The organism is Streptomyces sp. NPDC006643, from assembly GCF_042870175.1.
Taxonomy (GTDB): Bacteria; Actinomycetota; Actinomycetes; order Streptomycetales; family Streptomycetaceae; genus Streptomyces.
The window spans coordinates 1-112,976 of the sequence record NZ_JBIAHA010000027.1; the positions used below are offsets into that span (position 1 = coordinate 1).

At 70.0% G+C, this 112,976-nt stretch carries 101 protein-coding genes, 1 tRNA gene, 3 pseudogenes and 1 riboswitch (1 of these 106 running past the window's edge); of the genes and pseudogenes, 58 read left to right on the forward strand and 47 right to left on the reverse strand.

Annotated elements, in window-relative coordinates; translation table 11 throughout:
• The first annotated feature begins 1,363 nt into the window (after window positions 1-1,363).
• Both ACFYNU_RS30875 and ACFYNU_RS30880 read left to right on the forward strand, forming a co-directional pair.
• Window positions 1,364-2,167, forward strand: coding sequence for a helix-turn-helix transcriptional regulator (locus ACFYNU_RS30875; protein ID WP_356595672.1), 804 nt, complete (start codon window positions 1,364-1,366; stop codon window positions 2,165-2,167).
• Window positions 2,164-2,361 (forward strand): DUF397 domain-containing protein, encoded by a 198-nt coding sequence (locus ACFYNU_RS30880; protein ID WP_356595674.1) that lies wholly within the window; start codon window positions 2,164-2,166, stop codon window positions 2,359-2,361. The genes ACFYNU_RS30875 and ACFYNU_RS30880 overlap by 4 nt, the downstream gene beginning before the upstream one ends.
• A 90-nt stretch (window positions 2,362-2,451) precedes the next feature.
• Here the strand turns inward: ACFYNU_RS30880 and ACFYNU_RS30885 are convergent.
• The 3 genes and pseudogenes from ACFYNU_RS30885 to ACFYNU_RS30895 form a co-directional block, all read right to left on the reverse strand.
• Window positions 2,452-2,679: pseudogene (locus ACFYNU_RS30885) on the reverse strand (fatty acid--CoA ligase); the annotation flags it as partial.
• A 163-nt stretch (window positions 2,680-2,842) separates the two neighbouring features.
• A complete protein-coding gene (locus ACFYNU_RS30890; protein ID WP_356595676.1) occupies window positions 2,843-3,472 on the reverse strand; it encodes a SigE family RNA polymerase sigma factor in 630 nt (209 codons plus the stop codon).
• Between the two features lie 462 nt (window positions 3,473-3,934).
• On the reverse strand, window positions 3,935-4,240 hold the full coding sequence (locus tag ACFYNU_RS30895) for a hypothetical protein (RefSeq protein WP_356595678.1): 306 nt from the start codon (window positions 4,238-4,240) through the stop codon (window positions 3,935-3,937).
• A 329-nt stretch (window positions 4,241-4,569) separates the two neighbouring features.
• Here ACFYNU_RS30895 and ACFYNU_RS30900 point away from each other — a divergent pair, with 329 nt between their 5' ends.
• On the forward strand, window positions 4,570-5,562 hold the full coding sequence (locus ACFYNU_RS30900; protein WP_356595680.1) for a bifunctional DNA primase/polymerase: 993 nt from the start codon (window positions 4,570-4,572) through the stop codon (window positions 5,560-5,562).
• A 102-nt stretch (window positions 5,563-5,664) separates the two neighbouring features.
• Here the strand turns inward: ACFYNU_RS30900 and ACFYNU_RS30905 are convergent, their stop codons facing one another.
• Together ACFYNU_RS30905 and ACFYNU_RS30910 are read right to left on the reverse strand one after the other, a co-directional pair.
• Window positions 5,665-6,615: a hypothetical protein gene (locus ACFYNU_RS30905; RefSeq protein WP_356595682.1), complete on the reverse strand. Its 951-nt coding sequence runs from the start codon at window positions 6,613-6,615 to the stop codon at window positions 5,665-5,667.
• Between the two features lie 216 nt (window positions 6,616-6,831).
• Entirely contained in the window at window positions 6,832-7,287 is a 456-nt protein-coding gene (locus ACFYNU_RS30910; RefSeq protein ID WP_356595684.1) for a lamin tail domain-containing protein, read from the reverse strand.
• Between the two features lie 366 nt (window positions 7,288-7,653).
• Here ACFYNU_RS30910 and ACFYNU_RS30915 point away from each other — a divergent pair, with 366 nt between their 5' ends.
• Window positions 7,654-8,376: an alpha/beta hydrolase gene (locus ACFYNU_RS30915; RefSeq protein ID WP_356595686.1), complete on the forward strand. Its 723-nt coding sequence runs from the start codon at window positions 7,654-7,656 to the stop codon at window positions 8,374-8,376.
• Between the two features lie 93 nt (window positions 8,377-8,469).
• Here ACFYNU_RS30915 and ACFYNU_RS30920 read toward each other — a convergent pair whose 3' ends face one another.
• Window positions 8,470-10,797 (reverse strand): MMPL family transporter, encoded by a 2,328-nt coding sequence (locus ACFYNU_RS30920; protein WP_356595688.1) that lies wholly within the window; start codon window positions 10,795-10,797, stop codon window positions 8,470-8,472.
• A 173-nt stretch (window positions 10,798-10,970) separates the two neighbouring features.
• Window positions 10,971-11,840 (reverse strand): SDR family NAD(P)-dependent oxidoreductase, encoded by an 870-nt coding sequence (locus ACFYNU_RS30925; RefSeq protein ID WP_356595690.1) that lies wholly within the window; start codon window positions 11,838-11,840, stop codon window positions 10,971-10,973.
• A 58-nt stretch (window positions 11,841-11,898) separates the two neighbouring features.
• Between ACFYNU_RS30925 and ACFYNU_RS30930 the strand changes: the two genes are divergently transcribed.
• Complete coding sequence (locus tag ACFYNU_RS30930; RefSeq protein ID WP_356595692.1) at window positions 11,899-12,351, forward strand: MarR family winged helix-turn-helix transcriptional regulator; 453 nt, start codon at window positions 11,899-11,901, stop codon at window positions 12,349-12,351.
• Between the two features lie 260 nt (window positions 12,352-12,611).
• Here ACFYNU_RS30930 and ACFYNU_RS30935 read toward each other — a convergent pair whose 3' ends face one another.
• Window positions 12,612-13,487 carry a universal stress protein gene (locus tag ACFYNU_RS30935; RefSeq protein WP_356595694.1) on the reverse strand — a complete coding sequence of 292 codons (876 nt, stop codon included), beginning with the start codon at window positions 13,485-13,487 and terminating at the stop codon, window positions 12,612-12,614.
• 191 nt (window positions 13,488-13,678) lie between these two features.
• Here ACFYNU_RS30935 and ACFYNU_RS30940 point away from each other — a divergent pair, with 191 nt between their 5' ends.
• Together ACFYNU_RS30940 and ACFYNU_RS30945 are read left to right on the forward strand one after the other, a co-directional pair.
• On the forward strand, window positions 13,679-14,509 hold the full coding sequence (locus ACFYNU_RS30940) for a universal stress protein (RefSeq protein WP_356595696.1): 831 nt from the start codon (window positions 13,679-13,681) through the stop codon (window positions 14,507-14,509).
• A 202-nt stretch (window positions 14,510-14,711) separates the two neighbouring features.
• Complete coding sequence (locus ACFYNU_RS30945; protein WP_356595785.1) at window positions 14,712-16,406, forward strand: GAF domain-containing protein; 1,695 nt, start codon at window positions 14,712-14,714, stop codon at window positions 16,404-16,406.
• 100 nt (window positions 16,407-16,506) lie between these two features.
• Here the strand turns inward: ACFYNU_RS30945 and ACFYNU_RS30950 are convergent, their stop codons facing one another.
• Window positions 16,507-16,986, reverse strand: coding sequence for a pyridoxamine 5'-phosphate oxidase family protein (locus ACFYNU_RS30950; RefSeq protein WP_388767842.1), 480 nt, complete (start codon window positions 16,984-16,986; stop codon window positions 16,507-16,509).
• Window positions 16,987-17,217: 231 nt separating this feature from the next.
• Between ACFYNU_RS30950 and ACFYNU_RS30955 the strand changes: the two genes are divergently transcribed.
• Both ACFYNU_RS30955 and ACFYNU_RS30960 read left to right on the forward strand, forming a co-directional pair.
• Window positions 17,218-17,940, forward strand: coding sequence for a response regulator transcription factor (locus tag ACFYNU_RS30955; protein ID WP_356595700.1), 723 nt, complete (start codon window positions 17,218-17,220; stop codon window positions 17,938-17,940).
• Between the two features lie 218 nt (window positions 17,941-18,158).
• Window positions 18,159-18,791, forward strand: coding sequence for a hypothetical protein (locus ACFYNU_RS30960; RefSeq protein ID WP_356595702.1), 633 nt, complete (start codon window positions 18,159-18,161; stop codon window positions 18,789-18,791).
• A 649-nt stretch (window positions 18,792-19,440) separates the two neighbouring features.
• On the opposite strand, the gene ACFYNU_RS30965 is transcribed toward ACFYNU_RS30960, so the two are convergent.
• A complete protein-coding gene (locus tag ACFYNU_RS30965) occupies window positions 19,441-20,463 on the reverse strand; it encodes a hypothetical protein (protein WP_356595704.1) in 1,023 nt (340 codons plus the stop codon).
• Between the two features lie 292 nt (window positions 20,464-20,755).
• Complete coding sequence (locus tag ACFYNU_RS30970; RefSeq protein ID WP_356595706.1) at window positions 20,756-21,400, reverse strand: hypothetical protein; 645 nt, start codon at window positions 21,398-21,400, stop codon at window positions 20,756-20,758.
• A 414-nt stretch (window positions 21,401-21,814) separates the two neighbouring features.
• Here ACFYNU_RS30970 and ACFYNU_RS30975 point away from each other — a divergent pair, with 414 nt between their 5' ends.
• Window positions 21,815-22,786 carry a LysM peptidoglycan-binding domain-containing C40 family peptidase gene (locus ACFYNU_RS30975; protein ID WP_356595708.1) on the forward strand — a complete coding sequence of 324 codons (972 nt, stop codon included), beginning with the start codon at window positions 21,815-21,817 and terminating at the stop codon, window positions 22,784-22,786.
• Window positions 22,787-22,962: 176 nt separating this feature from the next.
• Window positions 22,963-24,261, forward strand: a complete 1,299-nt coding sequence (locus ACFYNU_RS30980; protein WP_356595710.1) for a hypothetical protein — start codon at window positions 22,963-22,965, stop codon at window positions 24,259-24,261.
• A 323-nt stretch (window positions 24,262-24,584) separates the two neighbouring features.
• On the opposite strand, the gene ACFYNU_RS30985 is transcribed toward ACFYNU_RS30980, so the two are convergent.
• Window positions 24,585-24,815, reverse strand: a complete 231-nt coding sequence (locus ACFYNU_RS30985; RefSeq protein ID WP_356595787.1) for an HD domain-containing protein — start codon at window positions 24,813-24,815, stop codon at window positions 24,585-24,587.
• Window positions 24,816-24,954: 139 nt separating this feature from the next.
• Between ACFYNU_RS30985 and ACFYNU_RS30990 the strand changes: the two genes are divergently transcribed.
• From ACFYNU_RS30990 to ACFYNU_RS31005, 4 genes and pseudogenes are all read left to right on the forward strand, one after another.
• The gene (locus tag ACFYNU_RS30990; protein WP_356595712.1) at window positions 24,955-25,407 is read left to right on the forward strand and encodes a hypothetical protein; all 453 of its coding nucleotides are present in this window, start codon (window positions 24,955-24,957) and stop codon (window positions 25,405-25,407) included.
• 204 nt (window positions 25,408-25,611) lie between these two features.
• Window positions 25,612-26,367 (forward strand): annotated as a pseudogene (locus tag ACFYNU_RS30995) (transposase).
• 1,079 nt (window positions 26,368-27,446) lie between these two features.
• Window positions 27,447-27,696: pseudogene (locus ACFYNU_RS31000) on the forward strand (hypothetical protein); the annotation flags it as partial.
• Window positions 27,697-27,780: 84 nt separating this feature from the next.
• Complete coding sequence (locus ACFYNU_RS31005; protein WP_356595716.1) at window positions 27,781-28,536, forward strand: GntR family transcriptional regulator; 756 nt, start codon at window positions 27,781-27,783, stop codon at window positions 28,534-28,536.
• A gap of 162 nt (window positions 28,537-28,698) precedes the next feature.
• Here the strand turns inward: ACFYNU_RS31005 and ACFYNU_RS31010 are convergent.
• The 5 genes from ACFYNU_RS31010 to ACFYNU_RS31030 all read right to left on the reverse strand — a co-directional run bounded on the left by ACFYNU_RS31010 (window position 28,699) and on the right by ACFYNU_RS31030 (window position 31,825).
• Window positions 28,699-28,785, reverse strand: a tRNA-Ser gene (locus ACFYNU_RS31010).
• 94 nt (window positions 28,786-28,879) lie between these two features.
• A complete protein-coding gene (locus tag ACFYNU_RS31015; RefSeq protein WP_356595789.1) occupies window positions 28,880-29,413 on the reverse strand; it encodes a WHG domain-containing protein in 534 nt (177 codons plus the stop codon).
• A gap of 22 nt (window positions 29,414-29,435) precedes the next feature.
• A complete protein-coding gene (locus tag ACFYNU_RS31020) occupies window positions 29,436-30,278 on the reverse strand; it encodes an alpha/beta hydrolase (RefSeq protein WP_356595718.1) in 843 nt (280 codons plus the stop codon).
• A gap of 69 nt (window positions 30,279-30,347) precedes the next feature.
• On the reverse strand, window positions 30,348-30,962 hold the full coding sequence (locus tag ACFYNU_RS31025) for a dihydrofolate reductase family protein (RefSeq protein WP_356595720.1): 615 nt from the start codon (window positions 30,960-30,962) through the stop codon (window positions 30,348-30,350).
• Window positions 30,959-31,825, reverse strand: a complete 867-nt coding sequence (locus ACFYNU_RS31030) for a metalloregulator ArsR/SmtB family transcription factor (protein WP_356595721.1) — start codon at window positions 31,823-31,825, stop codon at window positions 30,959-30,961. Before ACFYNU_RS31030 ends, ACFYNU_RS31025 begins: the two co-directional genes overlap by 4 nt.
• A gap of 162 nt (window positions 31,826-31,987) precedes the next feature.
• On the opposite strand from ACFYNU_RS31030, the gene ACFYNU_RS31035 reads away from it, so the two are divergent.
• On the forward strand, window positions 31,988-33,502 hold the full coding sequence (locus ACFYNU_RS31035; protein WP_356595723.1) for a family 43 glycosylhydrolase: 1,515 nt from the start codon (window positions 31,988-31,990) through the stop codon (window positions 33,500-33,502).
• Window positions 33,503-33,710: 208 nt separating this feature from the next.
• A complete protein-coding gene (locus ACFYNU_RS31040; protein WP_356595725.1) occupies window positions 33,711-35,447 on the forward strand; it encodes a hydrogenase maturation protein in 1,737 nt (578 codons plus the stop codon).
• A 68-nt stretch (window positions 35,448-35,515) separates the two neighbouring features.
• Here ACFYNU_RS31040 and ACFYNU_RS31045 read toward each other — a convergent pair whose 3' ends face one another.
• The gene (locus tag ACFYNU_RS31045) at window positions 35,516-35,965 is read right to left on the reverse strand and encodes a GNAT family N-acetyltransferase (RefSeq protein WP_356595727.1); all 450 of its coding nucleotides are present in this window, start codon (window positions 35,963-35,965) and stop codon (window positions 35,516-35,518) included.
• 189 nt (window positions 35,966-36,154) lie between these two features.
• Between ACFYNU_RS31045 and ACFYNU_RS31050 the strand changes: the two genes are divergently transcribed.
• From ACFYNU_RS31050 to ACFYNU_RS31060, 3 genes are all read left to right on the forward strand, one after another.
• Window positions 36,155-36,781: a dihydrofolate reductase family protein gene (locus ACFYNU_RS31050; protein ID WP_356595729.1), complete on the forward strand. Its 627-nt coding sequence runs from the start codon at window positions 36,155-36,157 to the stop codon at window positions 36,779-36,781.
• A 77-nt stretch (window positions 36,782-36,858) separates the two neighbouring features.
• Window positions 36,859-37,197 (forward strand): YciI family protein, encoded by a 339-nt coding sequence (locus ACFYNU_RS31055; protein WP_356595731.1) that lies wholly within the window; start codon window positions 36,859-36,861, stop codon window positions 37,195-37,197.
• Between the two features lie 6 nt (window positions 37,198-37,203).
• Window positions 37,204-38,493 (forward strand): DUF6596 domain-containing protein, encoded by a 1,290-nt coding sequence (locus tag ACFYNU_RS31060; protein WP_356595733.1) that lies wholly within the window; start codon window positions 37,204-37,206, stop codon window positions 38,491-38,493.
• A gap of 15 nt (window positions 38,494-38,508) precedes the next feature.
• Here the strand turns inward: ACFYNU_RS31060 and ACFYNU_RS31065 are convergent, their stop codons facing one another.
• Both ACFYNU_RS31065 and ACFYNU_RS31070 read right to left on the reverse strand, forming a co-directional pair.
• Entirely contained in the window at window positions 38,509-39,630 is a 1,122-nt protein-coding gene (locus ACFYNU_RS31065) for an asparaginase (RefSeq protein WP_356595735.1), read from the reverse strand.
• Between the two features lie 247 nt (window positions 39,631-39,877).
• The gene (locus tag ACFYNU_RS31070; protein WP_356595737.1) at window positions 39,878-41,416 is read right to left on the reverse strand and encodes a trypsin-like peptidase domain-containing protein; all 1,539 of its coding nucleotides are present in this window, start codon (window positions 41,414-41,416) and stop codon (window positions 39,878-39,880) included.
• A 270-nt stretch (window positions 41,417-41,686) separates the two neighbouring features.
• Between ACFYNU_RS31070 and ACFYNU_RS31075 the strand changes: the two genes are divergently transcribed.
• From ACFYNU_RS31075 to ACFYNU_RS31085, 3 genes are all read left to right on the forward strand, one after another.
• The gene (locus ACFYNU_RS31075) at window positions 41,687-42,508 is read left to right on the forward strand and encodes a glycerophosphodiester phosphodiesterase (RefSeq protein WP_356595739.1); all 822 of its coding nucleotides are present in this window, start codon (window positions 41,687-41,689) and stop codon (window positions 42,506-42,508) included.
• A gap of 75 nt (window positions 42,509-42,583) precedes the next feature.
• The gene (locus ACFYNU_RS31080; protein ID WP_356595741.1) at window positions 42,584-43,192 is read left to right on the forward strand and encodes an ATP-binding protein; all 609 of its coding nucleotides are present in this window, start codon (window positions 42,584-42,586) and stop codon (window positions 43,190-43,192) included.
• Between the two features lie 221 nt (window positions 43,193-43,413).
• A complete protein-coding gene (locus tag ACFYNU_RS31085) occupies window positions 43,414-44,394 on the forward strand; it encodes a DUF5926 family protein (RefSeq protein WP_356595743.1) in 981 nt (326 codons plus the stop codon).
• A 283-nt stretch (window positions 44,395-44,677) separates the two neighbouring features.
• Here ACFYNU_RS31085 and ACFYNU_RS31090 read toward each other — a convergent pair whose 3' ends face one another.
• Complete coding sequence (locus ACFYNU_RS31090) at window positions 44,678-45,220, reverse strand: hypothetical protein (RefSeq protein WP_356595745.1); 543 nt, start codon at window positions 45,218-45,220, stop codon at window positions 44,678-44,680.
• A gap of 225 nt (window positions 45,221-45,445) precedes the next feature.
• The gene (locus ACFYNU_RS31095; RefSeq protein WP_356595747.1) at window positions 45,446-46,129 is read right to left on the reverse strand and encodes a bifunctional DNA primase/polymerase; all 684 of its coding nucleotides are present in this window, start codon (window positions 46,127-46,129) and stop codon (window positions 45,446-45,448) included.
• 519 nt (window positions 46,130-46,648) lie between these two features.
• Between ACFYNU_RS31095 and ACFYNU_RS31100 the strand changes: the two genes are divergently transcribed.
• Both ACFYNU_RS31100 and ACFYNU_RS31105 read left to right on the forward strand, forming a co-directional pair.
• On the forward strand, window positions 46,649-48,169 hold the full coding sequence (locus tag ACFYNU_RS31100) for a PP2C family protein-serine/threonine phosphatase (RefSeq protein ID WP_356595749.1): 1,521 nt from the start codon (window positions 46,649-46,651) through the stop codon (window positions 48,167-48,169).
• Window positions 48,170-48,331: 162 nt separating this feature from the next.
• A complete protein-coding gene (locus ACFYNU_RS31105; RefSeq protein ID WP_356595751.1) occupies window positions 48,332-49,876 on the forward strand; it encodes an aminopeptidase P family protein in 1,545 nt (514 codons plus the stop codon).
• 115 nt (window positions 49,877-49,991) lie between these two features.
• On the opposite strand, the gene ACFYNU_RS31110 is transcribed toward ACFYNU_RS31105, so the two are convergent.
• Window positions 49,992-50,504 (reverse strand): ATP-binding protein, encoded by a 513-nt coding sequence (locus ACFYNU_RS31110; protein WP_356595753.1) that lies wholly within the window; start codon window positions 50,502-50,504, stop codon window positions 49,992-49,994.
• 192 nt (window positions 50,505-50,696) lie between these two features.
• Between ACFYNU_RS31110 and ACFYNU_RS31115 the strand changes: the two genes are divergently transcribed.
• From ACFYNU_RS31115 to ACFYNU_RS31155, 9 genes are all read left to right on the forward strand, one after another.
• Complete coding sequence (locus ACFYNU_RS31115) at window positions 50,697-51,566, forward strand: hypothetical protein (RefSeq protein WP_356595755.1); 870 nt, start codon at window positions 50,697-50,699, stop codon at window positions 51,564-51,566.
• Between the two features lie 106 nt (window positions 51,567-51,672).
• Window positions 51,673-52,533, forward strand: coding sequence for a YcnI family protein (locus ACFYNU_RS31120; RefSeq protein WP_356595757.1), 861 nt, complete (start codon window positions 51,673-51,675; stop codon window positions 52,531-52,533).
• A gap of 68 nt (window positions 52,534-52,601) precedes the next feature.
• Window positions 52,602-53,261, forward strand: a complete 660-nt coding sequence (locus tag ACFYNU_RS31125; RefSeq protein ID WP_356595759.1) for an SCO family protein — start codon at window positions 52,602-52,604, stop codon at window positions 53,259-53,261.
• A gap of 38 nt (window positions 53,262-53,299) precedes the next feature.
• Window positions 53,300-53,746 (forward strand): copper chaperone PCu(A)C, encoded by a 447-nt coding sequence (locus ACFYNU_RS31130; protein WP_356595761.1) that lies wholly within the window; start codon window positions 53,300-53,302, stop codon window positions 53,744-53,746.
• Window positions 53,747-53,760: 14 nt separating this feature from the next.
• A complete protein-coding gene (locus ACFYNU_RS31135) occupies window positions 53,761-55,758 on the forward strand; it encodes a copper resistance protein CopC (RefSeq protein WP_356595763.1) in 1,998 nt (665 codons plus the stop codon).
• Between the two features lie 85 nt (window positions 55,759-55,843).
• Window positions 55,844-57,070 (forward strand): iron uptake transporter deferrochelatase/peroxidase subunit, encoded by a 1,227-nt coding sequence (gene efeB / locus ACFYNU_RS31140; protein ID WP_356595791.1) that lies wholly within the window; start codon window positions 55,844-55,846, stop codon window positions 57,068-57,070.
• Window positions 57,071-57,153: 83 nt separating this feature from the next.
• Window positions 57,154-58,089 carry a prephenate dehydratase gene (gene pheA / locus ACFYNU_RS31145; protein ID WP_356595765.1) on the forward strand — a complete coding sequence of 312 codons (936 nt, stop codon included), beginning with the start codon at window positions 57,154-57,156 and terminating at the stop codon, window positions 58,087-58,089.
• A 536-nt stretch (window positions 58,090-58,625) separates the two neighbouring features.
• The gene (serS, locus tag ACFYNU_RS31150; RefSeq protein ID WP_356595767.1) at window positions 58,626-59,915 is read left to right on the forward strand and encodes a serine--tRNA ligase; all 1,290 of its coding nucleotides are present in this window, start codon (window positions 58,626-58,628) and stop codon (window positions 59,913-59,915) included.
• Entirely contained in the window at window positions 59,912-60,763 is an 852-nt protein-coding gene (locus ACFYNU_RS31155) for an HAD family hydrolase (protein WP_356595769.1), read from the forward strand. Before serS ends, ACFYNU_RS31155 begins: the two co-directional genes overlap by 4 nt.
• Window positions 60,764-61,099: 336 nt before the next feature.
• On the opposite strand, the gene ACFYNU_RS31160 is transcribed toward ACFYNU_RS31155, so the two are convergent.
• The 5 genes from ACFYNU_RS31160 to ACFYNU_RS31180 all read right to left on the reverse strand — a co-directional run bounded on the left by ACFYNU_RS31160 (window position 61,100) and on the right by ACFYNU_RS31180 (window position 65,651).
• Window positions 61,100-61,792, reverse strand: a complete 693-nt coding sequence (locus ACFYNU_RS31160) for a hypothetical protein (protein ID WP_356595771.1) — start codon at window positions 61,790-61,792, stop codon at window positions 61,100-61,102.
• 279 nt (window positions 61,793-62,071) lie between these two features.
• On the reverse strand, window positions 62,072-62,791 hold the full coding sequence (locus tag ACFYNU_RS31165; protein WP_356595773.1) for an ABC transporter permease subunit: 720 nt from the start codon (window positions 62,789-62,791) through the stop codon (window positions 62,072-62,074).
• 25 nt (window positions 62,792-62,816) lie between these two features.
• Window positions 62,817-63,728: an ABC transporter ATP-binding protein gene (locus ACFYNU_RS31170; protein WP_356595775.1), complete on the reverse strand. Its 912-nt coding sequence runs from the start codon at window positions 63,726-63,728 to the stop codon at window positions 62,817-62,819.
• Window positions 63,725-64,606, reverse strand: a complete 882-nt coding sequence (locus ACFYNU_RS31175) for an ABC transporter permease (RefSeq protein ID WP_356595777.1) — start codon at window positions 64,604-64,606, stop codon at window positions 63,725-63,727. Before ACFYNU_RS31175 ends, ACFYNU_RS31170 begins: the two co-directional genes overlap by 4 nt.
• Window positions 64,596-65,651, reverse strand: a complete 1,056-nt coding sequence (locus ACFYNU_RS31180; protein WP_388767867.1) for an ABC transporter ATP-binding protein — start codon at window positions 65,649-65,651, stop codon at window positions 64,596-64,598. Before ACFYNU_RS31180 ends, ACFYNU_RS31175 begins: the two co-directional genes overlap by 11 nt.
• 231 nt (window positions 65,652-65,882) lie before the next feature.
• Between ACFYNU_RS31180 and ACFYNU_RS31185 the strand changes: the two genes are divergently transcribed.
• From ACFYNU_RS31185 to ACFYNU_RS31215, 7 genes are all read left to right on the forward strand, one after another.
• Entirely contained in the window at window positions 65,883-66,731 is an 849-nt protein-coding gene (locus tag ACFYNU_RS31185; protein WP_356595781.1) for a M24 family metallopeptidase, read from the forward strand.
• The gene (locus ACFYNU_RS31190) at window positions 66,731-68,632 is read left to right on the forward strand and encodes an SDR family oxidoreductase (RefSeq protein WP_388767871.1); all 1,902 of its coding nucleotides are present in this window, start codon (window positions 66,731-66,733) and stop codon (window positions 68,630-68,632) included. The genes ACFYNU_RS31185 and ACFYNU_RS31190 overlap by 1 nt, the downstream gene beginning before the upstream one ends.
• A 65-nt stretch (window positions 68,633-68,697) precedes the next feature.
• Complete coding sequence (locus ACFYNU_RS31195) at window positions 68,698-69,582, forward strand: metal-dependent hydrolase (protein ID WP_356595669.1); 885 nt, start codon at window positions 68,698-68,700, stop codon at window positions 69,580-69,582.
• 126 nt (window positions 69,583-69,708) lie between these two features.
• Complete coding sequence (locus tag ACFYNU_RS31200; protein WP_356595667.1) at window positions 69,709-70,620, forward strand: MerR family transcriptional regulator; 912 nt, start codon at window positions 69,709-69,711, stop codon at window positions 70,618-70,620.
• 199 nt (window positions 70,621-70,819) lie between these two features.
• A complete protein-coding gene (locus ACFYNU_RS31205) occupies window positions 70,820-71,398 on the forward strand; it encodes an RNA 2'-phosphotransferase (protein ID WP_356595661.1) in 579 nt (192 codons plus the stop codon).
• A gap of 89 nt (window positions 71,399-71,487) precedes the next feature.
• Window positions 71,488-72,390, forward strand: a complete 903-nt coding sequence (locus tag ACFYNU_RS31210; protein WP_356595659.1) for an LLM class flavin-dependent oxidoreductase — start codon at window positions 71,488-71,490, stop codon at window positions 72,388-72,390.
• A gap of 142 nt (window positions 72,391-72,532) precedes the next feature.
• On the forward strand, window positions 72,533-73,402 hold the full coding sequence (locus ACFYNU_RS31215) for a Cof-type HAD-IIB family hydrolase (RefSeq protein ID WP_356595657.1): 870 nt from the start codon (window positions 72,533-72,535) through the stop codon (window positions 73,400-73,402).
• Here ACFYNU_RS31215 and ACFYNU_RS31220 read toward each other — a convergent pair.
• The 5 genes from ACFYNU_RS31220 to hisC all read right to left on the reverse strand — a co-directional run bounded on the left by ACFYNU_RS31220 (window position 73,399) and on the right by hisC (window position 83,087).
• Window positions 73,399-75,333 carry a GAF domain-containing protein gene (locus tag ACFYNU_RS31220; RefSeq protein ID WP_388767877.1) on the reverse strand — a complete coding sequence of 645 codons (1,935 nt, stop codon included), beginning with the start codon at window positions 75,331-75,333 and terminating at the stop codon, window positions 73,399-73,401. The genes ACFYNU_RS31215 and ACFYNU_RS31220 overlap by 4 nt on opposite strands.
• 49 nt (window positions 75,334-75,382) lie before the next feature.
• Complete coding sequence (cydD, locus tag ACFYNU_RS31225) at window positions 75,383-79,120, reverse strand: thiol reductant ABC exporter subunit CydD (RefSeq protein WP_356595655.1); 3,738 nt, start codon at window positions 79,118-79,120, stop codon at window positions 75,383-75,385.
• A 36-nt stretch (window positions 79,121-79,156) separates the two neighbouring features.
• Complete coding sequence (cydB, locus tag ACFYNU_RS31230; RefSeq protein WP_356595653.1) at window positions 79,157-80,158, reverse strand: cytochrome d ubiquinol oxidase subunit II; 1,002 nt, start codon at window positions 80,156-80,158, stop codon at window positions 79,157-79,159.
• Window positions 80,159-80,183: 25 nt separating this feature from the next.
• The gene (locus ACFYNU_RS31235) at window positions 80,184-81,713 is read right to left on the reverse strand and encodes a cytochrome ubiquinol oxidase subunit I (protein ID WP_356595652.1); all 1,530 of its coding nucleotides are present in this window, start codon (window positions 81,711-81,713) and stop codon (window positions 80,184-80,186) included.
• Window positions 81,714-82,007: 294 nt separating this feature from the next.
• Window positions 82,008-83,087, reverse strand: coding sequence for a histidinol-phosphate transaminase (gene hisC / locus ACFYNU_RS31240; RefSeq protein ID WP_356595650.1), 1,080 nt, complete (start codon window positions 83,085-83,087; stop codon window positions 82,008-82,010).
• Between the two features lie 521 nt (window positions 83,088-83,608).
• On the opposite strand from hisC, the gene ACFYNU_RS31245 reads away from it, so the two are divergent.
• The 4 genes from ACFYNU_RS31245 (at window position 83,609) to ACFYNU_RS31260 (ending at window position 88,574) form a co-directional block, all read left to right on the forward strand.
• Window positions 83,609-84,721: a LacI family DNA-binding transcriptional regulator gene (locus ACFYNU_RS31245; protein ID WP_031230698.1), complete on the forward strand. Its 1,113-nt coding sequence runs from the start codon at window positions 83,609-83,611 to the stop codon at window positions 84,719-84,721.
• 376 nt (window positions 84,722-85,097) lie between these two features.
• Entirely contained in the window at window positions 85,098-86,528 is a 1,431-nt protein-coding gene (locus tag ACFYNU_RS31250) for a metallophosphoesterase (RefSeq protein WP_388767884.1), read from the forward strand.
• A gap of 147 nt (window positions 86,529-86,675) precedes the next feature.
• Window positions 86,676-87,491, forward strand: a complete 816-nt coding sequence (locus ACFYNU_RS31255) for a hypothetical protein (RefSeq protein ID WP_356595646.1) — start codon at window positions 86,676-86,678, stop codon at window positions 87,489-87,491.
• Window positions 87,492-87,629: 138 nt separating this feature from the next.
• Window positions 87,630-88,574, forward strand: a complete 945-nt coding sequence (locus ACFYNU_RS31260; protein ID WP_356595644.1) for a hypothetical protein — start codon at window positions 87,630-87,632, stop codon at window positions 88,572-88,574.
• Between the two features lie 66 nt (window positions 88,575-88,640).
• Here ACFYNU_RS31260 and thiC read toward each other — a convergent pair whose 3' ends face one another.
• A complete protein-coding gene (thiC, locus tag ACFYNU_RS31265; RefSeq protein WP_356595642.1) occupies window positions 88,641-90,413 on the reverse strand; it encodes a phosphomethylpyrimidine synthase ThiC in 1,773 nt (590 codons plus the stop codon).
• Window positions 90,407-90,548: riboswitch (TPP riboswitch) on the reverse strand. Its footprint overlaps the gene before it by 7 nt.
• A 71-nt stretch (window positions 90,549-90,619) precedes the next feature.
• Between thiC and ACFYNU_RS31270 the strand changes: the two genes are divergently transcribed.
• Window positions 90,620-92,014 carry a YibE/F family protein gene (locus ACFYNU_RS31270; RefSeq protein ID WP_356595640.1) on the forward strand — a complete coding sequence of 465 codons (1,395 nt, stop codon included), beginning with the start codon at window positions 90,620-90,622 and terminating at the stop codon, window positions 92,012-92,014.
• Window positions 92,015-92,074: 60 nt separating this feature from the next.
• Here ACFYNU_RS31270 and ACFYNU_RS31275 read toward each other — a convergent pair whose 3' ends face one another.
• The 4 genes from ACFYNU_RS31275 to ACFYNU_RS31290 form a co-directional block, all read right to left on the reverse strand.
• Complete coding sequence (locus tag ACFYNU_RS31275; RefSeq protein WP_356595638.1) at window positions 92,075-92,509, reverse strand: SsgA family sporulation/cell division regulator; 435 nt, start codon at window positions 92,507-92,509, stop codon at window positions 92,075-92,077.
• 152 nt (window positions 92,510-92,661) lie between these two features.
• On the reverse strand, window positions 92,662-93,438 hold the full coding sequence (locus tag ACFYNU_RS31280) for a helix-turn-helix domain-containing protein (RefSeq protein ID WP_356595636.1): 777 nt from the start codon (window positions 93,436-93,438) through the stop codon (window positions 92,662-92,664).
• Between the two features lie 340 nt (window positions 93,439-93,778).
• Entirely contained in the window at window positions 93,779-93,997 is a 219-nt protein-coding gene (locus ACFYNU_RS31285) for a DUF5326 family protein (RefSeq protein WP_356595634.1), read from the reverse strand.
• Window positions 93,998-94,165: 168 nt separating this feature from the next.
• Window positions 94,166-94,483: a cupin domain-containing protein gene (locus ACFYNU_RS31290; RefSeq protein ID WP_031230692.1), complete on the reverse strand. Its 318-nt coding sequence runs from the start codon at window positions 94,481-94,483 to the stop codon at window positions 94,166-94,168.
• A gap of 14 nt (window positions 94,484-94,497) precedes the next feature.
• Between ACFYNU_RS31290 and ACFYNU_RS31295 the strand changes: the two genes are divergently transcribed.
• From ACFYNU_RS31295 to ACFYNU_RS31310, 4 genes are all read left to right on the forward strand, one after another.
• A complete protein-coding gene (locus ACFYNU_RS31295) occupies window positions 94,498-94,878 on the forward strand; it encodes a phage holin family protein (protein WP_356595631.1) in 381 nt (126 codons plus the stop codon).
• Between the two features lie 6 nt (window positions 94,879-94,884).
• Entirely contained in the window at window positions 94,885-96,057 is a 1,173-nt protein-coding gene (locus ACFYNU_RS31300; protein ID WP_388767894.1) for a cystathionine gamma-lyase, read from the forward strand.
• Window positions 96,058-96,278: 221 nt separating this feature from the next.
• Window positions 96,279-97,172, forward strand: coding sequence for a LysR family transcriptional regulator (locus ACFYNU_RS31305; protein WP_356595629.1), 894 nt, complete (start codon window positions 96,279-96,281; stop codon window positions 97,170-97,172).
• A gap of 52 nt (window positions 97,173-97,224) precedes the next feature.
• Window positions 97,225-97,704, forward strand: coding sequence for an NUDIX hydrolase (locus ACFYNU_RS31310; protein WP_356595627.1), 480 nt, complete (start codon window positions 97,225-97,227; stop codon window positions 97,702-97,704).
• Window positions 97,705-97,709: 5 nt separating this feature from the next.
• Here ACFYNU_RS31310 and ACFYNU_RS31315 read toward each other — a convergent pair whose 3' ends face one another.
• Window positions 97,710-98,438, reverse strand: coding sequence for a haloacid dehalogenase-like hydrolase (locus ACFYNU_RS31315; RefSeq protein WP_356595625.1), 729 nt, complete (start codon window positions 98,436-98,438; stop codon window positions 97,710-97,712).
• 76 nt (window positions 98,439-98,514) lie between these two features.
• Between ACFYNU_RS31315 and ACFYNU_RS31320 the strand changes: the two genes are divergently transcribed.
• Window positions 98,515-99,069, forward strand: coding sequence for a DUF2269 domain-containing protein (locus ACFYNU_RS31320; RefSeq protein WP_356595624.1), 555 nt, complete (start codon window positions 98,515-98,517; stop codon window positions 99,067-99,069).
• Between the two features lie 20 nt (window positions 99,070-99,089).
• Here the strand turns inward: ACFYNU_RS31320 and ACFYNU_RS31325 are convergent, their stop codons facing one another.
• Window positions 99,090-100,313 (reverse strand): MFS transporter, encoded by a 1,224-nt coding sequence (locus ACFYNU_RS31325; RefSeq protein ID WP_356595623.1) that lies wholly within the window; start codon window positions 100,311-100,313, stop codon window positions 99,090-99,092.
• Between the two features lie 237 nt (window positions 100,314-100,550).
• On the opposite strand from ACFYNU_RS31325, the gene ACFYNU_RS31330 reads away from it, so the two are divergent.
• Together ACFYNU_RS31330 and ACFYNU_RS31335 are read left to right on the forward strand one after the other, a co-directional pair.
• On the forward strand, window positions 100,551-101,024 hold the full coding sequence (locus ACFYNU_RS31330; protein ID WP_356595621.1) for a MarR family transcriptional regulator: 474 nt from the start codon (window positions 100,551-100,553) through the stop codon (window positions 101,022-101,024).
• 10 nt (window positions 101,025-101,034) lie between these two features.
• Window positions 101,035-101,499, forward strand: coding sequence for a GNAT family N-acetyltransferase (locus ACFYNU_RS31335; RefSeq protein ID WP_356595619.1), 465 nt, complete (start codon window positions 101,035-101,037; stop codon window positions 101,497-101,499).
• Window positions 101,500-101,604: 105 nt separating this feature from the next.
• Here ACFYNU_RS31335 and ACFYNU_RS31340 read toward each other — a convergent pair whose 3' ends face one another.
• On the reverse strand, window positions 101,605-102,981 hold the full coding sequence (locus ACFYNU_RS31340; RefSeq protein WP_356595617.1) for a serine hydrolase domain-containing protein: 1,377 nt from the start codon (window positions 102,979-102,981) through the stop codon (window positions 101,605-101,607).
• A gap of 203 nt (window positions 102,982-103,184) precedes the next feature.
• Here ACFYNU_RS31340 and ACFYNU_RS31345 point away from each other — a divergent pair, with 203 nt between their 5' ends.
• The gene (locus ACFYNU_RS31345; protein ID WP_356595615.1) at window positions 103,185-104,486 is read left to right on the forward strand and encodes a DUF418 domain-containing protein; all 1,302 of its coding nucleotides are present in this window, start codon (window positions 103,185-103,187) and stop codon (window positions 104,484-104,486) included.
• On the opposite strand, the gene ACFYNU_RS31350 is transcribed toward ACFYNU_RS31345, so the two are convergent.
• Window positions 104,478-105,716 (reverse strand): FAD-dependent monooxygenase, encoded by a 1,239-nt coding sequence (locus ACFYNU_RS31350; RefSeq protein ID WP_356595613.1) that lies wholly within the window; start codon window positions 105,714-105,716, stop codon window positions 104,478-104,480. The two genes, ACFYNU_RS31345 and ACFYNU_RS31350, sit on opposite strands and share 9 nt — an antisense overlap.
• Window positions 105,717-105,904: 188 nt before the next feature.
• Here ACFYNU_RS31350 and ACFYNU_RS31355 point away from each other — a divergent pair, with 188 nt between their 5' ends.
• Entirely contained in the window at window positions 105,905-106,441 is a 537-nt protein-coding gene (locus ACFYNU_RS31355) for a MarR family transcriptional regulator (RefSeq protein WP_356595611.1), read from the forward strand.
• Window positions 106,442-106,575: 134 nt separating this feature from the next.
• Here ACFYNU_RS31355 and dnaB read toward each other — a convergent pair whose 3' ends face one another.
• Window positions 106,576-108,054 (reverse strand): replicative DNA helicase, encoded by a 1,479-nt coding sequence (gene dnaB / locus ACFYNU_RS31360; protein WP_356595609.1) that lies wholly within the window; start codon window positions 108,052-108,054, stop codon window positions 106,576-106,578.
• A gap of 423 nt (window positions 108,055-108,477) precedes the next feature.
• On the opposite strand from dnaB, the gene ACFYNU_RS31365 reads away from it, so the two are divergent.
• A complete protein-coding gene (locus ACFYNU_RS31365) occupies window positions 108,478-109,839 on the forward strand; it encodes an MATE family efflux transporter (RefSeq protein WP_356595607.1) in 1,362 nt (453 codons plus the stop codon).
• A gap of 148 nt (window positions 109,840-109,987) precedes the next feature.
• On the opposite strand, the gene rplI is transcribed toward ACFYNU_RS31365, so the two are convergent.
• The 4 genes from rplI to rpsF form a co-directional block, all read right to left on the reverse strand.
• Window positions 109,988-110,434, reverse strand: coding sequence for a 50S ribosomal protein L9 (gene rplI / locus ACFYNU_RS31370; RefSeq protein WP_023540280.1), 447 nt, complete (start codon window positions 110,432-110,434; stop codon window positions 109,988-109,990).
• Window positions 110,435-110,452: 18 nt separating this feature from the next.
• A complete protein-coding gene (gene rpsR, locus ACFYNU_RS31375; RefSeq protein WP_003967857.1) occupies window positions 110,453-110,689 on the reverse strand; it encodes a 30S ribosomal protein S18 in 237 nt (78 codons plus the stop codon).
• A gap of 42 nt (window positions 110,690-110,731) precedes the next feature.
• The gene (locus tag ACFYNU_RS31380) at window positions 110,732-111,346 is read right to left on the reverse strand and encodes a single-stranded DNA-binding protein (protein WP_356595604.1); all 615 of its coding nucleotides are present in this window, start codon (window positions 111,344-111,346) and stop codon (window positions 110,732-110,734) included.
• A gap of 73 nt (window positions 111,347-111,419) precedes the next feature.
• Window positions 111,420-111,710 (reverse strand): 30S ribosomal protein S6, encoded by a 291-nt coding sequence (gene rpsF, locus ACFYNU_RS31385; protein WP_023540278.1) that lies wholly within the window; start codon window positions 111,708-111,710, stop codon window positions 111,420-111,422.
• 272 nt (window positions 111,711-111,982) lie between these two features.
• Between rpsF and ACFYNU_RS31390 the strand changes: the two genes are divergently transcribed.
• Both ACFYNU_RS31390 and ACFYNU_RS31395 read left to right on the forward strand, forming a co-directional pair.
• Window positions 111,983-112,297: a hypothetical protein gene (locus ACFYNU_RS31390; protein ID WP_356595602.1), complete on the forward strand. Its 315-nt coding sequence runs from the start codon at window positions 111,983-111,985 to the stop codon at window positions 112,295-112,297.
• A gap of 122 nt (window positions 112,298-112,419) precedes the next feature.
• Window positions 112,420-112,976, forward strand: the 5' portion of a protein-coding gene (locus tag ACFYNU_RS31395) for a peptidoglycan bridge formation glycyltransferase FemA/FemB family protein (RefSeq protein WP_356595600.1). 562 nt of this gene lie beyond the right edge of the window; only the first 557 of its 1,119 coding nucleotides appear in the window; it begins with the start codon at window positions 112,420-112,422; the stop codon falls past the right edge of the window.

The following is a 112,976-nucleotide window of genomic DNA, read 5'->3' on the forward strand; positions in this document are numbered from 1 at the left end:
CCCCACCCCCCCCCCCCCCCCCCCCCCCCCCCCCCCCCCCCCCCCCCCCCCCCGGGCCCCCGCCCCCCCCCCCCCCCCCCCCCCCCCCCCCCCCGACCCTGCTTCACGTCACCAGTTGGACATTACCGGCTCAGTGGTTGTACTGGCGTCCGTCGTCGCCGTCGCCGGTCGGGGGGTTGGGCTCTCCGCCGTCGTCGTCGTCCTCGCCGCCGCCAGCCAGCGCCCATTCGATTCTTGCCCTCATGCGTAGTACCTCTCTCTACTGGAGTGGTGCCCTGCACTTGCAACCCGGCCGACCGTCGATAGCTGGCCAGGGGCCCGTCCCGGACGCGCACCTGTCCTTCTTCACGGGGTGGCAACGCGCCCGGAACGGGGTTCTCGGCCGTCCCCCGCCGAGGCGACGCGTCCTGGGAAGGGAAGTACGTCGACAGCATCGGCGGGGGACGGGGTTCAAGGGAAGCTCACAGCTGGCCGGTAGCGGCAAGGGTGAGCGTCAGACCGCACAGACCTGCGATGCCCAGCACGAGCATCGGGCCAGCCATGCGGACGACAAAACGAGTCACCATCGAATCGGCTCCATTGTTCCGCCTGCACACCTCGGGCAGGCGACGCGGTAAGTGAATTGGCATGTAAGGCAGCCCGCGAATCCACAGCACTCCGGACACCAGATTTCACGATGGCCTATGCACACTCCGCAAAGGGTCTTTCGGCGTGGTGTCGTGCACTTCACGAGCTTCACGGGTCGACCGGTCGTCTTCCCACGAGCGAGCGTCGGCGGGATCATCGGCGGTCACTCCCGCTCCGGTGCGGGTGGCTGCTGAGTTCCGAATTGCACTCCCGGACCGTCATCGAGCCGGCGCGGCCCCGCGCTTCCTCACGCTGCACAGCCAGTGCCTCACACACATCGCAGCCCTCGACGGGAACGGGCTCCAAAGCCGATGCGGTCGATCGTTCGACGGCCGTCATGAGATCAGCCGCCGCAAACCGCGCTCGACATCCTCCAACAGGGTGCGTGTGATCGGGTCGTACACCCGCGGTACGGACTCGGGCACGAGTCGCCAGAAGCCTCCGTTGTGAACGGTGGCGTCAAGCTCGGTCAGATCATCCCGAGCGCGGAACACCGTAACTGCTCGTTCCGTCATATCGCGCCCTTCCACGGGTAGTGAGCGGGGGTGTTCAGAGTGCGACAGGGACCCGCGCCTTGGGAAGCCAATCGAGTTTCAACCTGCGCGATGATAGAAGCGGCATATGCCAAGTTGGTTGACCTGCAACGACTCTGAGGGCGAAGCGTGCTTTCATCGGCATGGTCGGAGTGATCGAGTCGCCCCATAGGGCGCCGAGTTGACGGAACGGAGCGGTGCGGGTGAGCAACCCTCGAAAGGAGTTCGGCGATGCAGTGAGGGACGCCCGCGAGTTGCGCGCCGAAGGGAAGTGGACACAAGTTCAACTTGCGCGGGAAGTCCGTACATCCGCAGCCACGATTTCGCGAATCGAGCGCGGCGAGGGTCCAATTCCGGGCAACCTGCCTGCACTCTTTGACCAGATCTTCAACACCGACGGCCTGTTCAAGGACCTTTACGACAAGACGCTCGCGGACGGCTTTCCTGCATACTCCCGTCGCCGCATGGAGGTGGAACAGCTCGCCCTTTCGATCTCCGAGTGGACTCCGACCGTGATCCCTGGACTACTCCAGACACAGGCATACGCACGGGCCCTCTTCCGGGCAGGCGACTCCCGCGCCAGTGACCGCGAGATTGCGTCGAAGGTCGGGTCCAGGATGGCTCGCAAGGATGTACTGCGGGCGCCGTCGCCGCCGTACTTCTCGGCGGTCATCTGCGAGTCCGTCTTGCGTCGGGACGTGGGCGGTTCAGAGGTGATGCGGGAACAGCTCTCCGCACTGCTCACCTTCGGTTCCCAACACACCAACGTGCTTCAAGTGCTGCCGCTCTCTGCGGGAACGCACGGGCTGATGGACGGCTCAATGTCGATTTTGACCAAGCCGGACGGGGCTTCCATGGTCTACACGGAGTCGATCGGTTCGGCAGTGATCATCGACGAACCAAGCGCGGTTCAGCACCTCACGCGGGCCTACGATGTGCTTACCGCTTCGGCCCTCGCGCCCGGCGCGTCAGCGCAAATGATCGTTGGACTCATGGAGGCACTGTGAACCCGTTTCCGCAGCACGAATGGGTGAAGTCGAGCTACAGCAACCAGGACGGCGGAAACTGCGTGGAGTGGGCCCCGTCGTACGTCGCAGCCACGGGCGTTGTTCCGGTCCGCGACTCCAAGGCCGCCGCCGGCCCCGTGCTCCTGGTGACCCGTGACGCCTGGTCTTCCTTCCTGGCGTTCGCTGCGCGGTAGCGGCCCCGATGCAGACGACTGCGCCCCCGCTGGGACCACTCCAGCGGGGGCGCCTCGCATTTCCGCAGGTCACACCACGAGTGTTTTACATGCACTGCTGCACATGAGAGTCGCGACGCGTTCGTCACGCGTGACACCGAGTTCGTCGCGCAGGGCGCCGGCGAGCTGGGCCGCGCGTGCGCCGATCTCGGCGAAACTGCGGCGCTGCGGCTCACTCTCCCCGGTCCAGGTGGTGACCTGCGACTTCGCGTGGATGGTCATCCCGTGGAGCAGGATGCGGGTCACAGTCAGCGGTACGTCCTGCATGGTGCTCAGCACGGCGTCCTCCCGGTGGGCGGGCGATAAGGTCGTGCGGAGATTCTGCGCACATACCGAACGGTATGTCACTACCCAGGAGTAGAAAACACGGGGTGCGGGGGGGCACCCGGCCTTGGTTTCCGAGTGGCGGGTCATCCGAGTGGCGGGTCATCCGAGTGGCGGGTCAGCGGACGGGCACCAGCTCCGGGTCCTGGCGGAGCTTCCCGAGCGCGCGCGACACCGCGCTCTTGACCGTGCCGACGGAGACCCCGAGCACCTCGGCGGTCTGGACCTCGCTCAGATCCTCGTAATAACGCAGCACCACCATCGCCCGCTGTCTGTCGGGCAGCTTCATCACCGCGCGCCACATGGCGTCGTGGAGCACCTGCTCCTCGGCGGGGTCGGGCGCGGGAAGACCGGCCGGCTCGGGCAGCTCCTCGCAGGCGAACTCGTCGACCTTGCGCTTACGCCACTGCGAGGTACGGGTGTTGACGAGCGCCCGGCGGACATAGCCGTCGAGGGCCCGGTGGTCCTCGATCCGGTCCCAGGCGACATACGTCTTGGTGAGCGCGGTCTGGAGAAGGTCCTCGGCGTCGCTCGGATTCGCGGTGAGCGAGCGCGCGGTCCGCAGCAGCACGGGCCCCCGCGCCCGTACGTACGACGAGAAGGACTTGTAAGGCGGCGCGTGCCCATGGGGCTGCGGGTGCGGGTGCGCGAGCTGGTGCGGATGAGCATGCGTGGGTGGGTGCGAATTCGGGTGGTACGACGCATGCGTCACAGCCTTGGACGCGTTCGCGCAGAGTGGTGTGGTCATGGCTCCACGCTAGGAGCGGGCCCATCTCAAGGGATCGGCCCCAGGTCCCGAAGCTTCGTCCGCCTCAGGGAGTAGAAGTGGTGCTGGATGCACCTCCTGAAGATGGAGGAGGTGAACACCCCCGTAAGGGTACGGCCCGGGGGCGGAGGGCCGCTGTCGATCTTCGGCGCTGCGGCGCGCGGTGGCCGTGCGGCCTTGCGGGAACGACTCCATGGACATCTCCGCAGGTGGGAACGGTGCGGGCCGCGCACGCGAGGACGGGGGTGTCGGAGCCGTACATCTTGGTGAGGAGGGAAAGGGACACCACCGGCGGGTGCCGGATCGGGTTTAGGACGTCCACCCAAAGGTAGAGACGGGCGCGTCACGAAAAGAGGACGGCCTGCGCGACGGCACCGAAGTACCACCGCGCAGACCGCCGCTCACCCCTCAACCCTCAAGCAAGGCCCCCCGTCGGGCCGCGTATCACCAGAGATCGAAGAAGTTCACCGCGATGCTCTCGTTGGACTGGTCGATCACCGTGAAGCCGGAGTCGTTCACACTCGCGGTGTTGTTCTGATTCGAGGCACCCGCGCCGGTCGCGACCTGCTGAGTCGTCGTGGAGTTGCCGGAGTTGTCGTCGCCCACACCGCTGCCCACGATCGTGGCCACGCTGGCGTTCGATCCGTCGTCCGCGATGTCGTCAGCCGATGCCGAGCTGGTGAAGAGCGCCGCGGCGAGGGGCAGGGCGGCGACGGCGGCGAAGACGCGGGCGGTACGGAAGCTTGCCATGTCAGTTCCTCCAGGAACGAGATCTTCAGAACGAGAAGTACGGCTTTTGCCAAGGCGGTTGGCCGACCGCCTGGACGTTGTGCTCGACGTCGCGAACTCAGAATTGCCCACCGAATCCCCGGCGAACCAGCCCTGAGCGGGTTATTCCCTCGCAAGCGTGAGGACATGTCGATAAACCCCCTTCGCGACATCAACAGGCCAGTTCGGTAGGTATGTGCGCGTACGGAGCGCGCCACGACCCTGCTCCCACAAGAGGTGAAGCGTTTCAGCACGCTTTCGGCCAATCTTTCCCACTCCCCTTCTTCGAACAAGAGTGCGAACATAGACCCATGGCCATCACAGCCCGGCACACGACCACCCTGGCCCTCGCGTACGCCCTCTCCGCGGCGGAGAGCGGGTTCCCCGTCATTCCGCTGTCCCCCAGCAAGCTCCCCGCCCTGCGCTCGCCCCACCGGGACGAATCCGGCGCGGGCGGCGTCCATCCGTGCCGGGGCGAGTGCGGCCTCCCCGGTCACGGCGTGCACGACGCCACGACCGACCCGGCGGCCGTACGGGCACTGTTCGCCGCCGCGCCCTGGGCGACGGGGTACGGCATCGCCTGCGGACGGGCGCCTCATCAGCTGATCGGTGTCGACCTGGACGTCACGCCGACGGGACGGGCGAGGACGGGGGCGGGGGCGGGGATGGCTGCCGGGGCGGTCGGGGCGGGGATGGCTGCGGGGGCGGCCGGGGCGGGGGGCGTGGGGGCCGACCCCACGCCGGACTCGGTGGCCGCCCTCCAGCAACTCGCCTTCCAGCACCTGTTCACGCTGCCGGAGACCGTGGTCGTACTGACCCCGAGCGGCGGCCGGCACATCTGGCTGTCGGGTCCGGCCGGAGTCACGGTCCCCAACTCGGCGGGCCGCCTGGCGCCGGGCATCGACGTACGAGGCTCGGGCGGCTATCTCGTCGGGCCGGGCTCCGTCACCGCGCGCGGCGCGTACCGCCTCGCCCCCGGCTCGGCCGGGCTCACCCCCGCGCCCTGCCCACGCGCCCTGCTGCGCCTGCTCACGCCCCCCGAGCGCGGTCGCCACGCGGGACCGGGCGGGCACCGGGGCGGGCGCCCGGCGCAGGGCCACGGCCTGGTGCAGTTCGTACTCGCCGCGCACGAGGGCCAGCGCAACACCCGGCTGTTCTGGGCGGCCTGCCGGGCGTACGAGCACGGCTTCGGCGACTCGCTCGCGGAGAGGCTCGTCGACGCCGCCGTACGGACGGGCCTCACCGAGCACGAGGCGCGCGCGACGATCGCCTCGGCGTCACGCCTGACGGCGGGCCCGCTGTAGTACTCGTACAGGCAGGGGCGTCCACCGCCCCGCACCGGTGAACGCCCCTGCCCACGGACTGCTGACTGCCGACTGCCGTCTTACCGACTACCGCCCTACCGACTACTGGACATCGATGCTCAACGTGGCTTTGTTGTTGGCCTTGTTGGTGTCGTACACGGGGTCGATGTCGTAGTTCGACGTGGCCTTGACCACCCCGGAGGTGTCGGCACGCCGCCCCTTGTCGATCTTCAGGACGATGGCGAACGCCTCGATCTCGCCCACCTCCAGGGTGTAGTCGTCCTCCTGGCAGACGTACTTCGGGTGCCCCGGCTCCGAAGGCCCGGTCGGCCCGTCGATCCCGAACGGCAGGCAGTTCTCGGGGACTTCGACGGCCGTCGTGCCCTTGGGGATGTTCACGAGGAGCGCCGGGTGGTCGTCGCTCACGTTGTTCTGGATCCAGCCCGGTCCGTCGTTGCGGATCGAGGGCGTGACGATGACCTTGCCGCCGGGCTTCCCCGTGGCCTCGTCCCCCGTCGCGACGAGATCGGCCGAGTTGTCCGTGTCCAGCGCGAGCCGGCGGTTGGCCTGGTCGTAGCCCTCCCCCGGGTCCTCGCCGGTGCGGCTCGTGCCGTACTCGACGACCTCCATCAGCGCCTTCTTCAGCACCTTGAACTTCACCGGCACGGTGTAGCTCTCGCCGGGCGCGATGCCGACGTCCAGCTCACACACTGCCTGCTTGATCTTGTCGCCGACCGTCGAGTACGTACAGCCGTCGACGGGCGCGGTGAAGGCCAGCCCGCGGGTGAGGCGCAGCCGGAAGGTGACGCCGTCGGTGGCGGCGGTGCCGTTGTTGGTGAGGGTGACGGAGTCGTTGCGGACCTCGCCGGGCCTGAGCTGATTCCCCGACAGCTCAGACACGGTCAGATCCGGCGTGATGGGCTCGTCGGGCGCGCCCGCGTCCGCGTACGCGCCGGGCGCGAGGGCGAGCGGCAGGGCGGCGGCAACCGCCGCTGCGGCCAGAGTTGTTGAGGTGAGGCGTGAGCGGCGGGAGAGGTGCTTGTGGTGACGCAAGGTGAGTCTCCTCGAACGTACTCGGAGGTAGAGAAAGCGGGACATGAGCCCCACTGGTCACCTGCTAGACACCAGAATTCCACTGCTGGTTGTACGGGGAGATGTGGAGGAACGATGACCGGCTGCCACCGTCCCTCGCGCCGGCGCGTGCCGGCCGTTCACTCCACCCTTACGAACCCGTCGAACCCGTCGAACCCGTCGGACTCGTCGGACTCGTCAGCAGACCTTGTAGTCGACGCGGGTCGAGTTGTACGAGCAGGTGTCCACCCTGGCCCCGGTCGACTTCTTGAGCGTGGCCGTGTCCCGGTCGTTGTTCCAGACGTACGCGGCACGCCCTTGATAGCGGTTGGCCGCGGTGTTCGTCCCCGAACCGGTGCGCACGGTGACCGTCTTGCCCCGCGCGAGCGAGTAACTGCCGAACGTGTACTTGTGATTGGACGCGTCGACGACCGACCACCCCGTGAGGCTGACGGCCCTGGTGGTGGTGTTGCGGATCTGCACGTACTCGGCGTTGAGACTGGCGTTGGAACGGCTGTCCGTGCCGGGGCTGTCGTAGTAGATCTTGTACAGATGGACCGAACCGACGGCGTGGGCCTGTGTCGGCAGCAGAACCGTTCCGGCGACCACCGCGGCCGTGGCGGCGACGGTGGAGAGCGTGCGGGAATAGCGCATGTGCGTCCTCTGATCGGGGCCGGGCACCCCCCAAAGGGCCCGGCAGGCGCCCAGAGTATGACCAAGCGTCTGTAATACGTTCCCTTTTCAAGAACAAGGACATACCGACCGGTAGAGCCACCGACTCCCGTACAGTGAGCCGCATTTGCCGAAGCGCGGCGCCGCGGTGAGCGTGACTGGAGCCTCCGCGGAGAAAACCCGTTGGCGAGCCAGGCACCCACTGCTACTTTGCCGAAGGCCGTGCGAGAGAACGAGGAGGTGGTACCCGTGAACGCTGTATCGACATGGGTGCTCCCCTCCGGGGTCACGGTCGGGCGATAGGTCGTCCGGGAGCGCCGTTCAAGCGCACTCCCGAAAGGCACGACCATGCGATTCACCACCGAGCAACGCCTCGACGACGGCGTCCTCGAACGCGAATTCACCCTCGGCGAGATCCCCGGCACCCTGTGGACACCTGAGTCCCCCGCCCCGGCCCCGCTGATCCTGATGGCCCACAACAACGGCCTGCCCAGGCGGGAACCGCGGCTGACGGCCCGGGCCCGACTGTCCGCGGCGTACGGCTACGCGGTGGCCACCATCGACGCCCCCGGGTGCGGTGACCGCCCCCGCTCCGCCGCCGCCGAACAGGCCCGCGCCGACCTCCGCCGGGCGATGCGGGCCGGCGAACCGGTCGACGGGATCTTCGAGTCCCTCGTCGCCCCGCTGGTCGAGAACGCGGTCCCGGAATGGCGAACCACCCTGGACGCCCTCCTCGCACTGCCCGAGATCGCGAACCGGGTCGGGTACGCGGGGTGGACGGCCCTCGGCATCCACCTCGCGGTGACCGAGCCACGCATCGCGGCGGCCGGCCTCTTCGCCGGGGGATACGTCCCCCACGCCCAGCGCGAGGAGGCCCGACAACTCGCCGTTCCCCTGCTGTTCCTGCTCCAGTGGGACGACGAGGGAAACCCCCGACAACGGGCCCTGGACCTGTTCGACGCCTTCGCCAGCAAAGAGAAGACTCTCCACGCCAACCTGGGCGGCCACCTCGGCACCCCCCACTTCGAGAGAGAGAACGGCGACCACTTCTTCGCCCGCCACCTGATCTAAGAGGGCGGCAGAACGGGCTCAACGCCAAAGGGGCGCCTTCGAGCCGGAGGCGCCCCTTCTGCCCAGCACGTTCGCTGACCTGCCACCGGGCGTTCAGCCGACGGGGGCAGCCGGCTCCGGTTCCTGGTCCGTGAGGGCGGCGGGCACGCCTGTGGTCTGGCCGGTGAGGACGGGTACGCCCGCGGCCCGATCTCGGTCGTCGAGGATGTGGCGCAGCTTTTCGCCCTCCACATCCACGTTGGGCAGGATCCGGTCCAGCCAGGCGGGAAGAGACCAGGCCCGGTCGGCGAGCAGGGTCATCACCGCCGGGACGATGGTCATACGGACCACGAAGGCGTCGAAGAGGACCGCGACGGCGAGCCCCATGCCGATCGACTTCACCAGGGCGACGTCATCGAGGAGGAACCCGGCGAACACCGAGATCATGATGACGGCCGCGGCGGTGACCACGCGGGTCCCGTGCTGGAATCCGGTGACGATGGCTTCGATGGGCGAGGCACCGTGGACGTACGCCTCGCGCATGCCGGAGACGAGAAAGACCTCGTAGTCCATGGCCAGGCCGAAGACGACGCCGATCAGCAGGATCGGCAGCAGACTGACGATCGGCGCGGTCTCGTCGACGCCGAACACGTCCTTGAGCCAGCCCCATTGGAAGACAGCGACCAGCACCCCGAGGGTGGCGACCACGCTGAGCAGGAAGCCGAGGGCGGCCTTCAGCGGAATCAGCAGTGAACGGAACACCAGCAACAACAGGATCAGCGCGAGCCCGACGACGATGGCCAGGTAGGGCACCATCGCCTCGCCCAGCTTGGCCGAGACGTCGATGTTGAGAGCGGTCGGGCCGGTCACCATCACCCGCGCGCCGCCGTCCCCCTCCGCGGCCGTGCTGCGCTCACGGATGTCGGCGACCAGGTCCACCGTGGCCTGGCTGGTGGGGGAACTGCCCGGAACGGCGGTGATCAGGGCGACGTCACCGGCCTGGTTGAAGACGGGCGGTCGCACGGTGGCGACGTCGTCGAGCCCGTCCAGCAACGCGGTGGTGTCCTTCGCGGCCGCGTCGGGATCGTCGCCGCCGCGCGCGTCGACGACGACGGTCAGCGGACCGCTGAAGCCCGGCCCGAAGCCCTTGCTGAGGGTGTCGTAGGCCATGCGCTGGGTGCTGCCCGGGGCGGCCATGCTGTCGTCCGGCAGGGTCAGGCGAAGCGACAGCGCCGGGAGGGCCAGTACGCCGAGGCCGACGACGGAGGCCAGGAGCATCTTCCACGGGTGGCGGGTGACGAAGCGGCCCCAGCGCACTCCCATCGTGGAGCGGCTGCCACGCTCCACGGCGCGCGTCGAGGGTGTGGCCTGGCGTGCGGCCCGGCGTGCGGTCATGCGTGCGGTCAGGCGTGCGGTCCCACGTGTGCTCAGGCGCCCGTCGGCCACGCGCGTACCGGTGAAGCCCAGCAGCGCGGGCAGCAGGGTGAGGGCGACCAGGACCGCGACGGTGATGGCGAAGGCCGCGGCCAGCCCCATGGTGGTCAGCATCGCGATGCCGATGACGGACAGACCAACCAGCGCGATGATCACCGTCAGTCCGGCGAACACCACCGCGGATCCCGCTGTCCCCAGGGCCCGGCCCACCGCCTCCTCCGGCCGGTGGCCCCGCAGCAACTCGCCGCGGTAGCGGGAGACGATGAACAGGGCGTAGTCGATGGCCACCGCCAGGCCCAGCATGAGGGACAGCGTCTGTGCGTTGGAGGCCATGTCGACGAACGACGAGGCGACGGTGATCCCGCACAGCGCGATTCCGACACCGACGACCGCTGACAGCAGTGGGAGCCCGGCCGCGACCAGCGAACCGAAGGTGATCACCAGTACGAACGCGGCGACGAGCAGGCCGATCAGCTCCGCGGCGTTGCTCCCGCCCTCGTCCAGAACCGCGTTGCCGCCGAGACTGACGGCCAGGCCCGCCTCCGCGCCCTGCCGCGCCACCTCGCGCAGGGCGTCGGAGGCAGCGGTGGTTATCTCCGCCTGTGGCACCGCGTAGGTGACCTGGGCGTAGGCGATGCCGCCCGAGGCGGACACCAGCCCGCCGGAGAACGGATCGGCGACGGTGGCCACCTGCGGCGCCGTGCGCAATTCATCGACCAGCGACTCCACTTGAGCCTTGTGGGCGGCCGACGTCAGCTTCTCGCCGTCCGGCGCTTCGATGACCACGCGGGCGGTGGCACCCGAGGCGGACGCCTGCGGGAACTCCGCCTCCAGCAGGTCGATGGCCTGCTGCGACTGGGTGCCGGGAAGGGTGAAGTCGTCCGTCGTACTGCCGGAGACACTGGTGATGCCGATGCCCGCGGCGATCAGCACCGCGACCCAGGCGAACAGCACACGCCGGCGCTGCCGGAAGGCGAGCCGGCCGAGCCGGTAGAGAAAAGTGGCCACGGAAAAGTACTCCCACCAGGAGAAAAGAGGATGTGTGAAAGCGGGCCTGACCGGCACCGGGTGAAAACATAGGAGTCGGGCGTGGCCGACGTGAGCTGCTCAGGGCTGAATCCGCGCCGGGGCCGGTACGCCCGTACCGGCCGGCGTCCTTCTTGAGACGGAGCCGCCAGGTCTCAGTCGAAGGCGCGGCCCGCCAGCAGCGCCATGGTCTGATCCCGCAGCTCCTTCTGTACGCGGGGATCGCGCCCGGGCTCGGGGCACTCCAGCGGCTTGGCGTCGCGTACGGAGAAGTAGCCGCCGCTGGTGTGCGTGAACGCGGGGTCGGTGGCGAGCCGGACGATGATGCCCGCGCCCTTGCGCGGATCCCCGACGCGCAGCGTGTTCAACACCCGCCGCAGCACCCCGGATCCGGGCAGATCGCGTCCCAGGCCGGTGGCGTTGAACCCGGGATCGCAGCAGTTGACCGTGACCTTCGCGGGATCCAGGCGCCGGGCCAGTTCCTGCGTCCACATGATCGTCATCAGCTTGGTCCGCCCGTACAGCGCCATCGACGCCCGGCGGGTGTACGGGGTGACATCACGCAGGTCCTCCGCCGGTGCGATCGACTTCGCCTGCTGGGACGCCTCGGAGGCGACGTTGACGATCCGCGACGGCGCCGAGCCCAGGAGCCGGTCGGTCAGGGTGTGGGTCAGCACGAATGGGCCCAGATAGTTGACCGCCGTCATCTCCGCGAAGCCTTCGGTGGTGGTGCGCTGCGCGAAGGCGTGCAGCCCGGCGTTGTTGACCAGCACGTCCAGACGCGGGTAGAACGCGGCGATCTCCTGTCCGACCCGTCGAGCGTGTGAGGTCAGGCCCAGATCCGCGTAGAAGATGTCCACCGGCACATCACCCGCGACCGCCTTGAGTTCGCTCGTCACGGCGTCGGCCTTGGTACGGGAGCGGGCCACCACGCCGATGCGGTAGCCGCGGCCGGCCAGATCGATGGCGGCGACACGGCCCAGGCCGGAGGTGGCCCCAGTGATCACGGCAACGGGACGGGTCATCACTTCGCTCCATTCGTGAGGTACCTCATGACCTCTGTGTGGGACGATACCCCACACCATGAGCGAGCACGAGGCGATCACCGCCGACACCGGCCCTGAGCAGGTAGGACTGACCTTCCTCACCATCGCCTACGGCCTGCGCGGAGCCGTGGACCGGCACATGCAGTCGACCGTGGGACTCTCCCTGTCCCGCACCAAGGTTCTCCAGGCCCTGGCCACGCACGGCACCCTGCACCAGGCCCAACTCGCCGACGCCCTCGGCCAGGCCCCCCGGTCCGTCACCCAGATCGTGGAAGGGCTCGAACGCCTCGGCCTGGTCTCCCGAACCGACGACACCGACGACCGCCGCCGCAAGACCGTCTCCCTGACCGCCGCGGGCAGCACCACGCTGACGGCGGCGGAAGAAGCGGGCACACACGTCCTGCGTGAACTCTTCGGCTCGCTGGACCCGCAGCAGCTGAAAAGCCTGAAGTCATCACTGGCCCGCCTCGACACGGCGCTCACGGACTGACGAGGCGGCGCCGGACGACCGGCAGGTCCTGCGCAGCACCGTCCCGTACATCAGCCGACGACCGAGACGAGCCCGCCGCATCCCTCAGCAGCACCGCACCGGTCCTGCGCCGGGTCCTGCGCCGGGTCCTGCGCCGGGTGCTGCGCCGGGTGCTGCGCGAAAGTACCCGCGACCGGCTCGTACGCGCCCCTGCTGATTGAGGGAGCGCGCCAGTGGCGGCAGTTCTCCGCCGGGCTCAGGACGGGTCTTGTTCTCAGAAGTCAGGTGCGCTGGGGGACCAGCGCCACCGGACAGGGTGCGTGATGGAGTACCGCGTGGTTGACGCTGCCGAGTTGCATCGCGGGTGAGGTGTGCCGGCGGCGGGCACCGATCACCACGAGATCTGCGGAGGCCGCCGCTCCCAACAGCCCCTCGCGGGCCGGACCGTTGAAGGCTTCCGGGATCACGCGCACCGACTCGTGTCGGCGGGAGGGCTCTTGCAGCGCCATGGTGAGCAGCTCTCGTGCCTGGCGGTCTCGGGTCTCCGTGAGCAGGTCCGGGGGTACCGGGATGTCGGGCAGTACGTAGGCCGGGGGTCTCCACGCGTGGACGGCGTGCAGTCGGGCGTCGCGCGCCTGGGCCTCGGCGAAGGCGAACTCGGCTGCGGCGGAGTCGCGTTCGGCGTCGTGGACGCCCAGTACCACCTGGTTGAAGGGGACTTGGCGATCGGGTCGCGCCCCCCGTACGACGATGACCGGACCTGCCGCGCGGGCGGCCAGTTGGAGGCCGACCGACCCGAGGAGCAGTCCGGCGAGGGTGCCGTGGCCTCTGCTGCCGACGACGACGGCGTACGCCTCGTCGCTTTCGCGCAGGAGTGCGGGCACGGCGGCGTCGGGCAGCACGGTGCTGGAGACCTTCAGCTCCGGCTGACGCAGCCGGGCCCGCTCGGCGGCTCCGGTGACGACTGCTTCGGCCCAGGATCCGGTCCGTGACTCGCCTGTGCCGAGGGGGGACCGGGTGCTCTCGTGCGGCTCCCAGAGGTGGGCGTGCACCACGCGCAGCGGCAGCATGTGCCGTATCGCCTCGTCCGCGGCCCAGTCAACGGCCTTCAGACTCGACAGGGATCCGTCGACGCCGACCACCAGGGGGAACTCCACCGTTCCCACCACCTTCCGTATCCAGTCAGGATGTTGTGCTACGCACCGTGACACCGGCCGTCCGTCCCGGAGTAGGGCCGGTCGGTCCTTCGGGCGGGGCCGGTCGACTCCTGCCGGATGCCTTTCCACGCACCAGAGTTGGGCGTGGGGCCCGGTCGAGGGCCCGGACGGAGCGTGAGGGGAGAGCGCACATGCTTGAGAATCATGTGGTCGTGGGCGTCGACGGGTCGGTCGTCGCGACCCGCGCGCTGGACGCGGCGGCCGAGGAGTCGAGGCGGCGGTCGGTGTCTCTGGAGATCGTGTACGCCGTGCCCGACCCGGACATGGCCGGACCGGTCCTGACCACCTCGGCGGACCGGGTCGCCGCGCGCCATCCGGAACTTCCCGTCCGCCTCACGGCCGTAGCCGCCGGTCCTGCCGCTGCCCTGGTGGCCCGGGGCAGGGACGCGGCGCTCCTCGTCGTCGGCACACGCGCCCTGGACGCTCCGGCCTCACTGGTGTCGCGATCGGTGGCCCAGCGTGTCGCCGAACGGAGCCCCTGCCCCGTCCTCGTGGTCGGCGCCGGCCGTTTCACCGGTCATGTCGACGCGGGAGAGGTGCTGTTCGCCGTCGGAAGCGACGACGACATCGAAGCCGCCGGCTTCGCCTTCGAGGAGGCCGTACGGCGCGGCGCCCGCCTGCGCTTCGTACACACCGCGCGCTACCGGCCCTCCAGCGCCGCCGCGCCGTACCTCAAGGCTCGTGCCACCGAAGCGGCGTGCCCGGCCGGCGAGGAACAGGGCCGTTACGGGATCGGGCCTGCGGCCATCCCCGTGGCCGACAGCGAAGTGGTCGCCGCCACGGCCGGCGCCGATGTGGTGGTCGTCGCCCGCCGTCAGTGCGGTGCCAAGGGCTCACACATGCGCACCCTGCACGCGCTGCTGCATCACGCGCGCTGCCCGGTCCTGCTGGTCCCTGTCGGCCCCACCCCGCCCGGCCACGGTGTCGGCCCCGCACGAACCGACGGCCCGTCCGGACGGTAGGCGCCCGTCGTCCGGCCTTGAAGCCGCACCCCTGAAGCCGCATCTCCCAGACCGCATCCCTGAGGCCGCATCGGTGAGGCCGAGAGATGTCCTGCCCGACGCCGTACCCCCCTGGGCTCACAGGGCCGCTAGTCTGCTTGCCGGTCCAGGCTGCGGAGGAACACCGGTGGGCGAGCAGGATCCGTTCTCTCAGATACCGAAGATGCGGCTCGACGAGCTCCTGGACGAGTTGCAGGCCCGTATCGACGCCGCCCGCGGTACCAGGGACCGGGTTCACAGTCTGCTGGAGGCGGTCGTCTCGGTGGGGCGTGAGCTGGACCTCGCCCAGGTTCTGCGGCGAATCGTGGAGGCTGCCGCGGTCCTGGTCGACGCCCGCTACGCGGCTCTTGGAGTGATCGGTCCGGACGGCCGCAAGCTGTCGCAGTTCCTGACGGTCGGCCTCGCCGACGAGGCGATCGAGGCGATCGGCCCACTGCCCGCGGGTCACGGTCTGCTCGGTGAGCTGATCCGCAATCCGGAACCGCTACGGCTCGGAGACTTGGCCACGCACCGGGCGTCGTACGGTTTCCCGGCCCGGCACCCGCCGATGCGGACGTTCCTCGGAGTGCCGATCCGGGTGCGTGATCAGGTGTTCGGCAATCTGTACCTGACCGACAAGCGCGGCGGGCAGGACTTCGACACCGAGGACGAGGGAGTCATATCCACGCTGTCGGTGGCGGCGGGTGTGGCCATCGACAACGCCCGCCTGTACGAGGGTGTGAGGCGCCAGCAGAGGTGGCAGCGGGCGAACACGGAAATCACCAACAGCCTGTTCTCCGGCAGTCCGCGAGCGGAGGTTCTCGGTCTCATCGCGGGCCGGGCCGGAGAACTCACGGGCGCCGAGCTCGCCGACGTCTGCGTTCCCGTGCCCGAAACCGACACCCTCGTCGTGGAACTCGCGGCCGGAGGGAGAGCGGAGGAACGGCGCGCCCTGGTCATTCCGGTCGACGGCACCCTGCCCGGCGCCGCCCACCGCACGGGCGGCCCTGTCGCGACGGCCTGTCTGGCGGACGACGACCGCTTCGCCGAAAAGGCCGACAGGACCGGCGATCACTCAGGGCTGGGGCCCGCCGTCGCCGTCCCCCTGGGCACCGCGGAGCACGGACTCGGAGTGCTGCTGCTGGTCCGATCCGCGGGGGAGCCGGTCTTCACGGACAGCGAGATCGATCCGCTGCTTGCCTTCGCCGGCCAGGCCGCTGTCGCCCTGGAGCTGGCCGAACGACGCCGCGACACCGAACTCCTGACGCTGCTGGAGGACCGCGACCGTATCGCACGCGATCTGCACGATCTGGCGATCCAGCGGCTGTTCGCCACGGGGATGACCTTGCAGAGCGCCGCTCGGCTGGTGGATCACGCCGGGGCCGCGGAAAGGCTCACTCGGGCCGTAGGCGACCTGGACGAGACGATCAAAATCATCCGCACCACGATCTTCGGGCTGCGCGTCAGGGGTGAGGAGACCGGGCGCAGCCTCCGCGCGCGGGCCGCGCGCTCGGCCGGTGAAGCGGCGTCCGCGCTCGGGTTCCCTCCCCGCCTGAGCATGGAAGGGCTCCTGGACACCGACGTGCCGCCGACGGTCGCCGACCATGTGCACGCCGTGCTGGGCGAGCTGTTGAGCAACGCCGCACGCCACGCGCACGCCACGCGGGTGGAGGTCGGTCTCCGGGCCACCGCGGACGAGGTGATCCTCACCGTCACGGACAACGGGCGGGGCACCCCGAGCGACGGACGTCGCAGCGGTCTGCGGAATCTCTCCGAGCGGGCCCAAGGTGTGGGGGGAACCTTCACGATCGAGACACCCGCCGGCGGCGGCAGCCGGTTCGTATGGCGCGCTCCCCTGCTCCAGCAGGAACGCGCCTGACCACCGGCGGCGGGGGCAGGCCCTGACCACTGGCGGCGGGGACACGCGCTGACCACTGGTGGCGGGAACGGGCGTGACAGTTGTCCGACGGCCGTTCCTCTCAGCCGGCCGCGGGGCGGCCTGTCGCTGGGACGAGCCTGAACCCGGTGATCAGTTGGGGACGGATACGCAGCACATCGCTCATGGTGGGTGACACCCACGGACGCAGAAGATCCCGATAGCGGTCGAGGTCGGCAGGATCGTCGACGAGGCGCGCGTACCCAGTGACGACGACGCTCCAACCCACATGCGACTCCGGGTCGATGGCATCCGCCTCGTACGCCACGACGGTTCCAGGAGGAGTGCTCGGAGCCGCCAGGGACGCGAGCACGGAACCGTCACCGAGCCGGATGATGACGTCCTCCCCGTCCAGCAGATGGTTCAGCGGACGAATCGCCGGCAGAGCGTGCTGGGTGAACACGAGGCGGCCGAGTGACACCGAGCGCAGCAGATCGAGTGCGTCCCGGCGGTCCAGCGCCTCCATCAGCCGGGGCGCCTCTGTCTCCCGCGTCGGCGACGGCCGCGAGTCCCGCTCGCTCATCATGCCCAACCTCTGCTCTCGCCCTGCCCGATCACGCGCTCACTCGTGAAAGAGCCAGCGTCTCCTCGGCGTCGTACCGGTGCCAGGGCCGAACGGTCCACGCGTGCGGCCCTTTCGCGACCGGGGGGACGAGGCGAGAGAGCCCGGCCGTGGCTTTCGGCGCCCGTTGAGACGAGGATGCACCGGGCAGGGCAACGAGGGACCGGGGGCAGGAATCGAGGGGGAACGGCAGTGACGGACGAAGAACGCGGCACGGGTACGACAACACCGGTGAGGGTCTTCCTGCTTGACGACCACGAAGTGGTACGCCGAGGGGTACGCGATCTGCTGGACGCCGAACCCGATCTCTCTGTCGTGGGGGAAGCCTCAACGGCCGAGCAGGCGCTGGTCCGCATACCCGCGCTGCGTCCGCGGGTGGCCGTACTCGACGTACGGCTGGCGGACGGTGACGGGGTGGCGGTGTGCAGGGAACTGCGTTCGCGCATGCCGGAACTGGCCTGTCTGATGCTCACCTCCTTCGACGACGAGGAGGCGCTGCTCGACGCGATCATGGCCGGCGCGTCGGGATACGTCCTGAAGCAGATCACCGGCACGGACCTGGTCACCGCGGTCCGTACCGTCGCCTCGGGGCAGTCCATGCTCGACCCCGGCACCACCTCGCGCGTGATGGCACGGCTGCGCGGCGGGGCCGAACCCGAACAGCGGACGCACGGGCTGCCGGACCTGACCGAGCGCGAGAAGGAAATCCTCGCGCTCGTGGGTGAGGGACTGACGAACCGTGAAATCGGCGAACGCCTCTACCTGGCCGAGAAGACGGTGAAGAACAACGTCTCGCGACTGCTGGCCAAACTGGGCGTCGAGCGCCGAGTCCAGGCAGCGGTCCTCGCCACCCAGGCCAACGCCGCGCACGAGCAGCACGGCACAGTCCCGTCCGAGGGCCGCCCACGACACTGACCCCCCGGACCCAGCGGCGGAAGACGCGGCACAGAACGGCCTTCGACCGCGACCGTCGGGCCGTCGCCGATCCCGGGGGTCTCAACGGCCCTGACGGAGAGGGCCGTTCGGCCCTCGGACGAGGGCCTGTCGCCGCTGTGCGCCACCCACGGCCGGCGGGATATTGAGTGTGCAAGCAGCGGCCACACCGTATCCACCGTCCCGAAGGGGTCAACACCATGGCAATTCACGAGGGTTCGCACCGGGCTCCGGCCTCACAGCCGGGAACCACCCATCAGACCCCGACCACCCCGACCACCCCGATCGCCTCGGCCACCGTCCGAACCGGTGCGGGTGTCTTCCTCATGAGGAGTCTTGCCGTCGTGCGCCTGATCCTTGGCGGGGTGTTCCTCTGGGCGTTCGCGGACAAGGCGTTCGGCTGGGGATACGCGACCCCCGGCGGAGCGGCCTGGATCGACGGAGGCTCACCGACCAAGGGCTTCCTGAGCGGCGTCTCCGCAGGGCCGCTCGAATCCACCTTCCACTCCTTGGCCGGCCAGGGCTGGGTGGACTGGCTGTTCATGCTCGGCCTGCTCGCGATCGGCGTGACCCTGGTCGCCGGTTTCGCACTGCGCTTCGCGGCGGCGGCGGGCACATTGATGATGGGCCTGATGTGGCTCGCGGAATGGCCGCCCGCCAGACACCTGTCCGACGGCGCGCCCAGCATGTCCAGCAACCCGATCTTCGACTACCACGTCGTCTACGCCGTGGTCCTGATCGCCCTCGCCGCCGCCTACGCCGGCCGGACCTGGGGCCTGAGCACACTCTGGGAACGACTCCCGGTCGTCAACCGCAACCGCTGGTCGCACTGATCCCCGCTCACCGCTCACCGCCGGTGCGGGACACGGATAACCGTGTCCCGCACCGGCGCAAGGCCGCCCCGTCACCAGTGGAAGCTCCTCGCCACGGGCGCGGGTAGCGCTCCGCCCAGGGCGCGTAAGGCCGTACTCGGTCCGAAGAAGGCCAAGACGGGCCTCGCTGAGGTGCCTTACTCCCTGCGTCATGCCGCAATCTCGTTGTGGATCAAACAAGGAGCGGACCCCGTGGAGGCGGCGGCAAGGGCGGGGCACAGCCTCACCGTGCTGTACCGCTTCTACACCAAGATCCTTAAGGGCGCTTCAGCGCACGCCAACCGCCTTATCGAGCAGGGTCTACGGGCCGAGGAGCAAAGAGGACGGGCCCCAGTTCGGGGGGCCCGCCTTCTGACCAGCACGTTCTCTAACCTGGCGGTGGGTGTGGGATTTGAACCCACGGTGACATCGCTGCCACGACGGTTTTCAAGACGGTGCGGATTGCTCGATAGAAATGCCCTCTGACCTGCGGGAACAACGCTTATCCACTGTCGTGAGAATGGCACGGAACACACTCGCCACCGCCGATGCCTGAAGGGCTCGGAGCCTCGCACGCATCAAGGTGCGAGACCCTGAGCCGCGGCCTTCTACCGTTCCATCCGGCAGGGGGTCACCAGCGGGATTGGAAGTACAGGGCGTTGAACGCTGCGCGCATTGGTGCCGCTGCCGCGTCGTTGTCCTTCCAGTTGGCGCCCGCGTCGTTGGAGTGCGCCATCGGGTACGTGCCCTCGGTCAGCTCGCGCAGCCCGCTGTGCTCGATGCCGGCCCTCAAGCCGTAGAGCACGAGGTGGCGGATGCCGATGTCACGCGGGGTTGAGCTGCCCGGCAGGACCGCGGTGTCTGTTCTGGATCCGATCGCCGTCCAGTCGGTGCCGCCCTCTGCCTGTGCCGCGTCGGTCTTGTTCAACCAGCCCATGAAGTCGGACGTAGCAGCCATGTCCCTGCACTGCTGGTTGTTGTGCCCGACGAAGCAGAGCTCCGAGGCAATTGCTCCTTGGTGAGGGCCGCCGAGGGTAACGGCGTCCTCGACGTACACGTAAGGCGGCCAGTCCTTCTCGCCGCGCTCGGTGCCCGCAAGGGCCGCCCTGATGATCACGCTGCCCATGGAGTGGCCGATCACGTCGACACTGCGGCCCCACCGGGAGTGGTTGAGGTGGATGTTCCAGGCGAGTCGGCGGCCCAGTTCCTTGATGCTCAGATCCCGGGTGCCGTCCTTCTTCGCCAGGTTGATGTCGCATCTGCTGTCCTCGATGTAGAAGCCGACCCGGACGAAGTTCTTCTTGCTCTTCGCCCAGCCCCACTTCTTCATGGCTTTGATCGGCTTGTCCCAGCGGTAGCCACAACTGACACCGGGCGCCTCGTCGTTGGTGTCGTCGTAGCCCTTGACCATGTACACGGTCTCGGTGGCGCTGTCATTCCTCGGCGGCGGAGTCGGTCCCGGATCGGCGGCGCTGTCCTGCTGCTGGCCGAAGGCCGCCTTGGCGATGGTGTCACCGGCCGCCTTGGCGGGGGTGTCGGTGGTGAAGAGGCCGCCGGCACCGGCGCCGACGGTTCCCCCGGCGAGGAGACAGGTGGTGAGAGCGACGATCGCCAGCGGACGGATTCTGCCGGTTTCGGCATCGCGGATACGCATGGTGATGCTCCTTGTGGACGTGAATGGTTTCGGGCCCGCGCGCCGGATGGCGGGTGCCGTATTCGGTGTGAGCGCTCCTGCCGCTGGTCACCGCGTGGCAGGGCGGGCTCGGCGCCTGGCCGTTGGAGAGCGCCTTGTTCAGGCGCCGGCCTACGCGGGGCGGTGAGAGAAGCGTTGCCGCAGGGGGCGGGCGGGGCAACGGATTGCGGCGGCCAGGACAGTCCGGGTTCGTCCGTGCTGGTCACAGGTGATGTCCGGAGACTTTCCCGGCCTGGGACAAAGGGGCGGTGGCTCAGGCAGGCAGGATGTCGTCGTCGAGACTCGTGTCCTTCGTGCTTACCTCCCACTTGGGCGCGCCCTTGCCCGCCTTGTTCACGGTGATCGTGAACGTGATGTTGTTGTGGTAGCAGAACGGGCCGTTCTTGATGGCCAGGCAGGTCTTGGAATCGATGTCCTGTTCCAGGATGTGCTGGCGGTCCGTGGCCTTGATGATGGCGGGAACAGGCTCCGGAGTGACCGTGATTCCGTAGAGCCAGTCGCCGGCTGTCGTCGTAGTGGCGAAGATGCGTGTGGTGGTGCTCGGCGTCAGGTTCCCGGACGAATCCACGCACCGAGTGATGCGTACCTTGAGATGGGCGGTCTTGATCTTCACCCAGCGATTGCGGATCTCGTACTGCGAGGTGTCGGTCTTGCAGCCCTCCGCCTCAGCTACCTTCGGCGCTGTCGGCGCCTGTCCGGACGCCGTCCCGGCGGCGTTCGCCGGGTACTCGCCCCGCGCTTGGGAGCGGTTCTTGGGCTGCTCGGCCGCCGCGTTGGCGATCGAGTCGGTGGGCTTGTCGCCGGTGAACGCGTCGGTGGTGCCGACGGTGATGCCGCCGGCCAGCAGACCTGCGGCGACGGTGGCTACCGCCAATGTGCGGACTCGTGTGCTGCGCATGATGGTGCTCCTTGTGGACGTAAGTGTTTCGGGCCGCGCGGATGGCGGGCCGCTGTACTCGGTATGAGCGTTCCTGCTGCGGACGCACTGACGACCGGCCGGCAGGGCGTGCCCGGCACCGGCCGCCGGAGGGCGCCCTGTTCAGGCGCCGGCCGAGCGGTGCGGGGCGATGAGAGAAGCTTTGCCGTGGGGTGCAGGGCGGGACAACAGATTGCGGCGACCCGGACAGTCCGGGTTCGTCCGTGCTGGTCAGGACCTGTATCCGGGGTTGGTCGGACGGTCTGCCCGGCAAGGTTTTGTGAGCGTGGAGAGTCCCGGACTGTCCGGGACGCCTGAGGATCTGGCGGGACACCGTGACGGCGATACAGCCTCGTCTCGGAGCTGCGGAGGTCGCGGCCCGAGAGGGAGGTTGTGATGGAACAGCAGACGTTGCTCAGGCCGCCGCAGCAGGCTCCGCAGGGCGGGCACCTGCGAACGGCGCAGGCGCAGGCGCAGGTTCAGGCGAAGGGGCCGGTGTCGCACCGCAAGCCGCAGAGTCGGAGCACCCGTGGGGACCGGTTGTGGGCGGTGGCCTCGCTGGTGGTGATGTTCGTGCTCTCACTGCTGGCCGGGGTGCTGCTGGCAGTGCACGGCCCGTCCTCGGATTCGTCGTCCCTGGAGGTCCGGCCGGCACCAACGCCTGTTCCCGCGCCGCAGATGCCGCACGGCCCGGTCATACCTCGGCCGGTGCCGGTCAAGGAGACGCCGAAGAAGCCGACCGGCACGGCCGTCGAGAAGGTCGCCCTGCGCCCCGGTGACACGCTCTACGCCCTGGCCGGCGCTCACGGCACGAGCGTCAAGGTCCTCCAGGAGCTGAACGATCTGGGGAGCTCGACACTCATCTACGCCGACGAGACCCTGCGCGTCCCCGCCACGGGCTCCACAGAACCGCAGAAGATCGATCTGCCGGATACTGATCCGCCCAAGTCGGATCCGCCCAAGTCGGATCCGCCGAAGCCCGACCCGCCGAAGAAGAAGCCCGGGGAGGCGCCGAAGTCGGGGGCGAAGGCGGTCGTCGCTTTCGCGCGGGCCCAGCTCGGCAAGCCGTACGTCTGGGGCGGCACCGGCCCACGCGGCTACGACTGCTCGGGTCTGGTCATGCGCGCCTGGGAGAAGGCCGGCGTCGAACTCCCGCGTACCACCTGGGACCAGGTGAGGGCCGGCAAGGCCACGACCCGTGCCGAGCTGATCCCCGGCGACCTGATCATCAGCAACAACGGCGGGCACGTTCAGCTCTACATCGGGGACGGCAGGGTCATACACGCGCCCGGTCGCGGTAAGAACATCACCACCGCGCCGCTTCCCGCCCCGTCCGGAGTCGACAGCTACCGCCACATCACACCGTGACCGAAACCGAAGCCGCCTCGGACCACCGGACAGGTCTCCGCCACCACCGCCTCTCGGATTCCCTCCCGATTCGCCTTCGCATTAATGTCCTTCGGACATGCGAGCGACAGGGAGACGACGTGGGGACAGGGCCCGATCCGCAGACCGCGCGTACACCGGCGGAGTTAGTCCACTCGATGCGCCAGTTACGCAACTGGGCCGATCTCAGCTACCGGCAGCTGGAACGCAGAGCGAACGACGCGGGTGACGCGCTGCCGCGCGCCACGCTCTCCGGCGCTCTGGCACGGGAGGACCTCCCGCGCGAAGAGCTCCTGGCCACCTTCGTCCGGGCCTGTGGTGGCGACGCCGCCACCGTCGACACCTGGCTGGACGCCCGCCGCCGACTCGCGATGAGTACGGAGCCCGCGATACCGGGCTGGGGCAGCGGAGAACCGAGGCCCGAACGGAAGCCCGAACCGGAGACGGAGTCGGAGCTGAGGCCGGAGACGGAGCCGGGGCCGGGGCCGGAGACGGGGCCGGAGACGGAGACGGGGCCGGGGCCGGGGCCGGAGACCGGCACTGTCGCCAGCACCGGCACGGAACCGGGCACCGGCACGGAACCGGGCACCGGCACGGAACCGGGCACCGGCACTTCCGAGGAACCCCCGAACAAGACTTCGGCAAGTGCGATCACGCCTCAGACACCGCCGCCGGCACAGCCCGGCGGCCGAAGATCCCGTAACCGCCACCTATCGATGGCAGCCGCCGGCGCCTGCGCCGCCGCGGGGGTTCTTCTGCTCGCTTTCTGGCCCGACGGCGAGAAGCCCGTCACCACACAGCCGAACGACGGCCCCCGCACCACCGCCGGCCCCACGGACACCACGCCACCCGCCTCTTCGCCCTCCCCGTCCGCATCCGCGTCACCGAGCACGCCCATCTCCGAGGAGGAACAGAGCAACCCGCCCACGAGCGCCAGGCCCGACAAGAGCGACGCCGTGACCACGGCCCAGCCCAGCCGGCCCGCCGCCAAGGCATCCGACTCCCCCGGTATGCCCAAGGCCGGCCCGGTGACGATGCACCCCGCGAACTCACCGGGCCTGTGCATCACCGAAGGCCGGGAACGCAACGGCCGTACCACTCGTGAAGTCGCCGTGCAGCGCTCCTGCTCCGAGGCCCCGCAGCCGCGGGTCTCCCTGGAATCCCTCGGTAACCAGATCTACCGCATCCATTGGAAACACCCGGAGACCGGAGGCGACGGCTGCCTTGGCGTCGACGAAGCGTCGAGTGAAGGCTCGGAGCTGGTGTCTCCGGGCGAATGCACCAGCGCACTCGGCCAGCGGTTCCGCCTGGAGCCATCCGGCAGCGGCTACCGACTGCGCCCCATGGACAGCGGCATGTGCATCGGCATCCAGGCTCCCCGTACCAGCGGCGCCGAAGCGATCCAAGCCCAGTGCACCGGAACCAGCGACCAACTGTTCTCCTTCACGCCGGCCTGAGAACCGGGCGCATCCCGTCGGGCGGCGGTGGCGTGGTGGTCGACCATGTCCTGTCCGGCTGCGCTCACGATTGGGGCCGGGAACTGGGAGTTGACGGCCCAGGTCAGCGGCTAGAGGCTGACGTGCACGAGGCCATCGGCGATGGTGGCGAGGCTGGCGCCGATCGGGACGGTGAGCCTCTAGATCGGAGACGATGATCTTGATCTCATCGTCTCCGATCGGGGCGACGTTCAGCGGCACTGGGAGGGGCCTGGCCGTCTCGGCGGGTGGGCGCTGGATCCGGTCTCCGGTATTTCGAGCAGCACAGTTCGCGCAGGGGTCTGTCAGGGGAGGTCGGTCTTCTGCAATTCCACTGACGTCATGTCCAACGCGGCTTGGGCCAGTGCCTGGGCAGATGCGGTCTTGAGCTTCTGGAGGCTGCTGTCGATCCAGCCCTGGACGTTCAAGTGGCCCTGTTCCCGATACTCGACGGCCTGGATGAGGCATTCGAGCTTGTCCGCGTCGTGGGCGCAGATCACTTCGAGCGAGTCGCCGTTCTCGTATTCCTCGACGATGTTCCAGGAACTGAGCTAGCGCGTGTCTGGCGAAGGACGGGGCGATGGGACGGTGGTCGGGAATGACCGTGACGTACGATCGCGGAGGGGCGAAGCGCCAGGCCGAGATTCCGGCACCGGGTGTGAGGGAGGGGTCGGGATGTTCGGTCGGAAGAAGAAGGTCACCGATCTGAACGATCTGATGGCGCGGCTCAGGCCCGATCTGAGTCGGGAATCGCTCGGCGTCGGGCCCGACTTCCCGGGCGTCGCCCCGAACCCGCTCCTGAGCGGTGACGCACGGAAGCGCAATGCGGAACTGCGCACGGGGGCGCTTGCGCTCGGCGTTCTCGTCGACTGGCGGGAGGTCAGCAGCGACGGCAGTCCACGCGTGGTCCTGATGTTCGACGTGGAGACCGCCGGCGGCACCTCGTTCCGCGGTATCGCGGACGAAGACCTCACGATCACCGAGCTGACCCGACTCGCCCCGGGGCAGACGTTGCCCGTGCGCTACCGGCCGGCCGTCATGGACCACTACGTCGCCCTTGCCCGGGACGCGGACCCCGCCCATGTGCAGCAGCTCTCCGACGACATCGCGAGCCGCAAGCAGACCTGACCCGAAGCCATCGGCCGGATCCCCAGGCCAGCAGCCTCCCCCCGATCGCGGTCTTCCTACCGTGAACGCGCGCTGCGGAGGGCCACGACGCGGACATCTCAGAGGCCCGTAAACATCTCCGTCCTCGGTCCTCGGCCACCACCCCCGGGCGTCCACCTCGCCACAAGGCTGTTTCCTTCGGATCATCTGGTCGTTGGTTGATCTGTGTCGTTGACCGACGCCCAGTGGGCACGCATTGAGCCATTGCTGCCGGAGAGGACGCCGGAGCGGAATGGGCAGTGGCGGGATCAGCGACAGGTGATTCGACGCGACGCGTTCAAGTAGCGCACCGGGACGCGTGGCTGGACCTGCCCGAGCACTTCGGCTCGTGGAAAAGCGACCACAACCGCCTGCGGAGGTGGGCCGCCGACGGAGCCCGGGGGAAGGTCTTCACCGCTCTGCTCGCTCAGGCCCACGCCGAAGGTGATCTGGACTGGGTCGTCGCGGTCGATTCAACTGTCGTCCCTGCCCATCGGCACGCCGCTGGGGCCCGTCAAAAGAGGCCCAGCCGACGAGCAGGCCGACCATGCCCTCGGCCGGGACGCGCCCGCATTCCCCGAGGCCATGGCCCGCTTACGAGTGCCGCGGCCGATCGGCCGGCCCCGGACTACGCCGGTCATGGTCCTGGCCGACAAGGCATACGCGTCCCGCGCGATCCGGACACATCTGCGTCGGCGCGGGATCCGGGCCGTGATCCCGCAGCCGCTGACCAGACAGGCCGCCAACCGCAAACGCCGCGGCGGCCGAGGCAGCAGGCGGCCGGCCTTCGACCGGGACGCCCACAAGCAACGCAACATGGTCGAGCGCTGCATCAACAGACTCGGACGGTGGCGCGGCCTGGCCATTCGGTACGACAAGACCGCCGTGATCAATCTGGCCGCACTCCATCTCGCGGGTGTCTTCATCTGGTCTGCGCGCTGACTCGAACGCAGAATGATCGCGTGCTTCCTCCTCGACTGCTGTGGTGCGATCCTCGGCCCATCCCCCCGTTCAACCGTCAGGAACCGGTAACACTGATCGTCCGGGATCCCGTTTTCTACGAGTCGACCGATGAGGACGACTGCACAGTGTTCTCGTACTTCTGCCAGACGCATGACCGCTTCTACCAACACGAGGCTTGCGGGCGGGGACCGCATCTCGTGGCTCTGCACTGTGAGGAGCACGGGCCCGAAAGCATGTGGCCACAGCCGCTAACGCTCATGTTGCCCGAAGGCTTTGAGCCTCCGCTCAGCAAGGCACAACTCAGCTGGCTGCGAGCAGAGTGGGATGCTGCCTAAGCGTGATCCGAAAGAGACGGCGTAGGCGCGCCCCTGCCGACCGCGCTGCCAGTTCGCCGCAGGCAGACAGGAAAGACCCACGAAGGACTGGGCACCGTCGGCAGAGCATGCCAACGTAGGCAACCTTCCCGAAGGTGCCAGGTCAGAGAGGTGGTTGCTCGTGACCGCGGCTCCAACTGGTCCCGGATGATCTGCCACCGCCGAGGCTCTGCGCTGTCCCGTTCCGCTTCGGAACACGAAGCGTGTTCCGTCTCGGAACACCGAGCGCGTTCCGTTTCGGAACACGAACCCCCGTTCTCCGGAGGGACGAACAGTGCCGTACCTCGGGGAACAGGTCGAAGTCGCCCTGCTCGGCCAAGACCCGCAAGGCTGCCCTGCCACCGGAATTCGCCGCCTCTATCCGGCCGAGAGTCAGAGACACAATCGAAGGCAGAGCCTGTTCACTCGGTGAACGGCGGAGAGCCTCGCCGGCCACGAAGTGGGAGGCGCCGTCGTCCACTTGCGCGCGCCTGGTCCGGTCACTCGGAGACCGGTGGCGGTGATCTCCGCAAAGGCCGTTCAGAATCTGAACGGCCGCCGCTTACAGACGGGGCCAGGCACATGGTGCTCAAGCATGCCCCGTACTTGAGATCCAGCTCGGCCGGCCGGCGGAAGGGATCCAGAGACGGCCGAGGAGGCAGTCATCCCCGCGCCCCGGCGGCATGTAGCCCCGTACCCCTAGCTTTGCAGGCGCCCCTGTACCCCGCGTTCCCACTCCAACCGCCCCCCGTCCCGAGCCCAGGCGTTCTGGGTCGGTCCCCGGTATCTGGCCGGTGACGACGGACAGCTCTACGAGACGGTGGCCGACGCCCTCGCCAGGCTCGGCTGGACGCACCTGACAATCGTCCGAGGACGGCAGGAGCCGGACGAGGAACCGCAGGACCGGCAGGTCCTGCGCAGCACCGTCCTGCACATCAGCCCCGACACCCTCCGCTGAGCCCAATGAGCCCTGGCGGCGATGGCCGCCGCACTAACTCCCAAACCGGGCACAGAGCAGCTAGTGGACTAGATTTTCCATATGCCTGAGCAGCCGCCCTATCTCCGCATCGCCGATGAACTCCGGCGACGCATCGCGGAGCACGTCTGGGGACCGGGGGACCGTCTCCCCTCCCGCGCCCAGATCGGCCAGGAGTGCGGCGTGGGCGAGAACGTGGTGCGCCGCGCACAGGAGTTGCTGATCTCCCAGGGAGTGTTGGAAGGTCGGGCCGGATCGGGCACGTACGTCGCCGAAGTCCGGCAGCGGGTGCGGGTCGTCCGGTCATCGGCGCGCGAGCAGCCGGGCGGGTCTCCGTTCCGCGGGGACATGAAGCCCCTTGGCAGGCAGGGCGATTGGGAGAGCCGGACCGACGCGAAGGTCCCGGCCCCGGCGGAGATCGCGGCGCGGCTCGGGACTGCCGAGGGCGAGCTGTGCGTGCGGACGACCTACGAGTTTCTGGCGGACGGCAGGCCGGTGCAGTTGTCGACGAGTTGGGAGCCGTACGACCTCACCGGCGGCACACTCATCGTTCTCCCTGAGGGAGGGCCGCACGCCGGGGCGGGTGTCGTGAACCGCATGGCCGTGATCGGAGTGACCGTCAGCCATGCGCTGGAGCAGCCGGAGCCGCGGCAGGCGACCGCCGAGGAGGCGTCGCTACTCGGCATCCAGAAGGCCGCACTCGTGACGCACATCCGGCGGACGTACTACAGCGACCAGGGTCGGCCCGTGGAGACGGCGGACATCGTGGTGCCCCCGGCGCACTGCGAGATCGTCTACGAGATCCCGATCAGCCAGTAGCGGGCAGTCCTCGGCAGCTCCAAAGCACGGCATGGCCGTGCCCCCGGCGTGCCCCTTGCGTGCCCGATAGAGCGGGAAACCAGGGGGATCAGCAGTACCCAGCAGGGAGCGGGCATGGTGACGGCCCCTGACCATACGTACTGGTCAGGGGCCGTTCACCTGCGGTGGGTGTGGGATTTGAACCCACGGTGACATCGCTGCCACGACGGTTTTCAAGACCGTTCCCTTAGGCCGCTCGGGCAACCCACCCGTGCCCCGCCCGACCAGCGACGGAGCGGGGACAGCCTACCGGCTGTGGTGGGTTGGTGGTCAGTCGTGGTCGGAGGATGGGCGTCGGCAGCCGTTACATCGCGCGTAGGCCCCGGTCTGTGAAGGTGATCAGCCATTCGAAGCTTTCGTCGATGTCGGCGCTCCACTGGAAGCCGTTGGCCGACTGCAAGGTGGCGAAGCCGTGGCAGAGGCTGCGGAGGGTGCGGAGGGCGTGGTCCACGGCGGGGGGGTTGATCTCGTAGGCGTGGAGGACCGCTGTGAACGCGGCCAGGAGTCGGTGGCTCGCGGTGGCCAGTGGGTCGTCCGGGGTGGATGGTTCCACGCCGATCGTCGCGGCGTAGCGGCCGGGGTGGTTCAGGACGAAGGTGCGGAAAGCGTGGGCCGCGGCCGACAGGGCGTCGCGGCCCGCGTAGCCCTGGATCGCGACGCCGACCGCGTCCGCGGCTTGGCTCAACGCCAGGGCAGCGATGCGGCGGTTGAGGTCTTCCTGGCCGGCCACGTGCTTGTACAGGGACGGCGTGCGCACGCCCAGCCGCTCGGCCAGCGAACCCATCGTCAGATTGGCGAGGCCCACCTCGTCGGCCAGGTCGGCGCCCGCCGCGACCACGGCTGCCGGGTCCAGGCCGGCCCTAGGCACGGGCGGTGTCCGAGCGGAGGAAGGCGAGCGTGAGGGCGACCACCTCGTCGGGGAACTGGTCGTGCGGGTAGTGCCCGGCGCCCTCGATCGTCTCGAGGCGGCCGAGGCCGGGCGGCAGGGCGTCGACGATGGCCGAGCCCTCCGCGCGCGGGTCGGCCCAGTCGGGGTCGAGCGTGCCCATCACGATCAGGACCGGGCAGCGGATGTTGCCGAGCTGAGCGCCCGCGTCGGCCGGGGTGCCGCGGCCCATGCTTTGCAGTGCCTTCATCCGGCCCGGCTCGCGCAGCAGGGAGTCGATGCGGCCGAGCCGCTCCGCCCAGTGGGCCGGCTTCACGCCGGGGTAGGCCACGTCGAGGTACGAGCGCCAGAGCGGCAGGCTGCCGAACGTGCCCGCGCCGAGGAGCCGCAGCATGCCCTGTCGGAAGCGCTTGACCCGCAGGTCGCCGAGGCGGATCGACTGCTTGCGGGTGAACGGTGCCAGCTCCACGACCCCGGTGATCAGCGAGGGCTCCCGCGCCGCCGCGATGGTGGCGGCGCCGCCGGAGATCGAGTGGCCGACGAGCACGGCCGGTCCGCCCAGGTGGCGGACCACGGCGAGCAGGTCGCCGGCGATGGCGGTACGGCTCCAGGCGGGCCAGCCGACGCTGGACTCGCCGCAGCCGCGCAGGTCGACGGCGGCGACCCGGTAACCCGCCGCCACCAGCGGCGGGATCACGGAGCGGTACGCGGCGCGGCTGTCCCCCATGCCGTGCGCGAGAACGATCAGCGGGCCGGACCCGGCCACTTCGTAGGCGATCGTGCCGCCGTCGACGGCAAGGTGTTCGGTCTCGGTCATGACATCTCCAGTGGCTAACTTGATTAGCTAAAGGCTAATAGCGTTAGCTGAAGCTGTCAACGACGGACCTCAGCGGGCCCGGTCGTACGTCAGGGCCATCTCGCCCAGCTCGCCCGTCCGCTGGTGCGCGAGCCGCCACCGCGAACCCGGCAGGCCGTCCTCGAACAGCCGCTGTCCGCCGCCCGCGATCTCGGGGCAGATCAGGAGATAGAGCCGGTCGATCAGATCCGCCGAGAGGAGCGCCTTGATGACGGTCGGGCTGCTGTTGACGAGGATGTCGCCCTCGCCCGTGGCCTTGAGATCGGCGATGACATCGGCGGCCGGCGCGTTCACCATGCGGGTGCGTTCCCACGGCGCTTCGGTCACGGTGGTCGACAGGACCACCTTCTCCGTGTCGACCAGCCATTTCGCGTAGCCGCGATCACGCGGATCGGCGTTCTCGTCCTCGGCGACCGTGGGCCAGAAGCCCAGGAATCCCTCGGCGTTGCGCCGCCCGAGCAGCGCCGTCGTCGCCCCCTCCCAGATGCGGGTGAGGTGATCCCGCGCGACCTCGGTGGTCGCGTACCGGACGATGGCGCCCGCGTCGCCGGGCCCGCCGGGGCCGTTGTAGCGCCCGTCGAGGGTGAGGCCGATGTTCGCCGTCACCTTGCGCGCACTTGCGGTCGTGGTCGTGGAGTTGGTCATGGCTGGACTTCCGTTTCTTCGGATGGTTCGGATTGATCGGATTGTTCGGATGCGGAGTGAACGGCGGTGGCGAGGTGGCCGAGGCTCTGGCCGAAGCCGATCTCGATGCCCGCGATGAAGTCCGCGGAGTCGACGGCGCTGTCGGTGATCCGGTAGCGGACGTCGAGGTCCGTACCGATCGCGGTGGGCCGGAGGTCGAAGTCGACGTGGGCGGTGAAGGCGGCGCTGCCGTCGGGGAGTTGCGGGGAGAGCCGGTAGGCCAGGCGCTCAGCGGGAAGGGCGTCCTCGACGACACCCTCACCCCGCCCGGCGACCACGTCCGAGCCGTCGGTGTCGTCGACGTCGCGATATTCCAGGACGATCCGCCCGCCCGGCCGCGCCTCGAAGACCAGCTCGGAGACGTGGAGATCGTCGGGCGTCCACCAGCGGGAGAGCAGCGCCGGCTCGGTCAGATGGCGCCAGATCAGCTCGGGGTGGCCCGTCAGCGACCGGTGGAAGCTGAACGAGCGGCCGTCGGCCCAGCCCGACGCCTCCGCGGCCGACCGCTCCGCGTCGAGGCTGTGCCCGTAACGGTCGTAGGTCACCTGCGGCCCACCGGCCTGTTCCGTGATGTCGGCGAGCCGGACCAACGCAGCCGCCAGGTCGCGCAGGGGAGCGGACCGGAGTGCGTAGACCCGGCGCTGGCCGGTGCGCCGGGAGGTGACGACGCCTGCGCGCTCAAGAGTCTGAAGGTGCTTGGTCGTCTGCGGCTGGCGCGCCTCGGCGAGCTGGGCGAGCACGCCGACCGGGCGTGGCCGCTCGGCCAAGAGGCTCACGAGCCGCCAGCGGGCCGGGTCGGCCAGGGCGGTGAGGAGTTCGTCCATGGCCTCGAGTATTCTCCATGACGAATATTCTTGTCAAGGAATATCTTCCATCTCGCCCCGGCGTATTGACGGCCCCTCAGGCCCGCGTGCAGCATTGATGGAACCTGTACGTTCCTGTTGTTTACTGTGCGGGAATGTTCCCGCGATCGGTGGCTGCCGGCGATGAACGCTCGAATGCTCAGGCTCCACGCGAAGGCCCTGGCCGTACTCCTCGTCGGCTGCCTGCTCACCGCGTTCTCACCACCCGGCCCGGACCTCCACGCGAGCGGAGACACGAGCGCCGGTAATCCGTTCGTCGACGGGTGGTACGCCGACCCGGACATCGCCGTGTACGACGACACCTACTGGGTCTACCCCACGACCTCCAGGGCGTACGAGGAGCAGACATTCCTCGACGCCTTCTCGTCGACCGACATGGTCAACTGGACGAAGCACAGCAACGTGCTGACGACGGACGCCATCTCCTGGGCCGAGTACGCCGTGTGGGCACCCGCACCGGTCGAGCGGAACGGCAAGTACTACCTGTTCTTCGCCGCCAACGACATCCAGAACGACTCCAGCCTCGGCGGCATCGGCGTCGCGGTGTCGGACAAGCCGGAGGGCCCGTACGCAGACGCCATCGGCCGGCCCCTGATCGGGCAGTTCCACAACGGCGCACAGCCCATCGACCAGGACGTCTTCATCGACGACGACGGTCAGGCGTACATGTACTACGGAGGCTGGGGACACGCGAACGTCGTCAAGCTCAACGACGACATGACCAGCCTCGGCACCTTCGCCGACGGCAGTACGTACAAGGAGATCACGCCCGCGGACTATGTCGAGGGCTCGCAGATGTTCAAGCGCGACGGCATGTACTACCTGATGTGGTCCGAGGGAGGCTGGACCGGTCCGGACTACTCGGTCTCGTACGCCATGTCGGACTCCCCGACCGGCCCCTTCGTCAAGATCGAGAAGGTGCTCGCCCAGGACCCGTCGGTGGCCAAGGGCTCCGGTCACAACTCCGTCGTCAATGTGCCCGGCACGGACATCTGGTACATCGTCTACCACCGCAGGCCGCTCAGCGAGAGCGCGGGCAACAACCGCCAACTCGCCTACGACCGTATGTACTTCAACGCCGACGGCACAATCCGTCCCGTCACGATGCGGGTCGGGGACAACTTCGCCGACGGCAACGCCCTGGGGTGGAAGACGTACGGCGGATCGTGGTCGGCCGACGGCGGACGCTACCGCGCGGCCAGTTCGCCGGGTGGCAAGGCGCTGCTCGACACCGACTTCGCCGACTTCACCTACGACGCCGACGTCACGGTCACCTCGCGGCACGGTGACGCGGGCCTGGTGTTCCGCGCCACGCGGCCGTCGGTCGGCGTCGACAGCTACACGGGGTACTACGCGGGGATCAGTCCGGCGGGCAAGGTGGTACTCGGCCGGGTGAACGACTCCTGGACGCCGCTGGAGTCCGTCAGCATGCCTCTCCCCGCCGGATCGACGCATCGGCTGCGGGTCTCGGCGGTGGGGTCCACGATCCAGGTGTACGTGGACGACATGGCCACGCCCAAGATCTCGGTGACCGACGGCACGTACCGCGGCGGAGCCACGGGTGTACGGGTCTTCAACACCGCCGCCGACTTCGACAACGTGTCCGTCGAGAAGGCGGGAGAGCCGACGGCCGGATGAGCTGGCGGCCGGATGAGCCGAGCGCCGGACGAGCCGCCGGACGGACGAGCGACCGCCGGATGAGCCGCCGGACGCCCGGCACACGGCCGTAGTTCGATCCGGACCGCGACCCTCCGCGCCGGGCCTACCGGCTTCGCCGACGATGGTGGGTCATGATCGGCGATGGTCGGCGGCCGGTCGGCCCAGGGGCGGCGTAAGGGAGTTTGCCGTGGACATCCTGCTGGTCGCGAGTGCCTTCAACAGTCTGACCCAGCGCGTCTTCGCCGAACTCGTGGACCGGGGTCACTCGGTCCACGTGCAACTGGCCCTGGGCGACGAGCCGTTGCGGGAGGCCGTCCTCCGTACCGCGCCGGATCTCGTCGTCGCGCCCATGCTCAAGACCGCGATCCCCGCCGACATCTGGTCGAGCCATGTCTGTCTGATCGTCCATCCGGGACCGGTCGGCGACCGCGGGCCGTCCTCCTTGGACTGGGCCGTCCACACCGGCGCCACCGACTGGGGGGTGACGGTCCTCCAGGCGGCGCGGGAGATGGACGGCGGGGACGTCTGGGCCTCGGTCCCTTGTCCGTTGCCGGCCGTCGGGAAGAGCGACCTCTACCGCAACGAGATCGCGGACGCCGCCCTGGAGGCCGTGCTGCTCGCCGTGGAGCGCTTCGCCTCAGGGACGTACGTTCCATACGTTCAGCCGCCGCAGGGCACCGCGGGAGGGGACACGGCGGCGTGCGGCCGGCCGTACTTCGACCAGAGCCTCCGGCGTATCGACTGGGCGTCCGACCCGACGCAGACCGTCGTAAGGAAGCTGCGCGGCGCGGATTCGCAGCCCGGCGTGCTGGATGAACTCCTCGAAGAGGAGTGGTACTTGCACGGCGGCCACGCCGAGGACACCCTGCGGGGGCGGCCGGGCGAGCTGATCGCCACCAGGTCCGGCGCCGTCTGCCGGGCGACCGTCGACGGTGCGGTGTGGATTCCGGAGCTGCGCCCCCGCCGTAAGGAGGGCGGCCCGGTCACGTTCAAGCTGCCGGCCACTCTGGCCCTCGGGGACCGGCTGCCCGCGCTTCTGGAGATCGCCGCGCCCTGGGAGCTGCCCGACGGGCGGCGTACGTGGAGTGACATCCGCTACCGCGAGGCGGGCGCGGCCGGCTTCCTCGCTTTCTCCTTCGCCGGCGGGGCGATGAGTACGGAGCAGTGCCGGCGCCTGCTCACGGCGTACCGGTTCGCCTGTGCACGGCCGACGTCCGTGCTGGTGCTCGGCGGGAGCCGTGACTTCTTCTCCAACGGCATCCATCTGAACGTCATCGAGGCGGCCGACGACCCCGCGCGGGAGTCGTGGGAGAACATCAACGCCATGGACGACCTGGTGGAGGCTCTGCTGACCACCACGGACCGGCTGCTCGTGAGCGCGCTCGGCGGCAACGCCGCTGCGGGCGGCGCCATGCTGGCCCTGGCCGCCGACGAGGTCTGGTGCCGGAGCGGAGCCGTACTCAACCCGCACTACCGGCTGATGGGGCTCTACGGGTCGGAGTACTGGACGTACACGCTGCCCCGCCGCGTGGGCGACGAGGAGGCGCGGCGCCTGACCGGCCGCGCACTGCCGGTGACGGCTGCCCGCGCGCACGAGATCGGGCTGGTGGACGTCGTCGTCGACAGCTCGCCCCAGGACTTCGGCACGGTGGTCGCGAGCCGCGCCGCGCGCCTCGCGTCGGCGCCGTCGACGAGTCGGCGCATCGGCGAGAAGAAGGCGGCGCGCGAACGGGACGAGGCCGTCGAGCCGCTGAGCGCGTACCGGGAGAGGGAACTCGCCGAGATGCACAGCACGTTCTTCGACCCCGGCGCGCCGTACCACGCGCTGCGGGCCGCCTTCGTAAGGAAGACGAAGCCGACGTCGACACCGCGGCATCTTCTTAAGGAGGGGGCGTCGCGGATGGACACCGTCCGGCACGGGTGAGGACGCACGGCGCGGGTCGCCTCGCGCGTGAGGGCGTACGGCGGAACGTAGGCGAACTGTCCCGCCCGCTACAGCAGCCGTTCGAAGCAGAGCGAGTTGTCCGAGTCCGCGTAATGACCGAAGCGCGGGATCGGTCCATAGCCGGAGCGCGTGTAGAAGCGGACCGCGTCGGGCTGCGCATCTCCCGTCTCCAGACGCAGACGTGACCACCCCTGGCCACGCGCCCAGTCCTCCAGCGCGAGCAGGACGCGCGCCGCGACGCCCGTCCCCCGGGACGCCGGGGCGACGTACATACGCTTGATCTCGCCGACGCCCGCGCCGAGGGCGCGCAGCCCGCCGCAGCCGACGGCGGGCCCGTCGTCCTCGTACGCTACGAAGAAGACCGCGATGTCCGTCTCCGACGGCGGAACGCCGGGTTCGCTGTCCGGGGTCCCGTACCGCTCGGCGATCTCCACCCGCTGCCGTCCGCGCAGGGCGGCGGCGTCCCGGTCGTCCCACGCGACCTGTTCGATCTTCATGCGGCGAATTCTGCTGAACGTGTGTTTCAGGCGGGTGAAGCGGGGGCGGGCCGCGTCGCACTCCTCGCGTCCGCGCCCGCGCCGGAATATTGGTTCCCTCGTCCTGTCGATCGCGGGCCTTCCCGTTCGCCGTTGTCAGTGAGGCCGCCGACAGGGGCGGCGCCGGCGTACGAGAGAAGGAAACGCGCGATGCGAAAGCTGATGGTCACCACATTCGTCTCCCTCGACGGGGTCATGCAGGCGCCCGGTGGCGGTGACGAGGACCGGGACGGCGGATTCGAGCACGGGGGATGGTCCGTGCCGCACTTCGGGCCGGATCTGATCCAGCGGATGACCGACCTGGTGCGCCGCGCCGACGCGCTGCTCGTCGGGCGCAGGACGTACGAGATCTTCGCGGCCACCTGGCCGCTCGCCGAGGCCGACGACCCGATCGGGTCGAAGATGAACGGCATGCGGAAGTACGTCGCGTCGCGGACACTGGACACCGTGTCGTGGCAGAACTCGACGCTGCTGACGGGCGACGTCGCCGAGGCCGTCGCCCGGCTCAAGCAGGAGGGCGACGGCGAGATTCAGGTCCACGGCAGCGGTGATCTGCTCCAGACGCTGATCGAGAACGACCTCGTGGACGAGTTCCATGTGCTGGTCTTCCCGGTGCTCGTCGGCTCCGGCAAGCGCCTCTTTGGGAGGGGCACCGTCCCGGCCGGGCTGAAGCTCGTCGACACGGCGAGGTCCGAGAGCGGCGTCGTCATCAGTACGTACGCGCGGGCGGGCAAGGTCGAGTACGGGGCCATGGGCCCGGAAACCGGCAACTGGTGATCGGGGAGCAGCGACCGCCAACAGAGCAATCGGGCAGCCGGTGAAAGACGGGCAGAACGGACCGGAGGACGGGCACCATGCCGCAGTACGCGATTCTGATCTACGAGAAGGAGACCCCGGGCGGCGTCGCAGACATCCCGCCCGACGTCATGGAGGCCAACCTGCGCGCCGGCGAACAGATCGCCGCGATGGGCGTGCGTGTCGTCCACGAGCAGGGGCTTGAGCCCAGCGGGGCCGCGCGGACGATTCACAAGGACGGGCTGGTCACCGACGGGCCGTTCATCGAGAGCAAGGAAGTGATCGCGGGGTTCTTCGTGATCGAGACGGAGGACCTCGAAACGGCGGTCGCCGTCGGCAAGTTGCTCCCGATCATGGACGGCGCCGTCGAGGTACGGCCCCTGCTCCCCGTCGAGTGACGCCGAGTGCCGTCGAGTGAAGCGGCGGTCCGCCACGCCGTCGAGGACGCGCACCGTCGCGAGTGGGCCTCCGTGCTCGCCGCGACGGTACGCGTCACCCGCGACCTCGACCTGGCGGAGGAGTGCGTCCAGGACGCGTACGCCGCCGCCCTCGTCGACTGGGCGCGCGGCGGCGTACCGGACAGGCCCGGCGCCTGGCTGACGACCGCCGCGCGGCACAACGCCCTCGACGCGCTGCGCCGAGCCAGGACCCTCCGGTCGAAGCTGCACCTGCTGGTCGAGCCCGACGACCACGCCGGACTCGTACCGTCCGGACCCGAACCCTCCGGACCCGACCCGGCACCCGGACCCGCGCCGGCTCCCGACGACCGCCTCCGGCTCGTCTTCCTCTGCTGCCACCCCGCACTCGCCCCCGCCGCCCAGATCGCCCTCACCCTGCGTCTCGTCTGCGGCGTCCCTACCCCCGACATCGCGAAGGCGTTCCTCGTCTCCGAATCCACGATGGCGGCCCGTCTCACCCGCGCCAAGAAGAAGATCGTGGCCGCGCGCATCCCCTTCCGGATGCCCGCCCCCGCCGAGCTGCCCGACCGCCTCGACCCCGTCCTCACCACCATCCATCTCCTCTTCACCACCGGCCACACCGCACCCGCGGGCCCCGCGGTGACCAGGGACGACCTCGCCGGACGCGCGCTCGATCTGGCCCGGCTGCTGTACGGCCTCCTGCCGGACGAGCGGGAGGTACGGGGGCTCCTGGCGCTGCTCCTCGCCAACCACGCCCGCCGGGCCACCCGTACGACCGAGAACGGGCGCCCCTCGCTGCTGGCGGAGCAGGACCGTACGGCCTGGGACCGGGAAGCCATCGCCGAGGCGCACGAGTTGGTCCTCGGCGCGCTCCGGGGCGGCGGCCCCGGCCGGTACGCGCTCCAGGCGGCCATCGCCGCGCTGCACGCGTCTGCGCCGACGTACGCCGAGACGGACTGGGCACAGATCCTGGTCCTGTACGACGCGCTGCTGGCGGTCTGGTCGTCGCCGGTGGTCGCGCTCAACCGGGCCGTGGCCGTCGCCATGGTTGAGGGACCGGCGACCGCGCTGGCCGAGGTCGAGGCGCTCGAACAGGACGAACGCCTCGCCGGCTACCGCTATCTGCCCGCCGTCAAGGCCGATCTGCTGCGCCGTCTGGGGCGGTCGGCGGACGCCGCCGTCGCGTACGAGCGGGCCGTCGCGCTGGCCGACAACGACGCCGAGCGCGCCTTCCTCACCGACCGCCTCACGGAGTGCCGCGCGGCCGGGGAGTGATCGCCGGGACAACCTCTACCGGTGCTTCGTGAACTCCGCCGTCCCCAGTGTCGTGAACCACGAGCGGATCGTCGCCACGTCGTCGGTCTTCGCGAGCGAGAGCAGTAGAAGGATGCGCGCCTTCTGCGGGCTGAGGTCGGCCGCGCCGACGACCGCGCCGCCGCTCTCCTTGTCGTAGACGGCGCCGTTGCCCGTACGGGTCGTGGACGCGAACACCACGCCCTGCTTGGTGGCGTCGGTGCGGGCCGCCGACATCGACGAGGAGATACCGCCCGCGCCCGTACCCGCCGTGACGACACCGTCCGCGCCCGCGTCGGCGAAGGCCTTCACCGCCTCGCCGCCCGCGCCCTGGTAGCTGTAAGCGATCTCGACCTTGGGCAGATCCTTCTCCGCGATCCTGCCGACGTCGAACGGCGTACGCCAACTCGACCTGCCGCACTTCTCCAGCCGCGCGGGCGCCCTGTTGATCCGGACCCGGTCCTGGTCCACCACGCCCAGCGACCCACTCGCGCCGCTGTTGAAGGTGTCCATGCGCAGCGCGTCCGTCTTGCGCACCTCGCGCGCCGCCTGGATCTCGTCGTTGAGCATGATGACGCTGCCGAAGCAGGTGGTCTTGCGGCTGGCCGCGAGCTGGATCGCGTTGTAGAGATTCGCGGGGCCGTCCGTACCGAGGACGGTCCACGGGCGCATCGCCCCGGTCAGGACGACCGGCTTGTCACTGCGGACGGTGAGGTCGAGCCAGTAGGCGAACTCCTCCATCGTGTCCGTGCCGGTGGTGACGACGGCCGCGTCATTCGTACGGAGGGCGTTGTCGACCGCCAGGGTCAACTGGCGGAAGTCCGCCATGGAGTAGCTGCCGGAACCCTTGTTGCCGAACTGCGTGGTGGACACGTCGGCGATCTCGTTCACCTCCGGCCGGAGGTCGCCGACCAGTTCGGAAACGGGGATCTTGCCGGACTGGTAGTCCTGGAAGTCCACCCGGCTCTCGCTCACACCGGCGATGGTGCCGCCGGTGCCGATGACCGCCACCTTCGGTCGCTTGACCGGGGACCTGTCCCTTTCGGCGGCGGTGGCCGTGCCGGCGGTCAGGGCGACGACCGCCGTCAGCAGGGCGGTTCGACGCAGGATTCCTCGCATGCCGTACCTCTTCCAGACGGACTGAAGGGCTGCTCACGCCCGATCTGGAGAAGGTGACCGAGGCATATTTCACGGCGCGGCTGTGGCGGTTAATTCAGCGTTTCGCCCAGGTCTCACCGAGAGACGAGAGATGGGGCGCCCATCTGGGCGCCCCATCCGGACGTGTTGGCCACGTGCCGCCTTCTTGATACGGCCTCCGCCTACCGCGTGCCCGCGTCCTGCCGCGTGCCCGCGTCCTGCCTCGTACCTACTGCGTATCGCCCTTGCGCTCGCCCAGCGTGACGTCGACCTGCGACTCCTTGCCGCCACGCGTGTACGTGATCTTGATCTTGTCGCCCGGCTTGTGCGTCCAGATCTCGCTGATCAGCGTCGGTCCGCTGTCGATCGGCACATCGTTGAACTTCGTGATCACGTCACCCGACTTGAGCCCCGCCTTCGCGGCCGGCCCGTCCGGTGTCACCGCCGGGGTGCCGCCCCCGCCGTCGCCGGAGATCGTCGCGCCGTCGCCGCCCTCCGCCATGGAGACCGTCGCGCCGATGACCGGATAGACGGGCTGCCCGGTCTTGATCAGCTCCCCGGCGACCGTCTTCGCCTGGTTGATCGGGATGGCGAAGCCGAGGCCGACCGAGCCCGACTGGGCCCCGCCGCCACCGCCGCCACCGCCCGAGGGCTGGATGGCGGAGTTCATCCCGATGACCGCGCCCCGCGCGTCCAGCAGCGGGCCGCCGGAGTTGCCGGGGTTGATCGAGGCGTCCGTCTGGAGGGCGCTCATGTACGAGTTCTTGTCACTCGTACCGTCACCGGAGGCCACCGGGCGGTTCTTGGCGCTGATGATGCCCGTCGTGACGGTGTTGGAGAGCCCGAACGGCGCCCCGATCGCGATCGTCGAGTCACCGACGGCCACCTGGTCCGAATTGCCCAGGGCCAGCGGCTTCAGCCCGGACGGCGGGTCCTTCAGCTTCACCACGGCGACGTCGTAGCCCTCGGCGCGGCCGACCACCTCGGCCGCGTACTCCTTGCCGTTGGAGAACGTCGCCGTCAGGTCCCCGCCGTCGGCGGCCGACGCCACGACGTGGTTGTTCGTAAGGATGTGGCCCTGCTTGTCGTAGATGAAGCCGGTGCCCGTACCGCCGTCGCCGCCCTGGGCCTGCGCCGTGATGGTGACGACGCTCGGGAGCGCCTTGCCGGCCACCGCCGCCGTACTGCCCGCCTCACGCTTCAGCGCCGGGGCGTCGGCCGCCGAGACCGTGCTCGAACCACCGCTGACGCTGTTGTCGCCGTTACGGTCCGCCGCCCAGTAGCCGATCCCGCCGCCGACCACACCGGCGACCAGCGCCGCCGCGAGCACGGCCGCCATCAGGCCGCCGGGGCGCTTACGCGAGGGCTGCGGGCCGGACGCGGGCGGCTCGCCCCAGCCGCCACCGCCACCGCCTCCGTAGTGAGGCTGCGACGGCGGGGGCGGGGGCGGCGGCCATCCCGCGTCGGGGGCGGAGCCGGTGGACCCCGACGAGTTGGGGAGATACGCCGGTACGGCGCCGGGCAGCTGCGTCGTGGGCTCGGCTCCCTGACCGGGCTCGCTGGCCCGGCCGGGCTGCTCGGGGTACGGCGGCGGGGCCTGCTGCTGCGCGGCCGGGTGGGGAGGTGCCGGGTGCCGCTCCGCCTGGTGCCGCTGATCGTGGGTGGACTCCCCCGGAGCGGACGCGGGCGTGCCCTCGGGAGCGGCAACCGGCACGGGAGGTACGGACGGGGCGGACGGGACCGCTGTGCCCTCGTTCTCGGTGCTCACAGTCTTTTACTCCTCAGGTTCCACATCAGTCTTCGGCAAGAGTTCCGCTGTTTTCCGCCGCGTTCAGGTGTCGGCACATGCCCTTCGACATGTACACGTCTCTCGTACGTCGCTGCCCTCAGCTTTTCCCACAGCACGTCAGGCCACGGTAAGCAGGACCTGTGTGTCTCCCCGCCATCCTTTATTACTGGACAAACGGGGCGCATCCGCAGTGCGCTCCAGGAGGGGCACCGCCCCACGCTTACCCCGTCCCGGTGACACCATGGCGGGGTGACTCAAGCACGGCAGCACAACATCCAGGTCGTCGCCCACCGAGGAGCCTCCGAGGACGCCCCTGAACACACTCTGGCCGCCTACAAGAAGGCCATCGAGGACGGCGCCGACGCACTGGAATGCGATGTGCGGCTGACCGCCGACGGACACCTCGTGTGCGTACACGACCGCCGTGTGAACCGCACCTCCAACGGACGCGGCGCCGTCTCCGCCCTGGAGCTCGCCGATCTGGCCACCCTCGACTTCGGCTCGTGGATGGAGAACATGGACAGTGAGGAGAGCCCGGACTGGAAGGACCGCTCCCTCACCTCCGTACTGACGCTGGAGCGCCTGCTGGAGCTCGTCGCCGACACCGACCGGCGCATCGAACTCGCCATCGAGACCAAACATCCCACCCGCTGGGCCGGACAGGTGGAGGAGCGGCTGCTCCACATGCTGGCGCGCTTCGGGCTCGACGGCCCGGCGCCCGGCGAGGCGCCGGACTCCTCCCCCGTACGCATCATGAGCTTCTCGGCCCGGTCGCTGCACCGCATCGCCGACGCCGCGCCGCAGTTGCCGACCGTCTATCTGATGCAGTTCGTCTCGCCCCGGCTGCGCGACGGACGGCTGCCGGCGGGCGCCCGGATCGCCGGACCCGGTATCCGCATCGTGCGCAACCAGCCGGGCTACGTGGAACGGCTTCACAAAGCGGGCCACCGTGTCCACGTCTGGACGGTGAACGAACCGGAGGACGTCGAACTCTGCGCGCGCCTCGGAGTGGAGGCAATCATCACCAACCGCCCCAAACAGGTGCTGTCCCAACTGGGGCGCCTTGCCTGACTTGTCGGGGATTGGGGAGTACGCGGGATGACACGGAGTACACCGGCGCGTTCGGTACGTGTTCGATCCTGTTGAGTGCGTCACCGACCTTTCCTTGGCCGGTTTCCGGTCCAGGCCATTGGGGCATTCACACCGTGGCGTGGGGCAAAGGAGGTCTCGGGGGTGGCATTTGTGGTGGCACAGGAAGTGCCCACGTCGTCGAGCATGGCCGTTCCCCATGGCCCTGCGGGCGTGGGACAGGCAAGGCATCGGATGCGCGAGGAGCTGCGCGGCCGAGGGCTGTCGGACGCGGTTGTCGACGACGCCGTACTGATCCTCTCCGAGTTGCTCAGCAATGCCTGCCGGCACGGCAGACCGCTGGGCCGGACGGAGATCGGTGACGGAGACGTACGCGCCGCCTGGGAGGTCGACCCGGTCGGCCGGCTGACGGTGGAGGTGACGGACGGTGGCGGCCCGACCCGCCCCGTTCCGGCCACACCTTCGGTCACCGCACGCGGCGGCCGGGGGCTGAACATCATCACCTCGCTCGCCGAGGAGTGGGGCGTACGGGACAGCGTGCCCGGCGAGGTCACGGTGTGGGTGCTCGTCACCGAAGGACACCGTCACGATGATTTCTCTACGCGCGTCGCTGTCCCTGAGCTGGCCTTCGGCGACACCTTCGACACGGTCGACGACCTGAGCTGACACCCCGGGCCGGTGAATGGGCCGACGGACGGGTTGGCGGACGGGCCGACGGGCAGATCGACGGACCGGTCGGCGGACCGATCTTCAGGCGCGTCGGCAGGCGGAGTCCGTACGTGCCGTCCTGCCCGCCTTCCCCCGACAGGGCGTTGCGCCCACGGCACTACGCGGTACGGCTAGGCTCGCGCCCGACACCGCACTGCCGCTATCGGGAGAAGCCCACCATGGCCAAGAAGCGCCCCCAGACCAAGGCCGCGAAGGCTCAGTCCGCGAAAGCTCAGCTCACGGACGGGCCGATTCCGGTCGTGGGGGCCCGCGAGCCCTGCCCGTGCGGCTCGGGCCGCCGCTACAAGGCCTGTCACGGCCGGGCCGCCGCGCAGGCCGTCACCGAGCTGGTCCAGCGCCCCTTCGACGGGCTGGCCGGCGAGTGCGACTGGATCGCGCTGCGCGAGCTGGTGCCCGCCGCGACCGCCGAGCTGACCCTCAAGGGCGGGCCGCCGGATGGCGTACCGTCCGTGACGCTGGCGACCGTTCTGCCGATGGCCTGGCCCGCGCTGCGCCGCGACGACGGCTCCGTGCTGCTCGCCCTCCAGAACGACACCTCGTCCGGTGACCTCAGCCGCGACCTCGCGGACACGCTCCAGCGGGCGCTGAGCGCCGAGCCGGGCAACCCGGTGGCGGCGCAGCGCGTGCCGGCCGACGGGCCGCGCCTTCAGGACCTGCTGGACCCGTCGGCCGACTTCGCGCCGGTCGTCCACACGGGCTTCGAGTTCTGGGTGCCGGACGCCGAGAACGCGACCCCCGACGTAGCCGCGTCGCTGGAGCGCGCCAACGCCGCCGCGATCCCGACGGTGAGGCTCACCGGCGTGGACGCCGCGTACTGGTGCGAGACGCCGGACAAGAACCATCTGCGCTGGGTCATGCCGCACCCCGAGGAGAAGCTGCTCGACGCGCTCGCTCGGCTGCATGCCGCCGGGACGTCCAGCCTCGGCGAGGGGACCCGGCTGGTCGGCTCTTTCCGGGCGCACGGGCTCACGGTCCCCGTCTGGGACCTGCCGAGCGCGATGCGCGCCGAGGACTGCGAGAAGCCCGCGGCGGAGCTCCAGGAGCGCCTGGCCGCCGCTCTGGCGGCGGACGCGCCGCTGACCGGCGACGAGCGCCGGGCGCGCGGCGGGCTCACGAACCGCCAGGTGACGCTCAGCTGATGCTCAGATAAGGCTCAAGAAATTCGTCGCCCACGGTGACAGTCGTCACAACTGCCCGTACCGGCAAGTAATTTCTTGTCCGAATACATCAGATCGAATTTGCTAACCGCCGATCTCTTGTTACCGTTCTAGAAGCCCGGTCGCTGGTGCATCCCCCGTCGCCAGCGACCGGGCGTCTTCGTTCCCCGGGAGTGTTCAGTGAAATTTCCGGAGTGAACACTGCAGAGTTGTCGCGCCGTTGCGGCGCCTCTCGGCCGTCGCTTCCGCGAACCGGCCGGAAATCTCAACTGACCGACGGAGCAGGCGAGTTGCTGCCGGACCTGAGCAACAGCGGCCCGGTTCCGTCGGCACTTCCCGCGAACTCCGCGACCGCCCAGTACCGCGTGGGCTTTCCCCGGTTGCGTTCACGCGGAGTTTCACAAGAACCTGGCTCGTCGCCGCCTCGCACCGTGCAGTGGGACTGCACCGTCCGCCCGCCGGGACCCATCAGGCTGAGCACGGAACGCAATTCCTCACCCGATGCATTCCGGTAGTACGTACGGCCCCAGGTGTCCCCGTTCTCGGTGAGAACACAGGTCTGGGCCTCGATCCCGTCACGCGACGTGAGCGCCGGACCGCAGTGCTCGACGGCCGCCACATCGCCGTTCGCGGCTTCTTGGAGGTCAGGGGCGGCGGGGGCCGGAGCTGCGGCGCCCGGGGCGGGGGCGGATGCCGGAGGCACCGCACGGCCGGCGGCGGGGCCGCCCGCGGGGCCCGCCGAGGCGGCCAGCGGCAGGAGGGTGCTGAACACCACGACGGTGGCGAGCCCGATCACACGGAGATTCATGGGGCCCACCTGCCGCTGCCGAAAAGATCTTGACCGTCGGCCGACGATATCGGCGAAATCGGGCCACCCGACGCGCCGCGCTCGCGTTTCCCGTACAACCCGGGCTCGCTCACACCCGTACGAGTGACAGCCCCACGGAAACCGGGCCGCGTCTCGCAGGCGCGGCCCGGCATGCCAAGGCGTACGCACGCACCCGGGTGGTGCGTACGTACGCCCCCTCAGGGTTCAGTACGCGAGCCTGCTGCCGCCGTCCGGCGCGCTCGTGCTCGCCTCGACCAGCGCGTCCACGACCGCCTCCACGTCCGGCAGCCACGGTGACGCCGAACCGGGCAGTGGCGCCCGCTCCCAGCGCACCTGACCGCCGACCGCCTCGGACGGCGGGAGCACCAGATAGCCGCCCTCGCCGTGGAAGCGGAGCGAACTGGGCACCCAGTCCTTGGCGAAGAGCAGCTCGCCGAGCCGCTCCAGGGTGTACGGGGCGACCAGCAGCGACCAGCGGGTGGGAGTCGCCACGACCGGGCCGAGGCGCATTCCCATCTCGTCCAGTGCCACCAGCGCACGCTCCCCGGCGGCAGCGGGCAGACTCACCGCGCACGGCGCGGTGCCTCCGGTGGCCATCACGATCGGGGCCGCCGGCCGGTTCGCCCACCACCAGCGCACCATGCGCGCGTCGGTGGTCGCGGCCAGCAGGCCGGGGTCGAAGGGGTGCGCGCCGGGTACGGCGCACTCGGGATCCGGGCAGGCGCAGCCGCGGCCACGGTCACCCCGGCCGCCGGACGTCTTCAGGCCGGCTCCGGGAAGTACGGGCCACTGCCACGCCGTGGCGCACGTCAGTGCCGCTTCGAGTGGGGCAGGCATCCCCTTGCGCCTGAACAGGAGCCTGCGTCGCCTTCCGAGGATCTCGCGCATGAGCGCTCGTTCCTTTCCGTTGAACGCCGAGGTCCACATGCCACACCGGTAAATCTGTGTGCATGGCTTCACTGTGCGTATCGCTGTGCGTACAGTCGACGCATGTCGTCGACGCTCCGCCGCCCCTTTGGACGGGGCACAGTCGGACTTCGCCAACCTGCGGCTGGGCTCACCGCTCCTGGGCCGAACGCAGTCTGTCTTCGTTAACGCGTAGCGACGGGTGGCGCACTCAATGGTCTGTCGATCTTGCTGTGACAGCCCCGCCGCTCCGGGATGGCGCGCGGGCTACGGCGGTTAAGACGCCGAAGCCGTCCGTCAGGTTCCGGGGCAGTCCCAACTGCCCCTGTCCGTCACCGTTTACGTACCCATCACGTGCGGGATGACGCTCCTCCACGAGGTCACCCGCACTTCACCGGGGAGCCTCTGTCGAGTTCCCTCAGTCGATCGCAGAATACTGCGCTGGGGTCATTTTCTCGCCAAGATAACCGTCGCACAGACACCAGTAGTTCCGCCAGGACAATGCTGGACATCGCCTCAGTTGTGCGTGTACATGTGGATGCACTGATAGTGGCGCAGTATCACCTGGTGGTTTGCGATGCTATTGCGCGAAACGCACCAGTCAGAAAGCCGGTAGCCATGAGCGCTCCGCACATGCCGAAAGTGGCTGGAATCGATTCAGCAGTTCCGGCCCCCGCGCACACTGCCCCGCCCCTCGACGAGTCCGTCGGCGCGCCCGTGGTCATGATCCAGGACCGGCTGGCCGGCTGGGTCTCGGATCTGACCACCCTCCACGAACTCACGGAACGCCTGGCCAAGACGGGTTCGGTCGACGCGGCGCTGGGTGAGGTCGTACGGGCGGGAGCCGCCCTCGTCGGCTCCTCGCGCGGTCTCGTCGTCCTCGAACCGGCGCCCCGCGCGGCCGAGCACACCCCCCGTACCACCGTCGGACTCGGCCTGAGCCACGCCGACCTCGGCCAGCTGGAGACCGTACCGCGCGACGCGACCTCCTACGGACGGCTGCTCGACGATACCGGGGAACCCAGGGCGGCGGCCGAGTCCGTCGGCGACGTGCTCGGCGATCCGGACCTCGACCCGCTCCACCGCGACGTCGCCCGCCGGCTCGGCTACGCCGCCACGTACGCGGTCTCCCTGACGGCCGAGACGGCGGGACTGATCGGCGCCGCGGTCTGGTTTTACGACGAACCCGCCGAACCGGTGGAAAGACAGCGCCATCTGGTGGGTCTGTACGTCCGGTACGCCTCCGAACACCTGGCGCGGCTCCTGGAGCTGGAGACCGCCCGCGCCCGCGCGGCCACGATCGCCGACGAGCTGCTGCCCAGCCGGCTCCCCCGCGTACCCGGGGTACGGCTCGCCGTACGGCACCGTACGAGCGGGCACGGCGGCGGCGACTGGTACGACGCGCTGCCCCTGCCCGAGGGCGCCCTCGGGCTGGCCGTCGGGTCGGTGAGCGGGTCGGGGCCGAGCGCCATGGCCGCCATGGGCCGGCTGCGCGCCTCCCTGCGGGCGTACGCCGTGATGGAGGGCGAGGACCCCGTCGCCGTACTGTCCGACCTCGAACTGCTCCTGCGGCTGACCGAACCGGCGCGCTCCGCCACCGCGCTCTTCGCCTACGCCGAACCGGCGCCGCGCAAGATCGTGCTCGCCGGGGCCGGGCACGCACCGCCGCTGATCGTGGGGGAGCGGCGGACGGAGTTCGTGGAGACGACGCTGTCCGCGCCGCTCGGGATGCTGTCCTGCTGGGAGGCACCGAGCGTGGAACTGTTTCCCGCACCAGGAGAAACGGTGCTGCTGTACACGGACGGGCTGCTGCGGCGCACCGGCGACCCGATGGACCGGGCCTTCGCGCGGCTGCACGCGGCGGCGGCGAGCGTGCCCAGGAGCCTGCGGGACGATCCGGGGGCCGTCGCCGACCACGTACTGCGGCTGGTGCTGCCCGACGGGCTCGACGAGCCCGCCCCCGGCAGCCGCCCCGAAGCGGGCGCCGAGGACGTCGTGATCCTCGCCGCGCTCTTCGACTGAAGCCGCGTTTCTCCACTGACGCCGACCGAAACGGACCGCCGCCCTCCGGCCGTCCGCCGGGCGCCCGCAGAGTTGTCCACAGGCCCCCTGGCCTGTCTCCCGTACAGACATACGATGGTGCCGGGACCCGAAAGGTCCAATGTCGTACAGAGGAGGCAGATCGTGGCCGAGGAGCTCATCCCGGAAACACCGGAGACCCCGGAATCGCTGGGAGATCAGGACACCGTGCTCGATGACGCCGACGAGGCGTCGGCCGACAAGCCCGTCAAAAAGCGCAAGAACGGCCTGTACATGAGCGTGTCCGACGAGCTGGCCGAGAACATGAAGTCGGGCTGGGCCGACACGGAGCTCCATGACCTGGAGCCCATCGCACAGGCGTCGCACACCGCGGCCCGCCGTGCGGCACTGTCCGCGCGATTCCCGGGCGACCGCCTGGTGATCCCCGCGGGCGGCCTGAAGACCCGGTCCAACGACACGGAGTACAGCTTCCGTCCCTCCACGGAGTACGCGTATCTCACCGGCGACCACACGGAGGACGGCGTCCTCGTGCTGGAGCCGACGTCCGGCGGCGACGGCCACCGGGCGACGATCTATCTCACCCCCCGCTCCAACCGGGAGAACGGCGAGTTCTGGCTGGACGGCCGCCAGGGCGAGCTGTGGGTCGGCCGCCGGCACTCGCTCGCCGAGGCCGAGCAGCTGATCGGCCTGCCCGCGAAGGACGTTCGGGAGCTGGCCCAGGCGCTGCGCGAGGCGACCGGCCCGGTGCGGGCCGTCCGCGGGCACGACGCGGCGATCGAGGCCGCGCTGGCCGACAAGGTCACGGCCGAGCGCGACGAGGAGTTGCGCGTCTATCTGTCCGAAGCGCGCGCCGTGAAGGACGACTTCGAGATCGGTGAGCTCCAGAAGGCCGTCGACTCGACCGTCCGCGGCTTCGAGGACGTCGTACGGATCCTCGACAAGGCGGAGGCGACCAGCGAGCGCTACATCGAGGGAACGTTCTTCCTGCGCGCCCGCGTCGAGGGCAACGACATCGGGTACGGCTCGATCTGCGCCGCCGGCCCGCACGCCACGACCCTGCACTGGGTGCGCAACGACGGGGACGTGCGCTCCGGCGATCTGCTCCTGCTCGACGCGGGCGTGGAGACGCACACCCTCTACACCGCCGACGTCACACGCACCCTGCCGATCAACGGCCGGTTCGACGCGTTGCAGCGCAAGATCTACGACGCGGTGTACGAGTCGCAGGAGGCCGGTATCGCGGCGGTGAAGCCCGGCGCGAAGTACCGGGACTTCCACGACGCGTCGCAGCGCGTGCTCGCCGAGAGGCTCGTCGAGTGGGGGCTGCTCGACGGACCGGTCGAGCGGGTCCTGGAGCTGGGCCTCCAGCGCCGCTGGACGCTGCACGGCACGGGACACATGCTCGGCCTGGACGTCCACGACTGCGCCGCCGCGCGGACCGAGGCGTACGTGGACGGGACGCTGGAGCCCGGTATGTGTCTGACCGTCGAGCCGGGGCTGTACTTCCAGGCGGACGACCTCACGGTGCCCGAGGAGTACCGGGGCATCGGCGTCCGTATCGAGGACGACATCCTCGTCACGGAGGACGGCAACCGGAATCTGTCGGCCGGGCTGCCGCGTACGTCCGCCGACGTGGAGGCGTGGATGGCCACCGTCAAGGCCGGCGCCGAGGCCGGCGAGCAGGGCTGAGCCGGACAGTCGTACGGCCGTAGGGCCCGGCCGCGCGTGGACGCGCGGCCGGGCCTTACGACGGACCTTTCCGACAGGCCGGACGCGACGGGTCGGACGCGGTGGGACCGAGTCGTCAGACTCCGGCGGCCGTGCCCCCCAGGGCCACCAGCGGGGTCTCCTCACGCCACTTGAGGATCTTGTCGAAGCTGATCACCGCGCCCCGCCCCGGCCGGTTCCGGCAGTGGACATGGTCGGCCAGCTGCTCGATCAGGGACAGCCCCCGCCCGTCCTCGGCGGCCGTCGGGGCGAGGGCGGCCGGTCGCCGGTCAGCGGTGCGGGAGGGGAACCCGGGCCCCGAGTCGGACACTTCGATGCGGCACTTCTCGCCGTCCAGATACGCGGTCACCCGGTACGCCCCCGGCGCCGGGGACGGTGCGCCTGGCTCCCGGTCACCGCCGGGCTCGCCGTGGCCGGCCTCACCGCCGTGCTCGACGGCGTTCGCGCATGCCTCGGTCAGCGCGATGGACAGGTCGAAGGAAATGTCGGGGTCGACGCCCGCGGTCTCCATCGTGCCGATCAGAAGACGGCGCGCGAGCGGAACGCTCGCGGCTTCGCGCCGCAAATGGAGGGACCACCAGATGCTCATGCTCCAGCCTCCTGGCCACAGCTCGACATACCGATACGTATTGCCCTTGTAGGCGAGTCGTAAGCACATCGATCACGTGAAAGAACTCATTCGGCGGACGCGCATGGACCGGCCTCCGTTGTATGGGACAGAGGGTGATCTTCCGGACCTGCCGTACGAAGCCGCCGACCGCAGTGCGATGATGACCCGGCCATGCCGGATCGTGTCGCACACACCGGAGCCGGTCTGCGGCTCCTGAGGGCCGCGGTGTTCACCGCGGTCTGTGTCGTGCTGTCCGGGACGGGACACGTGATCGCGGCCTGTCAGGCCGTCCCCTGGTGGACGCTCGTCGTCGGATTCGGCGGTGTCTTCGCCGTGGCCGCGCCGCTCGCCGGACGCGCCCGTTCACTGCCCGCCATAGCGCTCGCCCTGACGGGTGGACAGCTCGCGCTGCACACCCTGTTCGGCATGAGCCAGCATCACCTCACCATGCGTCCCGGCGCCGACGACGTACTGATCCGTATGGCGGCGAAGCTGATCTGCGGCGCCGGTCCGGCCTCGCTGAGCGCCGGTGACGCCCACCGCATCGTGACCGACGCCGGGATCGACCCCGCCACCCTCGGCGGCGGGCTCGCGCAGGGCGGCCACCTGCACGGGGGCATGTCCGCCGCGGCGACCGCCCAGGCGGCGGCCGACGGGACCGGCGGGGCGGGCGGCGCGGTGGCACTGCTGCCGGAACTGCCCAGCCTGCCCATGTTCCTCACACACCTGCTGGCCGCCCTGGCGACCGGCTGGCTCATGCGCCACGGCGACCTCGCGCTCGCCAGGCTCGCCACGCTCTCCTCCCAGGGCCTCGGCGACGGCTTCGGCGAGGCCGTCGCCGACAACGCGCGGCTGCGGGCGCTGCGGGCCGCCCTCGGTCTCGTACGGGCGCTGCGCGCCGGGCTGCCGGTCACGCCCGCCCCCGGACCGCTCGCCCGGCCCGCCCCGCGACGCGACGCCCCGCCGTCGTACGGGGAACGGACACTCCAGCATTCGGTGATCAGGCGCGGCCCGCCGGCCGTACTCGCTCTCGCCGCCTGACGCGACGACACGCCCCGTACGTAGTACGGAGGGCGGTGGCGTCGCGATGCCGACGCGTATCCGCGCACGGCTCACCGTCTCTCCCACACCGTGGAGTGTCTCTGTCATGAACGCCTCTCGTACGAACACGTCTCGTCGTGCTGTCTCACGGCCGTCCACCGCCGGCCGTACGCGCACCGCGCGCCGTGCGGCAGTCGTCGGCGGCGTCGCCGTGTCCGCCGTCGTCCTGCTCGCCGGTCCCGCCCTCGCGCACGTCGGCGTGCAGCCGGTCGGCGAGGCCGCCAAGGGCGGTTACGCGACGGTCAACTTCAAGGTGCCGAACGAGCGCGACGACGCCTCAACGGTCAAGCTCGAAGTGAACTTCCCGACCGAGCACCCGCTGGCGTCGGTGTCGCCGCAGACCGTGCCCGGCTGGAAGATCGCCGTCACCAAGAGCAAGCTCGCCAAGCCGATCGAGATGCACGGCAAGCAGATCACCGAAGCCGTCTCGAAGGTCACCTGGACCGCCACGGGCGACGGCGGGGTCGCGCCCGGCTACTTCCAGCAGTTCCCGCTCTCCATCGGCCAGCTGCCCGAGAACGCCGACCAGTTGGTGTTCAAGACCCTTCAGACGTACGACAACGACGAGGTCGTGCGCTGGATCGACGCTCCGGTCGAGGGCTCCGAGCCCGAGAGCCCGGCGCCCGTCCTGACGCTGACCGCCGCCGCCGAGGACGGCCACGGCGCCGCGGCGGGCGACAAGGCCGATGACGAGGCGGGCACGGACGCCAAGGGCGGCGCGGACCACGCGTCGGACGAGAGCGCGGGCGACGACGCCTCGAACGCCGCCGCCTCGGACAGCAGCGACGGCACGGCCCGTGGCCTCGGCATCGCGGGCATCGTGATCGGTGTCGCCGGTGTCGCCTACGGCGTCCTGGCCGGCCGCCGCCGTACCCCGTCGTCGTCCACCGGCACCCCCGCCAGCTGATCAGCGGGCGCGGGCCCGTCGACGGGCCCGCGCCCGGAGCCCGTACTCCACCAATGGGAACTACCTCCATGCGCAAGAAGACCGTGCTCACCGCCGCCGCACTCACGGCGGTGGCGGCACTCACCCTGTCCGCCTGCGGAAGCGGCGACGACGACGCGTCGAAGCCCGTGGCCGACGTCTCCAGCCAGCCGAAGACGCAGGCGGCGACCGTGCTCGACAAGCCCTTCGAGAAGCCGAACCTCGTCCTCAAGGACACGAAGGGCAAGACGTACGACTTCCGTGAGGAGACCAAGGGCAAGCCGACGCTGATCTACTTCGGCTACACGCACTGCCCCGACGTCTGCCCGTTGACGATGAGCAACATCGCCATCGCCCGGAAGGCGCTGCCCAAGGCCGACCAGGACAAGCTCCAGGTCGTGTTCGTCACCACCGACCCCGAACGGGACACCTCCGCCGAGCTGGCCAAGTGGCTGCCGAGCGCCGGCGACCCGTCCTTCGTCGGTCTCACCGGTGACTTCGCGACCATCCAGGCGGGCGCGCGCCAGGTCGGCATCGGCATCGAACCGGCGACGAAGGAGAAGGACGGCACCGTCGTCTCCATGCACGGCGCCCAGGTCATCGCCTTCTCACCGAAGACGGACGGCGGTTACGTCCTGTACGGCGAGGACACGACGGCCGACGACTACACCAAGGACCTGCCGAAGCTCATCAAGGGCGAGACCCCGTGAGGCGGCGCGGCGATCCCGCGGTCGGCGGAGCGGCGCGGGTGCCGCTCGTGTCGCTCGTCTCGTTGGTGTCGTTGGTGGCGCTCGCCGGATGCTCGTCCGCCGACGCCGCCGAGGACACTCCTCAGTTGAAGGTCACCGGCGCGTTCATGCCGCAGCCCGTCAGCGACATGGCGTCCGGCTTCCTCACGGTCACCAACAGCGGCGGCGCGGCGGACAAGCTCACGTCCGTCACCAGCGACATCTCCGACGAGGTCACGATCCACGAGACCAAGGACCAGAAGATGCGGCAGGTGAAGTCCTTCGACATCCCGGCCGGCGGCGAGCTGAGCCTGTCCCGCGGCGGCAGCCATCTGATGTTCATGGGCCTGAAGCAGAAGCCCGAGCAGGGCCAACGGATCTCCGTGGAACTGCACTTCGAGAAGACCGACCCGATCAAGGTCGACCTTCCCGTCAAGGAGACCACCTACAACCCCACGCAGCACTGAGGGACTGACTCACCATGACGGCCATCGCCCCCCGCTTCGGACCACAGCTGATACGGCTGCTGCTCGTCACCGCCGTACTGACCGTCGGCCTCTTCGGCGCACTCGCCGGTACGGCGTCGGCGCACGCGGCACTGACCGGCAGCGATCCGAAGGACGGGGCGGTGGTCGACGTCGCACCGCGGGACGTCACCCTCACCTTCTCCGAACAGATCGCCATGGGCGACGACTCCATCCGGGTCCTCGACCCCACCAGCAAGCGCGTCGACGTCGCGAAGATGCGCGACCTGAGCCAGGGCGGCACCGTCCGCTACGCCGTCGACCTGAAGCCCGGACTGCCGGACGGCACGTACACCGTCGCCTGGCAGGCGGTCTCCGCCGACAGCCATCCGGTGTCCGGCGCGTTCACCTTCTCCGTCGGGGCGCCGTCGGCGACCACGGCGACCGTGCCCGACCAGGAGGCCGGCGGCGGACTGGTCGGCACGCTGTACGACACGGTGCGCTACATCTCGTACGCCGGGTTCATCCTGCTCGTCGGCGGTGCGGCGTTCGTCCTCGCGTGCTGGCAGCGGGGCGCGTCCGTACGGCCGTTGCAACGGCTCGTCGTCGGCGGCTGGGTCACGCTGACCGCGGCGACACTCGTCCTCCTTCTACTGAGGACTCCTTACACCGGGTCCGGCAAGCTCGGCGACATGTTCGACCTCGGCGGGCTGTCGGACGTGCTGGACACCAAGACGGGCGCCGCGCTGGTCTCGCGACTGCTGCTGCTCGGCGCGGCGGCGCTCTTCATCGCCGTGCTGTTCGGCGCGTACGCGAAGCGGGTCACGGAAGCGGAGGAGGAGAAGGCGGAGGAGGAGAAGGGGGAAGAGGGCGACGCGGAGGCGGGGAGGACGGATGCCGGGAAGGCTAAGGCCGATCTCACTTTCGGACTGAGCCTGGGCGGCACGGTCGTGGCCGCCGGTATCGCGGGGACGTGGGCGCTGTCCGAGCACGCGTCGACCGGGATCCAGACCGGCCTCGCCATGCCGCTCGACGTACTGCACCTGCTGGCCGTGGCCGCGTGGCTCGGCGGCCTCGTATCGCTGCTGGTGGCCCTCCATCAGGCGCCGGACATCGAACGCGCCGCCGTGCGGCGCTTCTCGCGGATCGCCTTCACCAGCGTCATCGTGCTGGCCGTGACCGGGATCTACCAGTCGTGGCGGCAGGTCGGTTCCTGGGACGCGTGGACGGATACGTCGTACGGACAGCTTCTGCTGGTCAAGGTCGGGCTGATCGCCGTCCTGCTCGGGGCCGCCTGGTTCTCGCGGCGCTGGACGGGGCTGCTGGGCGAGGGGGCGAAGACCGCCGAGGCGGACGCCGAGTCCGACGCCGACGAAGACGAAGCGGAAGGCGTCGTCGCCGCGGACACCGCCAGTTCCGCGGACACCGCCGCCGATCCCGAGCGTGCCGCCCAACTCGCGCGCCAGCAGACCGCGCTGGCCACCGCCCGCAAGAAGCGGAACCGTGACGCCGACACCGAGCGGTCCGGCCTGCGCCGCTCCGTACTGACCGAGGCGTGCATCGCCCTCGTGGTGCTCGCCGTCACGACCGCCCTGACGGGCACCGAGCCGGGGCGTACGCAGGAGAAGGAGGTCCCCCGCGCCGGCTCCGAGGCCGCCGCGCCCGCGCCCGCGCGCCCCGTCAATCTCACGGAACCCTTCGACGCCGGCGGTACGAAGGGCAAGGGCACCCTGCGGCTGACCCTCGACCCCGCCCGCCCCGGCAGCAACCTCATGCACGTCTGGATCGACGGCCCGGACGGCAAGCCGATGGACGTGCCCGAGGTGAAGATCGCGTACACACTGAAGTCCGAGCAGATCGGCCCGCTGCCCGTCCTGCCCGAGCGCCTGGCGCCGGGACACTGGAGCGCGGCCAACGTACAGATCCCGATGCCCGGCGACTGGCATCTCCAGGTGACCGTGCGGACCTCGGACATCGACCAGACCACCATCGAGAAGAACGTGAAGATCGGCTGATCTCGTGAGCGACACCCGTACGACCCGCGGCACCGACACGGGCACCGGTTCCGGTTCCGACGCCGCCTCCGCCTCCGGGCCCGCCATCTCGCGGCGGCGGCTTATCGGTACGGCCGGCGCGGCCGGCGCCGCGGGCCTCGTCGCCGGGGCGGCCGGCGGGGTCGGCACGTACGCGGCGACCCGCCCCGACGAGCCGATCGCGCTCGCCACGGTCGGCTCGGCCACCGTCGCCTTCCACGGCGCCCACCAGGCCGGCATCACCACCCCGCTCCAGGCGCGCGGCCATCTGGTCGCCCTCGACCTCGCGCCGGGCGCCGGGCGCAAGGAGGCCGCCGCGCTGCTGCGCCGCTGGTCACAGCTCGCCCGGCGGCTCATGGCGGGCGAACCGGCCGGGGAGCGCGACACCGGTGTCGCGCTGGACGCGGGGCCCTCAGCGCTGACGGTGACCTTCGGCTTCGGCCGGACCTTCTTCGACGCGACGAAGCTGACCGACCGCCGCCCCGCCGCGCTCGACCCGCTGCCGGCCTTCTCCTCGGACCATCTCGACGCCCGCCGCAGTAACGGCGATCTGTGGATCCAGGTCGGCTCGGACGACTCGCTCGTCGCCTTCCACGCGCTGCGCGCCCTCCTTAAGGAGGCGGGCGACGCGGCACGCGTGCGATGGCAGATGAACGGCTTCAACCGCACGCCCGGCGCCACCGCGCGCCCCATGACTGCCCGCAATCTGATGGGCCAGGTCGACGGCACCAACAACCCCAGGCCGGCGGAGCCCGACTTCGACCGGCGGATCTTCGTCCCGGCGAAGCCGCCGGCCGGGACGCCCGACTGGATGGCGGGCGGCTCGTACGCCGTCGTACGCCGGATCCGGATGCTGCTCGACGACTGGGAAGCCCTGCCGGTCGACCGCCAGGAACTGGTCATCGGCCGCCGCAAGTCCGACGGCGCCCCGCTCACCGGCGGTACGGAGACGACCCCGCTCGCCCTCGACAAGACCGGGCCCGACGGCAAGCTCGTCATCCCGGACAACGCGCACGCCCGGATCTCGGCGCCGGAGCAGAACGGCGGGGCCGCGATGCTGCGCCGCCCGTTCTCCTTCCACGACGGGATCGCGGCGGACGGCACCCCCGACGCCGGTCTGCTGTTCATCTGCTGGCAGGCCGATCCGCTGCGGGGCTTCGTGCCGGTCCAGCGCAAGCTCGACCGGGGTGACGCGCTGTCGGCGTTCGTACGGCACGAGGCGAGCGGTCTGTACGCGGTGCCGGGCGGGCCGCGCGAGGGCGAGTACGTGGGCCAGCGGCTGCTGGAGGCGTGAGGCCTCCGGGAACGGCGGTGCCGGGGGGCGTCTGTGGCCGGGACGAGGTCCGGGGCGTCCACCGGTCGGACTAAAGTGACCACATGTCGGCCACGCGCTATACGTACCTGGGCCCCGAGGGCACCTTCACCGAAGCCGCCCTCCGCACCCTTCCGGAAGCCGCCACCCGGGAGCTGATCCCGATGGTCTCGGTGCCCGCCGCCCTCGACGCCGTACGCCATGGGGACGCCGCGGCGGCCCTCGTACCGATCGAGAACTCGGTGGAGGGCGGTGTCACCGCCACCCTCGACGAACTGGCGTCGGGCGAGCCGCTGATGATCTACCGCGAGGTGGTGCTGCCGATCGCCTTCGCGCTTCTCGTCAGGCCGGGTACGGCGCTGTCGGACATCAAGACGGTGACCGGCCATCCGGTGGCGCAGCCGCAGGTGCGCAACTGGCTGCGGAGCCATCTGCCGAACGCGCTGTGGGAGTCGGCCGCGTCGAACGCGGACGGCGCGCGGCTGGTCCAGGAGGGCCGGTTCGACGCCGCCTTCGCGGGTGAGTTCGCGGCGGCGACGTACGGGCTCGAAGCCCTGGTCACCGAGATCCACGACGCCGAGAACGCGGAGACGCGCTTCGTCCTGGTGGGCAGGCCCGCGCGGCCGTCGGCGCCGACCGGGGCGGACAAGACGTCGGTCGTGGTGTGGCTCGGCGAGGACCACCCGGGCGCGCTGCTCGAACTGCTTCAGGAGTTCGCCGTACGCGGGGTCAACCTGATGCTCATCCAGTCTCGGCCGACGGGTGCGGGCATCGGTAACTACTGCTTCGCCGTGGACGCCGAGGGCCATATCTCGGACCGGCGCGTGGGCGAGGCGCTGATGGGGCTGAAGCGGATCAGTCCGAAGGTGCGGTTCCTGGGCTCGTACCCGAGGGCCGGTGTGACCCCGCAGGACGTACGGCCGCTGCGCGCGGGGACGTCGGACGGGGAGTTCATGGACGCCGCCGACTGGCTGGCCCGCAGCCAGGACGGCCGGATCTGAGCCGACAGGCCCGTTGTCCCCAGAGTTATCCACAGGCTGGCCATTCGCCCTGGGGACAAGTCGACAGCGCCGGACGATCGGGTCGACAAATCTCCTCAGCGACAGCGTTTCCGTCCACAGGGAGTACGGCCGGCCCGTGTCACCTCTATTCCTTTGATCAACTCGTTGGAGGGACCAAGTCCCACCCGAATGAGTATGTGGAGCGGGTCCCGGCGGAGAATCCCCCCACCCCCACGGGGGCTTTCACCGTGCGAGCGCTCGCGATCCACAGATTCCCCACACAGCCTGTGGATAACTTTTGGAGTCGGGGCGCCTCTGTGGACAACGTCGCCTCAAGTGCCGTGCGCCGCAAGGGAAATGAGTCAACGCGGCATCGCCGGTGCACCTTTCCGGGGAATTGGCCACCCGCTATTGACGTAAGCGGCCCTCCCTTTTCACTCTTCCCTCACTCTCCTCAATTGCGGCAATTCAGACAAAGCACCACACGCTGAAATATGGGGTGGGGTGGCGGAAGCACGCACCGGTAGCCTGGTGGGGTGATTGACCTTCGCCTGCTCCGAGACGACCCCGACCGTGTCCGCGCCTCGCAGCGCGCCCGTGGAGAGGACGTCGCCGTCGTCGACGCCCTGCTCTCCGCCGACGAGCGGCGCAGGGCGTCCGGCGTCCGCTTCGACGAGCTGCGCAACGAGCAGAAGACGCTCGGCAAGCTCGTCCCCAAGGCCACCGGTGACGAGAAGGCCGAGCTGCTGGCCCGCACGCGGGAGCTGTCCGCCGCCGTGAAGGCCGCCGACGTGGCCCAGCACGAGGCCGACGAGGAGGCCAGGCGGCTGCTTCTCCAGCTGGGCAACATCGTGCACCCGGACGTGCCCGTGGGCGGCGAGGAGGACTTCGTCGTCCTCGACACGATCGGCACCCCGCGCGACTTCGCCGCCGAGGGCTTCGAGCCCAAGGACCACCTGGAGCTGGGCGAGGCGCTCGGCGCCATCGACATGGAGCGCGGCGCGAAGGTCTCCGGCTCGCGCTTCTACTACCTGACGGGCATCGGCGCCCTGCTCGAACTCGCCCTGGTGAACGCGGCGATCGCGCAGGCGACCGAGGCCGGCTTCGTCCCGATGCTGACCCCCGCGCTGGTGCGACCGCGCGCGATGGAGGGCACGGGCTTCCTCGGCCAGGCGGCCGAGAACGTGTATCACCTGGAGAAGGACGACTACTACCTGGTCGGTACGTCGGAGGTGCCGCTCGCCGCGTACCACATGGACGAGATCATCGACGCCGACAAGCTGCCCCTGCGGTACGCGGGCTTCTCGCCGTGCTTCCGCCGTGAGGCGGGCACGTACGGCAAGGACACCCGGGGCATCTTCCGGGTGCACCAGTTCGACAAGGTCGAGATGTTCTCGTACGTCGACCCGGCGGACGCCGAGGCCGAGCACACGCGGCTGCTGGAGTGGGAGAAGCAGTGGCTCACCGGCCTCGGGCTGCCCTTCCAGGTGATCGACGTGGCCACGGGCGACCTGGGGGCCTCGGCCTCGCGCAAGTTCGACTGCGAGGCGTGGATCCCGACCCAGGGCAAGTACCGCGAGCTGACGTCCGCGTCCAACTGCGACGGTTTCCAGGCCCGCCGGCTCTCCGTACGGATGCGTGAGGCGAAGGACGGCAAGCAGCAGGTCAAGCCGCTCGCGACGCTGAACGGCACGCTCTGCGCGGTCCCGCGCACGATCGTGGCGCTGCTGGAGAACCACCAGCAGGCCGACGGTTCGGTGTGGGTGCCGGAAGTACTCCGTCCGTATCTGGGCGGGCGCGAGACGCTGGAGCCGATCGCCACGTGAGCGCCGCCGCCCCTGTACCCGCCTCCTCAGCACCCGCCTCCGGCTTCCCGTACAAGCTCGTCGCGACCGACCTCGACGGCACGCTGCTGGGCGAGGACCACACGGTCTCCGCGCGTACGCGTGACGCGCTCGCCGCCGCCACGGCGGCGGGCGCGGCGCACATCATCGTCACCGGGCGGGCCGTGCCGTGGACGCGCGGCATCCTCGACGATCTCGGGTACGACGGACTGGCGGTCTGCGGCCAGGGCGCGCAGGTTTACCACGCCGGTGAGCACAGACTGCTGACGTCGGTGACGCTCGACCGGCAGGTGGCCGTCGTCGCGCTGTCGAAGATCGAGGCGGAGGTGGGCCCGCTGGCGCTGGCCGCGAGCCGTGACGGTCTGGACGGCGACGTACTGGTCGGACCGGGCTACCAGGTCCAGGAGGGCCCGCTGCCGTCGCTGCGTCTCGACGACCGCACCGAGATGTGGACGCAGCCGATCAACAAGGTCTACATACAGCATCCGGAGCTGAGCGACGACGAGTTGGCGAAGGTCGCGCGGGAGACGGCCGGTGGCATGGTGGCTGTGGTCATGGCGGGGCCGGGGGTCGTGGAACTCCTGCCGCTGGGCCTGAGCAAGGCGACGGGGCTGTCGCTGGCGGCGCGGCGGCTCGGCGTGACGGCGGCGGACACGATCGCGTTCGGCGACATGCCCAACGACATCCCGATGTTCGGCTGGGCGCGGCACGGCGTGGCGATGGCCAACGCGCACGAGGCGCTGAAGGCCGTGGCGGACGAGGTGACCGCGTCGAACGACGACGACGGCATCGCGGTGGTGCTGGAGAAGCTGCTTCAGCGGCAAAGCTGACGCCGGCCCATCGCCACGGCGCTCGGTCGTCCCGTGTGGAGGTCGGTCGTCCCGCACGGTCGTCGGTCGTCCCGCACGGTGGTTGATCGTCCCGGGGGAAGGGGGCGGTCCGCGCGCGAACGCGCGCTCGAAGCGACCGCCCCCTTGGGCGGGTCACCGTCGGCCACACGGAGCGGAAGTGGTTACTCCGGTGCCGGCTCGGGACTGCCCTGTCGGGAACTCGACGGACTCGAACTACGGGTCATCGCCGCGCTCCTCTCCCGGTCCAGTGATACCTGACACCACCACTGTGCACCGGGGCGGGAGTTCGGCGCCACCGAGTTAACGCCGGGCGCTTCAGCGGCGCCTTCGGCCGCGGCGCAGATCCTGCAACTGATGGACGACGTCGTCCACCCGGGCGTCGACGCGGTTGATGTCCTCGGACATCCGGCACAGCCGGTTGCTGATCGCCGCGACGACCTGGTTGGTGGCGTCGAGCCGCCGGTCCAGGCTGTCGAGCCGGTGCGACATCCGGTGGAGAACCGGCCCCAGCTCCTGGAGCGCCACACCGACTCCACCCAGGCACGCCTCCACGTCGGTGACGCGCCGGTCGAGGGAGGCGTACCCCTCGCGCCAGCCCTCTTCGGCGTCGAGGAGATACGTACGGACGCACCGGGCGATGTCGCTGTCGCGAAGAAGCATCGCGATGTTGAGGACGGCCCGGCGGGTGTAGAGCGTGAGACCCGAGCGTCGCTGTGGATAACTTCCCTCCTCTCCGAATGAGAGTGACATGATGTCACTCTGATATTCACGCAGGTCAGAGCCTCGCAGCACCTGCATCCCGCTCTCGGCCAGCTCCGCGCGATGCCGTGCTGTCAACTGCCTGATGACGCCTGTGGATACTTCGAAGTAGCGCGCGACCCCGGCTGTCGTGTTGTGGACGCCGTCCGGGAGCATGGCCAGCGCCTTCACTCTGTCGAGCGCGTCGACGCGCTCCAGATGCTCGACGCGCATCGTGCGCGACTCGAGCAGGGTGACTTCCGATGGCATGGGTGTGCCTTCCGTTCGTGAACCGATGAGGGACGGCCCTCTCCCCGGGCATCAGGGGCGGAGGTCGGCTCACGGTGGCTACTCACTCAATGACCGGTGCGGCTTTCGATCCGGCACCGGCAATCCCCAGATTCACGAACGCTCGACGTCACGAACTCCAGTTGCCTCCACGCACGCGGAACAACGAGCCGATAAACGTACAGTTACGCGGCAACCCCCGCCCGATGGGCGGGGGTCGCGGCGCCGAGCGGCTCACGTACGGCGGTGAGGAACCTCCGCTCACTCCTCGCCGGCGAGCGTCAGCGTCCGCAGCTTCTGCCCCGCGTACCAGGTCGCGACGACCGTCACGCCCACCAGCAGCACGATCGCGAGCGGCAGTCCGACGTCCGAGGTGATCATGCCCTCACCGCCGGTCTTCTCGGCGACCGCCAGCGCCCACTGCTGGACACTGAGCGTGCGCGCGCCGGCGATCAGGCTGCCGAAGAGCGTCTCCCACACCAGCGCGTACACGAGGCCGATGACGACCGCGTGCCGGCTGACCGTGCCGAGCAGCAGGAACAGCGCGCTGTAGGCGATGGAGGCGACCAGCGCGGCGATGGTGTAGGACACCGCGATCTGCTGCCCGTTGCCGTTGAGGATGAAGCCTGCGATGAAGGTGGGGACCGCGGAGAAGACCATCGTCACGGCGATCGCGACGATCAGTTTGGTGAAGATGATCGTCGGCCGTTTCACCGGCTTCGCCAGCAGGTAGACGATCGAACCGTCGTCGATCTCGGGGCCGATGGCGCCCGTTCCGGCGATCACTCCGATCAGCGGGATCATGGTGGCGAGGGCGAAGCCGCCCAGGATGTCCGAGGCGATCTGGTCGTCGACACCCTTCAAGGTCCTCACGGCCACGGCGATGAAGATCAGCAGGACCGGCAGGATGAGGAGGACGGCGGCCCGGCGCCGGCCGAGCAGGGCCCGGTAGGTGAGCCGGGCGACTGTGGGGTCGTACATGACGTCACAGCTCCTTTCTGGGCGCTCAGGCCGTTACGAGGTACGAGAAGACGGATTCGAGGGATTCGTCGGACGGTGAGACCGAGAGCAGCCGGATGGAGTGCTCACGGGCGACCCTCGGCAGCAGTTCGGTGAAGCGCCCGAAGTCGACGGCCTGGATGCGCAGCGCGCCCTCGGTGACGTCGACCTCGATGCCGGCGGTCGAGGGGTCGGCGATCAGCGCGGCGGCGAGGACGCGGTCGTCGCTGGACCGTACGAGATAGCGGTGCGGCCGGTCGGTCATGAGCCGGCGGATCTTGCGGAAGTCGCCGGACGCGGCGTGCCGGCCCGCGACGATCACCTCGATGTGCGCGGCGAGCTGCTCGACCTCCTCAAGGATGTGCGAGGAGAACAGGACGGTACGGCCGGAGTCGCCCATCCGCCGCAGCAGGTCCATGAGTTGCATGCGCTGGCGCGGGTCCATGCCGTTGAACGGCTCGTCGAGGAGCAGCACGGACGGTTCGTGGACGAGCGCGGACGCCATCTTGACGCGCTGCCGCATGCCCTTGCTGTACGTCGCGATCTTGCGGTCCTGCGCGTACTCCATCTCGACCGTGGCGAGCGCCTTGTGGGCCGCCTTCTTACCGAGGCCGTGCAGTTCGGCGTTGGCGACGACGAATTCGAGCCCGGTGAGGAAGTCGTACATGCCTTCCCGCTCGGGGACGATGCCGATCTCGCGGTAGACGGACTCGTTGCGCCAGATCGTGTCGCCGTCGAGGGTGACGCTTCCGTTGGAGGGTGCGAGGAACCCGCCCATCATGTTGATGAGCGTGGACTTGCCCGCGCCGTTCGGTCCTAGCAGTCCGGTGACGCCGGGGCCGACGGTCATCGTCACGTCGTTGACGGCGACCACGTTGCCGAACCAGCGTGACGCGTGCTCGATGTTGATGGTGGTCACAGCCCGACCTTCCGGTAACGGCGCATGAGGACGGCGTACGAGCCGAGGACGAGCGCGAGGACGACCAGCAGATAGACGACACCGACGCCGGCCGAGGGGCCCGCCTCGCCGGGGAACGACGAGGAGGCGCCGAGGAACGCGGTCTGTACGCCGTCGATCAGCGTGATGGGTGACAGGAGGCCGAGCCACTGGACGGCGCCGTCCGAGCCGGTCTCGGAGGCGATCGCCTGGACGGTGGAGACGGCGCCGTAGGTGATGGTCAGCGTGGCGATCACGGCGGCGACGCCGAAGCCGCGGCGCGGGGTGAGGGCGGCCATCACCAGGCCGAGTCCGCCGAAGAGCAGCGAGAGCAGTGCCACGGAGACGAGTCCTTGGCCGAAGCCCTTGGTCTGGTCGACGAAGTCCATCTTGGCGAGCAGCGATCCGATGTAGAGGACCAGCAACGGTGCGGCGGTCAGGACGAAGAGGGCGGAGGCCATCGCGCCGTACTTGGCGACGACGTAGTCGACGCGCTCGATGGGGCGCGAGAAGTACAGCGGCACCGTCTTGAACCGCAGGTCGCGTGAGACGGACTGGGGCGCCTGGGAGGCCAGGAAGAGCGCGATGATGGCCTGGGTGAAGATCGCGTACCGCGTGTAGTCCACCGGCAGGCTCTTGAGGTCGGTGGCGACGGCGACAGCGACCATGATGGCCGCGGGTACGCACATCACGGCGAACAGGATCATCGGCAGGATCTTGGACTTGGCGGACCGGCCGAGGCCGTAGGAACCGCGCAGGGACTGCGAGTAGAGGGAGCGGCGGGCGTAGGCGCGGCCGAGCCGCGGGCCGTCGTAGTTGCGGTAGCCGATGTTGTGGATCTGGGTGAGGTCAGTGCTCATCGCTGCCGCCTCCCTTCTGGAGTGCGAGTTCCTCGGTGCCGCTCTGTGCCGGTACGGGGTGCCCGTCGGCGCCGGCCGAGGCGTTGTTCGAGGAGTTTGCCGAGGCGTCCTTCGCGCGGAAGACCTCCGCGATGTGGTGGCGGCGCTGTTCCATCCGTACGAGGCCGAGCCCGAGTTCGGCGACGGTGTCGCGTACGACGTCGTACGTCTCCTCGCCCGTCGCCTCGATCAGCAGGATGTGGCCGGCGCCCGGCAGGCCGTCCTCCTCGCCCACGTGGAGCGAGAGCCCGGCCGCGGTGAGGGCTTCGCGCAGGGCGCGGGTGCCGTCGGGGTGGGTGTCGGTGTCGGTGACCTCGACGGCGAGCGTCGCCGTGTTCTGCGTGAAGTCACTGGTGGAGCTGGAGCGCAGCAGCGTGCCGCCGTCGATGACGACGACGTGGTCACAGGTGCGTTCGAGCTCGCCGAGGAGGTGTGAGGTCACGAGGACGGAGATGCCGAACTCGGTGTACACGCGGCGGATCAGGTTGAGCATCTCGTCGCGGCCGACGGGGTCGAGGCCGTTCGTCGGCTCGTCGAGGAGGACGAGTTTGGGGTCGTGGACCAGCGCCTGCGCGAGTTTCACGCGCTGCTTCATGCCGGTCGAGTAGCCGCCGATGGGGCGGTACCGCTCCTCGTACAGGCCGACGTGGCGCAGCGTGTCCGCGGTGCGTTCGCGGGCGGCGGTCGGAGGGAGTCCGGACATGCGCGCCATGTGGACGACGAGTTCGGTCGCCGAGACATCGGGCGGCAGGCAGTCGTGCTCGGGCATGTATCCGACGCTCTCGCGGATGGCGGCGCCGTCGGTGGCGACGTCGAACCCGAGCACGGTGGCCCGGCCTTCCGTGGCGGGGGACAGACCCAGCAGGATCTTGATCATGGTGGACTTGCCGGCTCCGTTGGCACCCACCAGACCGGTCACACCCGGTCCGATGTCCAAGGAGAGCCGGTCAAGCGCGGTTACCCGGGGGAACCGCTTACTCAGGCCTTCAGTAGCGATCACAGTCACGTTGAAGACGGTAGTGGCGCACCCCACAGCGGACGTCAGCCCTGGCGGCTGTCTCGGGGTCCGTCTTGAGGTGTACGGACCCGTAAGGGCAGCATAAAAAGTTAAGCCGAAAGTCAGGGTCCGGAGAGTTTTCCACAGGCTCGACGGGGCCCTTGACGCAGCCGCCGGACATTGTCACATTCATCAGTGTCAAGTTACGAACGCGTAGCGCGATCGGTTCGGAGGTGTGGCATGGCTTCAGCGTTGACGGGCGAACGGGCCACCGAGCTGCGGGGATTCAGCTCCGCGCAGCGGCTGGCCTACGAGTGCGCCGAAGCGGTGGCCGCGCGGCTGCGGCCGGGTGTCACGGAGCGCGAGGCCGCCCGGATGCAGCGCGACTGGCTGCGGGCGCGCGGGGTGCGCGACTGGTTCCATCTGCCCTTCGCCTGGTTCGGGGACCGTACGGCCTTCACGGGGTTCCGGATCCCGCTCCAGTTCTTCCCCACCAACCGCAGGCTGGCGGAGGGCATGCCGTTCATCCTCGATCTGGCGCCGGTCCACCGAGGTTTCCCCGCCGATGTCGGTTACTCGGGCTGTCTGGGCCCCGGCCCCCACCCGCTCCACGACAAACTGCTCGCCGATCTCCAGGCACACCGCGAGCTGCTGCTGCGCGAGGTCCGCGAGCGGCGCCCGCTCCGCGAGATCTACGAGGACGTGGACCGGCTGATGGTCCGCCAGGGATACGAGAACAGACACCGGGCGTATCCCTTCGGGGTGATCGCCCACAAGGTCGACCGGGTGCGCGACCGGCGCTGGTCGCCACATGTCCTCGGGTTCGGTACGCAGGCGCTCAAGGGCCTCGCGAGCGACGCGCTGCACGGGCACCGGGACGGCTGGTCACCGCTGTGGAGCCCGTACAGATTCTCCGACCACCCGCCCAGACCGGGGCTGTGGGCGGTGGAGCCGCACCTCGGATTCCGGGGTACGGGCGCCAAGTTCGAGGAGATCCTGGTGGTCACCGACTCCAGGGACCCGGCCGAGAGCGCGTTCTGGCTGGATGACGATCTGCCGCACGTGCGGCGTTGGGCGAAGGGTGCGTGATGTCGCTTCAGTCAGTTCCGTCTGTTCCGTCGCCGCCGGGATGGCCCGTGGGCACGCGTGAGCGCCGGGTGCGCACGGGCGGGATCGAGCTGTGCGTGGCCGAGCTGGGCGACCCGCGGCGGCCGACGGTCCTGCTCGTGCACGGCTATCCCGACAGCAAGGAGGTCTGGTCCCTGGTCGCGGAGCGGCTCGCCGAGCGGTTCCACGTGGTGCTGTACGACGTCCGGGGCCACGGCGGGTCGACGGCCCCCAAGCCCCTGCGCGGCGGCTTCACCCTGGAGAAGCTGACCGACGACTTCCTGGCGGTCGCCGACGCGGTGAGCCCGGACCGGCCGGTCCATCTGGTGGGCCACGACTGGGGCTCCGTACAGGGCTGGGAGTTCGCGACCGTACGGCGCACGTCGGGCCGGATCGCCTCCTTCACCTCGATCTCGGGACCGTCGCTGGACCACTTCGGGCACTGGATCAAGCGGCGGATGACCCGCCCCACCCCGCGCGCGGTGGCCCAACTGCTCGGTCAGGGCGCCAAGTCCTGGTACGTGTATCTGCTACAGACGCCGGTGCTGCCCGAGCTGGCATGGCGCGGGCCGCTCGGCAGACACTGGCCGAAGATCCTCGACCGGTTCGAGAAGGTGCCGGCGTCAAGAGCGGACGCCGGGGCCACGGGGAGCGCCGCCGCGTATCCGACCGCCTCGCTGCCGGACGACGCGGCGCACGGCGCCTGGCTCTACCGGGACAACATCAACGCCCGGCTGCGCAGACCACGCGCCGACGCGCACGCGCACGCTCCGGTCCAGCTGATCACGCCGACGGGTGACGCCTTCCTCTCGGAGCGGCTCCACGACGACTTGGAGCAGTGGGTACCGCAGCTGGTGCGCCGTGCGATCCCGGCCAAGCACTGGGTGCCGCGTACGCGACCGGATCAACTGGCCGGCTGGATCACCGAGTTCGTCACGGCCCACGAGCCCGAACCGGAAGGCGCGGAGGACGAGACGGCGGGCATCGGGCCGGCCGCCAAGGCGCGCCGGGAGAGCCGGGCCCGCCGGGCGCGGGACCTGGTGCCGAGCGGACCCTACGGGGAGCGGTTCGGCGGACAGCTCGTCCTGGTGACCGGCGCGGCCAGTGGGATCGGTCGGGCCACCGCGTTCGCGTTCGCCGAGTCGGGCGCCCGGGTCGTCGCGGTCGCCCGCGACGCCGAAGGAGCCGCCCGGACGGCCGAGATGGCCCGGCTGATCGGGGCGCCGCGGGCCTGGGCGGAGACCGTCGACGTCAGCGACGAGGAGGCGATGGAGAAGCTGGCCGAGAAGGTCGCCACCGAGTACGGCACGGTGGACGTTCTGGTGAACAACGCGGGGATCGGGCTCTCGGGGCCGTTCCTGGACACCACGAGCGAGGACTGGAAGAAGGTCCTGGACGTCAATCTCTGGGGCGTCATCCACGGCTGCCGGATATTCGGCGGACAGATGGCGGCGCGCGGACAGGGCGGCCACATCGTCAACACCGCGTCGGCGGCGGCCTACCAGCCGTCGCGCGCGCTGCCCGCGTACAGCACGTCCAAGGCGGCGGTGCTGATGCTCAGCGAGTGCCTGCGCGCCGAGCTGGCCGGGCAGGGCATCGGGGTCAGCGCCATCTGCCCCGGCTTCGTGAACACCGCCATCACCTCCACCGCGCAGTTCACCGGAGTGTCGGCGGAGGAGGAGAAGCGACGGCGCAAGCGCACCACCCGGCTGTACGGGCTGCGCAACTACCCGCCGGAGAAGGTCGCCGACGCGATCCTGCGGGCCGTCGTCCGCAACGAGGCCGTCGTACCGGTCACGCCGGAGGCCCGCGGAGCCCGGCTGCTGTCCCGCTTCGCGCCCAGGACGCTGAGGGCTATCGCCCGTCTGGACCCGCCGCTGTGACCGCCGGCGAGAAGGACCGGGCAGCGGCGGGGCGGGACGGCGACAGTCCTGACGATCGCTACGTCATCGCGCCCCGGCGCGTGTCGTTCGACTGGCGCGGGACCCCGCTGCACTGGATACCGGGCGAGCCCATCGCCACGCACGTCGTCAACGTGCTGCATCTGCTGCTCCCCGCGGGCGAGCGCTGGTTCGTGAAGGTCTTCAAGGAGGCGCTGCCGCTGGTCGAGGACCCGGTGCTGCTCAAGGAGGTCAAGGGCTTCATGGGCCAGGAGGCGACGCACAGCGTGCAGCACGCGTATGTGCTGAACCATCTGGCGGAGCAGCGGCTGGACACCGAGCGGTACACGCGGCACGTCGACTATCTCTTCGAGGTGCTCCTCGGGGAGAAGCCACCGTTCGGGGTGCCGTGGCCGCCGCAGGACTGGCTGCGTTTCCGGCTGGGGATCGTCGCCGCGATCGAGCAGTTCACGGCGGTCCTGGGGGACTGGGTGCTGCGCGCCGGGGCGCTGGACCGCGCGGGGGCGGACGAGGTCATGCTCGACCTGCTGCGCTGGCACGGCGCCGAGGAGGTCGAACACCGGGCGGTGGCCTTCGACATGTACCAGCACTGCGGCGGCCCGGATCCGGTGCGTTACGCCCGCCGCCTGGAGACGATGGTCGTCGCCGCGCCGGTGATGCTCTGGTTCTGGGCGCGCGGGGCGGCGTATCTGATCCGGCACGACCCGCAGTTGGCCGGCCGGCTGAGCTACTCGCTGCGCGAGCACAACCGGGCCGTGGCCAAGGGCCTGTTGCCCACCTGGCGGGAGCTGGGCTCGGCGGTGCCCCGGTATTTCCGGCGGTCTTACCATCCCTCGCGGGAGGGTTCGCTCCGCAGAGCCGTCGACTATCTGGCGACCTCGCCCGCGGCCCGCGCGGCGGCCGGGGCGGTCGGCCGCGCCGCCCTGACGTAGCGCCGTGCCGGAGCCGAGGGAGGAGTGAGCGTGTCTGCGAACCGGGGCAAGGCGGAGGCGGAGGGGGAGGGGGCGGGGGCGGGGGCGGGGGCCCCGGCCAGTGGTACGGCCGGTGCCCGGTACCGGATCGAGGGTCTGGCGCATGCGAGCGGCGCCACGGTCCGGACCATCCGCGCCTACCAGGACCGCGGACTGCTCCCCGCCCCGGAGCGGCGGGGCCGGGCCAATGTGTACGGGGACCCGCATCTGACCCGGCTGCGGCAGATCGCCGACCTCCTCGAACGCGGCTACACACTGGCGTCCATCAAGGAGTTGCTGGAGGCGTGGGACGCCGGGCGCGGCCTGGGCGGGGTGCTCGGCCTGGTCGCCGAGGTGCACGGCCCGTGGACCGACGAGCGGGCCGCCCGGATCAGCCGCGCCGAGCTGGACGAGCGCTTCGGCGGCTCCCCCGACGACGCGGCGCTCGCCGAGGCGGTGGAGCTGGGGGTGCTGGAGCGGGTCCCCGGGCGGGACGACGAGTTCCTCGTACCGAGCCCTCAAGAGCTGGCGGTGGCGGCCGAGTTGTACGCGGCCGGGGTGCCGCTGTCCGCGATCTCCGCCCATCTGCGGGAACTTCGCGGACAGGTCGAGCACATCGCCGAGCGTTTCATGGAGTTCACGACCGAGCACGTCTTCGCGCGCTATCTGGGCCATCGCCCGCCGACGGACGCGGACGCCGCCGAGGCGGTGACGCTCGTACGTCGGTTGCGCCCCCTCGCACGGCAGACGGTCGACGCCGAACTGGCGCGCGCCATGCGGCTGTTCGCCACCCGGCAGCTTCAGCGGCATCTGACGGCCCAGGAGCCGGAGCCGACGGGCCCGCAGACCCGTTCCGTGGCTCTGCCTGCCGGGACGGTAGAGGCGGTACAGAGGCTGGTTGGGGAGGAGGGCGCCGCGGAGTTCATCGCGTTGGCGGCCGAACGGGAGGTGCGGGCAAGGACGTTGGACGCGCTCACCGCAACCCACAGACAGAGCAGTCAAATTGACCAAATGGGTTAATCGGTGCGGCAGTTGTCCACAGATTCGCCAACCAGCCTGTGGATAAGTCAAGTTGACTGTGGATCAAACATTTCACCACTGATCTTTTTCGGATCGGATCCGATCGAGGCGTCGGGCGAAGCGTTGGACGAAGCTTCCGTGCGCCGAGACCGGACCGAAATCAGTGGCGCCCTTTCGCCGCCCCGGGCACGCTGTGCGGATGACCACATCACGCACAACACCGGGCGCGGGAACGCCCGACGAGCGACGCACCGTGAAGGTGTCGAAGTACCTCTCCAAGCATCTGCGGCACCAGCCCGAACGAATCGGACTCACGCTCGACCCGAACGGCTGGGTGGAGATCGACGCGCTGCTGCGCGCCACCGCCGACCACCGCTTCCCCCTCACCCGCGCCGAGCTGGACCATGTCGTGGCCGTCAACGACAAGCGGCGCTTCACCATCGAGGGCAGCCGCATCCGCGCGAACCAGGGCCACACCGTCGAGGTCGACCTGGACCTGCCGCCGGCCGAGCCGCCCGCGTACCTCTACCACGGCACCGTCGCCCGCAGCCTCGACGCGATCCGCGCCGAGGGCCTCCGGCCGATGAACCGCCACCATGTCCATCTCTCCCCCGACCGCGAGACGGCGACCCGCGTGGGCGCCCGCCGCGGCCGTCCGGTGGTCCTGCCCGTGGACGCGGGCGCGATGCACCGCGACGGCCACGTCTTCCGGGTGAGCGCCAACGGCGTCTGGCTGGCGGACGCCGTACCGCCGCGCTACCTCCGCTTCGGCGACTGACCCGGGGGCTGCACCGCGCCGTCGTGTACCGCGGGACGCCGCCTCGTGGCCTGGACGGCCGGCTGAGAGCCGAGACGTAGGCTCGGGGCATGAGTCTGCGCCTGAGCACCGTGATCCTCCCTGTCGACCGCTGGCACGAAGGGGGCCGTGCGAAATGGCAGCGCGCCGAAGAACTCGGCTTCCACGCCGCGTACACCTATGACCACCTCTCCTGGCGGACTTTCCGCGACGGCCCCTGGTTCGGGGCGCTGCCCACCCTCACCGCCGCCGCCACGGCCACCGAGCGCCTCCGACTGGGCACGCTCGTCACGTCGCCGAACTTCCGCCACCCCGTGACGCTCGCCAAGGAGTTGATCTCCCTCGACGACATCTCCGGCGGACGGATCACCCTCGGGATCGGGGCGGGCGGCAACGGCTTCGACGCCACGGCGCTCGGGCAGGAGGCGTGGACGCCGCGTGAGCGCGCGGACAGGTTCGGCGAGTTCGTCCCCCTTCTGGACCAGCTGCTGACGACGGGCTCGGTCACGCGGTACGGCGACCGCTACTCCGCCGTCGAGGCGCGCAACATCCCCGGCTGCGTCCAGCGCCCCCGGCTCCCCTTCGCCGTCGCCGCCACCGGCCCGCGCGGGCTGAGGCTCGCCGCGCGGTACGGCCAGGCATGGGTGACCACCGGCGACCCGAGCCTGTACGAGGAGGGCACCCCGCAGGAGTCGGTGGAGGCGATCCGCGGTCAGGTCGAGAGGCTCGGCGGCGCGTGCGCGGAGATCGGGCGGGACGTGGCCGAACTGGACAAGATCCTGCTCACCGGCTTCACCCCGGACCGCCGCCGCCCGCTGGAGTCGGTGAACGAGTTCGTGGACTTCGCGGGCCGGCATCAGGAGCTGGGCATCACGGAGCTGGTTGTCCACTGGCCGGTCCCCGATTCGGACTTTGCCGTCGACCAGGTGGTCTTCGAGAAGATCGTCGCCGAGGCGCCCGCCCAGCTCCGCTGAGCCGCTGAGCCGCTGGGCTGCTGCGCCGCCGAGCCGCTCGGCCGTTTCGCGGCGGGGGGGGCGCGCGGCGGCGTGCGCGCCGGAGGTCTCATATGTGCGCCCCTCCGCACTCCCGTGCACATGTGTGCGGGAGGATGGGCGGGTGACCTCAGCGACCGAGTCTCCGCTTCCCGCCCGCCCCCGGCTGATCGCCACCGATCTTGACGGAACGTTGCTGCGCGACGACAAGACCGTCTCCGACCGCACCGTCGCCGCGCTGGCCGCCGCCGAGGAGGCCGGGATCGAGGTCTTCTTCGTCACCGGGCGGCCGGTCAAGTGGATGGGGGTCGTCAGCGACCATGTGCACCGGCACGGCCTGGCGATCTGCGCCAACGGCGCCGTCGTCGTCGATCTGCGCGGCGACGGGAAGCTGCTCAAGGTCCGCGGTCTGGACCGGACCGCCGCGCTCGACGTCGTCAGGGCCCTGCGGGACGCGGCACCCGGCACGGTCTTCGCCGTCGAGAAGACGACGAGCTTCGGTTACGAGCCCCAGTACCCGCCCTTCCAGGACGACCCGGGCACGCTCGTCGCCCCGGCGGAGAAGCTACTCGCAGAGGCGGGGGAGGGCGACGGTGCCGCCGACGCGGTGGTCAAGCTGCTGGCGCACCACCCGAGCCTGACACCCGACGGTTTCCTCACCCTGGCCCGTACGGCCGCCGGGCACCTCGCGTCCTTCACCCGCTCCAGTCCCACTGCGCTGCTCGAAATCAGCGGCCTCGGGGTGAGCAAGGCGAGCACGCTCGCGCTCTGCTGCGCCGAACGCGGCATCTCCTCCGACGAGGTCGTCGCCTTCGGCGACATGCCGAACGACGTGGAGATGCTGGGGTGGGCCGGTACGTCGTACGCGATGGGCAACGCGCACCCGGACGTGATCGCGGCGGCGTCGGGGCGCACGGTGGCGAACAACGACGACGGGGTCGCGGTGATCATCGAGCAGTTGGTGACACGCGCGCGGGCGCAGGACACGCCTTAGAGCGGGGCCTGCCAGATCACGGTCGTGCCGCCGCCGTCCTCGGACAGGCCCGGGCCGACCTCGCTCGACCCGCCCAGTGACTCGGCGCGCCGGCGCAGATTCCGCAGACCGCTGCGCCGGCCGCCCTCCGGGATGCCCACGCCGTCGTCGGCGACCGACAGGCGTACGGCGGGTGTGCCGTCGGGCAGTTCGGCGTTCGCGTCCACCGTGACCTCGATCCGTGACGCCCGCGCGTGCCGGAACGTGTTGGAGAGGGCTTCGCGGAGGGCCGCGATGAGGTTCTTGCCGGTGAGTTCGCCGACGGACGAGTCGATCGCGCCGACGAAGCGGTGGGTGGGCTTGAAGCCGAGCGGCACGGCCGCCATGTTGATCTCGCGCAGTACGCGGGTGCGCAGCCCGGACGGTGCCTCGGCCGGGCCCTGTTGCAGCGCGAAGATGGCGGTGCGGATCTCCTGGATGGTGACGTCCAGTTCGTCGACCGCCTTGCCGACGCCCGAACGCACCTCGGGCACCTCCGACTGCCGCTGCGCGGTCTCCAGCATCATTCCGGCGGCGTACAGGCGCTGGATGACCAGGTCGTGGAGGTCGCGGGCGATCCGGTCGCGGTCCTCGAACACCGCGAGCCGTTCCCGGTCGCGCTGCGCCTCGGCCATCATCAGGGCGAGTGCCGCCTGCGAGGCGAACTGGGTGGCGAGGGTGCGTTCCGACTCGGTGAAGGGGCGCGCGCCGATCGCGCGGGGTGTCACGAGTACGCCGAGCACCCGGCCGTCGCTGTGCAGGGGCAGCATCAGGGCCGGGCCGTAGCGGGCGGACAGCGGGGAGATCAGGCGCGGGTCGGTGCTGGAATCCGTGACATGGACGGACTCGCCGGTCAGCAGCGTGGCGACCACCGGGCTGTGGGCCGGGACTCGGATGCCGATGGAGACGTCCGGGGTGTCGGACGAGACGGCTACGACCTCCAGTCCTCCGTCGGGCGTGGGCAGAAGGACGATACCGGCCGCCGAGTCCGCGAGTCTGCGGGCGTGTTCGGCGACGACGGTGAGCGCGTGGTGGGCGTGGTGGCTGTAGTCGGCATGCCCGGTGGTGCCTGTGAGGTGGGTGCTGCCCGCGTGCTCGGTGCGGTCGTGGGCGCCCGACGCTTCCTCAGCACCCGACGCTTCCTCCGCGCCCGACGCTTCCTCCGCGCCCGCGCCGTAGAGCAGGGCCGTCGTGACGGCGACCGAACCGTCGATCCAGCGCTCGCGCTGCCGGGCCGCCTCGTACAGCCGCGCGTTGCCGATGGCGAGGCCCGCCTCGGTGGCGAGCACCCGCACCATGTGCTGGTCGTGGTCGGTGAATTCGGCCCCGTCGGCGCCGTCGTGCTTCTCGCAGAGGTAGAGGTTGCCGAGGATCTCGCCCTGGACGCGGATGGGCACGCCGAGGAACGTGCGCATCGGCGGATGGTGCCGCGGAAACCCGGCCGCCCGCGGATCGGCGGTGAGGTCCGCGAGCCGGATCGGTTCGGGGTGGCGGATCAGTTCGCCGAGCAGTCCGCTGTGGCCGTCCGGGCGGCGGCCGATCCGCCGTGCGACGTCGGGGTCCACGCCGTAGGTGACGAAGTCGGAGAGACCGCCGCCCGTCTCGTCGACGACGCCGAGCGCCGCGTAGCGGGCGCCGACGAGACGGGCCGCCGTCTCGCAGATCCGGTCGAGGGTGGCGTGCAGTTCGAGACCGGTGCCGACGGAGCGCATGGCATCGAGGAGCTGCGGGACGCGGGCGGTCAGCTCGGTGGACAGGCCCTGGAGGCGCCGAGTGGCGTCCGCATCACCGCCGTCCCCAGCACCGGTGTCGGGGCCGAGGTCGGTACCGGGGTCGAGGTGGGAATCAAGGTCGGGGCCGGAGTCGGAATCGGGGTCGCCCTCGTGGGAGTCTTGGGGATCGGGCGCTGTCATAGCCCTGACCCTAATTAGTCCCATTTGTTATGGAAAGTCGGTTCCAGGATTACCCGGGCAGCCCGACCAGGTCGCCGGCCGGCCCCCGCTCCTTCTCCCGCTCCCACATCGTGCGCAGCGGCCCCTCCACCGCGACCAGCTCGGCGTACGGCCCCCGCTGCGCCACCCGCCCTTCGTCGAGCACGATCACCTCGTCGACCGCGTCGAGCCCCTTGAGCCGGTGGGTGATGAGAAGCGTCGTACGCCCCTCCGTCACGGCCAGCAGGTCGGCCGTCAGCGCGTCGGCCGTGGGCAGGTCGAGGTGTTCGGCGGGCTCGTCCAGTACGAGGACGGGGAAGTCGGCCAGGAGCGCGCGGGCCAGGGCCAGGCGCTGCCGCTGGCCCCCGGAGAGCCGTGCGCCGTGCTCGCCGACGAGGGTGTCCAGACCGGCCGGCAGCCCGTCCACCCAGTCCAGCAGCCGGGCGCGGCGCAGGGCGTCGCGGAGTTCGTCGTCGGTCGCGTCCCTGCGGGCGAGCGCGAGATTCTCCCGTACGGAACTGTCGAAGAGGTGCGCGTCCTGCGCGCACAGTCCGACGAAGCGTCGCACCGTGTCGCCGTCCAGCGCCGCCGCGTCCGTACCGCCGAGCCGGACGCCGCCCTCGCGCGCGTCCAGGAAGCGCAGCAGGACCTGCGCGAGGGTCGTCTTGCCAGCGCCGGACGGTCCGACGACGGCCACCCGCTTCCCGGCGGTCAGCGTCAGGTCGACGCCGGTGAGCGCGTCGCGCTCCTGCCCCGCGTACCGGGCCGAGAGCCCCCGTACCTCCAGCGGGAACGGCGTCGCGGGAGCGGCGGCCGGACGTACGGGCTCGTGTACGGGAACGGGCGCGTCCAGCACCTCACACACCCGCTCGGCGCTCCGCGCGGCCCGCTGCCGGTACTGCACCGCGAGCGGCAGACCGGCGACCGCCTCGAACGCGGCCAGCGGGGTCAGTACGACGACGGCCAGCGCGACACCGGGAAGCCGCCCGTCGTGTACGGCGCCCACACCGGCGTACGCGGCTGCCGCCACGGTCAGTCCGCAGATCAGCGCGGACAGGCCGCCGCCGAGGGCGGTGGCGGTCGCGCCGCGCGAGGCGATGGCCGTCAGCGTCGCGTCGGCGTCGCGGGCCGCGCGGATACGGCTCCGAAGGGCGCCGGCGACGGTCAGTTCGGCGCAGCCGTCGAGGAGTTCGGCGACCCGGGTCGCCAACAGGCCGCGTGCGGGGGCGAGTCGCCGTTCGGCACGGCGGGCGCGGGCGCCGCTGACCAGCGGCACGCCGACGCCCGCGGCGAGCAGCCCGACGGCCAGCACGGCGCCCGCCTCGGGAAGCAGCCAGCCGGTGAATCCGACGGCGCCGACGCCGACGAGCACGGCGGAGCCGACGGGCAGCAGCCAGCGGAGCCAGTAGTCCTGGAGGGCGTCGACGTCGGCGACGAGCCGGGAGAGCAGATCACCGCGGCGTGCGTCACGCAGGCCGGCGGGGGCGAGCCGTTCGAGGCGCCGGTAGACGGAGACGCGGAGGTCGGCGAGCATCCGCAGCACGGCGTCGTGGGAGACGAGCCGCTCGGCGTAGCGAAAGACGGCGCGCCCGATCCCGAAGGCGCGGGTCGCGGTGACGGCGACCATCAGATACAGCACGGGCGGCTGCTCGGACGCGCGCGAGATGAGCCACCCGGAAACGGCCATGAGCCCGACGGCGGACCCGAGGGCCAGACTCCCCAGCACCAACGCGAGCACGAACCGCCCACGCAGCCGCCCGACGGCGGCCCGCATCCGGGCGAGCGGGTGTGACCCGGCCCCCGGGAGCCCGTCGGCGCCGCCACCGCCGGTACCGGACCGGCGAGCCTCCCCCACGCCCGCCGTCCCGAACCGCTCGGCAGGATCCCCACCGGGACCAGCAACCGGCGCCCCGGGCTTCCCCGCATCCGCCGCACCCGTCACCCTGCCCCGCCCCACGCCGGACAACCGGCCGTCCGTACCGCCACCACCGGCACCACCGCCACCACCAGCACCGCCACCGCCACCGACGGACGCCGTCCCGAACCGCTCGGCGCGCCACCCGTCCAAGCCGACATCCACCGCATCCACCGCATCCGCCGGATCCACCGCATCCGCCGCATTCACCGCCCCCCGGCCACCCCCCACCTCGACCACCCGGTCCGCCACCGAGAGCAGGGCCGGGCGGTGGATCACCAGGATCACCGTGCGGCCCGCCGCCAGCCGGCGGATCGCGGAGACGATCGTCGTCTCCGTCTCGCCGTCCAGCGCCGCCGTCGGCTCGTCCAGCAGGAGCAGCGGGCGGTCGGCGAGGAACGCCCGCGCCAGGGCCAGGCGTTGGCGCTGGCCGGCCGACAGGCCCGTACCGTCCTCGCCCAGCGGGGTGTCTGCGCCCAGCGGCAGCGCGGTCACGAAGTCGTACGCCCCCGCGTCGCGCAGCGCGTCCCGTACGGCGGCATCGGTGGCGTCCGGGCGGGCCAGGCGTACGTTCTCGGCGATCGTCCCCGCGAAGAGGTACGGGTGCTGCGGCACCCACGCGATCCGCTCGCGCCAGCGGTCCAGGTCCAGGTCCGCCAGGTCGGTGCCGCCCACCCGCACCCGGCCCTCCGTCGGCGCCGTGAACCCGAGCAGCACGTTGAGCAGCGTCGTCTTCCCGGACCCGCTCGGGCCGACCAGCGCGACCGTCTCCCCCGGCTCGACCACCAGCGTGGCCGCCTCCAACGACGGTTCCGCGCGCCCCTCGTGGCGGACCGTCACCCCGTCCAGCTCAAGGCGCGGCGAGTCCGGCACCTCGGCGGCCCCGCCCGGACCGGTCGGCCCGGACTCCAGCACGGCGAAGATCTCCTCCGCCGCCGCCAGCCCCTCCGCCGCCGCGTGGTACTGCGCCCCCACCTGACGCAGCGGCAGATACGCCTCCGGCGCCAGGATCAGCACCACCAGACCCGTGTAGAGGTCCAGGTCCCCGTGGACCAGCCGCATCCCGATCCCCACCGCCACCAGCGCCACCGACAGCGTCGACAGCAGCTCCAGCGCGAAGGACGACAGGAAGGCGATCCGCAGCGTACGGAGCGTGGCCCGCCGGTACTCGGAGGTGATCTCCCGCACCGACTCCGCCTGCGCCTTCGCGCGCCCGAAGACCTTCAGCGTGGGCAGCCCGGCGACGACGTCCAGGAAATGCCCCGACAGCCGTGACAGCAACTGCCACTGACGGTCCATCCGGGACTGGGTGGCCCATCCGATCAGCACCATGAAGAGCGGGATCAGCGGCAGGGTCAGCACGATGACGCCCGCCGACACCCAGTCGTCGGTGACGATCCGCGCCAGTACCGCCACCGGCACCACCACCGCGAGCCCGAGCTGCGGCAGATAGCGCGCGAAGTAGTCGTCCAGCGCGTCCACGCCCCGTGTGGCCAGCGCGACGAGCGAGCCGGTGTGCTGACCGCTCAGCCACCCCGGCCCCAGCTCGGCGGCCCGTTCCAGCAGCCGCCCGCGCAGCTCGGACTTGACCGCCGCGCTCGCCCGGTGCGCGGCGAGTTCGGTCAGCCACGCGACGAGCGCGCGCCCGACGGCGACCGCGCCCAGCAGGAGCAGTGGCGTACGGAGCCCGGAGACCCCGAGCCCGCCCTCGAACGCCCCGACCACCACCTCGGCGATGATCATCGCCTGGGCCACGACCAGTCCCGCACCGGCCAGTCCCAGGACCACCACGGCCACCAGGAAGCCCCGGGTGGCCCGTGCGTACCGCAGCAGACGTGGATCGATCGGTTTCACGTGAAACACCCGCCCAGCAGTTCGACACCCATGGCTCTAGTGCGCGTCCGCGATGTGCTGCGTACCGATGCGCTTGCGGAAGACCCAGTACGTCCAGCCCTGGTAGAGCAGCACCACCGGCGTCGCGATCCCCGCGCACCAGGTCATGATCTTCAGGGTGTACGGCGTCGAGGACGCGTTGGTCACCGTCAGGCTCCACTCGGGGTTGAGCGAGGACGGCATGACATCCGGGAACAGCGTCAGGAACAGCATCGCGACGGCGGCCACGATCGTCAGCCCGGAGAGCGCGAACGACCATCCCTCACGCCCCGCCCTGATCGCCACGACCGCGCCCGCCAGGGCCACCACCGCGACGGCGGCGGCGCCCAGGCTCGCGCCGTCACCGCTGTCGGCCTGGGTCCAGCCCAGGAACCCGAGCGCCAGCACGGCGGTCAGCAGCCCCAGACCGAACGCCAGCTGCCGCGCCCGCATCCGGATGTCCCCAACCGTCTTGAGCGCCGCGAACACCGCGCCGTGGAAGGTGAAGAGGGTCAGGGTCACCAGTCCGCCGAGGATCGCGTACGGGTTGAGCAGGTCGGCCAGGTTGCCCACGTACTCCATGTCCGCGTCGATCTTCACGCCGCGCACGATGTTCCCGAAGGCCACGCCCCACAGCACCGCCGGCAGCAGCGAGGTCCAGAAGATCGCGTGTTCCCAGTTGCGCTGCCAGCGCTCCTCGGGGCGCTTGGCCCGGTACTCGAAGGCGACACCGCGCACGATCAGACAGACCAGGATGATCAGCAGCGGCAGATAGAAGCCGGAGAAGAGGGTGGCGTACCACTCGGGGAACGCCGCGAAGGTCGCGCCTCCGGCCGACAGCAGCCACACCTCGTTGCCGTCCCAGACGGGCCCGATGGTGTTGATGAGGACCCTGCGCTCCTTACGGTTCCGGGCGAGCAGCTTCGTCAGGACGCCGATCCCGAAGTCGAAGCCTTCGAGGAAGAAGTAGCCGGTCCACAGGACGGCGATCAGCACGAACCAGACGTCGTGTAGTTCCATGACTGAAGTTCAGCTCCTCAAGTCCTCAGTACGAGAAGGCCATCGGGCGGTCGGCGTCCTTGGAGTCGTGGCCGCCGATCTTCGTGGGTGGGTTGAGGTCGTCGTCGCTCAGATCGGGCGGTCCCGCCTTGACGTACTTCACGAGCAGCTTGACCTCGACGACGGCGAGCACCGCGTAGAGCAGGGTGAAGACGATCATCGAGGTGAGCACCTCGCCCTGCGACGTGCCGGGGGAGACGGCGTCGGAGGTGCGCAGCACCCCGTACACCACCCAGGGCTGCCGGCCGGTCTCGGTGAAGATCCAGCCCCAGGAGTTGGCGATCAGCGGGAAGAGCATCGTCCACAGGGCGACCAGCCAGTACATGTGCGCGAAGCGCGGGCCGAGCGCCTTGTTGCGCAGGAGTACGAGATTCGGCACCTCGTCCTCGCCGGTCCGCAGCGCCTTCGGCAGCAGGAACTTCCGGCGGGTCAGCCAGAGCCCGAGGAGACCGATGCCCAGCGACGCCATACCGAAGCCGATCATCCAGCGGAAGCCCCAGTACGCGACGGGGATGTTGGGCCGGTAGTCACCGGGCCCGTACTTCTCCTGCTCGGCCTTCTGGACGTCGTTGATGCCGGGCACGAAGGAGTCGAAGTCGCTGTGCGCGAGGAAGGACAGCAGGCCGGGGATCTCCAGGGCGACCTTGTTGTGGCCCTCGTCCACGTCCCCGTAGGCGAAGATCGAGAACGGCGCGGGCGCCTCGCCGTCCCACAGGGCCTCGGCGGCGGCCATCTTCATCGGCTGCTGCTCGTACATGATCTTGCCGAGCGTGTCGCCGCTGACGGCGGTGAGCAGACCGGCCGTCACGAGGGTGACGAGGCCGAGCCGCAGCGAGGTCCGCATGACCGGGATGTTCTGCCGGTGCTTCTTGCTCTTGCGGCGCGCGAGATGGAAGGCGGAGATGCCGACCATGAACGCGCCGCCGACCATGAAGGCCGCCGTCATGGTGTGGAAGAACTGGGCGAGCGCGGTGTTCTGGGTCAGTACGGCCCAGAAGTCGGTCAGCTCGGCCCGGCCGCGCTCCTCGTTGATCCGGTAGCCGACGGGGTGCTGCATCCAGGAGTTGGCCGCGAGGATGAAGTACGCGGAGAGGATCGTGCCGATCGAGACCATCCACATGCAGGCCAGATGGATCTTCTTGGGCAGCTTGTCCCAGCCGAAGATCCACAGACCGATGAACGTGGACTCGAAGAAGAAGGCGATCAGCGCCTCGAAGGCGAGCGGGGCGCCGAAGACATCGCCGACGAAGCGGGAGTAGTCGGACCAGTTCATACCGAACTGGAACTCCTGCACGATGCCGGTGACGACCCCCATCGCGATGTTGATCAGGAAGAGCTTGCCCCAGAACTTGGTCGCCTTGAGGTACTTGGGGTTCGACGTCCGTACCCAGGCGGTCTCCAGGCCGGCGGTCAGCGCGGCGAGGGAGATCGTGAGGGGGACGAAGAGGAAGTGGTAGACGGTGGTGATGCCGAACTGCCATCGCGCGAGAGTCTCGGGAGCCAGTGCGATGTCCACGATGTCTCTCTCCTTCTCCGTACGGGCCCCTTGCCGGGGGCTGCGGCTTGCCCTGTTGGTCCCGGTCAGAACGGGACGAGTCAGAAAACAGGGACGCGCTTGTGAACGCGTTCACATTCACAAGCAAAAGTATGGCGCACGGCCCGACCGGATCTTCAAGGGGGGGTCCCCTTCGAACATCCCGCCGTGACCGCGCGCCGGAATCAGCCTGGGAGAGAGCCTGATTCGGACCGCCGGACCGTCGAACGGCCTGCGCGCCGAACCGTCGGACGGCCGGCCCGCCGGACCGCCCGCTCAGATCTCCTTGCGGAACGACTCCGCCGTGTGCAGGAACAGGTCGTTCGCCTCGTACTCGCCGATCGTCACCCGTACCCCCTCGCCCGCGAACGGCCTGATCGTCACGCCCGCCCGCTCGCACGCCGCCGCGAAGTCGGTCGTACGCTCCCCCAGCCGCAGCCACACGAAGTTGGCCTGCGTCTCGGGCACCGTCCAGCCCTGCGCGCGCAGTGCGTCGTACACGCGGGTGCGCTCACCGACCAGCGACCCCACCCGCCCCAGCAGCTCGTCCTCGGCGCGCAGCGAGGCGACCGCCGCGTCCTGTGCGATCTGGCTCACACCGAAGGGCACGGCGGTCTTGCGCAGCGCGGCGGCCACCGGCTCGTGGGCGATGGCGAAGCCGACACGCAGCCCCGCGAGGCCGTACGCCTTGGAGAAGGTCCGCAGCACGGCGACGTTGGGCCGCTCCCGGTAGATCTCGACCCCGTCGGGAACGTCGGTGTCGCGGATGAACTCGCGGTACGCCTCGTCCAGTACCACCAGGACATCGCTGGGCACGCGGTCGAGGAACCGTTCCAGCTCGGCCCGGCGCACCACGGTGCCGGTGGGGTTGTTGGGGTTGCAGACGAAGATCATCCGTGTCCGCGCGGTGATCGCGTCCGCCATCGCGTCCAGGTCGTGCACCTCGTCCGCGTCCAGCGGCACCTTCACCGACGTGGCGCCCGAGACCTGCGTGATGATCGGGTACGCCTCGAAGGACCGCCAGGCGTAGATCACCTCGTCGCCGGGCCCGGAGGTGGCCTGAAGCAGCTGCTGGGCGACACCCACGGAGCCCGTGCCGGTGGCCAGGTGCGAGACGGGCACTCCGAAACGGTCGGCCAGCTCGCTCATCAGCCCGGTGCACGCCATGTCGGGGTAGCGGTTGAACGCGCCGGCCGAGGCGAGCACGGTCTCCATCACGCCGGGGAGCGGCGGGTACGGGTTCTCGTTGGACGACAGCTTGTACGCGACGGGCCCGCCGGCCGCCGCCGGCTTGCCCGGCTTGTAGGTGGGAATGCCGTCCAGCTCGGCGCGCAGCTTCGGGCTCGTCTCGCTCACCGCGGGTCCTCCTCGGGCGTTCTGGGCTTTATGGATGTTCTGAGGTGCTCTGAGGTGCTCTGGGGCGTTACAGGGGCTTTCTCGGAGCGCCCCGAAGGGCGTTCCGTGGGCCTTACACATGATCGGCTCACCTCATACGGATGCACCAATACTCCTCACCTTAAGAGGATTGCCGACCCCTGCGAATACCCGTCCCGGAACCGGGTGCCGAAGGAGCCGCCGAGGCCCCGGGGAACGGGCCCGGAACCGCGCCCTGACAGGGGGAGCGCTCCTTGGCCTGGCGCGCGCCGGTGGCTCACTCCGTGGCGCGCATCCCCCGTGGGGGTGAGTTGAGACCTCTTCGAAACATCGGACACTCGCCAGGCCCATCCAGCTCCACGCTTGACAGACAACAACCGAATCGCTCAACGGCCTTGATTTCCATCCCGATTGACCGTTGTTGATCATGCAGAAACGTGACTCCTGGGAGGTGAATATGCGACCGGCCTTACCACCTTGATGAGCCCTACTATCGGCTCGCCATGACACCAGCAGGGAAACACCAGGTGAGCCGGACGGACACAACCCGCCGGGGCAGCCGGCAAGGTCGGGCGGGCATCCGGGACGTGGCCGCCGCTGCCGGTGTCTCCATCACGACCGTCTCCGACGCGCTCAACGGCAAGGGCCGCTTACCCGACGCCACACGCCGCCATGTCCGAGAAGTCGCCGAACGGCTGGGCTACCGCCCCTCCGCCGCGGCCCGAACCCTCCGTACCGGCAAGTCAGGACTGATCGGCCTGACCGTGACCACGTACGGGGATGAACCTTTCACCTTCACCGAATTCGCCTACTTCGCCGAGATGGCCAGGGCCGCGACCTCCGCGGCGCTCGCCCGCGGCTACGCCCTCGTCATCCTGCCCGCCACCTCCCGGCACGACGTCTGGTCGAACGTCGCGCTCGACGGCACCGTCGTCGTCGACCCCTCCGACCACGACCCGGTCGTCACCGAACTCGTCCGCCAGGGCCTGCCCGTCGTCTCCGACGGCCGCCCGGCCGGCACCCTCCCCGTCACCGCCTGGGTCGACAACGACCACGAGGCCGCCGTACTCGACCTGCTCGACCATCTCGCCGCGGCCGGCGCCCGCCGGATCGGGCTGCTCACCGGGACCACCACCGACACGTACACCCGGCTCTCCACCACCGCCTATCTGCGCTGGTGCGAGCGCGTCGGACAGGACCCGGTCTACGAGTCCTACCCCGCGCACGACCCCTGCGCCGGGGCCGTCGCCGCCGACCGGCTGCTCGCCAGACCCGACCGCCCCGACGCGGTGTACGGGCTCTTCGACCCCAACGGCACCGATCTGCTCGCCGCCGCACGGCGCTACGGCCTGCGGGTGCCCGAGGACCTGCTGCTGGTCTGCTGTAGCGAGTCCACCGTGTACGCGACCACCGAACCGCCCATCACGACGCTGTCGCTCAAGCCGCGCCGTATCGGCACCGCCGTCGTCCAGCTCCTCATCGACGCCATCGAGGGGATCGACACCGGGCGGCCCGTCGAACAGGTGATACCGACAGAGCTGATCGTGCGGACCTCGTCCCAACGGCGCCCGCCCCGCACCACGGTCAGCGCTCCGAGGTCCCCCGCCAGGGACTGACGCCCGGCCGGCCCGACACCCGGGCCCGGCTCCGGTCCGGTCCGGTCCGGTCCGGTCCGAGTCCACATCGGGTCCGAGTCCACATCCGGTCACCGTCCGGTCCCGGTCCGGTCCAGTTCGAGTCCGGCGCGTGAGTGACGCGTGAGCGACGCGAAGGGGATTCGGAGGGAGCAATTCGGGCGATCCGTGTGAAAACAGCCGGTGAAACGTGGGTGGAATCGGATTGACCACCCCTGGTGCGTCACACAGGGGTGGCTGCATTCCTATGATGGGCGCACGACACCGCGGACCTTCCCCTACCTCCGGTGGGGATGTCCCCGCCCGGCCAGGCGGGCCCGAGAGGTGTACGCCAGGCGCGACGGTGGTGGAGGGGTCGATGACGCAGGGGGCCGGGACCGGTCAGGGACCCGTGGTGCGGACGGCGACGTTGCGCGACTTCCGGGTACCGCCGTACACACAGGTTCCCGTGCGGCCGGGACAGCCGGGGCAGCCCGCGCCGCCCGAACAGGCAGTGCCGGGCGGTGAGTCGGGGCAGCCCGGCGAGGCCGTGCCGCGGGCGGTCGCGGTGGCCCCCGAGCCGGCCGCGGCGTCGCCGCTGCTCGCCGAGCGGAACGGCTCGCCGGGCCGGCTGAGCATCACGCCCAGCATCGATCCGCGCAGCCTCGTCGGTACGCTTCCCGGCGCCCCGGTCCTGGCCACGGCACCGGCCACGGCACCGGCCCCGCTCCCGACGCCGGTCGCGGCACCCGCCGTGCCCGCGACGGCCGTTGCGGCACCCGTGGCACCCGTGGCACCCGCCGCGCCCGTCGCGGCACCCGCCGCCGACGTCACACCCCCGGTCCACCCCGGCAACGCCGTCCCGCACGACGAGATCCCCGAGGGCTACACCCCCACCGAGCGCGACCTCCCGGTGATCAACCGCGGTGACACCGCCCGGGTCCTGGTCGAGACGGTGGAGAGCCCGGTCGCCCCGGACGGTCTCGGCCCGCTCTTCGTCGTCGGCGACGTCCACGGCTATCTCGACGAACTCGTCGCCGCCCTCACCGAACAGGGCCTCATCGACGCCGACGGCGGCTGGTCCGCCGGCAACGCCCGCCTGTGGTTCCTCGGCGACTTCACCGACCGGGGTCCCGACGGCGTCGGCGTCATCGACCTCGTCATGCGGCTCTCCGCCGAGGCAGCCGCCGCCGGTGGCTACTGCAAGGCCCTGATGGGCAATCACGAACTGCTGCTGCTCGGCGCCAGGCGCTTCGGCGACACCCCCGTCAACTCGGGGGCGGGCACCGCCACCTTCCAGGCCGCCTGGCTGTTGAACGGCGGTCAGAAGGCGGACATGGAGCGCCTCCAGGACGTCCATCTCCAGTGGATGTCCCGGCTCGACGCGCTGGTCGAGGAGGACGGGCATCTGCTGATGCACTCCGACACGACCGCGTACCTCGACTACGGCAGCACCATCGAGGACGTCAACGACAACGTCCGCGCCATCCTCACCCGCAACGACGCGGACGAGTGCTGGGACATCTTCCGCAAGCTCACCAAGCGCTTCGCGTTCCGTGACAACGGCGGCCCGGAGGCGGCCAGGGAACTGATGGCCGCGTACGGCGGCGGACGGATCGTTCACGGCCACAGCCCGATTCCGTATCTGCTCGGCGAGGTCGGCACCGAGGACGCCTCGGACGGCGCGGAGGACTCCGGACCCGTGGTCGACGGCCCGCACGTGTACGCGGACGGGCTCGCCATCGCCATGGACGGCGGAGTGACCATGGCCGGAAAGCTACTGGTCGTACAGCTCCCGCTGCATAACTGAGCAGAGTGGGGGCAGGTCATTTCAGTGAACTCCCTGTCACCCCGTGCCTTAACCGCTCTACCATCGGCTCATCCGTAGCAGGCTCTCCTCCGTTTTCGCCAATCGTCCGCTCCTGGTGGGCAATTCGGCCTCACGGAGCATCGGGGGATGCACATGAACAGCGCTCCGCATCTGCTGAACGAGGATCGCGCCGATTTCGAGCGGATTCTCGACGAGACGCTGCGCCATGCGCACGATCGTCCGGATCTGGCCGATGTCGGACAGCGGCTCAATACCGAACAACTGCGCACGATGGCTCTGGGCGCGACCTCTCTGATAGCCGCCGCGGCTGCGGCCGAGTACGAGCACTTCGCCAAGGTCCGGGAGGAGTTCCGTACGCCGGCCGGCCCACCGGTGGGCGACTCCGTACTGTCCCCGGCGCAGGCGCCCGGCGAGACGGGCGCGGGTCTCGCCGCCGTCGTCGCCGTCCTGGTGCCGGCCCTCGCGGGCGCGGCGGCCGTGGTCTTCCTGCTCGTCGGCGCACTGCTGAGGCTGCTCAGCCCGGTGCCCGCCTTCTCCGGCACGCTGCTCACCGTCGGCTGGTTCTTCTGCGCCGTCACGGCCGTCGGACTGGCTGTCGCCGGGGCCGGGCTGCTGATCACCGCCCTGCGCAACGCGTCGACAGAGGTCTCGGCGGGTGAGACGGACGGCTCATGGCCCGACGAGGTGTCACGGGCCCGCGAGGCGTGGCGCGTCGCCGTACTGGAACGGGGAATCCTGCCGTTCCTGCGCGAAGCCCTGGCCGCGCCCGACGTGGAGCCCACGCCGAAGGCCCGGCCCGCGCAGCATCTGCCGAAGATGGGCTACAGCCGCCCGAACTTCTCCAGCCCCGGCGACGGCGCGACGACCGGCCAGCGCCCCACGTTCTCCAGCCCGGACTTCTCCAGCCCCGACTACGGCGGGCCCGAGCACCGGCCGGAGTGACCCACAGGGGCGCGGCACATGTCCTGAGCGACGACTTCCGGCCAGTCCTGCCGTAAGGCTTGGACTGAACCGATCGGCGGCCCGGTCCGTAGCGAGGAAAGAACCAATACCTCCGCACGGTCCGCGAGGGAGCACCCGTTGCCGAACCACACCGATCAGGAATATGCCGCCGCAGTCATGCATATATACAGCGATCACCCGACCGAGCGCAGGATCCTGAAGGGGTATCTCCCGGTAGCGAACGAGAAGTTTCCCGGGATCATCGCCGGAGATACCATCGCGGTTTATCTGTACAACCTCAAGAGCGAAAGGGCATACATAGGGCCCTTGATGGAGAGAGCCCTGAATTACGCGGAAATACCTCTGGAACCGCGGGCGAGTGGTCGCGGACTAAGAATTTCAGGAAACACTCCGAGCATTCACACACTGTACAAAACAGAGAAAGACATGAAATACGGCGCGACCATCCGGGACCTTTACGGCCTGGCCGGGGGCACCGGCACCCCCATGATGGAGAAGGGAATTCTGCCGAAACCGTCGAGCGGGCCCGGCGAACTGAAAACCATCGTGAGCCATCTGAACCGGATCAGAAGCATGGGCTCGAAGCTGGGTACGTCAGTGGAAACAGCGCTCCGGGAGGCGGAGATCCCGTTGGTGACGCGGCGGGACAAGGACGGGAATCCCGACGGCTTCACCATATCGCCGACCGCGCCGCTGGGCGCCCCGAAACCGATCCTTGGAATTCCCGCCCAGAATCAGCCCCGGAACCATAACAGGGTCCCGCCCCAGCCACAGCCCCAGGCCCGGATCCAGCCCCGGATCCAGGTCGACCCGCCCCAGCCGCAATTCGCCGCGCACACCTATTCCTATGGCCAGGAACAGCAATATCATTTCCCGGCCGGCGCCACTCAGGAGGCGCCCGCGCAGCCGGTGTCAGCGGCCGGTGAGCTGCTGCCCCCCGGTTACCAGCAGTCGCAGGCCGGTCCCTCCCGGCCGGACACCTCTTCGTACAGTCAATATCTGCGGCAACTGGCTAACGGCCAGGCCTCCCCCTCCCACAGCAAGCCCGGTCGCCGTCCCTGACCCTCGCTTCCGACGGCGACGGTGGTGGGGGCACCGCTCTGCCCCTCACCACACAGTCGCCGCGCGTCAGTCGGCCAGCGGCAGATACACCCGGTTGCCGCTCGCCGCGAACTCCTTCGACTTGGCCGCCATACCCGCCTCGATCTCGTCCTGCGAACCGCCGTGGTCACGCCGGATGTCGTGCGAGATCTTCATCGAGCAGAATTTCGGCCCGCACATCGAGCAGAAATGCGCGGTCTTCGCCGGCTCGGCGGGCAGCGTCTCGTCGTGGAACTCCCGTGCCGTGTCCGGGTCGAGCGCCAGATTGAACTGATCCTCCCAGCGGAATTCGAACCGCGCGTCCGACAGCGCGTCGTCCCACTCCTGCGCCCCCGGATGCCCCTTGGCCAGATCCGCCGCGTGCGCCGCGATCTTGTAGGTGATGACACCGGTCTTCACGTCGTCGCGGTTCGGCAGACCGAGATGCTCCTTGGGCGTCACGTAGCAGAGCATCGCCGTGCCCCACCAGGCGATCATCGCCGCGCCGATGCCGGAGGTGATGTGGTCGTACGCCGGGGCGACGTCCGTCGTCAGCGGGCCGAGCGTGTAGAACGGCGCCTCCTCGCAGATCTCCTGCTGGAGGTCGATGTTCTCCTTGATCTTGTGCATCGGGACATGGCCCGGACCCTCGATCATGGTTTGTACGTGGTGCCGCTTGGCGATGGTGTTCAGCTCACCCAGCGTCCGCAACTCGGCGAACTGCGCCTCGTCGTTGGCGTCGGCGATCGAGCCGGGGCGCAGGCCGTCGCCGAGTGAGTACGTCACGTCGTACGCCGCGAGGATGTCGCACAGCTCCTCGAAATTCTCGTACAGGAAAGACTCCTGATGGTGCGCCAGACACCACGCGGCCATGATCGAGCCGCCGCGCGAGACGATCCCGGTCTTGCGGCGGGCTGTCAGCGGCACATAGCGCAGGAGCACGCCGGCGTGAACGGTCATGTAGTCGACGCCCTGTTCGGCCTGCTCGATGACCGTGTCCTTGTAGATCTCCCAGGTCAGCTCCTCGGCCTTGCCGTCGACCTTCTCCAGGGCCTGGTAGAGCGGCACGGTGCCGATGGGGACGGGGGAGTTGCGCAGCACCCACTCGCGGGTGGTGTGGATGTTGCGGCCGGTGGAGAGGTCCATGACCGTGTCGGCGCCCCACTTGGTGGCCCAGGTCATCTTGTCCACCTCCTCCTCGATGGAGGAGGTGACGGCGGAGTTGCCGATGTTGGCGTTGACCTTCACCAGGAACCGCTTGCCGATGATCATCGGCTCGATCTCGGGATGGTTGACGTTGGCGGGCAGTACGGCGCGGCCCGCGGCGATCTCGTCGCGTACGACCTCGGGTGCGACGTTCTCCCGGATGGCGACGTACTCCATCTCCGGGGTGATGTCCCCGCGCCGGGCGTACGCGAGTTGGGTCACCGGCTGTCCGGCGCGGCCCCGGCGCGGCTGGCGCGGGCGGCCGGGGAAGACCGCGTCGAGGTTGCGCAGCCCGCCGCGCGGTGAGGTGTGCTTGAGGCCGTCGTCCTCGGGGCGGACGGGGCGGCCGGCGTACTCCTCGGTGTCGCCGCGGCCGATGATCCAGTTCTCCCGGAGCGGTGCGAGCCCGCGCCGTACGTCGGTCTCGACGGTGGGGTCGGTGTACGGCCCCGACGTGTCGTACAGCGTCACGTCGTTGCCGTTGGTGAGATGCACCTGACGGACCGGCACCCGGAGATCGGGGCGTGAACCCGCCACATACCCCTTGTGCCAGCCGATCGGCCTGTCCTCGCCCGTGGGGTCGGAGGCAGACGTGTGTGTGTCCTGAACGGTCATGGAGACCTACTCCCTACGCCGGCATTACCCGGTAACAGGTTCGGCGGTCGACGCAGCGAAGGGGTCCGGGAAGTCCCGGAACTCCACAGTCAGCGTCCTCTCAGCCCGGTGCTCCGAGCTCCCGCGTGTGTAAAGGCACCACCACGCTAACGCCATGCCGGGCGTGCTGAACAGAGGGCCTCCGTCGTTCTTGCGATGATCGGTCGGTGACCTCACCCCAGCAGACACCCGAGCCGCACGGCCACTCGCACAGCCACGGGCCGGCCGCACCGGTCTCCCAGCACCTGCGCAAGGTCATCGCCGCGGTGCTGATTCCCTTCGCGACGGCGGTCGTTGTCGGTCTCGTCGTGCTCTGGCCCGGCGGCGCCCCGGCGCACGAACGTACCGGTGTCGGCTTCGACCGGCAGACCCAGCAGGGCGAGGTCGTGAAGATCGAGAAAGTCGACTGCAAGGACGTGAACGCCGCTCAGGTCCCGCCGACGGGCGACACGTCGACGCCGGAGGGGCGTGAGGCGCAGCGCGCGCAGACCGGGGACTGTGTGAAGGCGACGGTCGAGGTGAAGAGCGGCAAGGACACGGGGCGCAAGTTCGTCGAGGTCGTCCAGCCGGACGCGCCACGGCAGTTTCACGTGAAACAGGGTGTGGTGGTGGCTTATGCCCCCGACGCTCCCCGGGATCTCCAGTACTCGGTCACGGACGTGGACCGTACGGTGCCGATGGCGGTGCTGGCCGGGATCTTCGCGCTCGCGGTGATCGTGGTGGGGCGGTTGCGCGGGCTGATGGCCCTGGTCGCGCTGGTGATCTCGTTCGCCGTACTGACGCTCTTCATCCTGCCGGCGATCCTTCAGGGCTCGAACCCGCTGATCGTCGCGGTCGTCGGGGCGAGCGCCATCATGCTGATCGCGCTGTATCTGTGCCACGGTCTGACGGCCCGTACGTCGGTCGCCGTCCTCGGCACGCTGATCTCGCTGCTGCTGATCGGGCTGCTGGGCTCGCTGTTCATCGGCTGGGCGAGCCTGACGGGCAACACCGACGACAACACCGGTCTGATCCACGGGCTGTATCCGGAGATCGACATGAGCGGTCTGCTGCTGGCGGGCGTCATCATCGGATCGCTCGGCGTGCTCGACGATGTGACGGTCACCCAGACGTCGGCGGTGTGGGAGCTGCGTCAGGCGGATCCGACCATGGGGCCCCGCGCGCTCTACCGGGCGGGGATCCGGATCGGCCGCGACCACATCGCGTCGGTGGTCAACACGCTCGTACTGGCCTACGCGGGCGCGGCGTTGCCGCTGCTGCTGCTCTTCACGATCGCGGAGTCGAGCGTGGGGACGGTGGCGACCAGCGAGCTGGTGGCCGAGGAGATCGTACGGACCCTGGTGGGGTCCATCGGGCTGGTCGCGTCCGTGCCGGTGACCACGGCCCTGGCGGCGCTGGTGGTGTCGGCGGACCGGCCGGGGTCGCCGGGCGCGGCGTCGGCGGAGAGCGCGACGGGGGCGCCCTCAGGGGCACCCTCGGGAGCGCCGTCGAAGGCGTCCTCCGGGGGCCCGTTCGGCGGGCTGCGGACGCGGGGCGGGGGCGGGCGACGCCGTAAGGCGTAGAGCCCGCCGGCCGCCGACGGTGGCGGGGGCGGGATGGCGGCGGATGGCGGCGCGGGTGGCTCAGCCGGCGTTCTCCTCCGCGAGGATGCGGCCGAGCGTCTCCTCCAGGTCGGTCTCGAAGTCTCCGAGCGTCATCTCCTGGCCGAGGGGGACCAGCCGGTCCGTCCGGTCGAGGAAGGCCACCAGCGGCGGCGCGCTGACCCGGAACAGGGCGTGCTCGGCGCCGACCTGGAGTCGGATGTGGACGTCGGAGAGTTCTTCGGGCTGGGTGGGCGAGATGTAGACGTCGCCGTCGCCGCTGGGCTCGTTGATGCCGTCGACCAGCAGCTCGCGGCCGAAGGCCCAGGTGACCGGGGCGTCGCCGGGCAGATGGAACGTCATCCGCACCGCGTAGGGGTCCGCCGTCTCGTAACGCAGTTCCACGGGAATTCGGAAGGAGAGCTCCTCGGAGACGAGGAAACTCATCAGGACTTCGGCCTGAACCAACTCGCGCATCATGTACCCCGCAGTGGATGACGGAAAGTTACGGAGAGTAAGAAATTCGGAGGGATTTTGGGGGTTTGAAGGGTGAAACGTCCGATATTGGTGCCCCTTGATCCTCTTCTTAATCGTCCAGTACGCAGTATCGGATCACAAGGAGTGATATTTCAGATACTGATAGAGAATTCCAGCGAGCCGATCATGTTTCCGATCTCTTTGCATAGCCGTTCGACAGCGGGAAGCAGCTTTTCCTCCTGATGCAGCGGCACGGACGTCGCGAGAGCCGCGATCGTCGCCCCGGCCCTGATCGGTACGGCGGCGCAGACGTGACCGAGCACATACTCCTGGCGCTCGAACACGGGCCCCGTACGCCCCATGGCACCCAGACGTGACAGCAGGGTGCGCCGGTCGGCGACGGAGAAGGGGGTGAGCGGGCCCACGGGGTGCCGGTCCAGATGGTCCCGGCGGGCGTCCTCGTCGAGCTGGCTCAGCAGACACTGGCCGATCGCGTGCGCGTGCGCGGTCTCGCGGAAGTCGGCCCATTCGGCGACGGCGGGCGCGGCGGGGCTGTCGGCGATCGCGACGACCTCGATCTCGCCCTCGCGGTAGACCGCGAAGTACACCGGCGCCCCGATCACATCGCGGCAGTGCTCCATCGATTCGGCCATGGTGCGCCGGGCCCGGCCCAGCCGCGGGCCCGCACCGCTCACCAGGCGGTCCACCGCGTCGCCGAGGAAGAACATCCCCTTCTCCCGGCGGAGATAGCCCTCGTGGGTCAGGGTCCGTAACAGGTGATAGGCGGTGGGGAGGGGAAGACCGGCCTCGCGCGCGAGCTGTTTCGCCGGGGCGCCGTTCGGATGGGCGCCGGCCGACTCCAGCAGGCGCAGCGCACGTCGCACCGAACCGATCAGGGTTGGGGCAGCTGGCGTGGTCGCTGTGGCCAAAGGTCACCCCCAGGCGTACTGACGGGCGTGCGCCCGCTCGCGGGGGCCGCCCCCGCGCCCGCCGCACCCTCGGGGACCTCGGACAGAGTCTGAGGTCCGGCGCCGAGAACTCGCACAATGCGTTGGTCAAAACGACCGTCGACGCTGTTTTCGCAGGATGTGGCAGAGGCTTGCCACTCTAATGGCAGCTTCTGAGGAGGGAGTGGTTTCGGATCCGCCATTCCCCCGCGCGGGCTAACGGCGGGGGTGTGGCCGAGGGTGCGGCCCGGGGTGGGGCCGGGGGTGCGGCCCGGGGTGGGGCCGGGGGTGCGGCGCCGCCCCGACGGGGCGGCGGGGCGGTCTACCAGTCGCCGCGCGAGGACGAGGACGAGGTGAATTTCCGTACCGCGAAGACGAGCCCGCCGACCAGCGCCACCAGGATCAGCGCCTTGAAGAGCAGAGCGATCACAAACCCGACCACGCTCGCGATGAGCCCGCCGAACACGACGAGAACGACCACAGGCAACGCGATCCACTTCACCCACCAGGGCATTCCCGCGACAATCTCCCGTACGGCCATCGTCCCTACCTCGTTCCATGAGTCCTGACGTTCGTTCCGCTGCCTTCGATGCTAGAGCGGCGCGGCCCGGAACGGAGGTCCCGGAGCCCTGGAACACCCCTGACCCGACCCTGACGAAAGGGATGAGGGTCCGCGGTCGCCCGTCTCCTCCCTGAGCCGGGGGCCGTCTCAGCCCTCAGGAGGGGAGAAGACGACCATCACCCGCAGGTCCTCGCTGATGTGGTGGAACTTGTGCGCCGTACCGGCCGGGACGTAGACGACGCTGCCCCGCCCGACCTGCGTCGTCTCCATGCCCACGGTGATCGCCGCCCGCCCGCTCACGACGAAGTAGACCTCGTCCTGGCTGTGCGGCTGCTGCGGGTCGGTGGTGCCGGCGTCCAGCGCGTACAGGCCGACGGACATGTTCCGTTCCCGTACAAATTGCAGATACGCACCGTCGTTGGCGGCACGTTCCGCCTCCAGCTCGTCCAGTCGGAATGCCTTCATGCCACGATCTCACCATGAAGAATTTCGTAGTCAAGACGATCGCCAACGCGGGAGCGCTGGCCGTGGCGATCTGGTTGATCAATGACATCACCCTGACCGGTGACAGCACCGGCAAGAAGGCTCTCGCGCTGGTGGTCGTGGCGCTGATCTTCGGTGTGGTGAATTTCGTCGTCAAGCCGATCGTCCAATTGCTGACACTGCCGCTGTTCATCGTCACCCTGGGGCTGTTCACCCTGGTCGTGAACGCGCTGATGCTGCTGCTGACCTCCTGGCTCGCCGACAAGCTCGATCTGAGTTTCCATGTCGAGGGCTTCTGGACGGCCGTGCTCGGCGGGCTCATCATCTCGATCGTGTCGTGGGCGCTGAACGTCGTGCTCCCCGACGACAAGGACTGATCGCCCGTGGCGAGCGAGACGGGCGCCGCGCCGGGCCCGGGCCACACGGTGCCGGACTTCGGGACGGGGGACGGCACCCGGGCCGTACGGGCCGGACTGCCCGACCCGGTGAAGTACGAACCGACCCTGCCGGGACCGGTGTTCGCCGCGCACTTCCATCTGCCGGGCGAGCCGACGGGCCCGTACACCTACGGCCGTGACACCAATCCGACCTGGACCTATCTGGAACGGGCCATCGGCGAGCTGGAGGCCCCGGGCCGGGCCGTCGAGACGGTCACCTTCGCCTCCGGGATGGCCGCGATCTCGGCGGTGCTCTTCTCCCAGCTGCGGACCGGCGACGCGGTCGTGCTGCCGGACGACGGCTATCAGGCCCTGGCGCTGCTGCGGGAGCAGCTCACGGCGTACGGCATCGAGGTACGGACCGCCCCCACCGGCGGCGACGCGCAGCTCGGTGTGCTGGCCGGTGCCCGGCTGCTGTGGATCGAGAGCCCGTCCAACCCCGGGCTCGACGTCTGCGACATCCGCCGGCTGGTGCGGGCGGCGCACGACGAGGGCGCTCTCGTCGCCGTCGACAACACGCTCGCCACCCCGCTCGGGCAGCGCCCCCTGGAACTCGGCGCGGACTTCAGCGTGGCCAGCGACACCAAGGGCACGACGGGCCACGGCGACATCCTCCTGGGCCACGTGACCTGCGAGGACGCCGAACTGGCTGCGGGTGTACGACGCTGGCGCAAGATGGCCGGTGCCATCCCCGGGCCGATGGAGGCCTGGCTCGCCCATCGCTCACTGGCCACCCTCCAGCTGCGCCTCGACCGTCAGTGCGCGAGTGCGCTGGTGCTCGCGCGGGCGCTCGGCGGGCGCGCCGAGGTGAGCGGGCTGCGCTACCCCGGGCTGCCCGACGACCCCTCGCACGCCGTCGCGTCCACCCAGATGCGGCGCTACGGGTGCGTCGTGTCGTTCGTCCTGCCCGACAAGGAGCACGCCGAGCGCTTCCTGGACGGGCTGCGCCTGGTGGACGACGCGACGAGCTTCGGCGGGGTACGGTCCACGGCGGAACGGCGGGGGCGGTGGGGCGGCGACGCCGTACCGGAGGGCTTCGTCCGGCTCTCCGTGGGCGCCGAGGACCCCGACGACCTGGTCGCGGACGTACTGCGCGCGCTGGCCGAGGCCGCGCCCTGACAGAGGTGCGAGACAGAACGGGCGGTCCGAACCTCCCCCCTCGTGGCTCGGACCGCCCACGGGTTCCACGCGCGAAGAACCACGCTCACAAGGCTAGTTGACTGTGCGTCAGTGTCCAATCACAGTAGCGACAGCCGCCTATCGACTTATTTATAGTTGGACGCTCCGGCGACGGGCCCTGGGACGGGTTCGCGTGGGGCCGGAAGTTGAGGAGGGCTGTCATGGACCTGGCCCTGCTGCGTACCTTCGTCACCGTCCACCGAGCCGGCTCCTTCACCCGCGCCGCCGCCCTGCTCGGGCTCTCGCAGCCCGCGGTCACCGGCCAGATACGCACCCTGGAACGCCAGTTGGGGCGCCCGCTGTTCCTGCGCCAGGCCCGCGGCGTCACCCCCACCACCATCGGCGACGAACTCGCCCACCGCGCGGCGCCCCACCTCGACGCACTGGTCGAGATCACCGAGACCGGGCTCGACGACGAGTCGGGCGTACGCACCCTGCATCTCGCGGGGCCGCCGGAGTTCACCTCCGTACGGGCCCTGCCCGCGCTCACCCCCCTGATCAGTCAGGGCCTCGCGCTCCGCGCCTCCTTCTTCGCCAACGCCGAGGAGACCCTGGACGGCCTCGCCGCCGGACACCACGACCTCGCCATCGCCACCGCCCGGCCACGCGGCGGCCTGCTGACCTCGACCCCGCTCTGCGACGAGGAGCACGTCCTGGTCGCCTCGCCGCGCTGGGCGGCGCGGCTGGGCCACGACGTACTGCGCAAGGGCCACGTCGTGCTGGAACAGCTGCCCGTGGTGGAGGTCCACGAGTCCCTGCCGCTCGTCTCCCGCTACTGGGCGTCGGTCTTCGACTCCCGGCCGGCCGCCGCCGGCGCCGTCATCGCACCCGACCTGCGCGCCGTCCTGGAGAGCGCGGCGGCGGGCGCCGGACTGGCGGTACTGCCCCGCTATCTGTGCGAGGCCGCCCTGGAACGCGGTGAGATCGTCGCTCTCTACGACCCGCCGGTGCCGCCGCTGCGCACGTACTTCCTCGTCGTACGCACCGGCACGCTCGCCCTGCCGCACATCGCGCGGGCGCACGAGTGGCTGCTGCGCGCTTCGGTGGACTGGTGACCGCCGGGGCCCGGGGAGTTTCGACACGCCCTTATCGGGCCACGCTCTTCCCATGACCGAACGGCCCGTGGTCAAGCGCACCGCACGCGCCATCCTGCTCGACGGCGACCATCTCGTCCTCATCAAGCGCACGAAGCCCGGGGTGGATCCGTACTGGCTGACGCCCGGCGGCGGCGTCGAGCCGTACGACGCCACCGTGGTCGACGCGCTCCACCGCGAGGTGGACGAGGAGCTGGGCGCCAAGATCACCGATGTCGTGCCGTGCTTCGTGGACACCGTCGAGCACATCGCGGACCACGGGGTCACCGGCGTGAAGGTGCAGCACTTCTTCGTCTGCCGCCTCGCGTCGATGGACCCGTCGCTGCGGCACGGACCGGAGATGGACGAGCCGTGCGGTGAGTACGAGATCGTACGGGTCCCGTTCAGCCGGGTCGGGATCGCCGCCGTCCATCTCGTACCGCTGTCGCTGCGGCACTATCTGGACGGCAACATCGAGGGCGTACGGGCGATGCACGCGCCCGACCTGGGCTGATCCCGCTAGTCGCGCTGCTGCCCGAGCAGTGCGAACGCCTCGCGCAGATCGCCGCCCGTGTAGGTGTGGGTGGCGAGACCCGCCAGATGGTGGTCCGCGTTCATCGCCACCGCGCGGGGCACGGAGGCGAAGATCGCCGCGTCGGACAGGGAGTCCCCGAAGGCGACACAGTCGTCGAGCCGGACGCCGAACCGCGCGCACAGCTCATTCGCGATCCGCACCTTGGCCGCCGTGTCCAGGATCCCCGCCCGGTCCACCGGCTGGGTGAACGGCAGGGCCGGCCAGCGTGAGCCGTGTGTGGCGTGCGCGCCCCACGGCAGCAGGAGGTTCACGAAGAAGTCCGGTGAGAGCGAGATGACGGCGCAGTAGTCGCCCCGCGCGCGAATGCCGTCCCAGACCTCCCGGATCCCGGCCAGCCACGGTGCGCCCTCGAAGGCCGCCTCGACCTGTGCGGCGGTGAGCTCCGCCCACAGCTCCCTGGCCAGTACGGCGAACTCGGCGGGGGCCAGACCGGCGGTCAGGAATTCGCGCTCCAGCGCCGCGATCTCGGCACTGACCCCGAGCTGCCGGGAGATCTCAAGGGCGGCGGCCGAGCCGCGGATCAGTGTGCCGTCGAGGTCGAAGAGGTAGAGGGTGGGGGCGCGGTCACGGTCCTGGGCGCGGACGTCGGCGCGGATGTCGGCGCGGTCGTGGGCGCGGATGTTTTCGCCGATGTGCTTCCCGGGGCTGTCCATGTACGCCGAGGTTAGTACGGGCGGTTACTCCCGCCGTCAGACGCCCTGCGGCGCGAATCACGACACCGTGTTTCACGTGAAACCACTCAAGCGGCCCGTCCGCCGGGCACTCCTCGTCGTCCATGTCGCCGTCTCCGTGAGCTGGCTGGGCCTCACCCTGGGTCTTCTCACGCTTGGAATCACCGCGTACACCACCGGCGACGCCACCCTCACCGACGCCTCCTACCGCGCGATGAAGGTCTTCTCCGACTGGCTGCTCGCACCCGTCGTCGTGATCACGCTCGTCAGCGGACTGGTGCTCTCCCTGGGGACACCGTGGGGGCTGGCCCGCCACCACTGGGTCTGGATCAAGTTCTGGATCACCCTGGTGACGGGCGCGGCGACGGTCTTCGCGCTGCGGCCGGGGATCGTGCACGCCGCGGGCAGCGGCGGGATACCCGACAGCAGCCTGGTCGCCGCGCCGTCGGTGGCGACCGGTGCGTACCTCTTCATGACCGTCATCTCGGTGCTGAAGCCGTGGGGGCTGACGCGCCGGGGACGGCGGCTGCGGGCGGAGCGGGTCGGCCGTAGGACATCAGGAGAGCCCTCGAAAGGCGAGCCCGCGAAGAAGCCCCTCAGCCCGATCGCCTGAGTCATGCCGGATCGCCTGAATCATGCCGGTCGGACGAGGGTCGGGGCGGAGGCGGTGGCGCCGGTGGTGTCGGTGGCAGCGGCCTCGCTGTCTCGGGGACCACCACGGCGTTCCAGGGTGTGCGAGACGACGGCGAGGAGCAGCGCGGACGCGGCCAGCACGGCACCGACCCAGTTGGGCGCGGTGTAGCCGAACCCGGCCCCGATGACCAGACCGCCGAGCCAGGCGGCGAGGGCGTTGCCGAGGTTGAACGCGCCGATGCTGACGGCGGAGGCGAGCGTCGGGGCGCCGGACGCCTGGTCGAGCACGCGCTTCTGGAGCGGCGGCACGGTGGCGAAACCGAGCCCGCCGATCAGGGTGATGGTGACGGCCGCGGCGATCTTGTCGTGCGCGGTGAGTGTGAACAGCGCCAGGACCACGGCCAGGGCCCCGAGCGACACGTAGAGCATGGGCATGAGATGGCGGTCGGCGTACCTGCCGCCGATGAGGTTGCCGCCGACCATGCCGAGGCCGAGCAGCACCAGGAGCCAGGTGACGGAGGAGTCGGCGAAGCCTGCGGTCTTCGTCATCATCGGGGTGATGTAGGTGATCGCGGCGAAGACACCGCCGAAGCCGAGGACCGTCATCCCCATGGCGAGCAGGACCTGGACGTTGCGGAACGCGGCCACCTCGTGGCGCAGCCGTACGCCCTTCGGGCGCGGCTGCTCCGGTACGAGCTTGGCGACACCGGCGAGACCGACGACGCCCAGGCCCGCGACGAGGAGGAAGGTCGCGCGCCAGCCGGTGGTCTGGCCGACGTACGTCCCCAGGGGGACGCCCACGACGTTGGCGAGGGTGAGTCCGGTGAACATCATCGCGATGGCGCCGGCCCGTTTGTGCGGGGCGACGAGCCCGGCGGCGACGACCGAGCCGATGCCGAAGAACGCGCCGTGGGCGAGCGAGGCGACGACACGGCCGGTGAGCATGAGACCGAAGGTGGGGGCGAGCGCGGACAGCACGTTGCCCGCGATGAACAGGCCCATCAGCAGCATCAGCATGCGCTTACGGCTGACGCGGGTGCCCAGGATCGTCATGACCGGGGCGCCGAGTACGACTCCGAGGGCGTAGCCGCTGACCAGATGGCCCGCGGTGGGGATGGTGACCCCGTACTCGGCGGCGACCTCGGGGAGCAGCCCCATGATCACGAATTCGGTGGTCCCGATCCCGAACGCCCCGATGGCCAGGGCGAGGAGTGCGAGAGGCATGGGTGAGGGCCTTTCCCGGAGAGGTACGTCGGTGCGGTCGGTGCGTGGCTCACGGTCGGTGCGCTGCTTGACGTCAGTGAGCTGCTTGCGTGCACGCTTTACGAGCGTGGACAATACTTGCAGACGCCGTTTAATTGCAAGCGCGCTATATTGCACACGTGCCCTATCCTGGTCACAGGAAGCTCCCGTCGACGGAGACGGTCGCTGAAGACGTCGGAGACGACGGAGGAAGACGACATGCCAGCCACGGACCCCGCACTCACCGCCCTCGCCCAGGGCTGGGTGGCCCTCTCCCTCCTGCACAGCAGGATCGAGTCGCACATCGAGCGGGCTCTCCAGAGCGGGCACGATCTCAGCGTCCGCGAGTACTCACTGCTCGACGTCCTCAGCCGCCAGCACGACGGCGAGGGCGGGCACCTCCAGATGAAACAGGTCGCCGACGCCGTGGTCCTCAGCCAGAGCGCGACCACCCGGCTGGTCACCCGCCTGGAGGACCGCGGACTGCTCACCCGCTATCTGTGCCCGACGGACCGGCGCGGGATCTACACCGATGTCAGCGAGTCGGGCCTGCGGCTGCTGGCCGAGGCACGGCCGACGAACGACACCGCGCTGCGCGAGGCACTGGACGCGGCGGCCACCAACCCCGAGCTGGCACCGCTGGTCAGGGCCGTGGAGGAACTCCGTGTGCCCGCCGGATCGGCCCCGGCGTAATCTGCGGACCATGAACGATCTGCACATACGGCCGGCCGACGCCGGCGACCTCCCGGAGATCGTGGCGATGCTCGCCGACGACCCGCTGGGCGCGGCGCGCGAGTCGCCGGACGACCTCACCCCGTACCTCAAGGCCTTCGAGCGGCTCGCCGACGACCCGAATCAGTATCAGGTCGTCGCCGAGCGCGACGGACGGGTCGTCGGCACGCTGCAACTGACGATCATCGCGGGCATCTCCCGCCGGGGCGCGACGCGTTCGGTCATCGAAGGCGTACGGGTGCACGCCGACGAGCGCGGCTCCGGCCTCGGCACACAGCTGATCCAGTGGGCCATCGACGAATCCGGGCGCCAGGGCTGCCAGTTGGTCCAGCTGACGTCCGACGCGTCACGTACGGATGCCCGGCGCTTCTACGAGCGGCTCGGCTTCACCGCGTCCCACATCGGATTCAAGCTGAGCCTGTCGGACCCGGCGTAGCCCCCGAGGGGAGGATGGGCCGGGATCGGCGCGTAGTCACCGAGGGGGATGGGCCGGATCGGCGCCGCGTCCGGTTTCACGTGAAACATCACCGGACGCGAGATCTCACAGACCGCGCCAGCCCTGCTCGTCCACCCCGCCCGGGACCGCGTCCCCCGGCTCGTACGGCTCACGGGTGTAGACGAAGGAGCCCAGATCGAGATGGCTCACCTCACCGTCCGGGCGCCGTACGACCTTCAGCGTCTCCCCCGTGTAGTAACCGTCGAGCCCCTGCCAGGTGCCGTCCGGCCGCGCCACGAACCGGGAACGCCGGCCCGCCGCGCGCAGCGGCTGGAAGTCGAGACCCCGGTCCGCCGTCAGACGCAGGACGAACGGGGTCGCGCCCCAGTACCAGGGACCGGTCAGCGCCAGCAGTTCCTGGTCGACCTCGGGCAGTGGCCGCCACGGCTGGGGGATACGGGGCTCCGCGTCCGCCACGATGCCGATCAGTTCGGCGGCGACCACGCCGACGAACGGTCCTGAGGTGGCGTTGGCGAGCGTGACCGCGACCAGTCCGTCCTCGGCACTCACCCAGAGCGCGGCGATGAAGCCCGGCAGCGAGCCGGTGTGCCCGACGAGCGTACGGCCGGCCCCTTGGACGAGCTGGAAGCCGAGCCCGTAACCGCCGCCCCACTCCCCGCCCTCGGGCGGCGTGGCGGGCCTCAGTGCCTCCTGGAGGGACGCGGCGCTCAGCACCCGGTCGTCGCCCTCGGCGAGGAAGGCCCCGAAGCGGCACAGGTCCTCGGCCGTCGACCAGAGCTGGCCGGCCGGGGCCATCAGGCCCAGATCCTCGGCCGGTTCGGGCAGGATCGCGTCGGCCCAGGGATGCACGGCGAAACCACCGGCCGCCGGGGCGACGGGCCGCGCGGTCGTACGGTGCATCGACAGCGGCTCCAGCACCTCCCGCCGCAGCACCTCCTCCCAGGACGCGCCACGCACCGCCTCGATCAGCGAACCGAGCAGCGTGTAGCCGGGGTTGGAGTAGTGGTGCAGCCTGCCGGCGGGATGCAGCACGGGCTGCTCACCGAGCACGTCGGCCAGCTCGGGGCGCGTCGTCCCCGGGGTGCGCTCCCACCAGGGGGCCGGCGCCTCGGCCGCCAGACCGGCCCCATGGCCCAGGAGCTGCGCGACGGTGACCTCGCCGACCCCGGTGCCGGGAAGGTGCTTCTCCAGCGGGTCCGCCAGATCGAGCAGCCCCTCGTCCCGCAGCCGCAGCACCAGAACCGCGGTGAAGCACTTGGTGATCGAGCCGATCCGGTACTGGGTGTCCGCGTCGGGCTCATGCCCGTCCACACAACTGCGCCCGGCCGACCAGACGGTGCGCCCGTCGCGCGCGACCGCGCCGACGACCGAGGGCGCGCGGCCCTCGGACTGCGCGATGGCGATGCGATGGAGCAGGGCTCGCCGGGTACCGGGAAGAAGATCTTCGAAGGGTGAGGTCATGGCACCACATCTATCGGTGGAGCCCTGCCGCGTCGACCACATTTCCGCCTGTCGCGGCGGCGGACGTACTGGCGGACGTACTGGCGGCGTACTGGCGGGCGTACTTTGGTCGACCCGGCATCGGCGAAGAGCCATACCTTGGGCCGACACGGCTGTACAGAAGGCGGATTCCCCGCCCGGACACCCGCTCCTAGCGTCGGGGCATGACAGCCGAGACGACGAGTACCGACAACGGCGAGCCCCCGGCCGCGCCCCCACGCGGAGCCGTACGGCCTTCGGAGCGCGCGCTCGCACCCGACCTCGCGCGCGGGCTCATGCTGCTGTTCATCGTCCTGTCGAACACCGCCTTCCATCTCTGGGCGGCGCGGCGCGGACCCTCCGGCTGGCAGCCGGTGGACGGGGGATGGCTCGACAGAGCCGTCCAGTTCAGCATGATCATCGTCCTGGACCTGCGGATCTATCCGCTCTTCGCCTTCCTCTTCGGATACGGGATGACGCAGCTGTTCCTGCGTCAGAAGGCGGCGGGCACCTCGGAGCGCGCCGCCGTCACACTCCTGCGCAGGCGAAGCCTGTTGCTGATAGCCATCGGCCTGGCGCACTCCGCCCTGCTCATGGCGGGCGACATCGTCGCCTACTACGGCCTGTTGAGCCTCGCCCTCGGCTGGCTCTTCCTCCGGCGCGGCGACCGGGCGCTCGGCTGGTGGATCTGGATCGGGGCGGCGCTGATGGCGGGCAGCGCCGCGCAGCCGGTCGTGACGGTGCTGCTCCAGGGGGATCTGGGCGCCGTGGGAGACGCCGGCGCGGAACCGGGCGCCGACGCGTACGCGGCGGGTCAGGACGGCTGGCTCGCTGCGGCCGGCACCCGCGTGGTCACCGGAGCGTTCATCACCTTCGCCGCCGCGCCCGCGTCCCTGATCGGCGGCGCCTATGTGATCTTCCTGCTCGGCTTCTGGGCGGCGCGACGCCGGATCCTGGAGGAGCCGGGGCGGCACCTGCGGCTGCTGCGCCGTACCGCCGTCATCGGTGTCACGGTCGGCTGGCTCGGCGCGCTGCCCGCCGCGCTGGCCCATGTCGGCGCGATCACCGTGCCGGACGACGCGCAGAGCGAGTCAGGAGTCCTCACCGCGCTCAGGGACATCACCGGCAACGCCGCCGGGCTCGGATACGTCGCCGCCGTCGCGCTGTTCGCGCACTGGTGGACCCGTCGGCAGGACCGCCGGGGCGCGCGAGCCGTCCAGGCGGTGTCGGCGGTCGGCAAACGCTCGCTGTCCTGCTACCTCGCGCACTCGCTCATCTTCGCCCCGCTGCTGGCCGCATGGGGCCTGGGGCTCGGCGAGCATCTGACGAGCGCCACGATGGCGCTCGTGGCGACCGGCGTGTGGCTGGTGACGGTGGCCGGGGCGGACGGCCTGGAACGCGCGGGCCGCCGGGGACCGGTCGAGGCCCTGCTCCGCCGGCTGATGTACCGGTCCGGCGACCGGTCCCGGTCCCGAACCTCAGCCTGACATCGGCGGCACCGGCGCCTCGTAGTCGGGCAGCACCAGCGCCGAGTGGGCCGCGTGCCCCTCCTCCGCGCCCGTTGTCACCATCGCCTTCCCCGCCGTGTCCGGGGCGCTCAGCACCGCGTTGCGGGCGTCCAGTTCCTCGCGCGTCGCCGGTGTCACCACATGGCTGCCGCCGGTCGCCAGCGCCTGGTTGCGCTCCGCGAAGGGCCGCATCCTGTGCTCGTACGCCGCGAAGGCGGCCGTGTGGTCCGCGTGCGAGGCGAGTTCACCGGCCAGCACATACGCGCCGACCAGCGAGACGCTCGATCCCTGGCCGGAGAGGAACGAGGTGGCGTGCGCGGCGTCGCCCGCCAGCGCGACGCGGCCGTGGGACCACCTGTCCATGTGGATCTGGCTCACGATGTCGAAGAAGAGGTCGTCGGCCTCCCGCATCGCCTCCACCAGGCGCGGCACATGCCAGACCTGCTCGGGGAAACGCGCGGCCACCAGGTCGCGCTGGGCCGCCGGGTCGCGGAACGCCTCGAAGGGCGGGGTCGCGCGGCTGAAGGTGAGGAAGCCGTGCAGGCTGTCGGACGGCTCGTGGGCGTAGAGGACCGCGCTGCGCCCCGGCTCGTTCCAGATGACGCCCTCGTGTGCGAGCCCGAAGTCGTTCGGCAGCGTGAAGCCCGCGAAGACATACCCGAGGTAGCGGTGGAAGGGCTCCTCGGGGCCGAAGACCAGCCGGCGTGTGTTCGAGTGCAGTCCGTCCGCGCCGACCACGAGGTCGAAGGTGCGGCGCGTGCCGCTGTCGAAGACGACGTGTACGGCGTGCCCGTCGTCGTCCAGCGTCGCGATCGAGTCGTTGAAGAGGAACTCGACCCGGTCGCGCAGCGGTGTGTAGAGCGCGTCGGCCAGATCGCCGCGCCGGACTTCGAGGTCGAGGCCCGCCTCGCCCCCGGTGATCTGCTCGGGCTCCAGCGCGCCGACCGTCTCGGCAGCCGCGTCCAGGAAGGTGATCCGGCGGGTGTTGACGTGGGCTTCGCGCAGGCGGGGCAGCAGGCCCATGCGGTCCACGACGTCGCGGGCGGTGCCCCGTATGTCGATGGCGTACCCGCCGCCGCGCACGGCGGCGGCCTTCTCGACGACGGTCACCTCGAAGCCGTACCGGTCGAGCCAGTACGCGAGAGCGGGGCCCGCGATGCTCGCTCCGGAGATCAGTACGCGGCGGGCGGGACGGGATACGTGGTTCATTGCTTCTCACCTTTCCGCCGGGGGTGCCCCGGCCTGAAGGCGGTACGCGCGGCGCGAGCGGTGTGAGCCGCAGGAGCAGCGAAGATGCGTACCTTAGGTATCCTTATGGAGACCATACGGCGCCCTTGTCGACGCCGGCCGCTCCCCACGATATAGATACCTAACTCAGGTATGCAAATGGAGAAGCCATGACCCCCGAGTCCCCCGGGGCCCCCGTACCGGAGAATCCGCGCCCCGAACTGCTCGCGGTGCTGCCCCGGATCACCCAGCTCAGCGCCGCCATCACCAAGGGCGGGCTCGCCGGACGCGCCGCCGAGGCGGCCGGCCTCGCCCTCGACCGCCCCGCCCTCGGCGTACTGCTCACCCTCCGAACGGCCGACAGGCCGCTGCGGATCGGCGAGATCGCCGAACGCATGCAGGTCGTGGGCCCGCACGTCACCCGCCAGGTCCAGGCCCTGGAGAAACGCGGACTCGTACGACGTGTCACCGACCCGCACGACCGCCGGGCCAGCCTCATCGAACCGACCGACGCCGGTACGGAGGGGGCCAACCGCTACATGACCTTCCTGTTCGGCTGGTTCGCCGAAACGCTCACCGACTGGCCCGCACAGGACCGCGACGACCTCGCCCGGCTCCTCGCCCGTCTCGTCGACGACGTGACGGCCCGCCTGGCACGCTTCGACAACCCCGGCGATCCCGACAATCCGGGTTCGGGCGCGGGCTGAGCCACGCGCAATCTGCGGCGGACGATGAGCTCCCACTGGCCGACAGGCGACCAGCAGCCGGGCGGCCCCCGGCCGACCCGACTCGACCGCCCCCAGGACAGGCGTGCCGGGTGCGAGCCCGTCGGGTCATCGGCTCAGGTCTGCGCCATGTCCACGAAGCGGGAGTAGTGGCCCTGGAACGCCACCGTGATCGTCGCCGTCGGGCCGTTACGGTGCTTCGCCACGATCAGGTCCGCCTCGCCCGCGCGCGGGGACTCCTTCTCGTACGCGTCCTCCCGGTGCAGCAGCACCACCATGTCCGCGTCCTGCTCGATGGAGCCCGACTCACGCAGGTCGGAGACCATCGGCTTCTTGTCCGTACGCTGCTCGGGGCCACGGTTCAGCTGGGAGAGAGCAATCACCGGCAGCTCCAGCTCCTTGGCCAGCAGCTTGAGGTTTCGCGACATGTCCGAGACCTCCTGCTGGCGGCTCTCGGCGCGCTTGGAGCCGCCGGACTGCATCAGCTGGAGGTAGTCGATGACCACCAGCTTCAGTCCGTTGCGCTGCTTGAGCCGGCGGCACTTCGCGCGGATCTCCATCATCGACAGGTTCGGCGAGTCGTCGATGTACAGCGGCGCCTGCGAGACGTCCGGCATCCGGCGGGCCAGCCGTGTCCAGTCCTCGTCCGTCATCGTGCCAGAACGCATGTGGTGCAGCGCCACCCGTGCCTCGGCCGAGAGCAGGCGCATCGCGATCTCGTTGCGCCCCATCTCCAGCGAGAAGATGACGCTCGGCAGGTTGTTCTTGATGGAGGCCGCACGCGCGAAGTCCAGCGCGAGCGTCGACTTGCCCATGGCGGGACGGGCCGCGATGACGATCATCTGGCCGGGGTGCAGCCCGTTCGTGAGCGAGTCGAAGTCCGTGAACCCGGTGGGCACACCCGTCATCTCGCCGCTGCGTGACCCGATCGCCTCGATCTCGTCGAGCGCGCCCTCCATGATGTCGCCGAGGGGCAGATAGTCCTCGCTGGTGCGCTGCTCGGTGACCGCGTAGATCTCGGCCTGGGCGGAGTTGACGATCTCGTCGACGTCGCCGTCCGCCGCGTATCCCATCTGCGTGATCTTGGTGCCGGCCTCGACGAGACGACGCAGCACCGCGCGCTCGTGCACGATCTCCGCGTAGTACGACGCGTTGGCCGCCGTCGGCACCGACTGGACCAGCGTGTGCAGATACGACGCTCCGCCGACGCGGGTGATCTCACCGCGCTTGGTCAGCTCCGCGGCCACCGTGATGGGGTCGGCCGGCTCGCCCTTCGCGTACAGGTCGAGGATCGCCTGGAAAACGGTCTCGTGCGCCGGGCGGTAGAAGTCGTGGCCCTTGATGATCTCCACGACGTCGGCGATGGCGTCCTTGGAGAGCAGCATGCCGCCGAGCACGGACTGTTCGGCGTCCAGATCCTGGGGCGGCACCCGCTCGAAGCCGGGTGATCCGCCGTCCCACGCGGCGTTGTCCCTGCCGCGCTCGTGCTGCTCCTCGCGGCCTCTTCCCTCACCGCGGCGCTGGCGGGAGACGGGCAGACGATCGCTCGGACCGGCCTCGGTCCAGGGGTCGTCCAACGGCTCGGGAATGCTCATCCGGCCACCTCCTCCCGTCCGCCAAGCGGACCTCGCCGTGCCACTCTTTCTACGGCACGACACTGACAAATCGAGTGGCCTGACTCCGGTTCCGGCGCGTCGGACGTCGGTCCACGGTAGGCCCGCGGGGACCGTCCGCCAATCTGGTTATCCACAGGCCATGTGGACGAAAGACCATATGCTGTGGAGAACTCCGTTGAACCTGTGCACGGACCGGGGGACAGCACTGTGGACAACCTTGCGCTCCTCGCGTCGCACCCACTCTGACCTGGCCTTTCTCCATCCACCGGCTGTGGGGGAGAAAAACTTTTCAAGCTGGTCCAAGATCCGAGCAAACGGCGCACAGCAGTGCCCGAATCCTGCCCGATAGTAAGGATCACTGGCGCATTGCATCTCTTACCTGTGGAAGATTAGATTGAGCGCATGACACAGGTCCCCACGGCACCCGGGCCCGGACCCGACAGCCGGTCCAAGGCCGGCCGCCGACGGCACGATCGCGAGATCGTCGCGCTCGCCGTACCCGCCTTCGGCGCGCTCGTCGCCGAGCCGCTCTTCCTGATGGTCGACAGCGCGATCGTCGGCCATCTCGGCACTCCGCAGCTCGCCGGTCTCGCCATCGCCGCGGCCCTGCTGACGACCGCCGTGAGCGTCTTCGTCTTCCTCGCCTACGCCACCACGGCCGCCGTCGCGCGCCGCGTCGGCGCGGGTGATCTTCAGGCGGCCATCCGGCAGGGTATGGACGGGATCTGGCTCGCCCTGCTGCTGGGCGCCGTCGTCATCGCCGTCACCCTGCCCCTCGCCCCCTGGCTCGTCGACATCTTCGGCGCCTCGGACACCGCCGCCCCGTACGCGATCACCTACCTGCGAATATCCAGCCTCGGCATACCCGCCATGCTGGTCGTCCTGGCGGCGACCGGCGTCCTGCGCGGTCTCCAGGACACCCGTACCCCGCTGTACGTCGCCATCGGCGGCTTCGCCGCCAACGCGGTCCTCAACGTGGCGCTCGTCTACGGCGCCGGGCTCGGCATCGCCGGCTCCGCCTGGGGCACCGTCATCGCCCAGTTCGCCATGGCCACCGCCTATCTGGTGGTGGTCGTACGGGGCGCCCGCCGCCACGGCGCCTCGCTGCGGCCCGACGCCGCGGGGATACGGGCGAGCGCCCACGCCGGCGTCCCCCTTCTGGTCCGTACGCTCTCCCTGCGCGCGGTTCTGATGATCGCCACCGCCGTCGCGGCCCGTCTCGGTGACGCCGACGTCGCCGCCCACCAGATCATCCTGTCGCTGTGGAGCCTGATGGCCTTCGCGCTCGACGCCATCGCCATCGCCGGACAGGCGATCATCGGCCGGTATCTGGGAGCGAACGATCCCCAGGGCGCGAGGGACGTCTGCCGTCGCATGGTGCAGTGGGGCGTGGTCTCCGGTGTGGGGCTCGGGGTGCTCATCGTGCTGGCGCGCCCGTTGTTCATCCCCCTCTTCACCGGCGATCGACTGGTCCAGGACACCTTGCTGCCGGCGCTTCTGGTCGTCGCGGTCACCCAGCCGATCGCGGGCATCGTCTTCGTCCTGGACGGTGTGCTGATGGGCGCGGGCGACGGCCCCTATCTGGCGAAGGCGATGGTCGTCACGCTGGCCGTCTTCGCGCCGGTCGCCCTGCTGGTGCCGGTGTTCGGGGGCGGACTGACCGCTCTGTGGTGGGCCATGACGCTGATGATGGCGGTCCGTCTGGTGACGCTGTGGCTGCGCACCCGGTCCGGCCACTGGCTGGTCACCGGCGCCACCCGCTGACGCCGGCCGACGACGGGCCGACGACGGGACAAAACCGGCCGACGGCCGAGCGGCGGCCGGCCGAACCTCCGCCGTTTCACGTGAAACAGCGAGAGAGGGCCGCACCCCCGGCTGGGGTGCGGCCCTCTCGCTGTCTGTCGGCCAGGCCCTAGGCGGGCACGACCTCGACGCCGAACTTCGCGGCGACCTCGGGGTGCAGACGCACGGACACCTGGTGCGAGCCCAGGGTCTTGATCGGCGAACCGAGCTCGATGCGGCGCTTGTCGACCTCCGGGCCACCGGCGGACTTGATCGCCGAGGCGAGGTCGGCCGGGGTGACGGAGCCGAAGAGACGGCCGGCGTCGCCGGAGCGAACGGCCAGACGCACCTTCACACCTTCGAGGCGGGCCTTGATCTCGTTGGCCTGCTCGATGGTGGCGATCTCGTGGATCTTGCGAGCACGACGAATCTGCTCGACGTCCTTCTCGCCACCCTTGGTCCAGCGGATCGCGAAACCACGCGGGACCAGGTAGTTGCGGGCGTATCCGTCCTTGACGTCGACGACGTCGCCGGCGGTACCGAGGCCGGTGACCTCGTGAGTGAGGATGATCTTCATGATTAAGTCACCCTCCCCTTATCGCGCGGTGGACGTGTAGGGCAGCAGCGCCATCTCACGGCTGTTCTTGACTGCCGTGGCGACATCACGCTGGTGCTGCGTGCAGTTGCCGGTGACGCGGCGGGCACGGATCTTGCCACGGTCGGAAATGAACTTCCGCAGCATGTTCGTGTCCTTGTAGTCCACGTACTGGGTCTTGTCCTTGCAGAATGCGCAGACCTTCTTCTTAGGCTTGCGCACAGGCGGCTTCGCCATGGTGTTTCTCCTGTGTGATCAAGAAAGTGGGAGCGAGCTGCCCTAGAAGGGCGGCTCGTCCGAGTAGCCGCCGCCGGAACCGCCGGAGCTTCCGCCCCAGCCGCCTCCGTTGCCTCCGCCACCCTGCTGCTGCGGGGCACCGCCGCCGGCCGGCGCACTGGTCGCCCAGGGGTCGTCGGTGGATGCTCCACCGCCGCCGCCCTGCTGGCCACCACCGGGACCGCCGCCCCAGTTGCCGCCGCCCTGCTGCTGACCGCCGCCACCGCCGCCGTAACCGCCCTGGGCACCGCGACCGGTGGTCTTGGTGACCTTGGCCGTGGCGGTCTTCAGGCTGGGGCCGACTTCCTCGACGTCCAGCTCGTAGACCGTGCGCTTGACGCCCTCGCGGTCCTCGTACGACCGCTGCTTCAGACGGCCCTGCACGACGACGCGCATACCCCGCTGAAGCGACTCGGCGACATTCTCCGCCGCCTGACGCCAGACCGAGCAGGTGAGGAACAGGCCATCGCCGTCCTTCCACTCATTGGTCTGCTTGTCGAAGATGCGGGGAGTGGACGCGACACGGAACTTCGCGACCGCCGCACCGGACGGGGTGAAGCGCAGCTCGGGGTCGTCGACGAGATTGCCGACGACCGTGATGACGGTCTCGCCTGCCATTGGGTGAACCTCTCGGCGGGGATTGCTTCTGCTGCTGGCTGCTACTCGGACCCGATGACGCTGAGCTGGAAGCTCAGTGGGTCTCGGGGCGGAGGACCTTGGTCCGGAGGACCGACTCGTTCAGGTTCATCTGTCGGTCGAGCTCCTTGACGATCGCGGGCTCAGCCTGCAGATCGATGACCGAGTAGATGCCCTCGGGCTTCTTCTTGATCTCGTAAGAGAGACGACGACGGCCCCAGGTGTCGACCTTCTCCACCTTTCCGTCGCCCTCACGGACGACGGAGAGGAAGTTCTCGATCAGCGGGGAGACTGCTCGCTCCTCGAGATCGGGGTCGAGGATGACCATCACCTCGTAGTGACGCATGTGGAACCCACCTCCTTTGGACTCAGCGGCCACGGTCGTTCCGTGGCAGGAGGGTCGTGATGCGTGAGCAACGGTATCGGCCGCCACTGACAATCCCGCTCGACGAGCGATGATCGCGTTCTGGCCTGGGCAGACACCGGTGCAGACCGTACAGACTACCTCTTGACCGGCTTCCGGTTGAAATCCGGCCGGGTACGGACGCACTCTGGACACATCGGGTGTGGGCGGCGTTACGATGCGCCGCCTTCCGGCAAGGCGCCAGGAGGTGCCCCATGGCACAGGCAATGCAACCGAAGACCACCGGTTCTCTCTTCGCCACCGACCACCGGCCCCATCCCCTCCAGGACACCCTGCTCTGGGTGACCGCGGTACTGGGCGTCACCGCCTTCGTCTCGGGGATGTTCGACAACCTGCATCTGCTCAGCTCCTGGACGGGGCTCATCGGCATCCTCACCGGTCTGTACAGCCAGTTCGTCTCGGTGACGACCCACGAACGGTTCGCGACGCTCATGGGCCTGGGCTCCGCCGCGGTCGGCTTCTACCTCGGCATGGCGCACGGCGGACTGTTCGGCGGTGTGCTGGGCTGAGCCGGGCCGCGACGCCCGCTCCGCCCCGTGGCCAGCCGGGGCGCTCCCACGGCAAGTAGGCTTCGGCGCGAGAGCCGGAGCCCCCCTACTCCATGGGGACACATCTGCGAGGAGCGCCCCGCATGACCCTGACGCTGAGCACCATCAGTCGCGAGCAGCATCTGGCGTACATCCAGAGCCTGCCCGCGGCCAGCCACTGCCAGGTCCCCGCGTGGGCGGACGTGAAGACGGAGTGGCGCTCGGAGAGCCTGGGCTGGTTCGACAGGGACGGCCAGTTGGTCGGCGCCGGGCTGGTGCTCTACCGCCAACTGCCCAAGATCAAGCGGTATCTGGCGTATCTCCCCGAGGGCCCGGTCATCAACTGGTACGCCCCGAACCTGGCCGACTGGCTCCAGCCGATGCTCGCGCACCTGAAGCACCAGGGCGCGTTCTCCGTGAAGATGGGCCCGCCCGTGGTGATCCGCCGGTGGGACTCGGCGGCCATCAAGTCCGGTATCCAGGACCAGGACGTCAAGCGGCTGCGCGACGTCGAGGCCACCCATATCGAGCCGCGCGCCTTCGAAGTGGCCGACCGGCTGCGGAAGATGGGCTGGCAGCAGGGCGAGGACGGCGGGGCCGGCTTCGGAGACGTACAGCCGCGCTACGTCTTCCAGGTGCCCCTGGCCAACCGGTCCCTGGA

What these genes read in the sequence shown, in the direction of transcription:
- ACFYNU_RS30890 (WP_356595676.1), bottom strand. Translation starts at nt 3,472, where the DNA reads ATGACCACACCACTCTGCGCGAACGCGTCCAAGGCTGTGACGCATGCG.
- ACFYNU_RS30895 (WP_356595678.1), bottom strand. Translation starts at nt 4,240, where the DNA reads ATGGCAAGCTTCCGTACCGCCCGCGTCTTCGCCGCCGTCGCCGCCCTG.
- ACFYNU_RS30900 (WP_356595680.1), top strand. Translation starts at nt 4,570, where the DNA reads ATGGCCATCACAGCCCGGCACACGACCACCCTGGCCCTCGCGTACGCC.
- ACFYNU_RS30910 (WP_356595684.1), bottom strand. Translation starts at nt 7,287, where the DNA reads ATGCGCTATTCCCGCACGCTCTCCACCGTCGCCGCCACGGCCGCGGTG.
- ACFYNU_RS30915 (WP_356595686.1), top strand. Translation starts at nt 7,654, where the DNA reads ATGCGATTCACCACCGAGCAACGCCTCGACGACGGCGTCCTCGAACGC.
- ACFYNU_RS30925 (WP_356595690.1), bottom strand. Translation starts at nt 11,840, where the DNA reads ATGACCCGTCCCGTTGCCGTGATCACTGGGGCCACCTCCGGCCTGGGC.
- ACFYNU_RS30930 (WP_356595692.1), top strand. Translation starts at nt 11,899, where the DNA reads ATGAGCGAGCACGAGGCGATCACCGCCGACACCGGCCCTGAGCAGGTA.
- ACFYNU_RS30940 (WP_356595696.1), top strand. Translation starts at nt 13,679, where the DNA reads ATGCTTGAGAATCATGTGGTCGTGGGCGTCGACGGGTCGGTCGTCGCG.
- ACFYNU_RS30945 (WP_356595785.1), top strand. Translation starts at nt 14,712, where the DNA reads ATGCGGCTCGACGAGCTCCTGGACGAGTTGCAGGCCCGTATCGACGCC.
- ACFYNU_RS30950 (WP_388767842.1), bottom strand. Translation starts at nt 16,986, where the DNA reads ATGAGCGAGCGGGACTCGCGGCCGTCGCCGACGCGGGAGACAGAGGCG.
- ACFYNU_RS30960 (WP_356595702.1), top strand. Translation starts at nt 18,159, where the DNA reads ATGGCAATTCACGAGGGTTCGCACCGGGCTCCGGCCTCACAGCCGGGA.
- ACFYNU_RS30965 (WP_356595704.1), bottom strand. Translation starts at nt 20,463, where the DNA reads ATGCGTATCCGCGATGCCGAAACCGGCAGAATCCGTCCGCTGGCGATC.
- ACFYNU_RS30970 (WP_356595706.1), bottom strand. Translation starts at nt 21,400, where the DNA reads ATGCGCAGCACACGAGTCCGCACATTGGCGGTAGCCACCGTCGCCGCA.
- ACFYNU_RS30975 (WP_356595708.1), top strand. Translation starts at nt 21,815, where the DNA reads ATGGAACAGCAGACGTTGCTCAGGCCGCCGCAGCAGGCTCCGCAGGGC.
- ACFYNU_RS30980 (WP_356595710.1), top strand. Translation starts at nt 22,963, where the DNA reads ATGCGCCAGTTACGCAACTGGGCCGATCTCAGCTACCGGCAGCTGGAA.
- ACFYNU_RS30990 (WP_356595712.1), top strand. Translation starts at nt 24,955, where the DNA reads ATGTTCGGTCGGAAGAAGAAGGTCACCGATCTGAACGATCTGATGGCG.
- ACFYNU_RS31005 (WP_356595716.1), top strand. Translation starts at nt 27,781, where the DNA reads ATGCCTGAGCAGCCGCCCTATCTCCGCATCGCCGATGAACTCCGGCGA.
- ACFYNU_RS31020 (WP_356595718.1), bottom strand. Translation starts at nt 30,278, where the DNA reads ATGACCGAGACCGAACACCTTGCCGTCGACGGCGGCACGATCGCCTAC.
- ACFYNU_RS31025 (WP_356595720.1), bottom strand. Translation starts at nt 30,962, where the DNA reads ATGACCAACTCCACGACCACGACCGCAAGTGCGCGCAAGGTGACGGCG.
- ACFYNU_RS31030 (WP_356595721.1), bottom strand. Translation starts at nt 31,825, where the DNA reads ATGGACGAACTCCTCACCGCCCTGGCCGACCCGGCCCGCTGGCGGCTC.
- ACFYNU_RS31035 (WP_356595723.1), top strand. Translation starts at nt 31,988, where the DNA reads ATGAACGCTCGAATGCTCAGGCTCCACGCGAAGGCCCTGGCCGTACTC.
- ACFYNU_RS31045 (WP_356595727.1), bottom strand. Translation starts at nt 35,965, where the DNA reads ATGAAGATCGAACAGGTCGCGTGGGACGACCGGGACGCCGCCGCCCTG.
- ACFYNU_RS31050 (WP_356595729.1), top strand. Translation starts at nt 36,155, where the DNA reads ATGCGAAAGCTGATGGTCACCACATTCGTCTCCCTCGACGGGGTCATG.
- ACFYNU_RS31055 (WP_356595731.1), top strand. Translation starts at nt 36,859, where the DNA reads ATGCCGCAGTACGCGATTCTGATCTACGAGAAGGAGACCCCGGGCGGC.
- ACFYNU_RS31065 (WP_356595735.1), bottom strand. Translation starts at nt 39,630, where the DNA reads ATGCGAGGAATCCTGCGTCGAACCGCCCTGCTGACGGCGGTCGTCGCC.
- ACFYNU_RS31085 (WP_356595743.1), top strand. Translation starts at nt 43,414, where the DNA reads ATGGCCAAGAAGCGCCCCCAGACCAAGGCCGCGAAGGCTCAGTCCGCG.
- ACFYNU_RS31090 (WP_356595745.1), bottom strand. Translation starts at nt 45,220, where the DNA reads ATGAATCTCCGTGTGATCGGGCTCGCCACCGTCGTGGTGTTCAGCACC.
- ACFYNU_RS31095 (WP_356595747.1), bottom strand. Translation starts at nt 46,129, where the DNA reads ATGCGCGAGATCCTCGGAAGGCGACGCAGGCTCCTGTTCAGGCGCAAG.
- ACFYNU_RS31100 (WP_356595749.1), top strand. Translation starts at nt 46,649, where the DNA reads ATGCTGGACATCGCCTCAGTTGTGCGTGTACATGTGGATGCACTGATA.
- ACFYNU_RS31110 (WP_356595753.1), bottom strand. Translation starts at nt 50,504, where the DNA reads ATGAGCATCTGGTGGTCCCTCCATTTGCGGCGCGAAGCCGCGAGCGTT.
- ACFYNU_RS31115 (WP_356595755.1), top strand. Translation starts at nt 50,697, where the DNA reads ATGCCGGATCGTGTCGCACACACCGGAGCCGGTCTGCGGCTCCTGAGG.
- ACFYNU_RS31120 (WP_356595757.1), top strand. Translation starts at nt 51,673, where the DNA reads ATGAACGCCTCTCGTACGAACACGTCTCGTCGTGCTGTCTCACGGCCG.
- ACFYNU_RS31125 (WP_356595759.1), top strand. Translation starts at nt 52,602, where the DNA reads ATGCGCAAGAAGACCGTGCTCACCGCCGCCGCACTCACGGCGGTGGCG.
- ACFYNU_RS31135 (WP_356595763.1), top strand. Translation starts at nt 53,761, where the DNA reads ATGACGGCCATCGCCCCCCGCTTCGGACCACAGCTGATACGGCTGCTG.
- pheA (WP_356595765.1), top strand. Translation starts at nt 57,154, where the DNA reads ATGTCGGCCACGCGCTATACGTACCTGGGCCCCGAGGGCACCTTCACC.
- ACFYNU_RS31160 (WP_356595771.1), bottom strand. Translation starts at nt 61,792, where the DNA reads ATGCCATCGGAAGTCACCCTGCTCGAGTCGCGCACGATGCGCGTCGAG.
- ACFYNU_RS31165 (WP_356595773.1), bottom strand. Translation starts at nt 62,791, where the DNA reads ATGTACGACCCCACAGTCGCCCGGCTCACCTACCGGGCCCTGCTCGGC.
- ACFYNU_RS31175 (WP_356595777.1), bottom strand. Translation starts at nt 64,606, where the DNA reads ATGAGCACTGACCTCACCCAGATCCACAACATCGGCTACCGCAACTAC.
- ACFYNU_RS31185 (WP_356595781.1), top strand. Translation starts at nt 65,883, where the DNA reads ATGGCTTCAGCGTTGACGGGCGAACGGGCCACCGAGCTGCGGGGATTC.
- ACFYNU_RS31190 (WP_388767871.1), top strand. Translation starts at nt 66,731, where the DNA reads ATGTCGCTTCAGTCAGTTCCGTCTGTTCCGTCGCCGCCGGGATGGCCC.
- ACFYNU_RS31205 (WP_356595661.1), top strand. Translation starts at nt 70,820, where the DNA reads ATGACCACATCACGCACAACACCGGGCGCGGGAACGCCCGACGAGCGA.
- ACFYNU_RS31210 (WP_356595659.1), top strand. Translation starts at nt 71,488, where the DNA reads ATGAGTCTGCGCCTGAGCACCGTGATCCTCCCTGTCGACCGCTGGCAC.
- ACFYNU_RS31220 (WP_388767877.1), bottom strand. Translation starts at nt 75,333, where the DNA reads ATGACAGCGCCCGATCCCCAAGACTCCCACGAGGGCGACCCCGATTCC.
- cydB (WP_356595653.1), bottom strand. Translation starts at nt 80,158, where the DNA reads ATGGAACTACACGACGTCTGGTTCGTGCTGATCGCCGTCCTGTGGACC.
- ACFYNU_RS31245 (WP_031230698.1), top strand. Translation starts at nt 83,609, where the DNA reads ATGACACCAGCAGGGAAACACCAGGTGAGCCGGACGGACACAACCCGC.
- ACFYNU_RS31250 (WP_388767884.1), top strand. Translation starts at nt 85,098, where the DNA reads ATGACGCAGGGGGCCGGGACCGGTCAGGGACCCGTGGTGCGGACGGCG.
- ACFYNU_RS31255 (WP_356595646.1), top strand. Translation starts at nt 86,676, where the DNA reads ATGCACATGAACAGCGCTCCGCATCTGCTGAACGAGGATCGCGCCGAT.
- thiC (WP_356595642.1), bottom strand. Translation starts at nt 90,413, where the DNA reads ATGACCGTTCAGGACACACACACGTCTGCCTCCGACCCCACGGGCGAG.
- ACFYNU_RS31275 (WP_356595638.1), bottom strand. Translation starts at nt 92,509, where the DNA reads ATGCGCGAGTTGGTTCAGGCCGAAGTCCTGATGAGTTTCCTCGTCTCC.
- ACFYNU_RS31285 (WP_356595634.1), bottom strand. Translation starts at nt 93,997, where the DNA reads ATGGCCGTACGGGAGATTGTCGCGGGAATGCCCTGGTGGGTGAAGTGG.
- ACFYNU_RS31290 (WP_031230692.1), bottom strand. Translation starts at nt 94,483, where the DNA reads ATGAAGGCATTCCGACTGGACGAGCTGGAGGCGGAACGTGCCGCCAAC.
- ACFYNU_RS31295 (WP_356595631.1), top strand. Translation starts at nt 94,498, where the DNA reads ATGAAGAATTTCGTAGTCAAGACGATCGCCAACGCGGGAGCGCTGGCC.
- ACFYNU_RS31305 (WP_356595629.1), top strand. Translation starts at nt 96,279, where the DNA reads ATGGACCTGGCCCTGCTGCGTACCTTCGTCACCGTCCACCGAGCCGGC.
- ACFYNU_RS31310 (WP_356595627.1), top strand. Translation starts at nt 97,225, where the DNA reads ATGACCGAACGGCCCGTGGTCAAGCGCACCGCACGCGCCATCCTGCTC.
- ACFYNU_RS31315 (WP_356595625.1), bottom strand. Translation starts at nt 98,438, where the DNA reads ATGGACAGCCCCGGGAAGCACATCGGCGAAAACATCCGCGCCCACGAC.
- ACFYNU_RS31325 (WP_356595623.1), bottom strand. Translation starts at nt 100,313, where the DNA reads ATGCCTCTCGCACTCCTCGCCCTGGCCATCGGGGCGTTCGGGATCGGG.
- ACFYNU_RS31330 (WP_356595621.1), top strand. Translation starts at nt 100,551, where the DNA reads ATGCCAGCCACGGACCCCGCACTCACCGCCCTCGCCCAGGGCTGGGTG.
- ACFYNU_RS31335 (WP_356595619.1), top strand. Translation starts at nt 101,035, where the DNA reads ATGAACGATCTGCACATACGGCCGGCCGACGCCGGCGACCTCCCGGAG.
- ACFYNU_RS31340 (WP_356595617.1), bottom strand. Translation starts at nt 102,981, where the DNA reads ATGACCTCACCCTTCGAAGATCTTCTTCCCGGTACCCGGCGAGCCCTG.
- ACFYNU_RS31345 (WP_356595615.1), top strand. Translation starts at nt 103,185, where the DNA reads ATGACAGCCGAGACGACGAGTACCGACAACGGCGAGCCCCCGGCCGCG.
- ACFYNU_RS31350 (WP_356595613.1), bottom strand. Translation starts at nt 105,716, where the DNA reads ATGAACCACGTATCCCGTCCCGCCCGCCGCGTACTGATCTCCGGAGCG.
- ACFYNU_RS31355 (WP_356595611.1), top strand. Translation starts at nt 105,905, where the DNA reads ATGACCCCCGAGTCCCCCGGGGCCCCCGTACCGGAGAATCCGCGCCCC.
- dnaB (WP_356595609.1), bottom strand. Translation starts at nt 108,054, where the DNA reads ATGAGCATTCCCGAGCCGTTGGACGACCCCTGGACCGAGGCCGGTCCG.
- ACFYNU_RS31365 (WP_356595607.1), top strand. Translation starts at nt 108,478, where the DNA reads ATGACACAGGTCCCCACGGCACCCGGGCCCGGACCCGACAGCCGGTCC.
- rplI (WP_023540280.1), bottom strand. Translation starts at nt 110,434, where the DNA reads ATGAAGATCATCCTCACTCACGAGGTCACCGGCCTCGGTACCGCCGGC.
- rpsR (WP_003967857.1), bottom strand. Translation starts at nt 110,689, where the DNA reads ATGGCGAAGCCGCCTGTGCGCAAGCCTAAGAAGAAGGTCTGCGCATTC.
- ACFYNU_RS31380 (WP_356595604.1), bottom strand. Translation starts at nt 111,346, where the DNA reads ATGGCAGGCGAGACCGTCATCACGGTCGTCGGCAATCTCGTCGACGAC.
- rpsF (WP_023540278.1), bottom strand. Translation starts at nt 111,710, where the DNA reads ATGCGTCACTACGAGGTGATGGTCATCCTCGACCCCGATCTCGAGGAG.
- ACFYNU_RS31390 (WP_356595602.1), top strand. Translation starts at nt 111,983, where the DNA reads ATGGCACAGGCAATGCAACCGAAGACCACCGGTTCTCTCTTCGCCACC.